General features: G+C 55.8%; 98 protein-coding genes and 8 tRNA genes (2 of these 106 cut by a window edge). 58 read left to right on the top strand and 48 right to left on the bottom strand.

Annotated elements, in window-relative coordinates; genetic code table 11:
* Both ACFIOZ_RS06180 and ACFIOZ_RS06185 read left to right on the top strand, forming a co-directional pair.
* Positions 1-780, top strand: the 3' portion of a protein-coding gene (locus ACFIOZ_RS06180; RefSeq protein WP_386082819.1) for an efflux RND transporter permease subunit. The gene continues 2,409 nt to the left of window position 1, outside the view; only the last 780 of its 3,189 coding nucleotides appear in the window; its start codon lies off the left edge, out of view; it ends in the stop codon at positions 778-780.
* A gap of 167 nt (positions 781-947) precedes the next feature.
* Positions 948-1,634, top strand: a complete 687-nt coding sequence (locus tag ACFIOZ_RS06185) for a hypothetical protein (protein WP_386082820.1) — start codon at positions 948-950, stop codon at positions 1,632-1,634.
* Between the two features lie 55 nt (positions 1,635-1,689).
* Here the strand turns inward: ACFIOZ_RS06185 and ACFIOZ_RS06190 are convergent, their stop codons facing one another.
* Together ACFIOZ_RS06190 and ACFIOZ_RS06195 are read right to left on the bottom strand one after the other, a co-directional pair.
* The gene (locus tag ACFIOZ_RS06190) at positions 1,690-2,622 is read right to left on the bottom strand and encodes an alpha/beta fold hydrolase (RefSeq protein ID WP_386082821.1); all 933 of its coding nucleotides are present in this window, start codon (positions 2,620-2,622) and stop codon (positions 1,690-1,692) included.
* A 71-nt stretch (positions 2,623-2,693) separates the two neighbouring features.
* Positions 2,694-3,305 (bottom strand): TetR family transcriptional regulator, encoded by a 612-nt coding sequence (locus tag ACFIOZ_RS06195; protein ID WP_386082822.1) that lies wholly within the window; start codon positions 3,303-3,305, stop codon positions 2,694-2,696.
* Positions 3,306-3,521: 216 nt separating this feature from the next.
* Between ACFIOZ_RS06195 and ACFIOZ_RS06200 the strand changes: the two genes are divergently transcribed.
* Both ACFIOZ_RS06200 and ACFIOZ_RS06205 read left to right on the top strand, forming a co-directional pair.
* On the top strand, positions 3,522-4,553 hold the full coding sequence (locus tag ACFIOZ_RS06200) for a succinylglutamate desuccinylase/aspartoacylase family protein (protein ID WP_386082824.1): 1,032 nt from the start codon (positions 3,522-3,524) through the stop codon (positions 4,551-4,553).
* A 207-nt stretch (positions 4,554-4,760) separates the two neighbouring features.
* A complete protein-coding gene (locus ACFIOZ_RS06205; protein WP_386082825.1) occupies positions 4,761-6,230 on the top strand; it encodes a catalase in 1,470 nt (489 codons plus the stop codon).
* 53 nt (positions 6,231-6,283) lie between these two features.
* On the opposite strand, the gene dusA is transcribed toward ACFIOZ_RS06205, so the two are convergent.
* The gene (dusA, locus tag ACFIOZ_RS06210; protein WP_386082826.1) at positions 6,284-7,321 is read right to left on the bottom strand and encodes a tRNA dihydrouridine(20/20a) synthase DusA; all 1,038 of its coding nucleotides are present in this window, start codon (positions 7,319-7,321) and stop codon (positions 6,284-6,286) included.
* A 387-nt stretch (positions 7,322-7,708) separates the two neighbouring features.
* Here dusA and ACFIOZ_RS06215 point away from each other — a divergent pair, with 387 nt between their 5' ends.
* Entirely contained in the window at positions 7,709-8,236 is a 528-nt protein-coding gene (locus ACFIOZ_RS06215) for a hypothetical protein (RefSeq protein WP_386082827.1), read from the top strand.
* A 251-nt stretch (positions 8,237-8,487) separates the two neighbouring features.
* Here ACFIOZ_RS06215 and ACFIOZ_RS06220 read toward each other — a convergent pair whose 3' ends face one another.
* Positions 8,488-8,781 (bottom strand): hypothetical protein, encoded by a 294-nt coding sequence (locus ACFIOZ_RS06220; RefSeq protein ID WP_386082828.1) that lies wholly within the window; start codon positions 8,779-8,781, stop codon positions 8,488-8,490.
* Between the two features lie 23 nt (positions 8,782-8,804).
* Entirely contained in the window at positions 8,805-9,854 is a 1,050-nt protein-coding gene (locus ACFIOZ_RS06225; RefSeq protein WP_386082829.1) for a hypothetical protein, read from the bottom strand.
* Positions 9,855-10,250: 396 nt separating this feature from the next.
* Here ACFIOZ_RS06225 and ACFIOZ_RS06230 point away from each other — a divergent pair, with 396 nt between their 5' ends.
* On the top strand, positions 10,251-10,520 hold the full coding sequence (locus tag ACFIOZ_RS06230; protein ID WP_240716112.1) for a hypothetical protein: 270 nt from the start codon (positions 10,251-10,253) through the stop codon (positions 10,518-10,520).
* Between the two features lie 141 nt (positions 10,521-10,661).
* Here ACFIOZ_RS06230 and ACFIOZ_RS06235 read toward each other — a convergent pair whose 3' ends face one another.
* The gene (locus tag ACFIOZ_RS06235) at positions 10,662-11,468 is read right to left on the bottom strand and encodes a sulfite exporter TauE/SafE family protein (protein WP_386082830.1); all 807 of its coding nucleotides are present in this window, start codon (positions 11,466-11,468) and stop codon (positions 10,662-10,664) included.
* Positions 11,469-11,614: 146 nt separating this feature from the next.
* On the opposite strand from ACFIOZ_RS06235, the gene ACFIOZ_RS06240 reads away from it, so the two are divergent.
* A complete protein-coding gene (locus ACFIOZ_RS06240; RefSeq protein ID WP_386082832.1) occupies positions 11,615-12,211 on the top strand; it encodes a hypothetical protein in 597 nt (198 codons plus the stop codon).
* Positions 12,212-12,216: 5 nt separating this feature from the next.
* On the opposite strand, the gene ACFIOZ_RS06245 is transcribed toward ACFIOZ_RS06240, so the two are convergent.
* The gene (locus ACFIOZ_RS06245) at positions 12,217-12,741 is read right to left on the bottom strand and encodes a helix-turn-helix domain-containing protein (protein ID WP_308337583.1); all 525 of its coding nucleotides are present in this window, start codon (positions 12,739-12,741) and stop codon (positions 12,217-12,219) included.
* 304 nt (positions 12,742-13,045) lie between these two features.
* Between ACFIOZ_RS06245 and gltX the strand changes: the two genes are divergently transcribed.
* The 3 genes from gltX to ACFIOZ_RS06260 all read left to right on the top strand — a co-directional run bounded on the left by gltX (position 13,046) and on the right by ACFIOZ_RS06260 (position 14,918).
* Positions 13,046-14,530, top strand: a complete 1,485-nt coding sequence (gene gltX / locus ACFIOZ_RS06250; RefSeq protein WP_386082833.1) for a glutamate--tRNA ligase — start codon at positions 13,046-13,048, stop codon at positions 14,528-14,530.
* A gap of 133 nt (positions 14,531-14,663) precedes the next feature.
* Positions 14,664-14,739 (top strand) — tRNA-Ala (locus ACFIOZ_RS06255).
* Between the two features lie 103 nt (positions 14,740-14,842).
* Positions 14,843-14,918, top strand: a tRNA-Glu gene (locus ACFIOZ_RS06260).
* 665 nt (positions 14,919-15,583) lie between these two features.
* Here the strand turns inward: ACFIOZ_RS06260 and gltA are convergent.
* Positions 15,584-16,870, bottom strand: a complete 1,287-nt coding sequence (gltA, locus tag ACFIOZ_RS06265) for a citrate synthase (protein WP_386082834.1) — start codon at positions 16,868-16,870, stop codon at positions 15,584-15,586.
* Positions 16,871-17,371: 501 nt separating this feature from the next.
* Between gltA and sdhC the strand changes: the two genes are divergently transcribed.
* The 9 genes from sdhC to sucD all read left to right on the top strand — a co-directional run bounded on the left by sdhC (position 17,372) and on the right by sucD (position 29,182).
* Positions 17,372-17,749, top strand: coding sequence for a succinate dehydrogenase, cytochrome b556 subunit (gene sdhC, locus ACFIOZ_RS06270; RefSeq protein ID WP_386082835.1), 378 nt, complete (start codon positions 17,372-17,374; stop codon positions 17,747-17,749).
* A complete protein-coding gene (sdhD, locus tag ACFIOZ_RS06275) occupies positions 17,743-18,090 on the top strand; it encodes a succinate dehydrogenase, hydrophobic membrane anchor protein (protein WP_386082836.1) in 348 nt (115 codons plus the stop codon). Before sdhC ends, sdhD begins: the two co-directional genes overlap by 7 nt.
* A 4-nt stretch (positions 18,091-18,094) precedes the next feature.
* Complete coding sequence (sdhA, locus tag ACFIOZ_RS06280) at positions 18,095-19,867, top strand: succinate dehydrogenase flavoprotein subunit (RefSeq protein WP_386082837.1); 1,773 nt, start codon at positions 18,095-18,097, stop codon at positions 19,865-19,867.
* Between the two features lie 27 nt (positions 19,868-19,894).
* On the top strand, positions 19,895-20,605 hold the full coding sequence (locus ACFIOZ_RS06285; RefSeq protein WP_088701076.1) for a succinate dehydrogenase iron-sulfur subunit: 711 nt from the start codon (positions 19,895-19,897) through the stop codon (positions 20,603-20,605).
* A 349-nt stretch (positions 20,606-20,954) separates the two neighbouring features.
* Complete coding sequence (locus tag ACFIOZ_RS06290; RefSeq protein ID WP_386083999.1) at positions 20,955-23,789, top strand: 2-oxoglutarate dehydrogenase E1 component; 2,835 nt, start codon at positions 20,955-20,957, stop codon at positions 23,787-23,789.
* 38 nt (positions 23,790-23,827) lie between these two features.
* Positions 23,828-25,420 (top strand): 2-oxoglutarate dehydrogenase complex dihydrolipoyllysine-residue succinyltransferase, encoded by a 1,593-nt coding sequence (odhB, locus tag ACFIOZ_RS06295; RefSeq protein ID WP_386082838.1) that lies wholly within the window; start codon positions 23,828-23,830, stop codon positions 25,418-25,420.
* Between the two features lie 133 nt (positions 25,421-25,553).
* Entirely contained in the window at positions 25,554-26,993 is a 1,440-nt protein-coding gene (gene lpdA / locus ACFIOZ_RS06300; RefSeq protein WP_386082839.1) for a dihydrolipoyl dehydrogenase, read from the top strand.
* A gap of 150 nt (positions 26,994-27,143) precedes the next feature.
* A complete protein-coding gene (gene sucC, locus ACFIOZ_RS06305) occupies positions 27,144-28,310 on the top strand; it encodes an ADP-forming succinate--CoA ligase subunit beta (protein ID WP_180092170.1) in 1,167 nt (388 codons plus the stop codon).
* The gene (sucD, locus tag ACFIOZ_RS06310; RefSeq protein WP_007111115.1) at positions 28,310-29,182 is read left to right on the top strand and encodes a succinate--CoA ligase subunit alpha; all 873 of its coding nucleotides are present in this window, start codon (positions 28,310-28,312) and stop codon (positions 29,180-29,182) included. The genes sucC and sucD overlap by 1 nt, the downstream gene beginning before the upstream one ends.
* Positions 29,183-29,243: 61 nt before the next feature.
* On the opposite strand, the gene ACFIOZ_RS06315 is transcribed toward sucD, so the two are convergent.
* Positions 29,244-30,269 (bottom strand): lysylphosphatidylglycerol synthase transmembrane domain-containing protein, encoded by a 1,026-nt coding sequence (locus tag ACFIOZ_RS06315; RefSeq protein ID WP_386082840.1) that lies wholly within the window; start codon positions 30,267-30,269, stop codon positions 29,244-29,246.
* Positions 30,247-31,365 carry a glycosyltransferase gene (locus ACFIOZ_RS06320; protein ID WP_386082841.1) on the bottom strand — a complete coding sequence of 373 codons (1,119 nt, stop codon included), beginning with the start codon at positions 31,363-31,365 and terminating at the stop codon, positions 30,247-30,249. Before ACFIOZ_RS06320 ends, ACFIOZ_RS06315 begins: the two co-directional genes overlap by 23 nt.
* 201 nt (positions 31,366-31,566) lie before the next feature.
* Between ACFIOZ_RS06320 and ACFIOZ_RS06325 the strand changes: the two genes are divergently transcribed.
* Together ACFIOZ_RS06325 and ACFIOZ_RS06330 are read left to right on the top strand one after the other, a co-directional pair.
* Entirely contained in the window at positions 31,567-31,983 is a 417-nt protein-coding gene (locus ACFIOZ_RS06325) for a CopG family transcriptional regulator (RefSeq protein ID WP_386082842.1), read from the top strand.
* Positions 31,984-32,058: 75 nt separating this feature from the next.
* Positions 32,059-33,147, top strand: a complete 1,089-nt coding sequence (locus tag ACFIOZ_RS06330) for an alpha/beta hydrolase family esterase (protein ID WP_386082843.1) — start codon at positions 32,059-32,061, stop codon at positions 33,145-33,147.
* Between the two features lie 89 nt (positions 33,148-33,236).
* Here ACFIOZ_RS06330 and ACFIOZ_RS06335 read toward each other — a convergent pair whose 3' ends face one another.
* Positions 33,237-35,177 carry an exoribonuclease II gene (locus ACFIOZ_RS06335; RefSeq protein WP_386082844.1) on the bottom strand — a complete coding sequence of 647 codons (1,941 nt, stop codon included), beginning with the start codon at positions 35,175-35,177 and terminating at the stop codon, positions 33,237-33,239.
* A gap of 255 nt (positions 35,178-35,432) precedes the next feature.
* Between ACFIOZ_RS06335 and ACFIOZ_RS06340 the strand changes: the two genes are divergently transcribed.
* The 12 genes from ACFIOZ_RS06340 to ACFIOZ_RS06395 all read left to right on the top strand — a co-directional run bounded on the left by ACFIOZ_RS06340 (position 35,433) and on the right by ACFIOZ_RS06395 (position 50,532).
* The gene (locus tag ACFIOZ_RS06340) at positions 35,433-36,167 is read left to right on the top strand and encodes a GntR family transcriptional regulator (protein WP_386082845.1); all 735 of its coding nucleotides are present in this window, start codon (positions 35,433-35,435) and stop codon (positions 36,165-36,167) included.
* Positions 36,168-36,175: 8 nt separating this feature from the next.
* Positions 36,176-37,279, top strand: coding sequence for an N-acetylglucosamine-6-phosphate deacetylase (gene nagA / locus ACFIOZ_RS06345; protein WP_386082846.1), 1,104 nt, complete (start codon positions 36,176-36,178; stop codon positions 37,277-37,279).
* On the top strand, positions 37,279-38,298 hold the full coding sequence (locus tag ACFIOZ_RS06350; RefSeq protein WP_386082847.1) for an SIS domain-containing protein: 1,020 nt from the start codon (positions 37,279-37,281) through the stop codon (positions 38,296-38,298). The genes nagA and ACFIOZ_RS06350 overlap by 1 nt, the downstream gene beginning before the upstream one ends.
* Before the next feature lie 41 nt (positions 38,299-38,339).
* Positions 38,340-40,919: a phosphoenolpyruvate--protein phosphotransferase gene (ptsP, locus tag ACFIOZ_RS06355; RefSeq protein ID WP_386082848.1), complete on the top strand. Its 2,580-nt coding sequence runs from the start codon at positions 38,340-38,342 to the stop codon at positions 40,917-40,919.
* A 1-nt stretch (position 40,920) separates the two neighbouring features.
* Positions 40,921-42,636: an N-acetylglucosamine-specific PTS transporter subunit IIBC gene (nagE, locus tag ACFIOZ_RS06360; protein ID WP_386082849.1), complete on the top strand. Its 1,716-nt coding sequence runs from the start codon at positions 40,921-40,923 to the stop codon at positions 42,634-42,636.
* A 123-nt stretch (positions 42,637-42,759) separates the two neighbouring features.
* The gene (locus ACFIOZ_RS06365) at positions 42,760-43,557 is read left to right on the top strand and encodes an HAD family hydrolase (protein WP_386082850.1); all 798 of its coding nucleotides are present in this window, start codon (positions 42,760-42,762) and stop codon (positions 43,555-43,557) included.
* Between the two features lie 137 nt (positions 43,558-43,694).
* Positions 43,695-44,420 (top strand): response regulator, encoded by a 726-nt coding sequence (locus tag ACFIOZ_RS06370; protein ID WP_386082851.1) that lies wholly within the window; start codon positions 43,695-43,697, stop codon positions 44,418-44,420.
* A gap of 80 nt (positions 44,421-44,500) precedes the next feature.
* Complete coding sequence (locus tag ACFIOZ_RS06375; protein ID WP_386084001.1) at positions 44,501-45,916, top strand: ATP-binding protein; 1,416 nt, start codon at positions 44,501-44,503, stop codon at positions 45,914-45,916.
* Between the two features lie 111 nt (positions 45,917-46,027).
* A complete protein-coding gene (locus ACFIOZ_RS06380) occupies positions 46,028-47,287 on the top strand; it encodes an ABC transporter substrate-binding protein (protein WP_386082852.1) in 1,260 nt (419 codons plus the stop codon).
* A 93-nt stretch (positions 47,288-47,380) separates the two neighbouring features.
* Positions 47,381-48,307: a carbohydrate ABC transporter permease gene (locus ACFIOZ_RS06385; RefSeq protein WP_386084003.1), complete on the top strand. Its 927-nt coding sequence runs from the start codon at positions 47,381-47,383 to the stop codon at positions 48,305-48,307.
* The gene (locus ACFIOZ_RS06390; protein WP_386082853.1) at positions 48,300-49,178 is read left to right on the top strand and encodes a carbohydrate ABC transporter permease; all 879 of its coding nucleotides are present in this window, start codon (positions 48,300-48,302) and stop codon (positions 49,176-49,178) included. Before ACFIOZ_RS06385 ends, ACFIOZ_RS06390 begins: the two co-directional genes overlap by 8 nt.
* A gap of 232 nt (positions 49,179-49,410) precedes the next feature.
* The gene (locus ACFIOZ_RS06395) at positions 49,411-50,532 is read left to right on the top strand and encodes an ABC transporter ATP-binding protein (RefSeq protein ID WP_386082854.1); all 1,122 of its coding nucleotides are present in this window, start codon (positions 49,411-49,413) and stop codon (positions 50,530-50,532) included.
* An 84-nt stretch (positions 50,533-50,616) separates the two neighbouring features.
* On the opposite strand, the gene ACFIOZ_RS06400 is transcribed toward ACFIOZ_RS06395, so the two are convergent.
* The 5 genes from ACFIOZ_RS06400 to ACFIOZ_RS06420 form a co-directional block, all read right to left on the bottom strand.
* Positions 50,617-52,257: a BCCT family transporter gene (locus ACFIOZ_RS06400; protein WP_386082855.1), complete on the bottom strand. Its 1,641-nt coding sequence runs from the start codon at positions 52,255-52,257 to the stop codon at positions 50,617-50,619.
* A 106-nt stretch (positions 52,258-52,363) separates the two neighbouring features.
* Positions 52,364-53,401, bottom strand: coding sequence for a YcjF family protein (locus ACFIOZ_RS06405; protein WP_386082856.1), 1,038 nt, complete (start codon positions 53,399-53,401; stop codon positions 52,364-52,366).
* On the bottom strand, positions 53,398-54,801 hold the full coding sequence (locus ACFIOZ_RS06410) for a YcjX family protein (RefSeq protein WP_386082857.1): 1,404 nt from the start codon (positions 54,799-54,801) through the stop codon (positions 53,398-53,400). Before ACFIOZ_RS06410 ends, ACFIOZ_RS06405 begins: the two co-directional genes overlap by 4 nt.
* Before the next feature lie 29 nt (positions 54,802-54,830).
* The gene (locus ACFIOZ_RS06415; protein ID WP_386082858.1) at positions 54,831-55,022 is read right to left on the bottom strand and encodes a hypothetical protein; all 192 of its coding nucleotides are present in this window, start codon (positions 55,020-55,022) and stop codon (positions 54,831-54,833) included.
* A 61-nt stretch (positions 55,023-55,083) separates the two neighbouring features.
* Positions 55,084-55,953 (bottom strand): D-hexose-6-phosphate mutarotase, encoded by an 870-nt coding sequence (locus ACFIOZ_RS06420; RefSeq protein WP_386082859.1) that lies wholly within the window; start codon positions 55,951-55,953, stop codon positions 55,084-55,086.
* Between the two features lie 199 nt (positions 55,954-56,152).
* Here ACFIOZ_RS06420 and ACFIOZ_RS06425 point away from each other — a divergent pair, with 199 nt between their 5' ends.
* The 4 genes from ACFIOZ_RS06425 (at position 56,153) to ACFIOZ_RS06440 (ending at position 60,969) form a co-directional block, all read left to right on the top strand.
* Complete coding sequence (locus tag ACFIOZ_RS06425) at positions 56,153-56,395, top strand: GlsB/YeaQ/YmgE family stress response membrane protein (protein WP_386082860.1); 243 nt, start codon at positions 56,153-56,155, stop codon at positions 56,393-56,395.
* A 164-nt stretch (positions 56,396-56,559) separates the two neighbouring features.
* Positions 56,560-59,025: a YbeU/YbeR family protein gene (locus ACFIOZ_RS06430; protein WP_386082861.1), complete on the top strand. Its 2,466-nt coding sequence runs from the start codon at positions 56,560-56,562 to the stop codon at positions 59,023-59,025.
* Positions 59,026-59,224: 199 nt separating this feature from the next.
* Entirely contained in the window at positions 59,225-59,752 is a 528-nt protein-coding gene (locus ACFIOZ_RS06435; protein ID WP_386082862.1) for a C40 family peptidase, read from the top strand.
* 26 nt (positions 59,753-59,778) lie between these two features.
* Entirely contained in the window at positions 59,779-60,969 is a 1,191-nt protein-coding gene (locus ACFIOZ_RS06440; protein ID WP_386082863.1) for an MFS transporter, read from the top strand.
* Here the strand turns inward: ACFIOZ_RS06440 and ACFIOZ_RS06445 are convergent.
* Genes ACFIOZ_RS06445 through ACFIOZ_RS06465 form a run of 5 tightly spaced genes read right to left on the bottom strand, consistent with a single transcriptional unit; the run spans position 60,966 to position 65,776 of the window.
* Positions 60,966-61,580, bottom strand: coding sequence for an ABC transporter ATP-binding protein (locus ACFIOZ_RS06445; RefSeq protein WP_386082864.1), 615 nt, complete (start codon positions 61,578-61,580; stop codon positions 60,966-60,968). The genes ACFIOZ_RS06440 and ACFIOZ_RS06445 overlap by 4 nt on opposite strands.
* Positions 61,573-62,409: an ATP-binding cassette domain-containing protein gene (locus tag ACFIOZ_RS06450; RefSeq protein ID WP_386082865.1), complete on the bottom strand. Its 837-nt coding sequence runs from the start codon at positions 62,407-62,409 to the stop codon at positions 61,573-61,575. The genes ACFIOZ_RS06445 and ACFIOZ_RS06450 overlap by 8 nt, the downstream gene beginning before the upstream one ends.
* A 9-nt stretch (positions 62,410-62,418) precedes the next feature.
* Complete coding sequence (locus ACFIOZ_RS06455) at positions 62,419-63,219, bottom strand: ABC transporter permease (protein WP_386082866.1); 801 nt, start codon at positions 63,217-63,219, stop codon at positions 62,419-62,421.
* On the bottom strand, positions 63,216-64,196 hold the full coding sequence (locus tag ACFIOZ_RS06460; protein WP_386082867.1) for an ABC transporter permease: 981 nt from the start codon (positions 64,194-64,196) through the stop codon (positions 63,216-63,218). Before ACFIOZ_RS06460 ends, ACFIOZ_RS06455 begins: the two co-directional genes overlap by 4 nt.
* Positions 64,187-65,776: an ABC transporter substrate-binding protein gene (locus ACFIOZ_RS06465; RefSeq protein WP_386082868.1), complete on the bottom strand. Its 1,590-nt coding sequence runs from the start codon at positions 65,774-65,776 to the stop codon at positions 64,187-64,189. Before ACFIOZ_RS06465 ends, ACFIOZ_RS06460 begins: the two co-directional genes overlap by 10 nt.
* A 99-nt stretch (positions 65,777-65,875) precedes the next feature.
* Here ACFIOZ_RS06465 and nikR point away from each other — a divergent pair, with 99 nt between their 5' ends.
* The gene (gene nikR / locus ACFIOZ_RS06470) at positions 65,876-66,277 is read left to right on the top strand and encodes a nickel-responsive transcriptional regulator NikR (RefSeq protein ID WP_386082869.1); all 402 of its coding nucleotides are present in this window, start codon (positions 65,876-65,878) and stop codon (positions 66,275-66,277) included.
* Positions 66,278-66,347: 70 nt separating this feature from the next.
* Here the strand turns inward: nikR and ACFIOZ_RS06475 are convergent, their stop codons facing one another.
* Complete coding sequence (locus ACFIOZ_RS06475; RefSeq protein WP_007111084.1) at positions 66,348-66,830, bottom strand: FKBP-type peptidyl-prolyl cis-trans isomerase; 483 nt, start codon at positions 66,828-66,830, stop codon at positions 66,348-66,350.
* Positions 66,831-67,007: 177 nt separating this feature from the next.
* Between ACFIOZ_RS06475 and ACFIOZ_RS06480 the strand changes: the two genes are divergently transcribed.
* Positions 67,008-67,289 (top strand): hypothetical protein, encoded by a 282-nt coding sequence (locus tag ACFIOZ_RS06480; RefSeq protein ID WP_386082870.1) that lies wholly within the window; start codon positions 67,008-67,010, stop codon positions 67,287-67,289.
* A gap of 84 nt (positions 67,290-67,373) precedes the next feature.
* Here the strand turns inward: ACFIOZ_RS06480 and ACFIOZ_RS06485 are convergent, their stop codons facing one another.
* The 9 genes from ACFIOZ_RS06485 to ACFIOZ_RS06525 form a co-directional block, all read right to left on the bottom strand.
* The gene (locus tag ACFIOZ_RS06485; protein WP_386082871.1) at positions 67,374-67,844 is read right to left on the bottom strand and encodes a glycine zipper 2TM domain-containing protein; all 471 of its coding nucleotides are present in this window, start codon (positions 67,842-67,844) and stop codon (positions 67,374-67,376) included.
* A 322-nt stretch (positions 67,845-68,166) separates the two neighbouring features.
* Entirely contained in the window at positions 68,167-69,765 is a 1,599-nt protein-coding gene (locus ACFIOZ_RS06490; protein WP_386082873.1) for an isocitrate lyase, read from the bottom strand.
* A gap of 426 nt (positions 69,766-70,191) precedes the next feature.
* Positions 70,192-70,617, bottom strand: a complete 426-nt coding sequence (locus ACFIOZ_RS06495; protein WP_386082874.1) for a GNAT family N-acetyltransferase — start codon at positions 70,615-70,617, stop codon at positions 70,192-70,194.
* Positions 70,617-71,807 carry a JmjC domain-containing protein gene (locus tag ACFIOZ_RS06500; RefSeq protein WP_386082875.1) on the bottom strand — a complete coding sequence of 397 codons (1,191 nt, stop codon included), beginning with the start codon at positions 71,805-71,807 and terminating at the stop codon, positions 70,617-70,619. The genes ACFIOZ_RS06495 and ACFIOZ_RS06500 overlap by 1 nt, the downstream gene beginning before the upstream one ends.
* A 47-nt stretch (positions 71,808-71,854) precedes the next feature.
* Positions 71,855-73,240, bottom strand: coding sequence for an adenylosuccinate lyase (purB, locus tag ACFIOZ_RS06505; protein WP_386082876.1), 1,386 nt, complete (start codon positions 73,238-73,240; stop codon positions 71,855-71,857).
* Positions 73,241-73,305: 65 nt separating this feature from the next.
* Positions 73,306-73,947 (bottom strand): high frequency lysogenization protein HflD, encoded by a 642-nt coding sequence (hflD, locus tag ACFIOZ_RS06510; RefSeq protein WP_386082877.1) that lies wholly within the window; start codon positions 73,945-73,947, stop codon positions 73,306-73,308.
* Complete coding sequence (gene mnmA, locus ACFIOZ_RS06515) at positions 73,944-75,119, bottom strand: tRNA 2-thiouridine(34) synthase MnmA (RefSeq protein WP_386082878.1); 1,176 nt, start codon at positions 75,117-75,119, stop codon at positions 73,944-73,946. Before mnmA ends, hflD begins: the two co-directional genes overlap by 4 nt.
* Before the next feature lie 73 nt (positions 75,120-75,192).
* Positions 75,193-75,633, bottom strand: a complete 441-nt coding sequence (locus ACFIOZ_RS06520; RefSeq protein ID WP_386082880.1) for an NUDIX hydrolase — start codon at positions 75,631-75,633, stop codon at positions 75,193-75,195.
* The gene (locus tag ACFIOZ_RS06525) at positions 75,630-76,268 is read right to left on the bottom strand and encodes a pseudouridine synthase (protein ID WP_386082881.1); all 639 of its coding nucleotides are present in this window, start codon (positions 76,266-76,268) and stop codon (positions 75,630-75,632) included. The genes ACFIOZ_RS06520 and ACFIOZ_RS06525 overlap by 4 nt, the downstream gene beginning before the upstream one ends.
* Positions 76,269-76,534: 266 nt before the next feature.
* On the opposite strand from ACFIOZ_RS06525, the gene ACFIOZ_RS06530 reads away from it, so the two are divergent.
* The 3 genes from ACFIOZ_RS06530 to clpA all read left to right on the top strand — a co-directional run bounded on the left by ACFIOZ_RS06530 (position 76,535) and on the right by clpA (position 81,789).
* On the top strand, positions 76,535-78,772 hold the full coding sequence (locus tag ACFIOZ_RS06530) for an NADP-dependent isocitrate dehydrogenase (protein WP_386082882.1): 2,238 nt from the start codon (positions 76,535-76,537) through the stop codon (positions 78,770-78,772).
* Between the two features lie 292 nt (positions 78,773-79,064).
* The gene (gene clpS / locus ACFIOZ_RS06535) at positions 79,065-79,373 is read left to right on the top strand and encodes an ATP-dependent Clp protease adapter ClpS (RefSeq protein WP_035538640.1); all 309 of its coding nucleotides are present in this window, start codon (positions 79,065-79,067) and stop codon (positions 79,371-79,373) included.
* A 139-nt stretch (positions 79,374-79,512) separates the two neighbouring features.
* Positions 79,513-81,789, top strand: coding sequence for an ATP-dependent Clp protease ATP-binding subunit ClpA (gene clpA / locus ACFIOZ_RS06540; protein ID WP_386082883.1), 2,277 nt, complete (start codon positions 79,513-79,515; stop codon positions 81,787-81,789).
* 194 nt (positions 81,790-81,983) lie between these two features.
* Here the strand turns inward: clpA and infA are convergent, their stop codons facing one another.
* The 3 genes from infA to aat all read right to left on the bottom strand — a co-directional run bounded on the left by infA (position 81,984) and on the right by aat (position 83,888).
* Positions 81,984-82,202, bottom strand: coding sequence for a translation initiation factor IF-1 (infA, locus tag ACFIOZ_RS06545; protein WP_007111068.1), 219 nt, complete (start codon positions 82,200-82,202; stop codon positions 81,984-81,986).
* Positions 82,203-82,333: 131 nt separating this feature from the next.
* Positions 82,334-83,068: an arginyltransferase gene (locus ACFIOZ_RS06550; protein ID WP_144810180.1), complete on the bottom strand. Its 735-nt coding sequence runs from the start codon at positions 83,066-83,068 to the stop codon at positions 82,334-82,336.
* Positions 83,069-83,141: 73 nt separating this feature from the next.
* Positions 83,142-83,888, bottom strand: a complete 747-nt coding sequence (gene aat / locus ACFIOZ_RS06555; protein ID WP_386082884.1) for a leucyl/phenylalanyl-tRNA--protein transferase — start codon at positions 83,886-83,888, stop codon at positions 83,142-83,144.
* A 131-nt stretch (positions 83,889-84,019) separates the two neighbouring features.
* Here aat and ACFIOZ_RS06560 point away from each other — a divergent pair, with 131 nt between their 5' ends.
* Both ACFIOZ_RS06560 and lolA read left to right on the top strand, forming a co-directional pair.
* A complete protein-coding gene (locus ACFIOZ_RS06560; RefSeq protein WP_386082885.1) occupies positions 84,020-87,280 on the top strand; it encodes a DNA translocase FtsK in 3,261 nt (1,086 codons plus the stop codon).
* Positions 87,281-87,458: 178 nt separating this feature from the next.
* Positions 87,459-88,124 carry an outer membrane lipoprotein chaperone LolA gene (lolA, locus tag ACFIOZ_RS06565; protein WP_386082886.1) on the top strand — a complete coding sequence of 222 codons (666 nt, stop codon included), beginning with the start codon at positions 87,459-87,461 and terminating at the stop codon, positions 88,122-88,124.
* 89 nt (positions 88,125-88,213) lie between these two features.
* Here lolA and ACFIOZ_RS06570 read toward each other — a convergent pair whose 3' ends face one another.
* On the bottom strand, positions 88,214-89,548 hold the full coding sequence (locus ACFIOZ_RS06570; protein WP_386082887.1) for a replication-associated recombination protein A: 1,335 nt from the start codon (positions 89,546-89,548) through the stop codon (positions 88,214-88,216).
* Between the two features lie 226 nt (positions 89,549-89,774).
* Between ACFIOZ_RS06570 and ACFIOZ_RS06575 the strand changes: the two genes are divergently transcribed.
* The 5 genes from ACFIOZ_RS06575 (at position 89,775) to ACFIOZ_RS06595 (ending at position 98,672) form a co-directional block, all read left to right on the top strand.
* Positions 89,775-90,320 carry a hemerythrin domain-containing protein gene (locus ACFIOZ_RS06575; protein WP_159176435.1) on the top strand — a complete coding sequence of 182 codons (546 nt, stop codon included), beginning with the start codon at positions 89,775-89,777 and terminating at the stop codon, positions 90,318-90,320.
* A 103-nt stretch (positions 90,321-90,423) separates the two neighbouring features.
* Positions 90,424-91,260, top strand: coding sequence for a glutamate racemase (locus ACFIOZ_RS06580; RefSeq protein WP_386082888.1), 837 nt, complete (start codon positions 90,424-90,426; stop codon positions 91,258-91,260).
* Positions 91,261-91,306: 46 nt separating this feature from the next.
* Positions 91,307-92,410: a tRNA (uridine(54)-C5)-methyltransferase TrmA gene (gene trmA, locus ACFIOZ_RS06585; protein WP_386082889.1), complete on the top strand. Its 1,104-nt coding sequence runs from the start codon at positions 91,307-91,309 to the stop codon at positions 92,408-92,410.
* Between the two features lie 181 nt (positions 92,411-92,591).
* Positions 92,592-97,415, top strand: coding sequence for an NAD-glutamate dehydrogenase (locus tag ACFIOZ_RS06590; protein WP_386082890.1), 4,824 nt, complete (start codon positions 92,592-92,594; stop codon positions 97,413-97,415).
* Positions 97,416-97,592: 177 nt separating this feature from the next.
* The gene (locus tag ACFIOZ_RS06595; RefSeq protein WP_386084005.1) at positions 97,593-98,672 is read left to right on the top strand and encodes a quinone-dependent dihydroorotate dehydrogenase; all 1,080 of its coding nucleotides are present in this window, start codon (positions 97,593-97,595) and stop codon (positions 98,670-98,672) included.
* 47 nt (positions 98,673-98,719) lie between these two features.
* Here ACFIOZ_RS06595 and rmf read toward each other — a convergent pair whose 3' ends face one another.
* Positions 98,720-98,929 (bottom strand): ribosome modulation factor, encoded by a 210-nt coding sequence (rmf, locus tag ACFIOZ_RS06600; protein WP_035577708.1) that lies wholly within the window; start codon positions 98,927-98,929, stop codon positions 98,720-98,722.
* A 349-nt stretch (positions 98,930-99,278) separates the two neighbouring features.
* Between rmf and rlmKL the strand changes: the two genes are divergently transcribed.
* Entirely contained in the window at positions 99,279-101,516 is a 2,238-nt protein-coding gene (gene rlmKL, locus ACFIOZ_RS06605) for a bifunctional 23S rRNA (guanine(2069)-N(7))-methyltransferase RlmK/23S rRNA (guanine(2445)-N(2))-methyltransferase RlmL (RefSeq protein ID WP_386082891.1), read from the top strand.
* Between the two features lie 12 nt (positions 101,517-101,528).
* Complete coding sequence (locus ACFIOZ_RS06610) at positions 101,529-101,864, top strand: glutaredoxin family protein (RefSeq protein WP_386082892.1); 336 nt, start codon at positions 101,529-101,531, stop codon at positions 101,862-101,864.
* 21 nt (positions 101,865-101,885) lie between these two features.
* On the opposite strand, the gene ACFIOZ_RS06615 is transcribed toward ACFIOZ_RS06610, so the two are convergent.
* Positions 101,886-102,167, bottom strand: a complete 282-nt coding sequence (locus ACFIOZ_RS06615; protein ID WP_035577715.1) for a hypothetical protein — start codon at positions 102,165-102,167, stop codon at positions 101,886-101,888.
* A 98-nt stretch (positions 102,168-102,265) separates the two neighbouring features.
* On the opposite strand from ACFIOZ_RS06615, the gene pdxB reads away from it, so the two are divergent.
* Positions 102,266-103,432, top strand: coding sequence for a 4-phosphoerythronate dehydrogenase PdxB (pdxB, locus tag ACFIOZ_RS06620; RefSeq protein WP_386082893.1), 1,167 nt, complete (start codon positions 102,266-102,268; stop codon positions 103,430-103,432).
* 48 nt (positions 103,433-103,480) lie between these two features.
* On the opposite strand, the gene ACFIOZ_RS06625 is transcribed toward pdxB, so the two are convergent.
* The 10 genes from ACFIOZ_RS06625 to ACFIOZ_RS06670 all read right to left on the bottom strand — a co-directional run bounded on the left by ACFIOZ_RS06625 (position 103,481) and on the right by ACFIOZ_RS06670 (position 112,670).
* Positions 103,481-103,753, bottom strand: coding sequence for a Txe/YoeB family addiction module toxin (locus ACFIOZ_RS06625; protein WP_386082894.1), 273 nt, complete (start codon positions 103,751-103,753; stop codon positions 103,481-103,483).
* Complete coding sequence (locus ACFIOZ_RS06630; protein WP_386082896.1) at positions 103,734-104,006, bottom strand: type II toxin-antitoxin system Phd/YefM family antitoxin; 273 nt, start codon at positions 104,004-104,006, stop codon at positions 103,734-103,736. Before ACFIOZ_RS06630 ends, ACFIOZ_RS06625 begins: the two co-directional genes overlap by 20 nt.
* Positions 104,007-104,153: 147 nt before the next feature.
* Positions 104,154-105,059, bottom strand: a complete 906-nt coding sequence (htpX, locus tag ACFIOZ_RS06635) for a protease HtpX (RefSeq protein WP_386082897.1) — start codon at positions 105,057-105,059, stop codon at positions 104,154-104,156.
* A 117-nt stretch (positions 105,060-105,176) separates the two neighbouring features.
* Entirely contained in the window at positions 105,177-106,424 is a 1,248-nt protein-coding gene (locus tag ACFIOZ_RS06640; protein WP_386082898.1) for a pyridoxal phosphate-dependent aminotransferase, read from the bottom strand.
* A gap of 105 nt (positions 106,425-106,529) precedes the next feature.
* On the bottom strand, positions 106,530-107,486 hold the full coding sequence (gene ylqF / locus ACFIOZ_RS06645; RefSeq protein WP_386082899.1) for a ribosome biogenesis GTPase YlqF: 957 nt from the start codon (positions 107,484-107,486) through the stop codon (positions 106,530-106,532).
* 83 nt (positions 107,487-107,569) lie between these two features.
* A complete protein-coding gene (gene msrB / locus ACFIOZ_RS06650) occupies positions 107,570-107,968 on the bottom strand; it encodes a peptide-methionine (R)-S-oxide reductase MsrB (protein WP_386082900.1) in 399 nt (132 codons plus the stop codon).
* A 128-nt stretch (positions 107,969-108,096) separates the two neighbouring features.
* Entirely contained in the window at positions 108,097-109,683 is a 1,587-nt protein-coding gene (locus tag ACFIOZ_RS06655; protein WP_386082902.1) for a gamma-glutamyltransferase family protein, read from the bottom strand.
* Positions 109,684-109,726: 43 nt separating this feature from the next.
* Positions 109,727-111,052: a TRAP transporter large permease gene (locus ACFIOZ_RS06660; protein ID WP_386082903.1), complete on the bottom strand. Its 1,326-nt coding sequence runs from the start codon at positions 111,050-111,052 to the stop codon at positions 109,727-109,729.
* 3 nt (positions 111,053-111,055) lie between these two features.
* Positions 111,056-111,565, bottom strand: coding sequence for a TRAP transporter small permease subunit (locus ACFIOZ_RS06665; RefSeq protein ID WP_386082905.1), 510 nt, complete (start codon positions 111,563-111,565; stop codon positions 111,056-111,058).
* Position 111,566: 1 nt separating this feature from the next.
* Positions 111,567-112,670: a TRAP transporter substrate-binding protein gene (locus ACFIOZ_RS06670; RefSeq protein WP_386082906.1), complete on the bottom strand. Its 1,104-nt coding sequence runs from the start codon at positions 112,668-112,670 to the stop codon at positions 111,567-111,569.
* Between the two features lie 358 nt (positions 112,671-113,028).
* Between ACFIOZ_RS06670 and ACFIOZ_RS06675 the strand changes: the two genes are divergently transcribed.
* The 6 genes from ACFIOZ_RS06675 (at position 113,029) to ACFIOZ_RS06700 (ending at position 113,703) form a co-directional block, all read left to right on the top strand.
* Positions 113,029-113,104: transfer RNA gene (locus ACFIOZ_RS06675), tRNA-Glu, on the top strand.
* A 54-nt stretch (positions 113,105-113,158) separates the two neighbouring features.
* A tRNA-Gly gene (locus ACFIOZ_RS06680) sits at positions 113,159-113,233 on the top strand.
* Between the two features lie 3 nt (positions 113,234-113,236).
* Positions 113,237-113,312 (top strand) — tRNA-Glu (locus tag ACFIOZ_RS06685).
* Between the two features lie 40 nt (positions 113,313-113,352).
* Positions 113,353-113,427 (top strand) — tRNA-Gly (locus tag ACFIOZ_RS06690).
* A 95-nt stretch (positions 113,428-113,522) separates the two neighbouring features.
* A tRNA-Glu gene (locus ACFIOZ_RS06695) sits at positions 113,523-113,598 on the top strand.
* Positions 113,599-113,628: 30 nt separating this feature from the next.
* Positions 113,629-113,703 (top strand) — tRNA-Gly (locus ACFIOZ_RS06700).
* 150 nt (positions 113,704-113,853) lie between these two features.
* Here the strand turns inward: ACFIOZ_RS06700 and ACFIOZ_RS06705 are convergent.
* Positions 113,854-114,511 carry the end of a methyl-accepting chemotaxis protein gene (locus ACFIOZ_RS06705; protein ID WP_386082907.1) on the bottom strand. The gene runs 983 nt beyond the window's last position, so only the last 658 of its 1,641 coding nucleotides appear in the window; the start codon falls outside the window, past its right edge; it ends in the stop codon at positions 113,854-113,856.

The raw sequence follows: 114,511 nt of genomic DNA on the forward strand, positions 1-114,511 counted from the left end.
CCGCTCTCTGAATTTGTCGAGCTGGAGCGCCAAACCGGTCCATCGGTAGTGTCCCGTTTCGGCGTTTACGCCGGGGCAATGTTCCAGGGTGAGCCAGCTGCTGGTTATAGCTCAGCTCAGGCGATCGAAGCGATGAACGAAGTCGTGGAGGAAGCGCTGGGGAGCAACTGGGGCATGGGCTGGACGGGTACCGCCTATCAAGAGTCCAATATGGGTAGCGCCGCGACGCTGGCGATTGTCTTCGGCTTGTTGATGGTCTTCCTGATCCTGGCGGCTCAGTATGAAAGCTGGTCGTTACCGCTGGCGGTATTGACGGCAACACCGTTTGCATTCCTGGGGGGGATTGGTGGTATCGCGTTGCGCGGACTGGACACCAGTGTGTATGTGCAGATCGGTATGCTGGTGGTGGTTGGGCTTGCTGCGAAGAACGCGATCCTGATCGTTGAGTTCGCCGAACTGCAGCGTAAGGAGCAGGGAAAATCAATCCGTGAAGCGGCAATTACCGCAGCAGAGCTGCGCTTCCGTCCCATCGTGATGACCTCCCTGGCATTTATCTTTGGTACCTTGCCGCTTGCATTGGCAACCGGTGCCAGCGACGTGAGCAGCCATCACATTGGCACCACGGTGGCGATGGGTATGTTCTCTGTTGCCACCTTGGGTAGCCTGTTTATTCCTAGCTTCTACGCCATGATTGCGACGGTCTCTGATTGGCTAAGTCGCAAGATGAAAGGGCATAAGCATGATGGCTCCCAACCAGCACTGGAGCATGACAAACATTAATCCTTAGCAATTAATCACGAGCAAAAAAAGCGGGTGTCATCTTCGGGTGGCATCCGTTTTTTTATGGCTCTGACCGAGATCAAGGTAGAGGTGGCGCGGAAAAGCTAATCTGAACTAAGCTGGAAGTAACAATACATCACCGGCTAAGTACCGGGGGAGGTGTCACTATGAATGATCTACTGCACGCTGCTACCCAATTTCCGGCCATCGTCTTTACGTTACTACTCGGGCTGTTAGCCCTTTACTGGCTACTGGTGATTATCCGCTTAGCCCCGTTAGAGCTTTTTGAGCGTGATAGCCTCAAAGAAGACCATCTTGCCAGCACGTTGGTTTCTTTAGGCTTCGCTGGGGTTCCCGCCACGCTGGCCTTAACGGTAATTCTGACGATTGCCGCAGTACTAACAGTAGCGATCGAACTGCTGGTACTGCGTTGGCTGCCGCTTGGCTTGATACGTATACCGGTAGGGGTGCTAGTGCTATGGGGTACGCTGGTCATAGCCTCGCCCGTCGCAGCAATGCTCTGCCAGGCGCTGCACCGTGGGCTGCACCGGTACCGCCCCTTCACCCGGCGTTGCCTGCTGGGCCAAACGGTGGTAGTGACCGAGCGCCAAGGTGCGGGTGAGCAGGCGTTTGCGGTGATTGATAATGAGCCGACGAGCAGAGTCAAACTGCTTAGCAAAAGCGACGCTCTGCCTGCGCAGGGGGAGCGCCGGGTGCTGGTGAAGTATTTGCCTGAAGAGGGGGCTTACCGCAGCGTATCTGAGCAGACGTACCTTGAAACACGGATTCGTTTAAATAAAATGCGGCTAAACCAGAAAAACCGCCACTCTACCCATTACTCGGCGTCTCACTGATACCGCTTTTCACTAAGGAGAGTAACCGGGATGCTTAAAATATTTGCGTCCCGGTCTACTTCCGCCACCGTCGCCACAGCTGTGCTAGCCACTGCACTGCACGCTGCCAGCTAGTAGCGTTTTGTGTTTTATTCAATGGGGTTGGACGAGGTGCGGGGCGATTTAAAAAGTCGTGAATGGGATCAACCTGCTCGGGCTTATCCAGCATAGGCGCGTGACCGCAGTGAGGCACGTTTAGGGTAACAAGTTTAGGGTGTGCCTCGGCCATCCGCGGCAGCGTTTCTGGATCCAGAAGCGTCGATTCCTCGCCACGTATTACCATCACCGGACAGCGAATGTTCGCCCAGTCAGCCCACATGTCCCGCGGTGTGTCGTGCACAAACTGCTCGCCAATGCGCGGATCGAAGTGATACGTCCAACTGCCATCCGGTAACCGTCGGGCACTGTTGAGAGCCAGTTCACGCCGAGCAGATTCAGCGCTAATACCGAAACTGGCATAGTGCCGGTTGAGCTCTTGCTGGAGTTCGCTAAATGTAGAGAAGCGGTGGGTAACGCCAAAATAGCTAGAAAGACCTATAAGGCCCTGGGTGTTCAGCTCGGGGCCTACGTCGTTAAGAATCAGCCGCGAAATGCGCGCGCTGTGCTGCGGGTCAGCAGCGATCAATATACCAAGCAGGCCACCCATTGAGGTGCCCAACCAATCCACGTAATCGAGTTCAAAGTGATCGAGTAGTGCGATCGCTACCGACACGTAATGGCTATAAAGGTAGTCGTGGGCAGGAAACAGCGACCAGCTGGATAACCCACGACCTGGGGTATCCGGGGCAAGAATTCGCCATTCAGTGCCGAGTTCTCGTGCAAGCGCGCTAAAGTCGCCGCCATGACGGGCAATTCCATGCCAGGCGATCAACGTGCGCGGGGCGTTAGGGTTCCAAATGCGTACGGCCACTTCCAATTCGCGTACGCGGACAAACTCCAAAGCATCCATAGGTCTGCTCACACGGCCATAAAAGTAGCCCAGTATAAGCCTACTTGCTGCATTGCAGCGAGAGTGATTGTTTAACGCTGCATCATGCGAATAGTGGCATCGATCAGTTCGCCACCGCGCTCACGAATCGAAAAAGCCTCGGGGTTACGTAGCCAATCATGGAAAAGGCCCCCCAGCATGGATTGCATCAAGCGCGTTGCCACTTCGGGACTAAGGTCTTCACGCAATAGTTGCTGCTGCTCTGCAAGCACAAAGACATCCAGCATCTCTTCAAAACACTCGTTGCCGATCTGATCCTGCATATCGAGCGGGTTAATGTCACTGAAGAACTCGCAGCGATGCAGCAAAATGGAGAGTATTCGCTGGTAAGAGGGTTGTTCAAGGCGCACCAGTCCTGCATGGCAGGCCAGCCGAATAGACTCCAGTGGTGATAGTTTGGCGTCAGCTTTATCTACCTCATCCATCAACGACTGGAAGGGCATACGCACCTGTTCAACCAGCGCCATGAATAGATCGCCTTTATTTTTAAAATGCCAATAAACGGCGCCGCGGGTAAGGCCAGCATGGCGAGCAATTTGCTCAAGGGAGGTGCGTGCCACACCTTTGGCAAAAAATACCTCTTCAGCAGCTTTAAGCAGCGCTTCTCGGGTAGCAGCCGCTTCTGCTTTGGTCTTTCTTGCCATGGAAATGCAACCTCATTATCGACACTGTATGGTCACATTTTAACCTAAGCTGAAGCACATTTACATTCAAAACTGTATGGATAAATGACATACCATATAACGTAGGTTAACAAATTCGTCATTTCGCCACCAAAAGCGTATAAAAAGGCTATGAAACTAGCCCACATGCGTACAAACGTCGTGAGCAAAACGGATTAAAAATACAGGACAAAAAGCATGGCGCGAGCTTCTTTTCAGCTGGGCGAACATACCATCAAGCCCGGCCAACGCTTACAAATTGATGTGCCGGTGGCGCGCTTATATACCCATACGCCCCTGCATATACCTGTTGAAGTCGTTCATGGCCGCAAGGATGGCCCGGTGCTGTTAGTATGTGGTGGCATTCACGGCGATGAAATCAATGGGGTTGAGATTGTTCGTCGGGTACTGCGCGCGAAAGCGATTAGTAGTATCCGCGGTACCTTGATCGCTGTGCCGGTTGTAAACGTACTTGGTTTCTTGCAGCAAACCCGCTATTTGCCTGATCGGCGTGATCTAAATCGCTGTTTTCCAGGCAGCGAGTCGGGGTCACTCGGCGGCCGTATTGCAAATCTGTTTCGCGAACAAATCGTCGATCATGCTACCCATATTATTGACCTCCATACCGGCGCAATCCATCGCACTAATCTGCCGCAAATTCGTGCACAACTCCGTCCTGGAAGCGAAACCGAGCGTATGGCGGATGCGTTTGGGGCGCCTGTCGTCCTCAATGCGGAACTGCGTGAAGGTAGCCTGCGCCACTATGCCCAGACCCGCGGCATTCCTGTGCTCACTTATGAAGCTGGCGAAGCACTGCGTTTTGACGAGTGGGCGATCGCACCAGGAGTGCGTGGTGTGCTGAGAGTGATGCGCCGATTGGGCATGCTGACCGGCGAACAGCGCCGCCGTTCGCCAGCGCCCGCGGAGCTTGCTAAGGGGTCCAGCTGGGCCCGGGCTCCTATCGACGGCATTTTACGCCCCAAGGTGCGCCTAGGTGCCCGCGTCGCGAAAGGCGAGGTGCTGGGCAAAGTCGCTGATCCCTTTGGCAACGATGAGGGGGAAGTGCGCGCCGTCGCCGATGGTATTGTGATTGGTATGAGCCGCTTGCCGCTTGCCAATGAAGGCGAGGCGCTCTTTCATATTGCTCGTTTCAATGAAATTGATGAGGCTGAAACGGCTATTGAGAGCTTTAATTCAAGCTTGGTGCCGCCGCCTGATTCGTTTTATTAATTGTTGTTAATAACTAAAAGCTATCGCTTTGATAGGTAAGAAATAGCTACTATAAATGGCAAGTTAGCAGCCGTTTGACTATACCTAGGGGTGGGCTTTGTTAGCGGCTGTTAAAATGATGACAACTAAAATAAATAGCTAAGCTTTCATCGGACTCGAACGAGTGGCGTTCAAACGCCACGTCTACCGTGACATGGAGGAAAAGCGATGACGAGCGATACACCTAAGCACACCACAACGGATGCGGGCATAGGCGTCAACAGTGATGAACACTCACTTTCAGTAGGCCCCGATGGGCCGATCGTTCTACATGATCACTACTTGATGGAGCAGATGGCTGCCTTTAACCGGGAAATGATTCCGGATCGTCAGCCCCACGCAAAAGGGAGTGGCGCCTTTGGTCACTTCCAAGTAACGCACGACGTTAGCCAGTACACCAAGGCTGACTTTCTCCAGCCGGGTAAGAAAACCGATATGTTGGCGCGTTTCTCGACGGTGGCCGGTGAGTCGGGTAGCCCGGACACCTGGCGCGACCCCCGTGGCTTCTCGCTGAAGTTCTACACCGAAGAGGGCAACTTCGACATGGTGGGTAATAATACCCCTGTGTTCTTCGTGCGCGATCCGCTCAAATTTCAGCACTTTATCCACTCACAAAAGCGTCGAGCGGATAATGGGTTGCGTGATCACGATATGCAGTGGGACTTCTGGACGCTTTCTCCTCAGTCTGCCCACCAGGTAACCTGGCTAATGGGGGATCGTGGTATCCCCGCTACGTGGCGCCACATGAACGGCTATTCAAGCCATACCTATATGTGGGTGAACGCTGAAGGCGAGCGCTTTTGGGTGAAATACCACTTCAAAACTGACCAGGGCATTAAGTGCATGACCCAGGAACAGGCCGACAAAATGGCGGGGGCGGATGCCGACTACCATCGCCGAGACCTGTTCGATGCCATCAAACGCGGCGATTATCCAACCTGGACACTGCAAGTTCAGATCATGCCCTTTGAAGATGCCAAGACCTACCACATCAACCCCTTCGATTTGACCAAGGTGTGGCCGCACGGCGACTACCCGCTGCAAGAAGTCGGTAAGATGACGTTGGATCGCAACCCTGTCGATTTCCACAGCCAAATCGAACAGGCAGCGTTTCAGCCCAGCAACGCGGTACCAGGCACCGGTTTCTCTCCGGATAAAATGCTGTTGGCGCGGGTAATATCCTACGCTGATGCACACCGCGCGCGTTTAGGGGTGAACTACCAACAAATCCCCGTTAACGCGCCCAAGGCCCCGGTGAATAGCTACAGCCAGGGTGGCAAGATGCGTATTTCCCACTCCACCGACCCGGTGTACGCACCTAATAGCAAAGGGGGGGCGCACGCCAACCCGGAAAGGCACCCGGAAGATGCGGTATGGGAGACTGACGGTGAGTTGGTTCGCGCCGCCTACACGCTGCGCCCGGGCGATGGCGACTTCAACCAAGCCAATGACCTGGTCAATAAGGTAATGGATGACGCTGCCCGCGACCGGTTGGTCAACAACATTGTGGGTCACGTTTCCGATGGTGTTGAAGAGCCAGTGCTGTCACGAGTATTCGAGTACTGGAAAAACGTCGACCAAACGATTGGCGAGCGTGTCGAGCAGGGCGTAATGGCGAACCGCCGCGAAAACGGCTAGTAAGCCTATGCTACTAGGCAGACGAACCCGCTACGCTTGCGTAGCGGGTTTTTTTATACGACGCACTCGGGCTCGTTCACCAAGCTAAGCGCGTCATCAAATAGGCGCAACCCTGCGCCTTCTTTATGGGCGTGTTCTGATAAATGACGCCGAAAGCGTCTGCCGCCGGGGCAACCCTGGAACAAGCCCAGCAGATGGCGGGTAATGTGGTTCAACTTCGCGCCTTCATCCAAGCGCTGCTGAATATAAGGCCGAAAAGCCTTCGCGGCATCCAAGCGGCTCGCCGCCGGGCCTTGCTCACCAAATAGCTGTTCATCGACGCCTGCCAGCAACCAAGGGTTCTGATACGCCTCACGCCCTACCATCACACTATCTACATGAGTGAGCTGCTCTTGGCACTCTGCCAGCGTTTTAATCCCGCCGTTAATGCCAATATGCAATTCAGGACGGCTCTGCTTTAAACGGTGAACCCGGGGATAGTTAAGCGGCGGCACATCGCGGTTCTGTTTGGGTGACAAGCCCTGTAGCCACGCCTTACGGGCGTGAACGGTAAACACCTCGCAGCCTGAATCAGCGACGATCGCGATAAACCGCTCAAGGTCAGCGTCTTCATCCTGGTCATCAATGCCAATACGGCACTTCACCGTGACCGGAATAGAGACTGCTGCCTGCATCGCCCGTACCGCATCGGCGACCTTTTCGGGGTAGCCCATCAAGCACGCGCCAATCAGGTTGTTCTGCACCCTGTCACTCGGGCAGCCGACGTTCAGGTTCACCTCATCATAGCCCCACGCCTCCGCAATCGCCGCGCACTCCGCCAGCTCACCGGCATCGCTACCACCCAACTGCAGCGCAAGGGGGTGCTCCACCTCGCTATAGCCTAAAAAGCGCTCACGAGGCGTTCCGTGCAAAATCGCACCGGTAGTGACCATCTCGGTATACAGGAGCGCCCGCTTGGTTAAGGTGCGTGCGAATGCTCTGTAGTCGCGTGTGGTCCAATCCATCATGGGTGCGACGGAGAAAGTTCTATCCAGCACCGGGCGAGTAATGCCAGGATTCATGCAGGTTTGCACGGTTGTGGTATCATTCATAACTGTTCATGTTTACAGTGGTTGAGCGGCATTTTTCATGGTTCGTTGGTACATTTTTGGTACGTGAGCCGCTTTTGATTTGGTACATCTGAGAGGCAAGTGTGGCAACGATTCGCAAGCGCCGTAAAAAGGACGGCAGTTTCTCATATCTGGCGCAAATTCGCATTGCTCGCCGTGATCAACCAGACCACTCTGAAACAAAAACATTCCCTAGAAAGGCAATGGCAGAAGAGTGGGCGAAGCGCCGGGAGCTGGAGTTGGCCACATCGGGTGGGGTGCTGACTACGAAATGGAAAGGCTGTGCGGTAAGGTTTTGTAGCGTAATACCTCAGTGATGTGGAGTGGCTGAGAGCGTTAAATACTGATAATTAACAGAGGTGAGAGGGAATGAATCTGCTTAAGGCAGTAGCTTCCGTTGGTCTTATCGCTTTTTCAGCGATGGCTTATAGCAGTGATATCCAGAGTGGATCCGACTTTGGATTTACTCCTGACGAGTACGCTAATCGGTTTAATGGTCATATGGAGCAATTGGGGATACCTTTTTCGTTAGATCCTTCAATTTCTGATGAAAAGGTAGATGGTCAGGCGGTCTTCGGATCGGTATTTCTTGATACCGTTTCAATTCTTGGGACAGCTGATCCTGATTCACGGCTTGTGAATCATCTTGTAATGAGCGGCACAGGAGACGGCACGGACGAGTCAGGTGAGTTTATTATAGTAATGTTTAATATCGCGATAGCCTCACTTGATCCTGGCGAGCTTACTGATGAGTCGATTGTCCTGCTGCTGGGTCTAGTGGATGACATGAAAAGTAGCCCAGACTCAACGGCTAGCATTGTGTTTGAGGGTGCCTCAATTAGCGCTTCAAGTTCTCCTTATACTGGCGTGATGCTGACAGTTAGCCCAGCAGAATAAGACTCGTTTTGTGCGTGTAGCATCTGGGGGAAAGCGCATTCTGTCCGTTGAGTACCATCGGGGCTGGTCGCTGTAAGAGATCTCTTACAAATTGTGTCGGCAATGGCTTACATAAACAGCCATGCTTTTTTGAGAAAATAGCTAAGTCGCTTGAAAGCACACGGGACGGAATCCGCCTCGCCAGAAGGATGCGGCACCGATACCCCCAGCCATGGAATGGCTGGGGGTTATGTTTTTACAATATTGACCAATTATTCATCAGCAGGGGTTGTGACTTGAGCTTCCGTCTCTTCTTCTGGATCTTGTTCAACCTGTTTTACACGGGGAGCAGGAGCAACCCATGCTTTAAGGTGTTGGCCTGCATAGCGATAAAAATCGGGGACAATCTTTTCAAGCTGCTCGATAAAGACCCGATTGCCCGAGAATTTGCCGCCTAAATCATGAGAGGTGAATACTTCAAAAGATACAGGCTGAGTGTCGGTGTTATCTGCATCTAGGATGACTGGGTGCTGACGTACTTCTTCCAAGGGTTTGTCGGTGTCCATCGCTTGCCCTTTCCGAATAGCTTTTATGCGTATCGTAGGGCTCTTATCATCTTGAGGCAGTTGCCGGGTAAGCCAGTTGACTCTGGCAGAACTACTTTTTTATCTTTGGGGGCTTCGAGACGCATGCTGCAGGTGATTGACTTTTTCAAAAGGTCGACTGTTACAAGTAAGTCAGAGGCAGCATTTGGAATAGCGATAGTGCTAGAAAGCTGGTGATCATTGGCTAATTTATCGCAATCGTCGGCAAGCCGTTGTTTAGGATCGTTACGGTGGGACTTAGACAGCTTAATATCTACTTTTTCCCCCACTAAAGGCCACATTTGTAGACAAAGCTCACGCTGCTCTTGATGCCAGCTACTAACTGTATTGGTGACTTCTTCAGAGTTTTTATTGAGCTTTGTGTTGTTGAAGGCGCTTTGTACAACGCTTTTCCATTCAGGATTCATACTGGTAAAACCTGCCTTACCACTGTTTGGGTCTTCTAAGTATTTCACCACTTCATGAAGAATGAAACGCTGATCTTGGCTCTCAATTTTATTCTGCGTCAGCAAAAGCTGCGCCATCGTGACTATGTAAGTCCACGACCAGTGGAAAATTTCAACAGAGCGCAAGTGCTTTTTATTAATAGGTACGGGGTGGTGAGTGGGTAAGGCTACAAACTGATTCGTAATAGTAATGACGGCATCAATACCATGCTCTTTGGCCTGTTTAATGTATTTCAAAAGCTGGTCTTCACCCACGGATTCATTTCCAACCTTAGCCTCGATTAAGGCATGCCACTTTTTGCGTCCTGTATCGAGTACGACCAATCCATCAGGGCGGTCGTCAGGGCTTCTTTTTTTGGGGATTGGCTGCTCATCCCTGAAGACTACTTCTGTCCATGCTTCGAGCTTTGTGCGGTTACCAACTCTTTGATTTATAGATTGAAGCATGGCTTTACGAAACTCAAAGACCGACATCAATGCAGCTAGTAGAATTGAGGTGGCTCGCTCCTCTTTTTTACTATCAGCCAGTGTGGGGATGAGCCGTGCATATTTTCCTTGGGAAAGGTACTCAGGCTTTGCTTCTCTCATGTCGATCCCTTAATTATTTTTTAATTGACACTCAACAAAAGCGAAATTAGCGATGAATGTCAATAAAAGAAGAAAAATGGCAGAGGGGCAACGGAATAGGCCATGTATAAAATCGTCTTATGCTTCACCAGCTAACCTCTCCCCATTATTCAGCGGATGACTTAATTACCCCACCAGCCATGCAGCGACGTCGTTTTTGTGCGTGCAGCAGCTGAGCATTGTACGACGCTAGCAGTATGACGCCCTGTCCTATTACTAGCTTCAACTACGATCTTGCCAGTCGTGTCTGAGCCGAGCATAAATCAAATTCTTTGCTACGCTGGGGGTGTCGCCATGAAGGAGGCGGCTACGGCCCCAAGGTTTAGGGGCAATTTCATTGGACGAATGAGGTGCCAAATGGCTAATTTTACACAAACGAACATGAGCCTGGATCACTACGATTGGGACGCAGCGCCTAGCGATGATCCACGCGTAACAGGTGAGCCTGACAGCACGCTATTTAACCGCCAGCAGGGTTACGAAGTGCTTTATATGCTGAACACGGTGCTGTCCGCTTCCGCCCCCATCACGGCGCTTCACAAGGGTGAAGAGATGATCCGTGATGAATTGCCGAGTGATACACGCGAGCAACTGGATGTGAAAAAGTGGCTCGATCAACGCCTGTAATCGATTGATCGCAGGCAGCGATCAGGTTAGGGCTCGTTAGATGCAAAATGCCCCAGCCATAAAAGATGGCTGGGGCATTTTTTTGGCTGTGCCGCGCATCACCAAAGGGCGAGCTTGTGTTTAGCGTTATCCGCTCACCCCTCACGCCGTAAACACCGCATACACCATCTGCAGTGCCAACCCCATCAGCATAAAAGCGAATACCCGCTTGAGGAGTTTAACGGGTAGCTTATGCGCTAATTTCGCCCCGATGGGGGCAGTGAGTATGCTGAAGGGCGCCATTAATAGTAACGCAGGCAGGTAAACGTAGCCGAGTGCTGCACTGGGCAGCCCTTGGGTAGACCAGCCGTTGATTATGTAGCCAAGCGCACCCGCAACGGCGATTGGTAGGCCTACGGCTGCTGAGGTGCCTATTGCGCGGGGTAGCTTGACGTTACACCAGGTGAGGAAGGGTACGGTAAGTGAGCCGCCGCCAATGGCAACGAGCGCGGAAATGCCACCAATGCCCAACCCCACACCGCTTACACCGATAGGGCCGGGGAGGCCGCGGCTTGGTTTGGGCTTGATGTTTGCCAGCATCTGGAGCGACATTAGCACCATGAAGCAGGCGAAAAAGATGGCAAGGCCACGCGTGGGAATCAGCGCCGCGATAAAGGTCGCCAAAAAGGTGCCGACTAATATGCCAGGGGTAATAAAGCGCACGATGTCCCAGCGAACGGCCCCGTGCCGGTGGTGGGAGAACAAGCTAGCGGTAGAGGCAGGAATGATGGCCGCCATAGCGGTGCCTAAGGCCAAGTGGGCAAGGTGTTCGTGGGGCACGCCTTGGAGTACAAAAAGGGATGTTAAGATCGGCACCATAATGCCACCACCGCCAATCCCCAATAACCCCGCCATCAAGCCTACAAAGCCACCCAGTGCTACATAAGCCAACCACCAAATGATGTCCAAAGCCGCTGCTCCTAAAAGTGTCTTGTTAGCATGATAAGCACATTGTACCGGAAGCGGGGCCAGTCGCGGGGCTAAAAACGAGTATTCCACTGTGGCGGCGGCAATGCAGTGGTAAGCTGCATAACAAGTAATATTTCGGAGTTCGTATGCGCAATGTAATTAGCAGTGTTGGCGTGTTGATGGTATCCGCTGCGTTACTGGCAGGCTGTGGTGAAACCGACGCACCGGGCGAGTCGGCGGCAACCGCAGAGCAAGCTTCATCCTCAGAACAGTCATCCGCCGGGATAGAAGTGGCTGAAACGGAAGAAGTGGCGCCACTTGTCGTCGAGATAATGGCGCATGTGTCGCTGCGTAGTGACCGGCGTTTAATGGTGGAAGGCGAAAGCAACTTGCCAAACGGAACACTGGTACAGGTTATTGTCGAGCGAGAAATCAGCAGCGTGCGTTGGCGCGAGCGAGTACGAGTAGGCGATGGCATGTTTGCTGCGGGGCCATTTGGCCCTGGCAGTGGCTTGCCCGATGGTGGCTATATAGTGAGGGTTGAAGTTTCCGAAGGCAGTGTGCAGCCGGAAGCTGTTCAGGCCATTATTGGCCACGAGGGCCAGCACCTGGCAGGAGAGTTGGTTAGGCAATCCCGCCATGGGCTGGGCCAAGTGGCCACCTACTCACGTCGCTTCTTGGTGGGGAGTGAGCCAAGGCAAACGCGTGACCAGGTGGAGGTGCTAGAGAGTCCGGGGAGGTAGACGCTTTAGGCAGGATGCCAATGGGCTAACAGTACTGCATGAATCGATGTGTCGCTTGGAGCTTTGGCGAAGTGCTCAATGACGAAACGGTCATCGCGTTGCACTACATAGTGGCCCGCCTTGTGAAACACATGGGTTGGCCCGAGTAGCAGAAGGTCGCCAGCGTTAACGGGCGAAAAATCTGTACCTTGGGCGGGTGTTGCCATTACGCACGGTGCTTTCCAGTCGATGTTAAGCGGGAGGTGACTGGGCACTTTAATGGTCGTTGCCTGTACCTGTTCCCAGGGGAGGGGGCCAGTATGAGTCAACGTTAATAGCTCGGGGGCGCTGTCACCTTCCAGCAGTGTTGCCAGGGAGCAGTCAAGGGCATCAGCGAGCGCCACAAGGCGTTCGTGACCGATCTGTTTGATCGCCCCAGACTCCCAATAAGAAATGGTGACATCTGACACGCCAACTTTGCGTGCGAGGGCAGCTTTGTTGAGCTTGGCCCTAAGCCGCAGTTGCTTGATACGTGAGCCTAGCGATTCCATTTCGTCTTCCTGATAATGAGCGAAAAATGCTCGTTGAATGACTTCCACTATAATAATATTTTCTAATATAGATAGTGGCGCTATGAACATACGTTATTGGACTGTCTCAAGCTTGGGGTATGTGCCCAAGCTGGTGCTGCAGAGCCATACTAAGCGATTGTGCTTTAGCGCGCATTAGTGGACAAATAACGTTGAGTTAATTTCTCTGACGCTTTCTTGCGCTAGTCGTTCCCTTAGCAACGCTGTTGGTTACGCCTAAGGTGCGTATAATATCGCCATGCACTTTTGCCAATAGGACGTTTTCATGACCGTACGTACTCGCATCGCACCTTCTCCCACTGGAGACCCTCACGTTGGTACGGCTTACATCGCGCTTTTTAACCTCTGTTTTGCGCGTCAGCATGGTGGCCAGTTTATTCTGCGTATTGAAGACACGGATCGGGTGCGTTCTACGCCTGAATCGGAACAGATGATTCTTGATTCACTGCGCTGGCTGGGTCTTGAGTGGGATGAAGGCCCGGACGTTGGTGGCCCCCACGGCCCTTATCGGCAAAGCGAGCGGGGCGATATTTATGCCCAACACGCCCAGCAATTGTTGGATGCTGGGCATGCCTTTAAATGCTATCGCACTAGCGAAGAGCTGGATGAACTCCGCGAAACCCGCAAAGCAGCGGGCCTGCATCTGGCATTGAAGCCGGCTGATTTGGCGCTGGATAGTCACGAGCAATCACGCCGTGAGCAGGAAGGTTGGCCTTATGTGGTGCGTATGAACGTACCCGCAGAAGGCGTTTGTGTAGTTAACGACATGCTGCGTGGCACTATCGAAGTAGAGTGGGCGCAGGTAGATGCGCAAATCCTACTCAAGTCAGACGGTATGCCCACCTACCATTTAGCCAATGTTGTTGATGACCACTTGATGGAAATTACCCATGTATTACGTGGGGAGGAGTGGATTAATTCAGCACCTAAACACCAACTGCTGTATGAGTATTTTGGTTGGGAAATGCCGCAACTTTGTCATATGCCACTGCTGCGCAACCCAGATAAATCCAAACTTTCGAAGCGCAAGAACCCGACCTCCATCAATTACTACCGTCGAATGGGCTTTTTACCCCAGGCCGTTACCAATTATTTGGGGCGGATGGGGTGGTCGATGCCCGATGAGCGCGAAAAATTCAGCCTCCAAGAGATGATGGCAGAGTTCGATGTGCAGCGTGTCTCGCTAGGTGGCCCAGTGTTTGATCTGGAGAAGCTGACTTGGTTAAACGGTGTTTATATCCGTGAAGACCTGGACGATGACGCATTGTTGAGCGCGCTTCGCGATTGGGCCTTCAATGAAGCCTACGTTAAGCAGATACTGCCACAGGTACGTCCACGGGTAGAGACGCTCTCCCAGGTAATGCCTTTGGCAGGGCACTTCTTTTCAGGTTTGCCGACGCTAACAAAAGCCTCGTTCGATAGCGTGAAGCTAGAGGAAGAGGAGTTGATCAAACTGCTCCAGTTCCTTGTCTGGCGATTCGAGGGCGTTTCTGCTTGGCACAAAGAGGCGCTGCTGAGCGAAGTGAAGATACTTGCTGAGCATTTTGATTTAAAAATGAAGGTTTTCCTTGCTCCGGTGTTTATTGCCATTACTGGTAGCACGTCCAGTACCTCGGTTATGGATGCCATGGCGATTCTCGGGTCAGACGTTACCCGGGCACGCCTACGCAGTGCGATAGAGATCTTAGGCGGCGTCTCCAAAAAGCAGGCCAAGCGTTTTGAAAAAGAGTTTCGTGAAGTCGCTTCGTGAAATAGTTGAGTAAAATCAGCTAACCGCAATTGATATAGTACTAGCGCCAATTTCTTCTCTTAGGAAATTGGCGTTTTTGCAGTTGACGAAGGTCAGCGGAATCAGTATTATACGCTCCGTCTTCGCGACATGTGGGGCCTTAGCTCAGCTGGGAGAGCGCAACACTGGCAGTGTTGAGGTCAGCGGTTCGATCCCGCTAGGCTCCACCAATTCATATAGCTATTTAATTAAGCGTAGCGTATGGATAGCCGCTCAAGAAGGCATGCTTTAAGCGTAATATTGCTTCAAAGCGCCTTGTAATTAGTGTTACACGTCCCATTCGTCTAGTGGTCTAGGACACCGCCCTTTCACGGCGGTAACAGGGGTTCGAACCCCCTATGGGACGCCACTGCTTCAATACCCTTCCTAATCGTTTATTTCTCTGGCAATGAGTTCTCTCATCTGCTGTTTTTTTGTGTTCCTGCCGTTCACGGAAAGGCTACAAATCGTCAATTTTTGGACGATTTTGTGCTTGACTTGTCCACTTTTACGATTCTGGTTTAAAGGTTGTGCACAACCCCTTGTTGTTGACGCAAAAAATCTTGAACAGAACTTAAATTGTTTGAAAACAATGACTTATGATAGGTTAAAAAATGACCAATTTAAGGCTGGCCCACTGCCCATGGCGATTTCGGGACGTTTTGAAGTGGTTGTGAACAGGGTTATCCACAGATAGTGTGGAAAACCTTCTTCAGGATACAGAAGCTAAAAAGTCAAGCAGTAATGGCGCTATTTAGGCTATTTAAATGGTGGCGATTTAGGCCAATGATGAGTTAAAAAAGCGAAGCAAAACGCTATCAAGTGAATGCATCTATGATGGCTGGCTGCCGCAATGGGCCAGGCTTGATAAGAGGTCAAGGGCGCCCTCTAGGGGCAAGCTAGCTAGGCTCGGTGGACGGTAGCTGATTGATCGTCAGCGCATCTGATGGTGCGCTGTGGGCTACGAGATGACGTTGGGCTCAAACGTAAAAGGCCACCCGAAGGTGGCCTTTGATCGTACTATCAAGCGGGGATTTATTTTTTTGGATAATCGCGCTGGTCGTGGCCAATATAGAGCTGACGAGGACGACCAATCTTGTAGCTTTCGCTGAGCATTTCGTGCCAATGCGAGATCCAGCCGATGGTACGTGATACCGCGAAAATCACGGTAAACATATTGGTTGGGATGCCCATCGCTTTCAGAATGATGCCTGAGTAGAAATCGACGTTCGGGTATAGCTTACGCTCAATGAAGTACTCGTCTTCAAGGGCAATCTGCTCAAGGCGCTTGGCGATTTTGAGCTGCGGATCGTCGGCTAGGCCAAGCTCTGCGAGTACTTCGTCGCAGGTCTCTTTCATTACCTTGGCGCGGGGGTCAAAGTTGCGATAAACGCGGTGACCAAAGCCCATCAGCTTGAATGGGTCGTCCTTATCCTTGGCTTTATCAACAAAGCGCTGGATGTTCTCTTCGGAGTCGTCACCGATCTCGTCAAGCATGGCCAGCACGGCTTCGTTGGCACCGCCGTGAGCGGGGCCCCAGAGTGCCGCGATGCCCGCGCTGATACAGGCAAACGGGTTGGCACCCGTGGAGCCTGCCAGGCGTACCGTAGAGGTAGAGGCGTTCTGCTCATGATCCGCATGCAGCATAAAGATGCGATCCATGGCTTTCGCGTATACCGGGTTGATTTTGTACTCTTCGCACGGGTTGCTGAACATCATGTAGAGGAAGTTCTCTGCATAGCTCAGATCGTTGCGCGGGTAGTTAAATGGCTGACCGACGTTATATTTGTGCGACATGGCCGCCAGCGTCGGCATCTTGGCAATCAAACGAATCGCACTGATGACACGATCTTCTTCCTGGGTGATGTCCATGTGGTCGTGATAGAAAGCCGCTAAGCCACCTACTACGCCGCACAAGATAGACATCGGGTGCGCATCGCGTCGGAACCCTTTAAAGAAGTTATTGATTTGGTCGTGAACCATGGTGTGGTTACGAATGCGCGATTCAAAATCCGCGTACTGCTCGTCGTTGGGCAGCTCACCAAATAGCAGGGTGTAGCAAACTTCGACGAAATTAGACTCTTTGGCCAGTTGGTCGATGGGGTAGCCGCGATGAAGCAGTACGCCCTTGCCACCATCAATATAAGTGATGGCAGACTGGCAGGAAGAGGTGGCCATAAAGCCGGGGTCGTAGGTGAACAGGCCTTCCGCGCCTAAGCCGCGTACGTCGATGACGTCGGGGCCAAGTGTGCCGGAATACATGGGTAGCTCGATCGGTTTATCCAGACCGTCTACCGTCAATGTCGCTTTCCTGTCAGCCATGCTGGCCTCCTTTCGAATTCGGGTTGGGACGTAAAGTCATTGCTGCGCATACCGCGCCGGCGAAAAGGCTTGCCCACTATAGAAGCGTGCGACATTTTGTCAATTAGCCTAAGCGCTAGCTGCAAGTTGTACAAATATTGTTGTTGTAGATAATTTTTGTATATGATGAAAAAGCCTACATTATGGCGAAGCGTCAGAAGATTGACGATAGGCTAATATTATATGTTAACAGGCTTATCAAATTGCTAATCTACTGTCACTATAACCATGCTGCAGCGCAAAATCGACTCGGGATGAAGACAATTTTCTTGCACCATAGTCGAGTTAGCCCTGAGTTCGGTTTGTAAGCGAGGGCGAAGGTTCTTATAATCCACGGCGCGCGACCGGCAGGTAGGTGGTCGTGCCCGACTTGGCAACGGCCGAGCCCCTTCCAGCAACCACCGCCCGCTCGGGCCATGCCCGACCTGTCGCAGAGCGGGCCAAGAGAGTGTGTACAAAGCCGTGAATAGCAAACGACCCGTAAACCTAGACCTTACTACGATACATTTCCCACTGCCGGCGCTGACGTCGATCACACACCGCATCACGGGTGTCATCCTGTTCGTTGGCCTGATCTTCGCTTTTTGGGCGCTGGGTAAATCCTTATCATCTCCTGCGGGTTTCGATGCCGTTAGCGATGCACTGGCCAATAATATTTTGGCTAAGTTGATTGCTTGGGGACTGTTATCCGCCTTGGCATTTCACTTTGTAGCGGGAATCAAGCACCTGCTAATGGATGCCGACATAGGAGTAACCCTTGAGGGTGGCGTTAAAAAAGCGCAGATCACCGTCGTGGTCAGCGCCGTTCTGATTATTCTGGCAGGAGTTTGGATATGGTAACTAACATTACAAGTTTTGGCCGTAGCGGGCTTTCCGACTGGCTGATGCAGCGCGTTTCTGCTGTTATTTTGGCCCTCTACACGGTCTTTATCGTTGCCTTCCTGCTGTTTAATCCGAACCTCGATTACTACGCGTGGAGCGGCCTGTTCAGCCAAACGTGGATGCGGATTTTCTCGCTACTGGCGTTTGTCGCCATAGCCGCACACGCATGGATCGGTCTGTGGACCGTCACCACCGACTATCTCAAGTCCACTCGCCTGCGCGTGAGTGCCCAAGCTGTCATCATTTTGGGCATTTTCGTGTACTTGGTGTGGGGCATTCAAATTTTGTGGGGAGCTTGATTACATGTCTAATCTGCGTAGCCTGACGTTTGACGCCATTATCATTGGTGGCGGTGGCTCTGGCCTGCGAGCCGCTCTGGAACTGGCGAAGTCCGGTAAAAAGACGGCCGTGTTATCAAAAGTGTTCCCGACGCGTTCTCACACCGTTTCTGCTCAGGGTGGTATCACCTGTGCAATCGCGTCCGATGATCCCAACGATGATTGGCGCTGGCACATGTATGACACCGTTAAAGGCGGTGACTATATTGCTGATCAGGACGCGGCCGAGTACATGTGTTCTGAAGGCCCGAAAGCGGTATTTGAGCTTGAACACATGGGCCTGCCGTTTTCGCGTTTAGACAACGGCCGTATCTATCAGCGCCCGTTTGGCGGCCAGTCGAAGAACTTCGGTGAAGGCGGTCAGGCGGCTCGTACCTGTGCGGCGGCTGACCGTACCGGCCACGCGCTGTTGCACACGCTCTATCAGAATAACTTGAAGAACAACACCGTATTTCTCAACGAGTGGTACGCGGTTGATCTGGTCAAGAACGCCAGCGGTGACGTGGTCGGCTGTATCGCCATGTGCATCGAAACAGGCGAAGTGGTTCACGTTAAATCCAAGGCCACGGTTCTCGCGACGGGTGGTGCAGGCCGTATTTACGCCTCCACGACTAACGCCTTGATCAATACCGGCGACGGCATCGGCATGGCACTGCGTGCTGGCTTCCCGATGCAGGATATGGAAATGTGGCAGTTCCACCCAACCGGTATTTACGGTGCGGGAACGCTGGTCACAGAAGGCTGCCGCGGTGAGGGTGGCTATCTGATCAATAAAGATGGCGAGCGCTTTATGGAGCGTTATGCGCCGAACGCCAAAGATTTGGCCGGCCGTGACGTTGTTGCCCGTTCGATGGTCATGGAAATTCTGGAAGGTCGTGGCTGTGGCGAGAAGGGCGATCACGTCTTCCTGAAGCTCGATCACCTGGGCGAAGAAGTTCTTGGTAAGCGCCTGCCGGGTATCGTTGAGCTTTCTAAGACCTTTGCCCATATCGATCCGGCGAAGGATCCGATCCCGGTTGTACCGACTTGCCACTACATGATGGGCGGTATCCCGACCAATATTCATGGTCAAGCGATTACCATGGACGAAAGCGGTAACGATCATATCGTTAACGGCCTGTTCGCCTGCGGTGAAGCGGCCTGTGTATCGGTTCACGGCGCTAACCGCTTGGGCGGTAATTCGCTGCTGGATCTTGTCGTCTTTGGGCGTGCTGCCGGTATGTTTATTGAAGGCGCGCTGAACGAAGGTATTGAGTACCTGGACGCTTCCGAGTCTGATATTGAGTTCGCCATGAAGCGAATCACGCGCTGGAACGAGTCGGAGGGTGGCGAAAGTATTCCTGAGCTGAAAGCCGAACTACAGGAAATCATGCAGACCTCTTTCGGCGTATTCCGCGAAGAGAAAAACATGCTGGAAGGCGTCGACAAGCTAGCGCAACTGCGTGAGCGGATTGCGAATGCTCATCTGCCAGACAAGTCCAATGCGTTCAATACTGCACGTGTTGAAGCGTTAGAGCTTGATAACTTGATGGAAGTGGCTGAAGCGACGGCGATCGCTGCCCTTGAGCGCAAAGAGAGCCGCGGCGCCCACTCGCGCTACGACTATCCAGACCGTGATGACGTCAACTGGCTGAAGCACTCGCTGTTCTTCCCGGCCACGAAAGAGCTGAAAAAACGCGACGTTAACTTCAAGCCGAAAACTGTTGATACGTTCGAGCCTAAGGTTCGTACCTACTAAACGCCGCATAGACGAGAGGGAGTCACTATGTCCAATCTTCAGGTATCCGTATACCGCTACAACCCGGAAACCGACTCCGCACCTTACATGCAGGAGTTTCAGGTCGATACCAAAGGCCGTGATGTGATGGTGCTGGATGTTCTTCATATGATGAAGGAACAAGACAGCGGTTTGGCGTTTCGTCGCAGCTGCCGTGAAGGCGTCTGCGGTTCAGACGGCATGAACATGAACGGCAAAAACGGCTTGGCGTGTATCACGCCCCTGTCAGACGTTGTCAAAAACAACAAACTGACCCTGCGTCCGCTGCCAGGCTTGCCGGTTATTCGCGATATGGTCGTGGATATGGGGCTGTTCTATAAGCAGTACGAGCGCATTCAGCCGTATCTGCAAAACGACACGCCACCGCCTGCCATTGAGCGCCTACAGTCACCAGAAGAGCGCGACAAGCTAGATGGCTTGTATGAGTGTATTCTATGCGCATGCTGCTCAACGTCCTGCCCGTCGTTCTGGTGGAACCCAGAGAAGTTTGTCGGTCCAGCCGGTTTGCTACAGTCTTACCGCTTCCTGGCCGATTCTCGTGACACGGCGACCAGCGAGCGGTTGAGCAATTTGGAAGATCCGTTCTCGGTGTTCCGGTGCCGTGGCATCATGAACTGTGTAGCGGTTTGCCCAAAAGGCCTTAATCCTACGCGAGCGATTGGTAAAATTCGCGAAATGTTACTCGCTGATGCTACCTAAGCCTATGACATCTTGGTAAAAATGCGTCTGCCACTTAAGTTGGGTGATAATGCCACTTAAATCATGGCGCTTCGCTTGTTATCATAGGGTTTGTCACGCGGTGCGGCGTCACGTCGCACTGCTGATCAGACAAGTTTGAAAGCCGGTGCCTGGGGTACCGGCTTTCGAGCATGAACTGAAGACGAAACACCGTACGACCGTTAGATGATGAATAGCTAGACGAACAGGGTTTCCGGCCGTTGGCCGGCGCCGCCGGCAAATGTCCCGCCCCGCCGGCAGGGCAATAGCGATGTCGCCGCACGTTTGCGACGATACCGATACCACCCCATCAGTGCAGGGTGACCGAGAGATGCAACAAGGCATAATGGAGTTGATGTGGCGTTCCTCTCACGTTAGTGGCGGCAATGTTCACTACGTGGAAGCGCTTTACGAGCAGTACCTCGCCGATCCTGAGTCTGTCCCTGACGAATGGCGCAGCTATTTTGACCAGTTGCCGCGTCCCGAGGGCAGTGCCTCCCACGATGTTCCACTTAGCCCCGTGCGTGATCAGTTCTACCAGTTGGGGCGCGAAAGTCGCCCGGGCCGTGTAGTCGCCGCTGCCGATAGCGGTGAAAACAAAAAGCAGGTAAAAGTCCTGCAGCTGATTAACGCTTACCGCTTCCGTGGCCATCAAAAGGCCAATATCGACCCGCTAGGACTGCGTAATCCCACCCCCGTCCCTGATCTCGATCTGTCCTTTCATCAGCTCTCTAAAGCTGACCTGGACACCGAGTTCCAAACCGGTTCTTTCTTTTTAGGTATCGACAAAGCGCCACTGCGTGACATCGTGGATGCGTTGGAGCGCACATACTGCCGCTCCATCGGCTGCGAAATCATGCATATCGTCGATACGGAAGAGAAACGCTGGTTGCAGCGGCGTTTTGAGTCTGTACGCAGTGCGCCGGATTTCAGCGCCGATGTGCGTAAGCACGTATTGGAGCGTTTGACCGCCGCTGAAGGTTTGGAGAATTACCTGGCGTCCAAATATCCAGGTACTAAACGCTTTGGTCTGGAAGGCGGTGAAACCTTTGTGCCGATGATGGATGAACTTATCCAACGTGCTGGCGGTTATGGCACCAAGGAAGTCGTCATCGGTATGGCGCACCGTGGTCGACTCAACCTGTTGGTCAATATTTTGGGTAAAAACCCAGCCGACTTGATTGATGAGTTCGACGGCAAGAAAGTCATTGAGCGCGGCTCAGGTGATGTGAAGTACCACCAGGGTTTCAGCTCGAACGTCATGTCCCCGGGCGGCGAAGTCCATTTGGCGATGTCGTTTAACCCGTCGCACCTGGAGATTGTCGCACCTGTCGTAGAGGGCTCGGTGCGTGCCCGCCAAGATCGTCGTAACGACGAAGAGGGCAGCAAAGTGCTGCCGATCAACGTCCACGGCGATGCAGCGTTTGCTGGTCAAGGCGTGGTGATGGAGACATTCCAGATGTCCCAAACCCGTGCTTATAAAACCGGTGGCACCGTCCACATTGTGATCAACAACCAAGTGGGCTTCACCACCTCGCATCCGCTGGATGCACGCTCTACCGAATACTGCACTGACATTGCCAAGATGGTTCAAGCGCCTATTTTTCACGTCAATGGCGATGACCCGGACGCAGTGCTACATGCCACTCAAGTCGCTCTCGACTATCGCCAGCAGTTCAAAAAGGACGTGGTGATCGATCTGGTCTGCTACCGTCGCCGTGGCCACAACGAAGCTGACGAGCCGTCAGGCACGCAGCCGATGATGTATGCCAAGATCAAAGATCATCCCTCTGCGCGCTCGCTGTATGCCAAGCGCTTGGTTGAGCAGGGTGTGCTCTCTGAAGAAGATGCCAAAGCGATGGTCGAAACCTATCGTGATGATCTGGTGGCAGGCAACCACGTTGCCAACGCTCTGGTTCAAGAGCCCAATGCGTCGCTGTTCGTTGACTGGGCGCCTTATCTGGGTCACGAATGGTCTGGTGATGCTGATACGACCTTTGATATGAAGCGTCTGCAGCAATTGGCGGCGCGTATGTGCGAGGTGCCGGATGGCGTCGAAGTGCAGCGCCAAGTGGCCAAAATATATGAAGATCGGCGTAAAATGCAGGCCGGTGGTTTGGCGCTTAACTGGGGCTTTGCGGAAACGCTGGCCTACGCCACGCTGCTAGAGCAGGGCCATCCGATCCGGATTACCGGGCAAGACGTGGGGCGTGGTACGTTCTCCCACCGTCATGCAGTCGTGCATAACCAGAAGGATGGCACCACCTATGTTCCGCTACAGAACATGGCCGATGGTCAGCCGCGTTTCACTATTCATGACTCCTTCCTTTCGGAAGAAGCGGTGCTGGCATTTGAGTACGGCTATTCAACCACTGCGCCGAATGACTTGGTGATTTGGGAAGCCCAGTTTGGTGATTTCTTCAACGGCGCCCAGGTGGTCGTGGATCAGTTCATCTCCTCAGGTGAAACCAAGTGGGGCCGGGTGTGTGGTTTAACCATGCTGTTACCGCATGGTTATGAAGGCCAGGGGCCGGAGCACTCTTCGGCGCGCTTGGAGCGTTTCCTGCAAATGTGTGCTGAGCACAATATGCAGGTCTGCGTACCGACCACGCCTGCTCAGATTTATCATCTACTGCGTCGTCAGGTGATTCGTCCGCTGCGTAAGCCGCTGGTAGTAATGACACCTAAATCGCTGCTGCGTCACAAAGAAGCGATTTCGAGTCTCGAAGATTTAGCTCACGGCAAGTTCCACATGGTACTGGCCGACCAAGCCGATCTTGCTCCTGAGAAGGTCACCCGCGTGGTGCTTTGTGCTGGCAAGGTCTACTACGACTTAGCCGCTTGGCGCGCTGAGAATGAGCGTCATGACACGGCAATCTTACGTCTTGAGCAGCTCTACCCCTTCCCGAAAGAAGAGCTTCTGGAAGCGCTGCAAGACTATACCAACGTAGAGGACATTGTGTGGTGCCAGGAAGAGCCGCTTAATCAGGGCGCTTGGTACTCCAGTCAGCACAATATGCGTGCAGTGGCCGATATGATTAAAGATGGCCTCGGTCGCGAGTTGAAATTTGCCGGACGCCCTGCCTCTGCTGCCCCAGCAGCTGGCTATATGTCCGTCCATACTGAACAGCAGCGCCAGCTGGTGGAAGACGCTTTTAATTTATAAGCGACCACCGGATTTAGAGAACACATAAGGGAAACGACATGGCTACTGAGATCAAAGCGCCAACCTTTCCGGAATCCGTTGCCGAAGGCACAGTGGCGGCGTGGCATAAAAAGCCGGGTGACAGCGTTGAGCGTGACGAGCTGATTGTTGAGATCGAAACAGACAAAGTGGTGCTGGAAGTCGTCGCACCGGAAGCGGGTACCCTGACCGACGTAATGGCCGAAGAGGGCGATACGGTTGAGTCAGAACAGGTGCTGGGCAAAATCGGCGAAGGCAGCGCGTCTGATAGCAAAAAAGAAGAGAAATCTTCTGACGATGATAGCGCTGACAAAGCCGAAGAGAAATCTGAAGATAAGTCTGAAGGTAAGAAAGAAGAGAAAAAATCGAGCGGTGGCGGCAAGCAGCACGACGTAAAAGCCCCCAGCTTCCCTGAGTCGATCCAGGAAGGCACCGTAGCGACCTGGCACAAAAAAGTCGGCGAAGCGGTGAAGCGCGATGAAGTGCTGGCCGATATCGAAACCGACAAAGTGGTGCTGGAAGTCGTGGCACCGGCCGATGGCGCCCTGGCTGAAATCAAAGCCGAAGAGGGTAGTCAGGTAGAGTCCGAAGCGATTCTTGCGACCTTCACTGAAGGTGCTGGCGGTGACAGCAGCGGCGGCGATAGCGGTGGTGATTCAGCCTCCGCGAAAGCAGACAACAGCAGCGATGACGATGGCGCCGATGAGAAAGTCGGTGACAAAATCCTCGCCCCGGCCGCACGTAAAATGGTGGCCGAGCATGACCTGGACGTTGCCAAGATTGAGGGCACCGGCAAAGGTGGTCGCATCTTGAAAGAAGACGTGCAGAAAGCGGTCAAAGACGGTTCGGCCAAGAAAGCAGCCAAATCGGCAGCACCGGCGAAAGCTGCCGCTGCACCGGCTGCTGAAGGTGAGCGCATCGAGAAGCGCGTGCCGATGAGCCGCTTGCGTCAAACCATCGCCAAGCGTTTGGTTCAGGCACAGCAAACGGCAGCGATGCTGACCACGTATAACGAAGTGGACATGACCGAGATCATGGCCCTACGTGCGCAGTACAAAGAGACGTTCTTAAAAGCTCACGACATTAAGTTGGGCTTTATGGGCTTCTTTGTAAAAGCAGCTTCTGAAGCGCTCAAGCGGTTCCCGGACGTTAACGCCTCGATCGACGGTACCGACATCGTTTATCACGGTTATCAGGATATCGGCGTTGCTGTCTCCACTGACCGTGGCTTGGTCGTGCCGGTTCTACGTGACACCGACAGCATGAAAATTGCTGACGTCGAGCGCAAGATTGTCGATTTCGGTAAGCGTGGTCGTGACGGTAAGCTGGGCATGGATGACATGATCGGCGGCACCTTTACCATCACTAATGGCGGCACCTTTGGTTCCTTGATGTCGACCCCGATCATCAACCCGCCGCAAACCGCTATTCTGGGCATGCACAAAATCCAGGATCGTCCGATGGCAGTCAACGGCAAGGTCGAGATTCGCCCCATGATGTATCTGGCACTCTCTTACGACCACCGTATGATCGATGGCAAAGACGCCGTTCAATTCTTGGTTACCTTGAAAGAATTGCTGGAAGACCCGGCACGTCTGCTGCTGGATGTCTAAAGTATAAGCGTTATCATTATTGAAATAATGATTGAGTACGCTACTGCTTAACCAGGATTTAACTGCACTCGCACACAGCCTCCCACCCGGTTCGCGTTAAATGGGGGGAGGCCAGCAAGCTAAAGGAGCCAACATGGCTGATAAGTTTGATGTGATCGTTATTGGTGCTGGCCCTGGCGGTTATGTTGCCGCCATTCGTGCCGCACAGATGGGTCTAAAAGCGGCCTGTGTTGAAAAATGGATTGGTAAAGAAGGCAACGTCGTTCACGGCGGCACCTGCTTGAACGTAGGCTGCATCCCGTCTAAAGCATTGCTTGAAGCCTCCCATAAGTTCGTTGAAGCCAAGCATGACTTCGACGATATGGGCATTCAGGCTGGTGACGTCTCGATGGACGTTACCAAGATGATGGCGCGTAAGGACAAGATCGTTAAGAACTTGACCGGCGGCATCTCTGGCTTGTTCAAGGCCAACGGCGTTACCGCTATCGAAGGTACCGGTAAAGTGGTTTCCGGCAAGCAGGTTGAAGTCACCGATACCGATGGCAACACCACCACTTACGATGCCGACAACATTGTGATTGCTGCGGGCTCCGTGCCGGTGGAAATTCCGCCGACCCCGCTGACCGAAGGCCTGATCGTTGATTCAACCGGCGCGCTGGAATTCACCGAAACGCCTAAGCGTTTGGGTGTAATCGGTGCCGGCATCATCGGCCTTGAACTTGGCAGCGTATGGAACCGTCTGGGCTCCGAAGTCACCGTGCTGGAAGCCATGGACTCCTTCTTGCCGATGGTCGATGCCACCGTCGCTAAAGAGACACAGAAACTGCTTAAGAAGCAGGGTCTGGACATCAAACTGGGCGCTCGCGTGACCGGTTCTGAGGTAAAAGACGAAGAAGTCGTTGTGAAGTACAGCGATGCCAACGGCGAACAAGAGATGACGTTTGATAAGCTCATCGTATGTGTTGGCCGCCGCCCTTACACCAAAGGCGTGATTGCCGATGGCGTGAGCGTTGAACTGGACGAGCGTGGTTTCATCTTTGTCGACGACCAATGCCGTACTAATGTCCCCGGCGTTTACGCTATTGGTGACTGTGTACGTGGCCCGATGCTGGCGCACAAAGCGTCTGAAGAAGGCATCATGGTGGCGGATATCATCGCTGGCCATAAGGCTGAGATGAACTACGACACCATTCCTAGCGTTATTTATACCTACCCGGAAGTTGCATGGGTCGGTATGACTGAGCAGGACGCCAAAGCGAAAGGCATTGAAGTCAAAACCGGTACCTTCCCGTTCGCGGCAAGCGGCCGTGCAATGGCGAACAACGCTACCGAAGGCAGTGCCAAGATCATCGCCGATGCGGAAACTGACCGCATTCTCGGTATGCACATCGTGGGTCAACACGCAGGCGAGATGATCGCCCAGGGCGTGATCGCCATGGAATTCGGCTCTAGCGCCGAAGACCTGGCCCTGACCTGCTACGCGCACCCGACCATGTCGGAAGCTGTTCACGAAGCAGCGCTTGCGGTTGATGGCCATGCTATTCATATGGCCAATCGCAAAAAGCGTAAATAATTCAGTAAGCAACAACGAAGCGCCACCTTTTAAGGGTGGCGCAAACTTTCGGCTTTGTGTTAATCCACAAAGATCGAAAGAACGGGGATGACCAGTTCTTTTTAGAAGCTGATCATCGTTCGAGTCACATGCAACCAATGGCATGAATCGATGAATCTTCACGAGTATCAAGGTAAACAGCTGTTTGCCGATTATGGTTTACCAGTGTCTAAAGGCTTTGCAGTCGACACTCCCGAAGAAGCCGAAGAGGCTTGCAAAAAAATCGGTGGTGACATGTGGGTGGTTAAAGCCCAGGTGCACGCCGGTGGCCGTGGTAAAGCGGGTGGCGTTAAACTGATTAAAGACCCGGCTGAAGCCAAAGCATTTGCTGAACAGTGGCTAGGCAAAAACCTGGTGACCTTCCAGACTGACGAAAAAGGTCAGCCGGTTGCCAAGATTTTGGTTGAAACCTGCACTGATATCGCCGACGAGCTCTATCTCGGTGCTGTTGTCGACCGTACTACCCGTCGTGTGGTCTTCATGGCCTCTACCGAAGGTGGTGTTGAGATCGAAACAGTTGCAGAAGAGACGCCGGAAAAGATTCTGAAAGCTGAAATCGATCCGCTGGTCGGCGCACAGCCGTACCAGGCGCGTGAGCTAGCCTTTGCTCTGGGCCTGAAAGGTGACCAGATCAAGCAGTTCACCAAGATTTTCCTAGGTCTGTCTCAGTTGTTCCACGATAAAGACCTGGCGCTATTGGAAATTAACCCGCTGGTGGTAACGGAAGAGGGCAATCTACACTGCCTCGACGCCAAACTGGGTCTGGATAGCAACGCGCTCTACCGTCACCCTGACCTGCAGGCGATGCGCGATCCTTCGCAAGAAGATCAGCGCGAAGCCGATGCGGCGAAGTGGGAACTTAACTATGTCGCGCTTGATGGCAACATCGGTTGCATGGTTAACGGCGCAGGTTTGGCCATGGGTACCATGGACATCGTCAACCTGAGCGGCGGCAAGCCCGCTAACTTCTTGGACGTTGGCGGCGGCGCCACCAAGGAGCGCGTGGCTGAAGCGTTCAAAATCATCCTCTCTGACGACAATGTTAAAGCCGTACTGGTTAACATTTTCGGCGGTATCGTACGTTGCGACATGATTGCTGAAGGCATTATCGGTGCCGTTGAGCAAGTGGGTGTCAACGTACCGGTTGTCGTACGTCTGGAAGGTAACAACGCCGAGCTGGGTGCTGAAAAACTAGCATCTAGCGGTTTGAACATTATCGCGGCTACCAGTCTGACCGACGCGGCTCAGCAGGTCGTTAAAGCGGCGGAGGGCAAGTAATGAGCATCCTGATCGATAAGAACACCAAGGTCATCTGTCAGGGCTTTACCGGTGGCCAAGGCACGTTCCACTCCGAGCAGGCGATTGCCTACGGTACGCAAATGGTCGGTGGTGTTACGCCGGGTAAAGGCGGCCAGGAGCACCTCGGTCTGCCCGTTTTCAACACCGTGAAAGAAGCGGTAGAGAAAACCGGCGCGGAAGCCAGCGTTATCTACGTACCGGCGCCGTTCTGTAAAGACTCAATCCTTGAAGCGGCCAACGCCGGTATCAAGCTGATTGTGTGCATCACTGAAGGTATCGCCACGCTAGATATGCTCGAAGCCAAAGTGAAGTGCGACGAGCTGGGCGTACGCCTGATCGGCCCCAACTGCCCAGGTGTTATCACCCCGGGCGAATGCAAAATCGGCATCATGCCGGGTCATATTCACCAGCCGGGCCGCGTAGGTATCGTATCTCGTTCTGGTACCTTGACCTATGAAGCCGTTAAGCAGACCACTGATCACGGCTTTGGTCAGTCTACCTGTGTGGGCATCGGTGGCGACCCGATTCCGGGCTCTAACTTCATCGACATCCTTGAGATGTTCGAGAAAGACCCGAAAACCGAAGCCATCGTTATGATCGGTGAAATCGGTGGTACGGCGGAAGAAGAAGCCGCGGCTTACATCAAAGCCAACGTTTCCAAGCCTGTGGTTTCCTACATTGCCGGTGTGACTGCACCTCCTGGCAAGCGTATGGGCCACGCGGGCGCAATCATCTCTGGCGGTAAAGGCACCGCTGACGAGAAGTTTGCTGCCCTTGAAGACGCTGGTGTGAAAACCGTGCGCTCTTTGGCGGAAATCGGCGATGCGCTGAAAGAAGTCACTGGCTGGTAAGTCACTGACGTTTAGCTGCACGCGATAAGGGCGCCCCTCGGGGCGCCCTTATTCATTTGCGCTACCGTGCCGGTGATCGGCGCAGCATGCGATAGCTGTACAGCACAAACAGCGGTGCGCCCGCCGCCAAATATAAATGGTAGCTGACCAGCCGCCATATCAGTACCGCTGCAGCGGCCTGTTCGCGCTCCATCAGCGGTAGCAACAGAGTACCCACGCCTACCTCCGCAGCACCCGCGCCTCCAGGCAGAAAGCTAAACTGGCTGGCCGCCATGGCCAGCATTTGGGTTAAAAACGTCCACATCCAATCTGCATGGCCGCCTACCCCCAGCACTGCTAAATAGAGCAGGCTATAACGCATCAGCCAATGCGACGCCGTCAGCGTAAGCATAGCGATCAGTATGCTACGAGGTAGCTTAAGAGTGACCTTGAGCGCGTGTCGGCATCTTAATAAACGTCGTGCCAGCCAGCGACGCCGGTAACGACTGGGCCAGCTTGTTATAACGCCACCGGCACGCAGTAGGCTGGGTAGAAAGCGCATGAGCATACCGACCAGCGTTGCCAACAGCACTAAACCAACCAGTGAAAATTGTATGAGCGATTGGTGTGGCCATTGTGTATTGCTGAAAAGTGAGAAAACCACTAAGCCGCTCAGCATAGCCATGAAGAACAGTAGGTCACAGCCTTGATCAATCAGGAATATCGCCGCGCCCTTTGCGGGTGGAAAGCCACGCTGGGCAAGCAGCATTAGTAGGGTGACTGGCCCACCGCTGCCGCCTGGGGTCGCGCACAGGGCAAACTTGGAGGCCAGCTCAATGCCGAGTGCTCCGCGTTGCCCGAGCCTGCCTGCCCGGCCGCCCAGCATCAAACGCAATCTCAGCGCATTAAGATTCCAGCATAGAAACGCTAGCAAAAGCATTAAAAGCAACAGTTCGAGGGGAAAATGCCTTACACGCTGCAGTGCCAGTGCGCCTCCCAGCCAGACGGTGAGCACCAGCGGGGCGATGAGTGCCAAGGCAATCAGTACGCCATGGATAGGGCGCCACTTCAGTAGCTGGCGGCGATTAATGGTGTTGGTGGATTGCATACGGTTGGCTGCCGTGACAAAGGTATTGATAATGCTCAAGCAGTGAATGCATAACCCCATCCCAGTTGAAGTGACGCTCCACATGGCGGCGCGCATAGCGTCCACTGGCGGCGATATCATTACTGAACAGCGCCACGCACGCCTCAGCCATGGCAGTGGGATCAAGGGGTTTGCATAGAATCCCTGCGCCCAATGGCACGTTCTCGGCCAGCGCCCCAGAGCGGGCAGCGACTACGGGGATACCGCTCGCCATGGCTTCCTGGGCAATTAAACCGAATGTCTCCCGGGTGCCTGCATGCAGTAGGGCATCGCTACTGGCCAGGGCTTTGGCTACCTCATGGGCGCCGCAACAGCGATCCACAATGGTGACGTTGCTGGGTACGTGATGTGGCATGCCGGGGCCCATCAGCAGCAGATGGTAATCGCTGCCTAGCTGGCGCATCGTCGCCAGCAGTACATCAATATTTTTCTCGCGTGAGTAGCGCCCCACAAAGATCAGCAGCCTTTTATCGCTGGGTATGCCCATGGTTTTGCGGAAAGTATCGTCACGCTGCTGGGGGTTAAATTGGGTTAAATCGACGCCTAATGGCTGAACGCGGACGTTATCGACGCCCCAATCCCTAAGCCGGTTAGCCATGGCGTTACAGGGCGCCAGCACGCTATCAAACTGGCTATAAAGCGTCGTGACATAGCGGGTTAAGCGTTTCTCAACGTAGCGCCCAAAGCGGTCTCCCATCAGACGTGGGAGGTCGGAGTGATAGAAACCGACCACTGGCACACCAAGCCGTTGACCTGCCTCGAGTGCCGCCCAAGCGGTTACATAGGGGTCGCCTGCCTCAATAACGTCTGGCTTTAGATCGACCAGGGCATCACGCCATGGCGAGCCTCGTAACGGAAAACGATAGCCTTGACCTAAGGGCAGGTGTAACGCCGGTAAAGTGTGGTGGTCGCCCAAACTATCGCGCTCTGCCCCCGGTACCAGCAGGCTGGTACGCAGCTGTGGGAGGTGTGAAAAAACGCGGTGTTTAGCCTGTAAGTAGGTACGTACACCGCCGCTGGCGGGGGCATGAAACATCGTCACATCAGCAATGTGCAAGCTAACCTCCAACCCCAAAGAGTGTCATCGTTTCACCATAAAGGAGAAATAAGTCAGTTCGAAGACACTTGAACCTGTGCGCTGGACTATTTATGAGCTTAAATTATTGCATATACCATCCATGTGGATGGCATATGGAGTCTATTTAGGTGCTATAGTGCCAATGAGATGTTCAATGACGAGCACAACGAGGTTTCACAAATGAGCGTGCACGAACTGCGCCGCAAGAGCGGCGACTCTAGCGAGAAGATTACTATCAACCTGGGGGTTGTTGATCTGGGGCAGATCGACCTGCTGGTACAGGAGGGGTTTTACTCCAACCGAACCGATCTGATCCGGACGGCTATCCGCAATCAGTTGGCAAACCATGCTGATGTAGTGAGAGAGACCGTCACCCGCAAATCGTTTGTGCTAGGGCTTGAGCACTATAGTCGTGCCGATTTGGAGGCCCTGCAGTCGGCAGGGGAGATGTTGCAGATTCAGGTGCTGGGTATGGCCAGTATTGCCGACGATGTAACGCCGGAGCTTGCCCTTGCCACTATTGAGTCAGTGGTGGTGTTGGGGGCTTTAAATGCCAGTAAGGCGGTTAAGGCCGCGCTGGTGGGTCGGATTCACTGAATGAGTCACCACTCAGTCATGCACTCAGTCATGTACTACGCAATCAAACATAATCATTGAATAAGGATATTGAAAATGATCGATGCCACTATGACAAAGCGAATGGAAGAAGCGACGCGACTTACCCGCGCGGGAAGACTGCACGAGGCCATGGCTCTTCTTCAGGGTGGTGTGCCCGAAGCAAGGCGTGAAGGTGCGCCGAACAGGGCTTGCCGAGGTGGCAATACCTTCGATGGAACCTGGCAGGTGAACGATAAAGAAGACACGGTTACGAAACCAGCGTCACAGGCGCCGCCTTCTGCAGGCGCCTTCAAGGCCGGTAGTTTCAGCAACCGCGTCGGAACACGTGATTACAAGCTGTATATCCCCAGCGGCTATCACGGGCAAGCGCTGCCGCTAGTGGTTATGCTGCATGGCTGCACGCAGAATCCCGATGACTTCGCTGCTGGAACCGATATGAACCGGCTGGCCGAAGAGCAACTGTGTTGTGTGCTCTATCCGGCCCAGCCGACGACCGCCAACAACTCCAAGTGCTGGAACTGGTTCAAGGCCGAAGACCAGCAGCGTGAGGGCGGTGAGCCAGAGATTCTGACGGGTATGACTCGCATGATCATCGACACCTATGGGCTCGATACCACCCGTGTTTATGTGGCAGGGCTCTCGGCAGGCGCCGCCATGGCGACCACTCTGGCAATGACCTACCCTGATCTTTTTGCGGCGGTAGGCGTGCACTCTGGGCTGCCCCATGGTGTGGCCAAGAGTCTTCCAGATGCCTTAGGGGCCATGCAGGGCGGCACAGGGCCTCTCGGTGGCGGTAACAAAGCAAAAGGAGCCGGGTGGGCGTCGGATGTGCCGGCGATTATTTTTCATGGCGACCGCGACACCACCGTACACCCCAGTAATGCGGATCGCGTGGCCGCTCAGTACACTACATCGCGTCAAACAGGGGCGACGGTAGAGAAGGGGAAGGTAGCGAATGGTCACGGCTACACCTGTACCACTTACCACAATGCGAAGAGCGAACCGCACCTGGAGCAGTGGCGAGTACACGGGGCGGGCCATGCTTGGTCGGGTGGCAACACGAAAGGAAGCTATACCGACCCGAAAGGCCCCGATGCCACCAAGGAAATGCTGCGTTTCTTTTTTCAGCATCGCCAGGCTTAATAAAAGCAAACGGGGTGTGCCCGCATTGAAACAACAACGGCGCCCTTAGGCGCCGTTGTCGGTTTTTGCGATGAAACAACACGTTCGGTTTACTCAGCGGGTTTAGCCACCAGCGAGCGAGTCTCTTCGCGGGCTTCGGTCAGTGCTACTCGAATAGGATCGCCAAGCTTATAACGTTCTTCACCCTCGATTTGGATACGACCCTCTTTATCGTCAATGACCACTTTACTGCGGTCGCTGTGCATCAAGGGAGCGGGCACAAACGCCGTCGCGCCATTTTCCAGCAGACGAACGCGCATACCACCACGGTTGATGGCCATGATCTCGGCCTCAAAGGTGTCCTGGTTCTGTGCGGAGGGCGTCAGGTAACGCACGTAGAGCCAATCCTTCACATCGCGTTCGGCCATACGGTTCAGGCGGCGACGCTCAGTCAGCTGCTCGGTGAGCTGCTGGGTAGCCTCGGCGGGCGCCTGTTCGCCTTTCAACACGCGCTTGATCAAACGGTGGTTGACCATATCACCATACTTACGAATCGGCGATGTCCAGGTAGCGTAGGCAGCCAAGCCTAAACCAAAGTGCGGGCCGGGCTGAGCTGACATCATAGTGAAGCCCTGGAAACGGCGCAGACGCGCATCCAGCCAAGCGTCGTCGCGGCTTTCCAGCGCACGCTTAAGCTCGGTGTAGCGGGCAAGCTCGGTCAGTGCTTCGCGCTCAACCACGATCTCCTGACCTGCCAGGAACTCCTGGGCGGCTTCGGCCTTTTCCGGCTCGAACGCACGGTGCACGTTAAAGATACCGTGACCGATGTGCTGAGCAAGGAAGTCCGCGCAGCAGGCGTTGGCCACAATCATCGACTCTTCGATCATGCGGTTGGCAATGCGGCGCTCTTCGGTGCGCACCGCCAGTACATTACCGGCGGGATCGAGATCAAACACGTAGTCGGGACGGTCTTTAAACACCAGCGCGTGTTTATTACGCCAAGCGGTACGCGCCTCGGTCAAATCACGCAGCGCAGTAAGCTGCTCGGCGATCTCATCTGCGGGTGCCCAGTCGCCTTGACCTTCGATCCAGTCGGAGACGTTGTCATAGACAAGCTTGGCGTGGGATTTTACGTTGGCCGCAAAAAAGCGGTAATCGCCCATGCTACCGTCGGCATTAATATCCAGCGTACAGGCCAGAGCGGGGCGATCCTTACCTTCCCACAATGAGCAGAGGTCATCCGCTAGCTGCTCGGGTAGCATGGTGACGTTCTGGCCCGGCAGGTAGACAGTAAAAGCGCGAGTGCGGGCCTCTAAATCGGCCGCATGGCCTTCTGCCACGTAAGCGGTAGGGTCGGCAATCGCGACACTCAACTGCCAGCCGCCTTCAGCGCGGGTAGCCACGTGCAGCGCATCGTCCATATCGCGGGTCTTCTCACCATCAATGGTGAAGAAGGGCGTAGCGGTCAGGTCTTCGCGGGTCAGACCTTCATCCATCAGCGGCCAGTCGGTGCCCGCATCGGGGCACTCTTGCTCCAGCGCATGGCGTGCCAGCGTAACGCGCCACGGCACCGCTGGGTCGTCGCTTTTAGCCACCAACTCATCAATCTGGGCAAAGAAGGCGCGGTCGTCGGCTTTTAGCGGATGACGTACCAAACGCGCAACGACCCAGTCACCGTCAGCAATGCTCTCTTCATCAAGGCTGTTCTTAATCCGTGCCTTGATCACATTTTTAATCGACGGATGGTCGGGTACGACGGACAGGCGGCCTTCGCGCTTCTGCACGCGGGAAACAAACCGATCCAGCCCAGCTTCAATCAGCTTTTCAGGCTCAATAGATTTTTTGTCACCGTTCTCGTGAATCACGCCTTCCACGCGATCACCGTGAATCACCTGCTTCATGGCGGGCGGCGGCACGAAATAGGATTCACCGTCGTCGGTTTCGAGAAAACCGAAACCTTTGTCGGTGGCTTTGATCACCCCTTCAGCGCGGGGGGTGGTTTGACGAATCTGTTGCTTGAGCTGGGCAAGCATGGCGTTGTTCTGAAGCATGAGCTCAATCAGTTGGCGAGAGTTAGGGTGCCACTATACGGATTCCCGCAGGCTGCGCCAATTGTCTCTATGTGAAGTTCTTTTTGTTCTCGATTTATCAATAACCTACATCTTCCCCGTTAGCTGGGTAATTACCCTGTGGGCAGAGTGGAGTGGGGCTATTCGGTTGTGGTAGTTGATAATTGGCACTTGATTGGTATTGAATTATGTCTATATTGGTATTCAATTGGTATTGTTTGTTGTACGGAGATATCCATGGATCCACGCTTTAGCCACCTGCGCCTTGACCCGCAGGGCGCGACACCGCTCTACCAGCAGTTAGCCCGTCAGTTGGAGAATGCCATCGAGACGGGTGCCTGGGAGAGCGGCGAGGCGCTACCTTCAGAGCGGAGCTTGGCCGATACCCTCAATGTCTCGCGTATTACCGCGCGTAAGGCGTTGGATTGTCTGGCTGAGCTGGGGCTCATTCGTCGTAGCCGTGGTTCTGGCACCTTCATCACGCCGAGACTTAATCAGTCGTTAACCCGATTGGTGAGTTTCACCGAGCTACTTACTCAGCGTGGTTTTACGCCCAGTTCTCAATGGTTAGAGCGCAAGCTGGCGACCCCCAATGCGGAAGAGAGTATGCGTCTTGGTTTGGGAGCCGATGCCCAGGTGGCACGCCTTAAGCGTTTACGCTTGGCGGATGAGGTGGTGATGGCGGTAGAGGATAGCTGCCTGCCTGTATCGGTGCTGCCCGATCCCCAAGCAGTAGAAACGTCTCTCTATGCGGTACTGGAAGCCAGCGGTAAGTCAATGGCTCGAGCCCTGCAGCATGTCACCGCCATCAACGCTGACGCAGAACTAGCGGTGCTCGCCGAAGTGCCCGAGGGGCAGGCGCTGCTTAAGATCACTCGGCTAGGGTATCTGGCCGATGGCACGCCAGCAGAGCTTACGGTGACTTACTGCCGCACCGATTACTACGACTTTATGGTCGAACTGACTCGCTAGGAAACCTTATGCAATTTGGCAATATCCTGACCGCCGAGGGCTGGCGCCTGGGAGATATTCACTGGGAAGGGGAGCGTATCAAGGGTATCAGCGGCGAGCCGGTAGACCCTGATTCCAACGATCATCCTCGCATACTCCCCGGCTTTATCGATTTACATGTGCATGGCGGTGGTGGCGCTGACGTTATGGAGGGAGGAGAGGCGCTGGCTACCTTGGCCCGCACCCATGTTCGCTTCGGAACCACTCGGCTGCTGGCCACTACCATGACGGCGCCAGATGACCACATCAGAAGGACGCTGCGGGATATCGCGGCTTATATGCAGGCACCCGCACCCCTGGCAGCCAAAGTGCTGGGCGTGCATTTGGAGGGGCCTTATATCAACCCTGGCAAGTTAGGTGCCCAGCCAGCCTATGCCCGGACGGGGTTGATCGAGGAGCTAGACGAACTTTGCAGTCTGGCGCCGATTCGCCTGATTACCCTTGCTCCAGAACTCTCCGGTCATATGGCACTGATTCGCCACCTCAGCGATCGAGGCGTGCGGGTGCAGTTGGGGCACACTCTGGGTAGCTATGAAGAAGGGGTCGAGGCGCTGGCTCATGGTGCCTGCGGATTCACCCACTTATTCAATGCCATGACCGGCCTACACCACCGTAAGCCCGGTATGGTGGGGGCGGCGCTGGCCCATGCCGAGTACGCCGAGCTGATCCCCGACCTGCTGCATGTCCACCCTGGTGCCATCCTTACGGCCTTGCGCTGCATCCCTAATCTCTATGCGGTGACTGATTCCACCGCCGCTGCTGGCATGCCTGACGGCGATTACCGCCTGGGTGAGCAGACCGTCACCAAATGCCTAGGTGGGGTACGGTTGGCCGACGGCACCTTGGCCGGTAGCACGCTGACCATGGATCAGGCGCTGCGTAACTTCGTAAGCCTCGGACTTTCGCTGGCTGAGGCTTCTGACCGCCTATCCCGCATTCCCGCTGACTTTCTGGGGCTTGGTGATATTGGTCGTCTTGAGGAAGGCGCTGCGGCTGACTTCGTTGTTCTTGACCCTCAACTCCAACTCCAGGCGGTCTTCGTAGAGGGCCGCTCTATCTTAGGAGGTGCCTGATGTCCCTGATGCTCGATGAAGCCCGCAGCGCCCCGGAAATTATTCGGGATCAACTGCGGCGAAATGCACCCATGATGGCTGACTTGGGCGAGCAACTGCGTCAGTCGCCGCCGGTTTCAGCGGTAACCGTGGCCCGCGGAAGCTCCGACCATGCCGCCAGTTACTTTGCCTATCTGTGCATGAAGCAAAACGGCATCCCGGTGGCTTCGCTACCCCCTTCCTTGACGACACTGGCCAAGGCTCCTTGGCAGGCTAGTGGCCATCTGGCCCTGGCGGTCTCCCAGTCAGGTCAGAGCCCTGATTTGATTGCTACCCAGCAGGCGTTAGCGACCAGCGGTGCTCGCACGTTGGCGCTGCTCAATACACCCGAGTCTCCGCTGGGAGCTGCCAGTGGTACAGAGATTCTTCTCCATGCCGGGGAGGAAAAGAGCGTTGCGGCCACCAAAAGTTACCTGGCTACCCTCTCTGCCATGGCTCAACTACTGGGTCACTGGAGCGAGAATCGCAGCTTATTAAGCGCCCTGGAGGGATTGCCAGAGCGCCTGGAAAAAGCGCTTGAGCAAGATTGGACGCCTGCGGTAGAGGCATTTCAGTCAGCCGACAGGATGATGGTCATTGGCCGGGGGGCTGGCCTGGCGGTTGCCCAAGAGGCGGCGCTTAAATTCAAAGAGACCTGTGCCATTCAGGCCGAGGCCTTTAGCGGAGCAGAAGTTCGCCACGGCCCGATGGCGTTGATAGCCCCTGGCTACCCAGTGCTGATATTTGCGCCGCCGGGCCCGGAGCAGGCCGGGCTGCTAACGCTGGCCGAATGGCTAGAGAGCGTTGGGGCCAAGGTGTTACTGGTGGCTGATGCGAGCGTGGCTAAATGCCAACTAACGTTGGTGAGCGCGGGCCACGACGACCTGCAGCCGCTGTCCGTTATCCAAAGCTTCTACGTCATGGTGGCAGCCCTAGCGGCGGCCCGGGGCAGTGACCCGGATCGACCCCGGCACCTTAACAAGGTCACCTGCACACTTTAATAGCTGATAGCTAATAACAAAGACAAAGCGGGAGTCTTCCCATGTCCAATGCAAGTCAAACCTTAACCCTGCTAGCCCCTGTAGAAGGGTTGGTCATCCCTCTTAACGAGGTGCCCGACCCTGTTTTCGCTGGGTTAGCGCTAGGTGAGGGCATTGCCCTTGACCCGCTAGGCGAGTGCCTGCATGCCCCCTGCGATGGCGAGATCGTGCAGTGTGCCCGCACTCGGCACGCTCTGACTCTGCGAACCGACGCTGGACTAGAACTGCTGATACATCTGGGACTGGACACTGTTGAATTGCAGGGCCAGGGCATCGAACTCTTGGTGGCGGTTGGCGACCAAGTCCGCGCCGGTGAACCGCTGTGCCGCTTTGACGCCGATGTGCTGGCGCTAGGTGCCTCTGCGCTTATCACGCCCATAGTGGTCACCGAACCCGCTGGCTGGCGCCTGTTGCCGCCCCGCCATGGCAAGGGTAAGCGAGTTGCTCTTGGTGAGGAGCTGTTGGTGCTTACTCGCACTGTAGCGGAGCAGGAAGAAGCGACGACGACCCAAGGCCCAATGGTTGAGCGTTGCCTAACGCTCGCTCTAGCGGCAGGGTTGCATGCCCGCCCTGCAGCGCGGCTAAGAGCCATTGCACGGGAGTACGATGTTAATTTGGAAGTACACCTTGAGCCTGCGGCAGAAGGTGCTGGCGCTAATGTCGAAAGCTTAAGTGCGCTAATGAACCTTGGCTTGGTTGCAGGCAGCGCTTTGCGTCTGAGAGCCCAGGGAGCTCGGGGGAAAGCCGCGTTGGACGCCGCTGAAGCATTGCTGACTACCCCCGAAGCCGAGGAGCACTCCGCTGGCAAGCCCCCAGAGGGGCTTCAAAAACCCCTTGGGATAGGGGAGCTGGCCGGTTTGGTCGCCAGCTATGGCTTGGCGACTGGCCCGCTGATAGTTTATCAACCGCCACTGCCTAGCGTACCTTACGAGGGCGAAGGTGGAAGCGTAGAGTCCCCACGCCTTAAACAGGCACTGAACCGTATCAGTGAAGACTTAGCAAAAGCCGAGGTGCAGGCGGTACACCAAGGGCAGGTCGCCGAGGCGGAAATCTTTGCAGCCCATGGCGCTTGGCTTGAAGACCCCAACTTAGTCGCGGCGGCAGAGGCGCGGATTGGTGATGGCCGCAGTGCTGGCCAAGCCTGGCGGGAAGCATTAGACGCTGAAGCAGAGCGGCTTGCTGCTAGCGGTAACGACTTGCTTGCTGCCCGTGTCGCGGATCTGCGCGACCTGCAGCGACGTGTGATGGCGGTGCTGAGCGACGATCATCAAGAGGCAGCTCCTGAGCTGCCTGAAGGCACCATCTTGGTGGCGGAGGATTTAACCCCGTCGGAGTTGGTGGCCGTGGCTGACCAGCACCCGGCGGGGCTTTGCCTCGTCGGTGGAGGAACTACTTCTCATGTGGCGATACTGGCGCGGGCGCGAGGTATCCCTTGTCTCGTGGCTATGGGGCAGGGGCTATTGGAAGCCGCTCATGAAGCCTCCCTTGGAAGCGTCATCCTAGATGCCGAGAAAGGCTGCTTGGCACTGAAGCCAACGCCGATAAAACTGGCCGAGATGGCTGAGCGAATTGAGGCTCGCCGACAGCAAGCCGAGACGGCGCGGGCGGCCGCTCATGAGGCAGCCATTACCTTAGACGGACGTACTATTGAGGTGCGCGCTAACATTGGTGGCGCCGAGGAAGCGCGCCTAGCGGCAGCATCAGGCGCCGATGGCGTAGGCCTACTACGCAGCGAGTTTCTGTTTCTAGAGCGAGATAGCGCTCCGGACGAGGAATTACAGCGTAAAGAGTATCAAGCCGCTCTACAGGCGTTAGACGGTAAACCAGTGATTATTCGCACGCTGGATATCGGTGCCGACAAGCAGCTTCCTTATCTACGTTTGCCATCCGTACCTAACCCCGCGTTAGGAGTACGCGGCGTGCGCCTTTGGCAGAGCCATCCTGAGCTTTTGGAGACACAGCTACGAGCGTTACTGGGCGTTACCCCATTGAAAGCGCTGCATATCATGCTGCCTATGGTGAGCGAGGCCGCCGAGCTACGCGAAGTGCGCCAGCGTTTAGAGGCGCTGGCCGCGGAGCTAGGGCTGAGTGAACGGCCGCGGTTAGGGGCCATGATCGAAGTGCCTAGCGCCGCACTATGCGCTGCCAATCTTGCCGACGAGGCAGATTTTCTTTCCATTGGCACAAACGACTTAACCCAGTACACCCTGGCCATGGATCGTGAAGATCCAGCGCTGGCTAGCCGGGCGGATGTACTGCACCCGGCGGTACTGCGTCTGATCCAAGCGACGGTCGTTGGCGCCGCCAAGCGCTGTCCCGTCGGCGTATGTGGTAGTGCGGCCAGTGACGAACTGGCTGCTCCCTTGCTAGTGGCTCTGGGGGTCGATGAGCTCTCAGTAGAGCCTGCACGAATACCGGCGGTAAAGGCTGCTTTGCGCCGTCTGGACACCGCCGCCTTGGCAGCCAACATCCCGGAGCTACTGGCCTTACCTGATGCAGTCTCGGTGCGCTTGCGCCTCGGCGAGCTGCTGGCCCTGGATAATGAGGCCTCTCCAATAACAACTCCCTTCGCGAGGTGCTGATATGGCTATTATGACTTTTGGAGCCCGCATGATGGGCGGGCTACAGCAACTGGGCCGCTCTCTGATGCTGCCCATTGCGGTGTTACCTATTGCTGGCTTGCTATTACGTCTGGGCCAGCCCGATCTGCTGGATATTGCCTTTATCGCCAGTGCGGGCGAAGCAATATTCGCTAACCTGGCGCTGATTTTTGCCATTGGTTTGGCGGTGGGTTTTGCCAATGACAGCAATGGCGCAGCGGGCCTGGCCGGTGTCATTGGTTACTTGGTTCTCGATGCAGTGCTGAACTCTCTCAATCCAGAGATTAATATGGGGGTGTTGGCGGGCATCATCATCGGGAGCGTGGCGGGTTTGCTTTATAACCGCTACCAAGCAATCCAACTGCCAGACTACTTGGCTTTCTTCGGCGGGCGGCGCTTTGTGCCTATTGTCACCGGCCTTACTGCTGTGGTTCTGGGGTTCGCCTTTGGGATAATCTGGCCGCCCATTCAGCATGGCATTGACTTATTAGGCCAGTGGTTGATCGATGCCGGTGAGTTAGGGTTGTTTGTCTACGGGATGCTCAACCGGCTGTTAATCGTTACTGGCCTGCACCATGTGCTCAACAGCTTGGTCTGGTTTGTGTTTGGCAGCTTTGAGACGGCTTCTGGGGCGGTAGTGAGCGGGGATCTTAATCGCTTCTTCGCAGGTGATCCTACCGCAGGCCGCTTTATGGCCGGCTTTTTCCCAGTGATGATGTTCGGCCTGCCAGCCGCAGCGCTGGCCATGTACCATGCAGCGCCGAAGGGACGACGTGCACAGGTGGGCGGTCTTCTGTTATCGCTGGCATTGACCGCTTTTCTGACCGGCGTCACTGAACCCATTGAATTCACTTTTATGTTTTTGGCGCCGCTGCTCTATGTCATGCACGCTTTGCTGACCGGTGTCTCAGTGGCTCTGCTGCACTGGCTTGACGTTAAACTGGGCTTCACTTTTTCCGCTGGGGCCTTCGACTTCGCCCTTTCCTATGGTCTTTCTACCAACGGCTGGCTGATGTTGCCGGTAGGGTTGGCCTATTTCGTTATTTACTACACGATTTTCCGCTGGGCGATTGTGCGTTTCGACCTGCCGACGCCGGGCCGTGACCCAGAGACAGTAGCGCCCGTTGGGACGGAGGCTGCCCCCAGTGAGCGAGGCCCGGCTTTTGTTGCCGCTCTGGGGGGCGCAGCAAACCTGCAAAGCGTTGGCGCCTGTACGACTCGGCTTCGCTTAGTATTGGATAACCCTGATGCTATCGACGAGTCGGCTCTCAAGACGCTGGGGTCACGAGGGCTTCTGCGCCTTCAAGGCGGTGGACTTCAGGTCATTGTAGGGCCTATTGCCGACGCAGTGGTTGATGATATACGCGCCGCGCTAAGCGCCACTGGTGAAGCACCGGTGCAGCCTGCCGAACCAGGGTCGCCTAACGCCGAAGCGCTCCCGTCAACCGCCATAGCGCCCATAACACCTCAGACTCGTCAGGCTTGGCAGCAAGCGCTGGGCGGCGAACGCAATGTGCGTAGTGCGTCGGCGGTGGCATCCACTCGACTGCGTTTGGAACTAGCCAATGCCTCTGTGCTAGACGAGACGGAGCTGGCTGGCCTGGGTGCTCACGGCGTGCAGCGACTGCAGCGAGGTGTGATCCATATAATCTTGGATGAACAAGCAGAGGCGGTCGCCTTGGGGCTTTCATCCCATTGATGTTGCCCAATGGCCGAGCCTGCGAGGTGGAGCGGCCATTGGGCCTGGCATCCTAGCCAGCGACGGCTAGGCGTCCCAGGAATCAATCGGTTAAGCTAAAGCACCATACTCACGGAGCGCGCTATGACACCTCGCCTGATTGTTTCTGACCTGGATGGAACCCTATTAGGAAGCGACCACACCCTGCACGAAAGCACTGTAGAGGTGCTGAGGGCATTGGTGAAGCAAGGCCATCATGTCGCGCTCGCCTCTGGCCGCCACTACTACGATATGAAGGTGTTTCGTGATCAGTTGGATATTCCCGCACACTTGATTAGTACTAACGGCGCCTATGTTCACGACCCGGAAGATGCCTTGCTGGCGGCTAATCACCTTGAGCCTGAACATGCAAAAACGCTAATTGGTCTTCCGCGTCCGCCTCAAGTACGGCTTAACCTTTATCGCGAAAGCGGTTGGCATATTGATTCAGAGGCCCCGCACTTATTATCACTTCACGCCTCCACAGGGTTTGGCTATGAAGTCGTGCCGCCCGCGCAAATGGACACTAACGGTGTAGGCAAAGTGCTCTATCTAGGCGATCCAAATGCGCTGAAACAGCTAGAAGCCCAGGCGCAAGAAGCTCACGGCGACAACCTGCATATTACTTACTCCACGATTGACTCGCTGGAAATCATGGCCGGTGGGGTCAACAAAGGCGTGGCGCTATCATCACTGCTGGAACGGTTGGGCTTAACGCCCGCCGATTGTTTAGCGTTTGGCGACAACCTTAACGATACCGAAATGCTTGACCTGGCAGGGGAGGCCCAAGTCATGGCCAACGCCCACCCGGCGCTATTTGATCGTGTAAGCGGTGCTGAGCGCATTGGTCACCATGGCGAAGCGGCCGTTGCTGTGTGGCTGAAAAAGCGGTTTGGGCTTTAAGCACCAACGAGCGCGTGGTTTTCGTCAACGATTAACGCTAATGCAACCTTGGTCGTAGCGGTCTTGCTACTGCTTGGCCCCTCGACCATCATCAAGGCCCAATAAAACGACAACAACGTAGGGCGACAACCGCTGCGATGACGACACCCCCCGCTACTTTGATTGTGGTCGATGATGATCCGGAAATTTGTGAACTGCTCGCGGACTACCTGGGCCGCCACGGCTATCGGGTATTCACAGCGGACGGCGCGCAGGCGTTGCATTCTCTGCGTGCTGAACACGCCCCCGACTTGCTGATTGTCGATTTAATGCTCCCCGGTGATGACGGTTTTACTATCTGCCGTGAAGTCCGCAAGCACAGCGATGTGCCGATCATCATGCTGACCGCCAGTGCCGATGAGACCGACCGCATTCTTGGTCTGGAGCTGGGTGCTGATGACTATTTGGGCAAGCCGTTTAATCCCCGCGAGTTGCTGGCGCGAATTAAAGCAGTACTGCGGCGTACCCGTTGTGCACCGCCTGAGTTGCCCGCCGGGCAGGCGCGCTGGGTGAGCTTTGGGAATTGGCAGCTCGACCGCATGACCCGCGAGCTGATTGATCTGCAGGGGGAACGTGCGGCACTTTCCGGGGCGGATTTTCAGCTGCTGCAGGTGTTTTTAGCGCACCCGGCCAAGGTACTCTCTCGGGACGATCTCTATGCGCTGACCCGTGGGCGGGATGCGCCGCCGTTAGACCGCTCCATTGATGTTCACGTTTGCCGACTGCGCCAACGGCTGGGTGAAGATGCCCAGCACTCGCAGTTGATTCGCACTGTGCGCGGGGCGGGCTACGTATTAACCGCTCAGGTAGACGCATTAACGTGAGTCGGGAGCGGTGGGCAACTACTAGGCGCCGCTTATCCCGATGGCTGCCAGCATCCCTGCGCGGGCGCTTTGTGATTATTATGATCGCCGGCGTGCTAGTGGCCCAGGGGGCCAGTTACGCCATCTGGACGTCCCAGGTGCGCTCCAGCCACTTGGCACAGCTGGATGAGCTCTCCACCAATATGGCGTTTAGCATCGCCTCCACCATGAAGTTTTTCCGCTCATTGCCAGTGGACTACCGCCATATCGTGCTGGATCAACTGCGTAATATGGGCGGTACGCGCTTTTTTGTTAGCGTCAACGAACGCAGGCTCAACATCGACGATATCGGCTCGGGGCCGGAAAAAGAGGTGGTGGTGAATAATGTGCGCTCGGTGCTCACTCAGCAGCTCAATATCGAGGATGTGATTGTCGAGTTCTCCCGCCCGGAAAACCTGCGGGTGCTCAATAACGAAGTGCTTCTCTACGACCTGCCACCCCGCTGGGGGCAGCACAGCCTGCTGATGGAGCCACTCTCGCCGCCGATTTTAGTGGTTCAATTGGAACTTGCCCCAGACACTTGGCTTTACGTTGCTACCCTGCTTGGCGTACCGGATATTTTCAGCGGCTATCGCTGGCTCTCTGAGGAGCGTTTGCTGGTCGGGCTACTGGTGCTGCTAAGCGTGCTGGCGCTGTCTCTGTTGGGTATCACCAGCGTCACCCGGCCATTGGCGAGGCTTTCACGGGCAGCGAATCAGCTGGGCGATGACTTGGATATGCCGCCACTACGGGAGAGCGGCCCCAAAGAAGTGGCCGCCACCGCCGCGGCGTTCAACCGTATGCAGCGGCGTATTCGCGAGCAGATTGAGGAGCGAGAACGGCTGTTTTCGGCGATTTCCCATGATTTAAAGACCCCCTTAACCCGTATGCGCCTGCGCGCCGAGATGCTCGATGACGACTATCAGCGCGAGCGTTTTTGCGCCTCTCTGGATGAGCTGGATAGCTTGGTTAAAGGCGCCTTGGCCTCGGTGAAAGGATTGGATCTGCATGAAGAGCCTGCCCCCGTTGATCTAACACACCTGCTCGAAGAGTTGGCCGAAGAGCTTAGCCTTCAGGGTGGCAAGGTCACGATCGAGACTAAAAACGGTCACACTATTGCAGCGCTGATTGCCAAACCGCTGGCGCTTAAGCGCTGCTTGGCGAACCTGCTTGAGAATGCTGTGTTCTATGGCAAGCAGGCGGATGTGGAAATCGTTGATCACGGTAATGCGGTCACCATGCGTATTCGCGACCACGGCTCAGGTATACCCGAAGAGCAGTTGGGGCGGGTGTTTTCGCCCTTTGTTCGCCTGGAGCCCTCACGCAGCCGACATACTGGCGGTAGTGGCCTGGGGCTGGGGATTGCCCGGCATATTGCCCGTGCCCACGGTGGTGATATTACGCTCGCCAACAATGCTGATGGTGGGCTGGTGGTGACTCTCTCGCTACCCCGCCAGGAAACTATTACAGGTTTGTAATAAAACCCCAACACTATGCAGTACTCGGTAACTCCCGTTGACGCTCGCCTTGGCGTAACCTCTTGGGTGTCGCACGTCCGAGAGGACAATAACAATATAAGGAGTGACTCCATGTCGACGTTAAAGAAGACGACCCTCGCGCTTGCCCTGGCAGGTGCCACGCTAGCCACTACCGCTCAAGCGAATGAAGTTGAAGTGCTGCACTGGTGGACTTCCGGTGGGGAAGCCCGTGCTGCCAACGTGCTTAAAGAGTTAATGGAAGCCGAAGGCTACGGCTGGCAGGACTTTGCCGTGGCAGGCGGCGGCGGTGAAACCGCCATGACGGTGCTTAAATCCCGCGCTATGTCGGGCAACCCGCCTTCAGCAGCCCAAATCAAAGGCCCCGAGATTCAGGAGTGGGGGGATCTGGGATTGCTCGGTGACCTGAATGACGTGGCCGATGCGGAAGGTTGGGACGAGCTCCTCCCTGAAGTCGTGGCCGATATCATGCGCCACGACGGTCAATACGTGGCAGTTCCCGTCAATGTGCATCGGGTCAACTGGCTGTGGGCCAATCCGGACGTACTGGAAGCGGCAGGGGTAGAGATGCCCACCACCCTGGATGAGCTATTTGAAGCAGGTGAGGCCATCCGCGAAGCGGGCTTCGTACCGCTGGCTCACGGCGGTCAATCCTGGCAGGACGCGACGGTATTTGAAAGCGTGCTACTGGGTGGGCAGGGCAGCGAGTTTTATCAGCAGGCATTGGTAGCGCTAGACCCTGAAGCACTAGGCGGCGAACAAATGATCGACGCCCTTGAAGACTTCAAGCGTACCCGCGAGCTGATGGATGAAGGCATGCCCGGGCGCGACTGGAATGTCGCTACCGCCATGGTGATTGAGGGCGTTGCTGGTTTTCAGCTTATGGGCGACTGGGCCAAAGGGGAGTTCACCGCGGCCGGACTGACCGCCGGGGAAGATTACCTGTGTGCGGCAGCACCGGGCACCGAAGATGCGTTCACCTTTAATATCGATAGCCTGGCCATGTTCCGCGTCACCGACGACGAGGAGCGCGCAGCACAGCAAGCGCTAGCACGCCTGGTGCTTGAGCCTACGTTCCAGGAAGCGTTTAACCTTGCCAAAGGCTCGATTCCAGCGCGGCCTGATCTTGATATGAGCGAATTCGACAGCTGTGCCCAGCAGTCGTTGGCTGACTTCCAGCGTACCGCCGAAGAGGGCGGCCTAGTGCCCAGTATGGCCCATGGCATGGCCGTACGTGCCGATGTACAGGGCGCCATTTTTGACGTGGTGACTAACTACTTCAACGATGACGATATGCCCGCCGAAGAAGCAGCAGAACGGATGGTGAGCGCTGCCCAAGCGGCCTCTTTCTAAGGTTTTCTAGACCTTACGTTCTCCAGGCGCCGTCGCAACGGCGGCGCCTTCGTTGCTTGGCAAGGATACTTCTCCATGAGAGCTTCCCTCCCCATGAAAAATACCTCCGCGAAACGCTTAGCGCCTGGCGCTAAGCAGTCGACGACATCCGGCGGTTTGCAGGCGTGGCTGCCGCGCCTGGTGCTGGCTCCGTCGGTGGCCATTTCGCTGTTCTTTGTTTACGGCTTCATGCTGTGGACGTTCGTGCTCTCGCTCACCAGTTCGCGCATGCTGCCCAGCTATGACTTTGTCGGCTTTGGTCAATATGCACGCCTGATGGCCAACGAGCGCTGGTGGGTTGCCTCGACCAACCTGATGATATTTGGCGTGCTGTTCGTGGTGATCTGCCTGGTGATCGGCGCGTTGCTGGCGATACTACTCGATCAAAAAATTCGCCAGGAGGGCGCGCTGCGCACCATCTACCTCTACCCCATGGCGCTGTCATTTATCGTTACCGGGGTAGTGTGGAAGTGGCTACTCAATCCACAGTTGGGCATTCAAGCGATGGTTCAGGGCTGGGGCTTTGAGTCGTTTCGCTTTGACTGGATTGTCGACCCGGATATGGCCATTTACACCCTGGTGATTGCCGCCGTATGGCAGGCGTCCGGGTTTGTGATGGCGCTATTTTTAGCCGGACTGCGAGGCATTGACGACAGCATTATTAAAGCCGCACAGCTGGATGGCGCCAGCCTGCCGCGGATTTATCTGCGCGTGGTGATGCCGTGCCTACGCCCGGTGGTGTTCAGCGCCGTAATGATTTTGGCCCATATTGCCATTAAGAGCTTTGACCTGGTCGTCGCACTCACCGGCGGTGGACCGGGCTACGCTACCGACTTGCCCGCCACCTTTATGTATGCACACGCCTTTACCCGGGCGCAGATCGGCTTGGGTTCGGCCAGTGCCATGCTGATGTTAGGCGGCGTGCTGGCGATTTTGATTCCTTATCTCTACTCCGAATTAAGGAGCCGCAAGCATGGCTAATGTGATTCGTCGTCAGACGCCCGCTGCGCGGCTGGGCCGTGGTCTGCTCTATAGCGTGCTGATACTCGCCGGGCTATTCTATATTCTGCCGCTGGTGGTGATGCTGATGACCTCGGTGAAGCCGCTGAGCGAAATCAGCGCCGGGTCATTGCTGTCTTTGCCGCAAAACCCCACTCTGGCGCCGTGGACAAAAGCCTGGGGTGAAGCCTGTACCGGCATGCGCTGCGATGGCGTTGGCGGCTATTTCTGGAACTCCTTTGCGATCGTGATTCCAGCAGTGCTGATCTCCACCACCATTGGCGCCCTAAACGGCTACGCGCTGACCAAATGGCGCTTCAAAGGCTCTGAGTTAGTCTTTGCACTAATGCTGTTTGGCTGCTTTATTCCCTTCCAGGTGGTGCTGCTACCCATGGCGCAAACCCTCGGCTGGCTGGGTATCTCCAGCTCCCGCGCCGGGTTGATTTTGGTTCACGTAGTCTTTGGCATTGCCTTCACCACGCTGTTTTTCCGCAACTTCTACGTGGGTATTCCCAACGAGCTGGTATCGGCGGCAAAGCTGGATGGCGCGGGCTTTTTCCGCATTTTCTGGCGCATTTTGTTACCGGTTTCCGCGCCTATCATCGTGGTGTCGGTGATCTGGCAGTTCACCCAAATCTGGAATGACTTCCTGTTTGGGGTGGCGTTCTCAGCTCACAACACCCAGCCCGTTACCGTGGCGCTTAACAACCTGGTGAATACCTCCACCGGCGTTCGCGAGTACAACGTCGATATGGCGGCGGCAATGATTGCCGCGCTGCCCACCCTGGTGGTGTACGTGCTGGCGGGAAAATACTTCGTACGCGGGCTGACAGCCGGTTCCGTTAAAGGCTAATAACAACTAGGTGAGTGGCAACCATTTCTAGAAGGTTAGAAGCAGCCCGTAGCGGGGGTCTTTCGCCAGGGCCGGAAAATGTTCCCTACAATTCCGGCATTTCCGCCATCCATGGCGGTCAGATGGCGAAAGTAGCGCCCAGGGATGGGTTCACAGCGCCCCCGCGGAGGGCTGCTTCTGACCAACCCAGATGAATGGAGTTTGTCAGTCGCTTTAGAATAGGATTTTCATTATGGCAGCGTTAGAAATCCACAACGTGCGTAAAGAGTTTGGCAGCGAGCGGGTGCTCAAAGACGTCAGCATCTCGATCGATTCCGGCGAGTTCCTGATACTGGTTGGCCCCTCGGGCTGCGGTAAGTCCACTCTGATGAATGCTATTGCCGGTCTTGAGCCGGTGACCTCTGGCAATATTTATATCGATGGCGAAGACGTCACCTGGCGCACCCCCGCGGATCGCGACATCGCGATGGTCTTTCAGTCCTACGCGCTCTACCCCAGCATGACCGTGCGCCAGAACATCAGCTTCGGGCTGGAGATGCGTAAAGTGCCCAAACCTGAACGAGAGGCCGCCGTGGAGCGGGTAGCGGATCTGCTGCAAATTACTCACCTGCTGGAGCGTAAGCCCGCCCAGCTCTCCGGCGGCCAGCGTCAGCGGGTGGCCATGGGGCGGGCGCTGGCTCGGGAGCCAAAGGTCTATCTGTTTGACGAGCCGCTCTCCAACCTGGATGCCAAACTGCGCGTGGATATGCGCACCGAGATCAAAAAGCTCCACCAGCGCCTGGGTACCACCATTGTTTATGTCACCCACGATCAGGTCGAAGCCATGACCCTGGCAGACTGCATTGCGGTGATGCGCGACGGTCATATTCTACAGCTCGGCTCGCCGGATGAAGTCTACAACAACCCGGTGGATATGTTTGTGGCCGGCTTTATGGGTTCGCCGTCGATGAACTTCATTCGCGCCACGCTGGAAGATAACCAAGGCGGTTACCAACTACGCATTACCACACCAGGAGAGGAGGAACTGGTGCTGCCCTGGCCAGAGGAGCGTATCGCCGCAGATATGGCTGAACGATTAAATCAGCCGGTGATTCTCGGCCTGCGCCCGGAGCACTTCAGCGAAGAGGATGAGCGGTTAACCGCCCAAGCTGAAGGAACGCTACTCAGCGCCCGTGTGGCGGTGGTTGAGCCTACCGGGGCGGATATTCTGCTACGTTTACCGCTAGGCGAGCAGGAAGTCACTGCCCGCGTTGGGCCTAAATGTGCGGTGGTGGCAGGGGAGCGCTTATCGCTGCGTATTGATATGGGGCGAGCGATTCTATTTGATGCCGAGACCGAGCAGCGTATTGCGTAAGCGCTTGCGGCTGATTCGGTTGAAATAAGAGGCCCTAGCTAACTTCAGTAGGGGCCTCTTACCATTTCTTGCAGGTTGCAGAGATCACTTACGAATAAGCCGCAGCTCACCATTGAGGGCTTTGATGATCGAGTAGCACATCAGCAACATCACAATCGAGAAGGGGATCGCCGTGGCGGTGACCCCCGCCTGAAGTGCTGTCAGGCCACCGCCGATCAGCAGTACAATGGCGATGAGGCCCTCGATGACCGCCCAGAACATCCGTTGTGGCCGCGGAGCGTCGATTTTACCGCCAGCGGTGATGGTGTCGATGACCAGAGAGCCCGAGTCCGATGAGGTGACAAAGAAGATCAGCGCCAGGACGATACCCAGGGTCGACATCAGGCCCGTCAGCGGCAGCTCGTTCAACATGCCAAACAGCGATAGCTCAGGCCTGTAGTTATCGATCACATACTCTTTAACCAGGCTGCCCGCCGGGTCAGCATAGAGCTGTTCAAGGGCGGTCGAGCCAAACACGCCCATCCAGACAAAGATAAACAGACTGGGAACCAGCAAAACGCAGAGGATAAACTCACGCACCGTGCGGCCCCGGGAGACGCGGGCGATAAACATCCCCACGAAAGGTGCCCAACTAATCCACCAGGCCCAGTAGAAAATCGTCCAGGACTGGCGGTATGCGTCGTCGTCACGACCGAAGGGGGCCGATAGAGGTATAAAATCTGTAACATAGGTGGTCAGCCCTGACCAGAATCCCGTTAAGGCCAGTAGAGTGGGGCCTGCGAAGAGCACGAAAAAGAAGAACAGCACGGCCAGAATCATGTTGATCTCGGAGAGCTTCTTCAAGCCACCCTCAAGACCACGCCAGACCGACACCAACGCCACCCCCGTGACTAGAATGATGACGATGACCTGGGTCAGGGTGGTGACCTCCAGGCCAAAAACAAAATTCATCCCCGCATTAGCCTGCTGGGCGCCGAGTCCGAGGGAGGTGGCCAGCCCAAACAGGGTGGAGAATACTGCCAGGATATCGATCACATGCCCCCACCAGCCCCAGACACGCTCACCGAGAATGGGAAAGAACGCCGAGCGAATCGAGAACGGCAGGCCCTTGTTATAGGTAAACAGCCCCAGTGCTAGTGCCATTACCACATATACCGCCCAACCATGGATGCCCCAATGGAGATAGGTGCCGGCGAGCCCCAATGCACTGGCGTCAGCAATAGCCGCTGGATTTAACTCACCATCAGCCCCAAACGGAGACTCGACACCCAAGGGTAGCGAAACGTTGGCATGATAAACCGGTTCTAGCACACCAAAGAACAGCAGTCCGATGCCGATCCCCGCAGTGAACAGCATGGCGAACCAGGAGAGGTAACTGTGATCCGGCCGGGCATCCGCCCCGCCCAGCCTGACCGAGCCATAGGGCAGAACCACTAGCGCTAAGCAGAATAGAATAAAGAAATCGACCAGGATCATGAAATACCAGTCCAATGTTCCCGTCGAGAAGGAGACAACGGACTGGAATATACTCCCGGCACGCTCTGGAAACAGCAGGGTGAGGATGATGAAAATGGCCGAGGCAAGCGCCGATACGACAAAAACGCGGTTGTGGATATCGAAGCCGATGGGGCCAAATTGGCCCTTGATATTATCCTGACCCACCACGTAGTCGGTCTGCATGTCGCTGGTTGTCGAAGACGACTCAGGATTATTGGGGTTGTTCATACACTACGTCTCCTCACTGGAGGATGTCATGTCAAACACCCATCATGAGGATAAACAGCGTTGAATCCCATCTTTAGCCGAAAACAGGCTGTGTTTGGTTACTCCATTAGCGCTTTTGCGGCACCGTGTCTTTATCGAGCCGTTTGATTTGCCGCCACAGGTCTTGGCGTAGATCGGCGATCCTGGGCTGCTCATCGGCGGTGAAGGGCACCGGGCGGCAGAGCCGCTGGGCGCGTAGCCCCAGGCGTGCGCTAAGCAGCCCGGTAGCTAGCCCCTGGCCTGCGCGTGCCGAGAGACGCCCAGCCAAATCCAGCGAGAGCATATCCATACTGGCGTCGGTAGCCAGTTCGCTCGCACCGGCAAAAGCCATGTTGTGCAGCACATTGCGAAACAGCCGCAGGCGACTGGCGTATCCCAGTTCAAGGCCATACAGGCGGCAGAGCCGATCTACCATCGCCAAGCTCCTCCAGGCCACCAGCGCCATATCGACCAGCGTTAGCGGACTGATGGCGACCATGATGGCGGTTTCACCGGACATGCGGGTGATCAGTCGCTGGGCCTCCCGGTCACGCGGTGCCAACAGGTGGTAACGCAGTAGGGTCTGGATCTCCTCACCGCTATGGTGAGGCTGGCTGGCGCGCTGAAAGGCGAGCCAGTGCGGGTCATCGTCGGCGAGCTTGAGCTGGCGTCTTAGCTGCTCGGCCATCGCCTGGGCCTGCTTGGGTGAGCGCAGCGGCAATTCGGCAAGGTCACCACGCAGTTTGTCGTGGCGTTTCAGGCGTCGTAAACGGCCCAGTTCCTTGAGCAGAGAGACTCCCCCCAAACCAATCAGGCAGATGCCGAACAACTGCCACGCAATGGTGAGCCACTGTGACTGAGCCATGGCATCAGGAATGCCGGTGACCAGCTCAGCGGTGCCAAGCCCAGCGCCCCCTGCCAGGGCAAACAGAAGTCCCCAGCGGCGTTTACGCGGGGCGCCTAAGCTGGCAGCAGGTAGCGCTTTATCTTCAGGTAGAGGCGCCAGAGGGTGGTGCTCGCTGGCGCCTGTAAAGGCTTCGCGCTGGCGAAGAGGTGTTTCAGCATCAGCGACCTCTTCGGGTGTGTCATCCAGGGTAAAGTGACGGCGTGGCTGTGGGGTGGTCATGTCAGTTTATCTCCAATCAGCCAGTCGATGGCGGCGTCCATGCGAATATGATCAAGCGCTTCCGAGGTGGTTGGCATGGGTCGAAAGCCAGGGAAGTCGAAGCCCTGCTGCTGCCAGAACTCGGCAGCGGGAAGTCGGGCGGGTACATCGCCGGGGTAAACCAGCACCTCTTCTCCTTCCAATGTGGTGCCTCGCAGAGCAGGTGAGCGCTTACCCTCATGGGTCACCTCGCGGGCTTCAGTGGCCCGAATCGCTGCCAGCGAGAGCGCTTTAACCGGCACATTGGCAAAGCGTAGGTCTTTGAGAGGCTCTGCCAGCAAGGCCTCTAACAGCTGCACCAAGTGGCCGTGTTGATCGGGGGTGACGTGGTCGGCTTTGGTGGCGGCAATCGCCAGGCGGTCAATTTTAGGTGCAAACAAGCGCGTGAGCAGGCTGCGTTGGCCATAATCGAAGCTGTGCATTAACTGACGAAGCGCACGGGAAAGATCTTCAAAGCGTTCGGGCCCTGCATTGAGCGCGCCAAGCACATCCACCAATACAATCTGGCGGTCAAAACGGCGGAAGTGGTCGCGGTAAAAGGGCTTGACTACCTGCTGCTGATAGTAGCGAAAGCGCGCTGCCAGGGTAGCGTAAAGGCTGTTGGCGGGCAGTGCTTCCAGCGTTTCTCTTGAGGTGTTGAGTTGAGAGGCATCAAGCTGCGGTAGCGGAAAAAACTGCAGCACCGGCGCGCCTTCCAGTTCGCCGGGAAGCAAAAAACGCCCGGGCTGCAGGTCGGAAAAGCCCGCTTTCTTGGCGCGGCGTAGGCCTTGAGCGTACTCCTCTGCCAGGGCCGCAAGCTGGGCCTCATCCGCTTCACCAGCGGGGTCAAGTTGCTCTACGGCGGCAAACCATTCGCTAAACAGGCCGCGGCGCTGTTCACCCTCGTGTAGCGCCTGCGCCTGACTCCAGCTGTAAAAGTCATGTTGTAACAGCGGTAAATCGAGCAGCCACTCGCCGGGGTAGTCGAATAGATCCAGGGTCAGGTGGGCGATTTCAGGGGTTAACCAACCGCTGCGCGCAGGACGGTAGCGCAGCTGTAAGCGTAACTCGCTAATGCCGCGGGTGGGCTCCGGCCAACGCGGCGGCGTATCGCGCAGTGCAGCCATGCCGGGGTCGTAGGGAAACCGTGGCACGCCCAGGTCGGGTTGGTTAAGCCGCTGGGCGCCGAGCAGGCGACCTTCCCGGGCGGCGGGCAGTAAATCGAGCTGCGCCTCCACGCCAGCATGGCGCAGCTGGTTGACCAGTGAGGTTAAAAACGCGGTTTTCCCCGCTTGGGAGAGGCCGGTGACCGCTAGGCGCAACTGGCGATCTCGTCCCCGCTCTAACAAATTGCTCAGTTCGCGACTTAACGGTTGGCGCATCCTATCGATCCCTTTGTGGCTCCTAGCCTTCATTGGCTAAACATTAATACCAGTTGCGAAAGCATGGGCAGGGTGGCGATAACAAAGCCAACCCCTGCCAGAGTGTAGCCTGGCCAGCGGCGGGACATCTTCTGCGCCAGCGTGAGGCCGACCAAGCACACCACCATACCGATTAAATTAAAGGCCAGCGTGGCAGCTTCTAGCCATTGTTGCGGATCCATTGGATCTCCCTAGCTCAAATGCCATTGAGCACATGATAGCAAAGCGCTGATGAACCGAAGATTAACCGCGGCTGAGGGTGGTTCCCAGTAGGTGCTGAGCGCCGGGCACCAGCCAGACTGGATCCAGGCGCGTATTGGCAGCTTCAACGCAAATAAAGTGGCGCGCTACTTCGGTGGGAGTGTCGCTGGGCAGGTCTTGGTCGGGGTGCCACACCACCGTGGAGTCGCTAGACTGCTTGCCGATACGCAGAGTGCGCTCGCCATCACTGAGCAGTACGGCTTCATTGGTGTGGTAAATGCGGTCAACGGCGCCTTGAACGGCTAGCGTTCCCTGCTGCTCACTCTCCGCAAAATCGCGCAGTTTGTCGAGATAGCGTGCGCCGGAAAGGCCCTCCAGGCGGCACTGATGGGTATCGGCAACGGCTAAATAAGTGTGCAGCGCGCCGCTGGTTTTGATCGGCGTTTCGCCGATGTTTTCGCTAATCAGCTCGACGTTTAAGCGCTGGGCATTGGCTTGCACCACTAGACGCGCGGTGAGCAATGTATGCAGAGGCTGTGTTGGAGAGAGGTGGAGCTCAATTCCTTCGGCGTGCTCATCAACGGCATCCAATCGCCAGTCGGCGTGGCGGGCAAGGCCATGAAAGGGGCCGTCGTGATTGGGGCTCTCGTCGGCATAGCGCTCGTCGGCGAACCACGGCCAGCAGAGTGGAATACCACCCCGGATGGCGCCTGGCAGTGATTGGGGCGTAGGCGTCAGCCATAACCAGCCGGTATCGCCTGCAGGGCAGAAGTGCAGCACTTGAGCGCCCTGAAGGCTAATCACCAACTCGCCCCAGGACATATTGAAAAGCACCACGTCGCGGCCTTCCCACTGAGCCGTTTGCTGTCCTTGCGTGCTTTTAATCAGTTGATTGAGCGAGACGGGGATCATGAATTTTCCTTTAAGAGTTGCCAGGTATCGATACCGGAGGCGTCGAACACTAATGCTGTGTGCTATGGTAGAACAAGCGTGACTAGTAGGTAAAACGCCTACTAACATACGTAGTTGAAATACTTAGCTGAAATGCTTAGCTGAAATGCTTAGCTGAAATGTCTAGTTGAAACCCGTCATAAAATAGTAAGGAGACTATATGGGCTTTATTGCATGGTTAATCATTGGTGGTTTAGCTGGTTGGATTGCTGGCAACATCATGCGCGGCGGTGGTTTTGGCATCCTGGGTAATATCGGTGTCGGTATCGTTGGCGCGGTCGTGGGCGGTTTTTTGTTCAGCCTTCTCGGCCTGTCGTCCGGGGGCTTTATCGGCTCGCTAGTCACCGCAACCGTGGGTGCGGTGGTGCTCCTATGGGTGATTAGTAAAGTGAAACAGTCTTAGCGATTGAGTCGCTAGCCGCATGACACCGCCCGGCCTTGTGCCGGGCGGTGTCGTTTTGTGCCTACCGTTGCCAAGGCTATCGGTGTTCGCGCCACTTTCCGTTACACTAGGCAGCTTTAGTTCCAGCTATGTGCTGGTGTCATTGTGCTTTTTCGAGGTGCCTCTTGATCGACGCGTTAAATGCCTGGTGGGCCCAACAGCTGGTGCTGTGTGATTGGGCGTTTACTCCTCATCCGTTGGCGGTCGATGCGGGGGCAGCGGAGCAGCGCCTGCTACAACTGGGCATTACCCATCGAGGCGAGCTGGCCGAGCAGCTCTTTCACGGGCTGGGGGCGCCCGCAGGTAGCGCCGATCGTTTGCTAGGCGCGCTTGAGTGGGCCGCACTGGCAGGGGCGGCGGGTTGGTTAGACGCTGATCAGGCTCGCCATTGGGCGCACCATCTGACTCGCCGCATCACCAGCGATTACAGCGATTTACGTGCTTGGCTGGCGGATCTACGCCGTGCGTTAGGCGCGCGGGGCTGGGAAGTGGGGGCCGATGACCGCTTTATTGACGCTTGCCAAGCACTGGCCACCCTTGAAACTGATGGCGAAGGCGTTACCTGGGATGAGCTCGAGAACGCCCTGGCGGAACTGCCGCCTCCCGCCTCGCTCTGGCCCCAACAGCCCGAAGCGCAAAGCTGGCGGCTCTGCGCGCTGTTCCGGCCGATTATTGTCTATCCTGCCAGTCAGAGCGATTGGCCTGAGGCCACCGAGTGGCTTGCCCATGTATGGGATGTCCAGGATCGTGATGCACTTATTGGCGTGATGCTCTGGTTAGGTGCTCAAGGCGAGCGACAGCGCTGGGATATCGAAGCACGCGAATTGCTCAGTATGGACAATGCTCAGCGCATGGAGTGGCAGCGTAGTGTGGTAGAAGAGTCGCCCTATGCGCCGGTACTGAATAAGTTTGTCACCCAAGGTGAGCCGCTTGAGTGGGCGGCGTGGGATTGGCTACGAATTGTTGAGCTCGCCTGGGCCGGTGCTTGCTGTGGTTGGCTTAGCCAGGAAGAGGCCGATGATTTAGCCGGGCACGCCGCTGATTTGATCAGTCGCCGCTACCATGATTGGTATGCAGTCCTTAATGCCTACGGGCGCGGGCAGAGTCTATTTGATGGCATCGACCGGCGGGGTAAAACACCCAGCGAGCGGCACCAGTTGCTGCTGCATAGCATCCACAGCCCATGGAAACATCCCCCGGGGGAGTTATTGGATGAGGGCACGCGCACGGCATCCCAAATGCGCATACGGCAGTGGCGCAATATGCCCCATCACTGGCTGTTGGCGCTAGCCAGCGTTCGCGAGCCGGATGCCATGTTGCGCCAGATAGACCCCTCAGCGGCGCTGCCTGAAGAGCAGCGTGCCGATGCGGCGCTCTATTTGCAGGAGTCACTTGGCTTGCATGCGGATGAAGGTGCTCATGCACTGGCACGCTACTGGTTGCCCGCCCAGGCGCATCATCTTAATCAGTTAGCGGCTGACGCAGTGCACGGCGTTTTACCCCCTTCGCAAAGCTGGTTTGGCCAACCGACGCCGGAAGAGCTTAAGCAGCGCAATATGGTAAAGGGAGTAAGTCGCCATGCGGCAACGATCCACATGGCCGAAAAATTCGCCTTCTATTTGCATATGTCCCTCGACAGCGGCTTATTTGACCGTGCGCCGTTAATGGAGTACGCCAGCGCACTGCGAAGCTGCCTGTGCCGTTTTTACCCTAACGCAAAGCGCTTGTTAGAAGCTTGGTTTGCTTGGGAGAGCTGTTTGCCCGAGCCTGAAAACGCCTCGCTGGTGAATGAAATTATTTGGCACATTGAAGATCCCGGCAGCCTGTTTCACTGGCTGGATTGGCGTCACGACGCCTGGCGCGAACCGGGCAGTCGCCCCACCTTGAGTCACTTCACCGCCATGTCGCTGGTGGGCCCCCTAAACAGTGCGGTCTGGAGTGAGCCCCAGCCCGAGAGCGCCCGTGAGTGCGCCGAGATTCGTGAGTGGGTAGAGAGTCACTACCATTTGAGCAATGCGGGGGACATGCAGGAGTTTTTGACCCATATGCTCGAGTCGGGGGATCGCCAGGAGTATCAGATTAACTATGCGCCCTATACCCTCAATATTGAGCGTTTAAGTGCTGAAATCGCCATTCTTGAATCCGGCGATTGTGCTGAAGATGAACGCCACCATCTGCTTCGTTTACGTCGTGTGCGTGATAACGAAGATGGCTGTAATGAGGTGGATATGGCCGCTTGGGACATTGCCCAACTGGTCGATCTGGCTATTGCCGCGCGGCAACTAGGCTGGCTGGATAGCACTGCTTTCGCCAAGGTGTTGGATCGCGCTTACCAATTAGCGGCGGATCACTATGCCGGGTGGCAAGAGTATGCCATGGGGATGTATGCAGGCTTTTCGTTTTTTATGGGCGAAACGCCGGAGCGTGAAAGCTTTTTAGCCGGTTTTCGTCAGGCACTGGTGGCTTGGGTCTGCGGTGCGCCAATCTTGGCCGGCCCATGGGTGAGTTTGGATTTTCCAGGCAATAAACCACGCCATTTTGCGCCGCTGCATATTGATACCCTGCCGGGTGATCAGCGCACATTACATTGATGCTCGCCAAACATATGATAACTAGCTTATAGTCGAGCCTAGAAAAATGAGTTTTTTCATACCGCCCTCTTATCAATGTCACGAGGTTAATCGCATGGTTGCGTTGCCACGCCCCGCTGTGACCGCTGTCCGTGTTGTAAGTGTTTGTTGTTTAGTTGCATTGGTCGCTGGCTGCGCAGGTTCTGCCCGACAGAGCAATATGCAGGCCCCTGAGAATTACTTCTCGATGACGCTGCCGGGTATGGGGGCGAACCCACAAATGTCCCCGGTTGATCCCATCGATGCGCATCTGCGCAGTTTGCAAGTACCGCCGCCAACAGTCGTTCGTGAGGCGCTTCTAGCGCAGCACCAGCGCTGGGCAGGAACGCCATACCGAATTGGCGGCACCTCAGAGAGAGGTATCGACTGTTCGGCCCTGGTACGCAACGTTTACCGTGACACCTTTAATTTAGAGCTTCCGCGCTCCACCCGTGGCCAAGTACACGAGGGACGCCCGATCGACCGCCAAGAGCTGCAGGCGGGCGATCTGGTGTTCTTCCGCCCACCGGGTCGCTATAACCATGTGGGCATCTACGTGGGCAATGGCTATTTTCTCCACGCTTCGACCTCGAAAGGGGTGATTATTTCCAGCTTGGATAACAGTTACTGGCAGCGTTATTACTGGCAGTCACGGCGGGCGCTGGAGCCAACGCATCTGGCCCAATTGGGCGGCACTGTTTTCCAGTAGCCTGACGTCATTAATCTAGGAATGGCATGATTGAAGCCAAAACGCGCGCCTGGTGGCGCGCCACCTTGGCGCTTTGCCTCGGCTCATTTCTTGTTTTTATTAATCTCTATGCACCGCAACCGCTGCTGCCAGGGTTAAAGGAGACTTACGCTGTCTCCACCCTTGGCGTCAGCCTTCTGATGTCGGTGTCGACCCTCTCTTTAGCCATTGCGCTGCTGGTCTTCGGGCCACTCTCTGATGCCATTGGTCGCGAAGGCATTATGCGCATCACCCTGCTGTTGGCCGGCGGATGCTCCATTGCTTTGGCCTTTGCCCCCACCTTTGAAAGTTTGTTGCTGCTGCGCCTGGTGCAGGGCTTTGTGCTGGGCGGGCTGCCGGCGGTGGCGATCGCCTGGATGGGTGATGAGTTTGAGAAGCCTGCGCTGTTAAGCGCGGTAGGACTCTACATTGGTGCCAACTCGCTCGGCGGCATCAGTGGGCGTATCGTCGGCGGCGGGGCGGCTGAAATTGGCGGCCCTACGGCGGCATTTTTAGCGGTCGGCATCATGACGCTCGTCGGCTGTGCGGTATTTTGGCGCCTGTTGCCCAATAGCCGTGCCTTTACTCCCCAGCGCTTTGAACTGCGCAAAGCAGTCAGCGATCTAGTCAATCATATGCGCAACCCGGTGTTACTCGCTGCTTACTGTCTGGGTGGTATTAACTTCCTGATTTTTATTAACCAATACAGCTATATTACCTTTAGGTTGGCCGCCGAGCCTTACCTACTTGCCGCGAGTGGTCTGGGGCTGATTTTTTTGACCTATCTCGGCGGTACCTTCGGTTCGATGATTTCCGGGCGATTGGCCGGGCGCTTTTCTCCCGCAGCGTGCATGATGGTGGGGGTGGTGATTTTAATGCTGGGCACGGCGATTACTTTAGCGGATTCGCTGCTGCTGATTATTGTTGGTTTAACCGTTAATGCCTTTGGCTTTTTCTTGGCCCATTCATTGGCCTCCAGCTGGGTTGGGCGCTATGCCCAGGGGGCGCGTGGCAGTGCTTCGGCGCTCTACTTGGTGTTTTATTACATGGGGGCCAGTTTGGGCGGCCTCTGGCTGGAGCCGTTCTGGCAATGGGCCGGTTGGTTCGGGGTGAGCGTTGGTTCATGGCTGCTGCTGAGTATCACGCTGCTGATTGCTTTCGGCCTATGGCGTTTTGAGCGTCGCCAGGCTATTAGCTAGATGCACGTCAATTGACCTTCGCGTAAGTGATAGCGTTTTGGACAGAGCCGTTCCAGTAGGGCGGTGTCGTGGCTAATCACCAGCACGCCAAGCTGGCGTAATTGCGCCTCCTGTTTTAGCGCCTGCCAAAGCTCCACTTGGGTGATTGGGTCGAGCATGGTGGAGATTTCATCGGCCACCAGAAAGCGTACTTCTGGCGCGAGCGCTCGCAACACGCATACCCGCTGCAGCTCTCCCCCCGATAACGATTGTGGCAAGCGCGAGAGCCACTTTGCCTGGACGCCAAACGCTTGGCACTGTGCCTCAGACGGCGTCCAGGCTTCATTTAGTATCTTACCTACCCGCCAGCGTGGGTTCACCGCCAGCTCCGGCGATTGCGGTAGCCACTGCACGGGCTGTACGCCGCTTTTCGGTAATGCCTCGCCATCCAGGGTGATATTACCAGCCTGGGGCGCTAGGTAGCCCGCCAGCAGTTGGCCCAGCGTCGATTTACCCGCCCCCGAGTCGCCGCTTAACCCCAGCCACTCCCCCGCGCCCAGCGTTAATGAAACGTTCTGGAGTAGCGGTACCCTGGATGCAAAGTGAAAACTCACCCGCTGCGCGTTAAGCAACGTTCGTCTCCTTTTCACAATGGCTTAGGGTGGTCGTGGCAAATGCGTTGTCCGGTAGCGCCAGCCACAAGGCCTGTGAATAAGCGCTGGTAAGAGCGGCGCCGCTACCCTGAAAGGCGCTGGCGGGCGCGGTCTCGATCAGCTTGCCGCCACGCATAATGGTAACGTGGTCGGCAATCGGCAGGGCATGGCGCAGGTCGTGGGTAATCAGGATCACCGTTTTACCCTGGTCGGCCAGTTCGCGCAGTGCATCTAGCACCCGTTGGCGCTGGTGAGGGTCAAGGCCCACGCTGGGCTCGTCGGCAATCACTAGCTTTGCTTGGCTGACATGGGCCATGGCTGTCAACACGCGCCGGGCCATGCCGCCGGAAAGCTCATGGGCATAGGCCTGTTGTGCTCGGGCGTCTAGCTGATAGTGATCGAGGGCTTGTTGGGAGGCGTGCCAAGCGTGTGCTGGTGCTTGGCCAGCGCGCTGAGCCGCCCAGGCTACCTGGCGCTGAGTACGCACCAGCGGGTCTAAGGCGCTGAGCGACTGTGGGATCAGCGCCAGCTCCCGGCCGCGAAGCTGGCGTTGGCGTGATGCATCAAGAGGTCTTCCTTGGTAGTAAAGCTGCCCGTTTAAGCGCGCAGGTGTGGGCAGTAACCCCATGATCGCATAGGCCAACAAACTTTTTCCGGCGCCCGAGGCACCCACCACCGCATGCACCTCGCCGGGGGAGAGCGTTAGCGAAAAGGCATCCAGACAGGTAGCCCAGCGACGCTTCCACCATGCGGCATAACCGGCTGCATAGTAGGGCAACTGGAGTGTTAAACAGTCGATCGTGAGCATTGCAACCTCCTAAAGAGCCCGTCGTAGCTGGCGGGAGAGGCGCTCGAAACCCAGCACCATCAGTAACAGCCCCAAACCGGGAAATACCCCCAGCCACCAATAGCTGCCGCTCAAGTAGCGCATGGCATCTGCCAGCAAAACGCCAATAGCGGGCTGACTGGGACTTAAGCCAAAGCCCAAAAAGGTCAGCGCGGCTTCGTGGAGAATCGCGTGGGGGAACAGCAGTAGGGCGCCCACCAGGCAGTGGGGCAATAAATGAGGGAGCAGGTGGCCGTGGAGCACAAACCAGCGCGACTTACCCAGCGCACGGGAGATGCGCACATAGGGCGCCTGGCGCAGTTGCCATAGCTCGGCGCGTAGCACCCGGGCCAGGCTGGGCCAGTGGGTCACGGCCACGGCAATAATGACTGCCTGGGTACCGCCACCTAGTGCAAAGGCGATTAGCATCAATAAAATCAGGTGGGGCACGCTAAGCAGCGTATCAATCAGCAGACTCACCACGGCATCCAACCGCGCTGACAGCGTGGCCAGGGCTGCCAAACTCAGCGCAATCAGTGTGCTCAGGAGCGCGGCCAGGCAGCCTACCCAGAAGCTTAGCGCAAGCCCGGCAAGGGTTCGCGCCCAGAGTTCCCGGCCCAGCGCGTCGGTGCCCAGCCAGTGTTCAACGCTTGGCGGAGCCAGCCGGGCCTCAAACTGCATCTGCTGGGGGAAATCGCCCAGCAGCCACCGGCTAGCGACAAGCCCTACGACCAGCAGGGCGGTGACGCCCAGGCTGAAGGCGGCGCGCAGGCGCGGCTGAGGCTGACTCATAAACCACCTGGCTGAATGCGTGGATCAATAACGGCGTAGAGGCTATCGGCGATCATATTGCCGACGCTGACAAACGCTGCTGTAAATAGCGCGATGCCCAGCAACAGGGGAACGTCACTTCGCAGCCCCGCTGCCACTGTGGCCTGACCTAAACCGGGGTAGGCAAATACCTGCTCAATAAGGATAGAGCCGCCGAATAGCTCACCCAGTGAGGCAAACGCCAGCGTCACCGCTGGTAAACTGGCGTGACGGAGACCGTGGCGCCAGGCCACATCTATTCGGCTGGCGCCCTGTGCAAAGGCGTGGGTAGCAACCTCTGAGCGCATTAGCTCAAGCATGCGGGCGCGGGTATGCAGGGTGATATTGGCGATGCCCAGCAGTGCCAGGGTAGCCACCGGCAGCAGCAGATGGTGCAGCCGCGTCGCGAAGGTGACCTCCTGATTCAGGGCGCCGGGGGGCCCTGCGCAGCAAGTTGGCGTCCATCCCAGCGTTACCGAAAACAGCAGTACTGCAAGTATCGCCAGCCAAAAGGCGGGCGTGGAGGCGGTAATGAAGGCGTAGGTGCTGATGATGCTATCCAGCTTGGAGCCCTCTTTGGCACCCGCCAACATGCCGAGGCTAAATCCCAGTAGTGCCGAGAGCAGCCAGGCACTGCCGAGTAGCGCAACGGAGCGTTGAAAGCGCTGGCCAATCACCTCGCTAACCGGCTGGTTATAGACATGGCTCCAGCCCAAATCCCCGCTGATTAACTGACGCAGCCAGTGGCCAAACTGAACGGCAGGCGGCTGATCGAACCCCCAGCGCTGGGCAATCAGAGCGCGCTGTTCGGGGCTGATCTGGGCCATTTGTGGGCCCAGGTAGGCATCAACAGGGTCAACCGGTGAGGCCATCATTAGCCCATAAGACACCAGGGCGACGCAGAGGAGTACCAGCGCCAGACGGCCCAAGCGCTTAGCGATAGACGCAGTCAGTCGCACGTCCAGTGCCACTCAAGCAGGTTGGCGGTGATTGGCCAGCCGTGGCCGTGGGGCGCCACGCCCAGTTCGCCAACATCCAAGCAGGTGTCAGCAAAATAGACGTGTTCTAGGTTGACCAGCCAGGCCCAGCTGCTATCGCCGCGTACGCCGTAGCCGGTGGTGCCGTCCCACTGCGCCGCCTGCCATTCGAGGTTGGCTTGCTCGATACTTGCCGCCGCCTGGGCGTTATCCAAGTGGGCATCTACCTGAGGATTAGCGTAGAAACCGCTGTTGTAGAAACCGTTACCCGCATGCTGGCTGTGGAAGAGGTAGTAGATCTCCTGGGGGCTGTGGCTACCAAAGCCGAACATAATGGCGTCCTGGTGCAGCGCTTCGCGCTGGATTTCATCCCAGTGGCGGCCGGTGGGATGCATCTCAATTCCCAGCGGGCGTACCATCTCGGCGCTCACTTCTGAAAGTAACTGCCGGGTAGTATCGCTTGAAGGGTAGGTAAGCCGAAAGCGTGCGGGCAGGCCCTCTTTATAGCGCAGGCCATCGTCGCCTAGCCGCCAGCCTGCGGCGTCGAGTATCGCCTCTGCCTGGGCAAGGTCGGGTGCGACAAGCCGTTCATCGCTACTGCTCCAGGGGAGGCCGTCCGCTGGGCCAAAGGCGGGGCGTCCGTAACCCTGTAAGGCCACCTCCACCAGCGTATCGCGGTCAACGGCAAGGTTAATCGCCCGACGGATGGCAATGTCTGCGGTTACGTCGTTGCCAATGGGTGCGCCAGAGGTGGCATGGTCGCCATTGGCGGGCTGCATGGGGAACAGAATGCCGCGGTTATCGACGCTCTCCATAATCACCCGCTGCATGTGTGCTGGCACATTGACCGCCAGTGCGGGTGGAACCGAAGCGATATCCAGTTGGCCTGCATGAGCAGCACTTAGCGTGGCGTCTTCACCGGTAAACAGAAATACCAGCCGTTCAAAGGGGGGCTTAGGGCCGTAAAAGTAGCGATTACGTTCAACAATCAGTTGCTCGCCCTCCTGCCACTCGACCAGTTGATAAGGCCCAGAACCCAGGGGCTGACGACCATACTGCTCGCTATAGCCATTGGTACGCTCGGCGCTAGGCACAATACCCAGCGTCATTAGCTGATCAATAAAGGTGATGCGTGGGGTGCGGAGGTGAAGCGTGACGGTATGCTCATCTAACGCTTGCGCATGATCCAGGGCGCTTAGGTCTGCCCGCCCGCCTGCCTTGGCCGCTGCGTTGAACGTATAGGCCACATCTTCAGCGGTCAGCGGCGTGCCGTCGGCAAAGCGGGCATCGTCACGCAGCGTGAGTGTCCAGGTCAGGCGGTCTTCAGAGAGCGACCACTTTGTAGCCAGCTCTGGCTGCGGTGAAAGATCCTTACCCCGTGAAAGCAGCGTCGACTGAAACAGCGGGTTACCGTACTGCCCCCAGCCCAGTAGTGGGTCGAAGCCTTGTTCAGGCTCGCCTCCAATGGCGAGCACCAACTGCTCTTTTGCCTGCACGGCGCTCGTGGCCACTAAACAACTGAGCGTAATACCCAGTAAGATAGGCCGAGGTAGTCCAGGCATCGCTTTATCCTTGATGTCATTGGTATGATCTTTTTTCAATAACATCATACTAACGGCAAGGGCGACACTTGCAAAGTGAATCAATTGGGGGAGGCGTGAATGCAGCGTGTAACGGTTACGCTTGATGAGGAGCTGCTGGCGGAGGTAGATACGCTAATGCGTGAGCGCGGCTATCAGAATCGCTCAGAGGCGATTCGCGACCTGACCCGCAGTGGTTTAAAGCAGGTGAGGGAAGAGGCCGCGCCGGACTCGCCCTGCATGGGGGCGCTGGTATATGTCTACGATCATGCCGCCCGTGAGTTGTCCAAGCGCTTAACTCGCCACTCCCACGACCATCATGACCTTACGCTTTCGACCCTGCATGTGCATATTAACCACGACAGTTGCCTGGAAGTGGCGCTGCTCAAAGGCCAGGGGAGAGCGCTCAAACAGTTTGCCGCCGAAGTAACGTCGTCGCGTAGCGTACGCCACGGGCAGCTAGTGCTGATACCCGATGAATAAGCTCACTTTCCGGTAGCCACAAAAAAAGGTGACCCGAAGGTCACCTTTTCTGATCGGTAGCGAGAGCGGCTTAGTGCTCAACGCCGCCTTCGCCGTGCACGTGGCCGTGCTCAACTTCTTCAGCACTCGCTTCACGTACTTCAGCGATCTCAACATCAAAGTTGAGCTGCTGACCAGCCAGCGGGTGGTTGCCATCGACAACGACCGTATCGCCTTCGACTTTCTTGACGGTAACCATTAGAGGGCCGCCTTGAGTCTGGGCTTGGAACTGCATACCCGGCTCAATGCTTTCAACGCCTTGGAACGCATCGCGCGGTACTTCTTGCATTAGCTGCTCTTGCAGCTCGCCGTAACCTTCTTCAGGCGATACTGCGACGTTCAGCTTATCGCCCGCAGCACGACCTTCCAGCTCTTTCTCAAGGCCCGGAATGATATTGCCGGCGCCATGGAGGTAGGTAAGCGGCTCACGGCCTTCGGAACTGTCTAGCACTTCACCTGCATCGTTGGTCAGGGTGTAGTGAAACGCGACAACCGAGTTTTGCGCAATTTGCATGGAATAACCTTTCGGTGAGTGCATGTCCCAATATGGTAACGCGTGTGGGCTGGCTTGTCAGGGGGGTAGCGGTGCTTTTTCCTACTCACCACTTTCGGCGGTATTGCGCGCCAGGGTGACCAGGGATACCCTACGACCATCACTTTTTCCTTTGCCCTATCACTTTTGGAGCATGTAATGACGATCTTGATTATTTGGCTTATCGCTTTTTGCCTGATTGCTTATTTTGCGTATCAGCGCTGGAATAGCGGCGTTAGCGAGGGGTTAGATAAGGTGTTGCCCGGTTTTTTGAAAAGCCATGGCGACAACCGCTATCTATGGGTGATTACGCTGGCAGTGCTTGGAGCCACCACCCTGGTGCAACCGGTTGAGATGCTGCTGGTCGTTATCCTGCTTGCCCTTATTGGCTGGGCCATCATGGCACTGGCGAGTTGGGCAGGTAATAAGACTCACCGTTAAGCTGATTGCAGTTAAAAAGCCCGGTCATCTTCATTTGATGACCGGGCTTTTTTATACTTAACCGCTTTCGACTATCAATGCTGCTTAATAGGGTGCCACGCTCAGGTTAGCACCACTGCCGATTAGGCGAACACGCTGGCCAGCCTGGAATTGGCGGTCTGCACGCTGAACAACAACAATATCAGAGCCGTCATCACGACGAATTTCCATTTCCAGTGCATTGACGCGATTGGTCGCATCTTCAGCGGCCGTACCTGCCACCGCGCCGCCCAGGGCGCCTGCCACTGTCGCCAATTGACGACCTGAGCCGCCACCTACTTGGTTGCCTAAAAGGCCACCAATAATCGCACCGCCACCGCTACCTAAAAGACCGCCTGCTCGGCTTTCTGCTTGAATCTGCACCGGGCGAACCGCCACGATAGTGCCATAAGTGACGCTTTGGCTTGTTTTAGCCTGGTTACCACTGTAGACATCGCCAGAGTAGCCTGATGTGTTGGCGCAGCCAGCGAGCGTGAGAATACTCAGTGCGGCAATAGGGAGAAGAAGACGTTTCATTACAAACCTCCAGGGTGTCTATTTTGATAGCTGCCATCCATGTGACTGTTACCAATATATCTGTCATCGATAGAGCAGACAAAGGGTGGATGGCAGTTATAGAACAGTGTTCGTTAAAGATAGCCGATGCTGACGCGTTTGACCAGCGATCGTTTAAAAAGATCAAAGCTGATAAAGCCATCGCCAGGAAATAGCTTAATCGAGAGTCTAACAGTGTATTAAGAAAACAGTGTGCAAATACCGGTAGCCAATCAAAAACAGGAGGCCAAATGGCCTCCTGTTGTTACGGTTAGGTAATGAAGTGAATCGTATTGCCTATGAATTAACCGAACTGATTCATGGTGTTGTCTTTGCCGCCCGCTTTAAGTGCTGCATCGCCGTGGAAGAACTCTTTGTGGTCATCACCGATATTGGAGCCGGCCATATCCTGGTGACGTACGGTGGCGATTCCCTGACGAATTTCCTGGCGCTGTACGCCTTTTACGTAAGCCAGCATGCCTTCGTCGCCGAAGTAGCCTTTCGCTAAGTTGTCGGTGGACAGGGCGGCTGTGTGGTAAGTCGGCAGTGTGATCAAGTGGTGGAAGATTCCCGCTTCGCGAGACGAGTCGCGCTGGAAATTGCGTGTCCACTCATCGGCCAGCTGCCCAAGCTCGGTTTCGTCGTACTCGGCGCTCATTAGCTTGTCACGCTGGTAGGCAGAAACGTCTTTACCCTCTTCCTGCCATGCATCGAACACCTGCTGGCGGAAGTTGAGTGTCCAGTTGAACGACGGTGAGTTGTTGTAGACCAGCTTGGCGTCCGGCACGACCTCGCGAATCCGGTTAACCATGCTGGCGATCTGGCCAACGTGGGGCTTCTCGGTTTCGATCCACAGCAGATCAGCACCGTTTTGCAGGCTGGTGATGCAGTCAAGAATAACGCGATCTTCGCCGGTGCCGGGTTTGAACTGGTAGAGGCCCGAGGCGAGACGCTTGGGTTTCACCAGCTTGCCGTTCTGTTTGATGACGACGTCACCGTTGTTGATGTCAGCAGCGTTCTCAATGACATCGCCATCCAGGAAGCTGTTGTACTGATCGCCTAAGTCACCGGGTTCATTGGTGACGGCAATTTTTTGCGTCAAACCTGCGCCGAGTGAGTCGGTACGCGCCACAATAACGCCATCTTCAATGCCGAGTTCCAAAAAGGCGTAACGCACGGCGTTAATTTTGGCCAGGAAGTCCTCATGGGGCACGGTAACTTTGCCGTCTTGGTGACCGCACTGCTTCTCATCAGAGACTTGGTTTTCCAACTGGATACAGCAAGCACCCGCTTGAATAAACTTCTTGGCTAGCAGGTAAGTGGCTTCTGCGTTACCGAAGCCAGCGTCGATATCGGCAATGATGGGGACGATATGAGTCTCGTAGTTATCGATTTTGCTGATCAGTTCCTGCTCTTTGCCTCTGTTGCCAGCCTCTTTAGCTTCATCCAGGTCACGGAACAGGTGGTTAAGTTCCCAGGCATCGGCTTGCTTTAAGAAGGTGTAGAGCTCTTCGATTAGATCCGCGACGGAGGTTTTTTCGTGCATTGACTGGTCGGGCAGCGGGCCGAACTCGGAGCGCAGAGCGGCTACCATCCAACCAGACAGGTAGAGGTAGCTGCGCTTGGTAGTGCCAAAGTGCTTTTTGATCGAGATAAGCTTCTGCTGGCCAATAAACCCATGCCAGCAACCCAGGGACTGGGTGTACTGTGCGGTATCAGCATCGTAGGCGGCCATATCTTCACGCATGATTTTGGCAGTGTAGCGAGCAATGTCTAGGCCGGTGTGAAAGCGATTTTGGGCACGCATGCGGGCGGCGTACTCAGGTTTGATAGCTTCCCATTTGCCGCCTTGTGCTTCGCGTAGTTGGGCCATGGCTTTGATATCGTCGAGCAGTCCTGACATGAGCTTACCCTCTTTGGTCGTGATAGCAGTTCTTGAATGCTAGTGATGATCCGCAAATCAGCATTTTCTTATGCTGCACCTGCGAAGTTGTATTCAGCATCATTGAATTTTGCGTTTCTGTCTTTAAGCCAATCGTCTCTAAGTCAATCGTCTCTAAGCCCATTGTCTTGGTTACTAGAGGCATCAGTGCTAGAGACATCTGATACAGCGTTGCGGGCTTGAAGTCTTAACCACATCGCCTAAACGCTGCAATGCAATAACTATCCACGAGGATGGTGCATTCAACAATTGACACTTGGAGGCATAGGGCGTTGTAACCCGACTACAGTGGGGTGGGAAAGCGGTGGGTTTGTGTAGTGGTTTTTCGTCAGAAAGGCATAAAAAAGCACTGCCGAGGCAGTGCTAGAGATTGGTCAAAATGGTTGGCTAGGTAAGTGATAACGTCATCTCTCGGTGAGGAATGCCGGCATCCATAAACTCATCGCCGTGGGCGATGAAGCCTAGTTGCTCATAAAATGCCAGTGCGTGAACCTGAGCGCTGAGGGCCACCGCGGAGTGGCCTGCATGGCGAGCCGCTTCAATCGCGGCCTGCATTAGTAGTACTCCAATGCCGGTGCCGCGAGCCTCAATAAGTACCGCGACACGGCCAATATGTGCGTCGGGCAGTAGGCGTGCGGTGCCTACCGGCTGCCCATCGAGGAGCGCCAGAAAGTGCTGGCATCCAGGGTCTAAGCCATCCCACTCTTCATCCTGAGGCACGTTTTGCTCTTCAATAAATACCTTGCGCCGGATTTCGCTGGCAGCTTGGCCCAGTGTCTCCCAGTCGCCGGTACTGATGTGGGTGATGGCCATCAATACTCCTCGTCGTCCTCACCTTCATCGCTCATAAAGCCAAGGCTGCCGGTATTGACCAGCTGCGTGATGAGCGTAGCGGCGCCGTCAAGCTCAAGGTCTTCGGCATAGAGTGGTGTGGTGTCGGCAAGTCGCTTGGCTAGTTCAGTCGAGCAGGCGTGACCGTCACCATCGACAAACAGTGTGGTGCCGCTGGCGTCGTGCCGCCACGCAAAGCGTGAACCGGGCATATGATAGAGCGGATCGCCATCTTGTAGTTGAGCAACAAGCGCCGCTTCGTCCATCGGCGTTTCTAGCGGTACCACTTGATCGACATATTTTGGCTGGGTCATTACCCGGCCAAACCACTGGGCAACTTGGGTCGGGTTATCCAGCGTCGACATAATCAGCTGGCGCATACGCTCAACGGCGGCGTCATCCAGCTCACCTACCTGCTGCGCAGGCGCCATGCCCGCATCGCTGTAACGCTGTGATGCAGGCAACTGCTCGCCCAAATAGTCGGCGTAGGAGGTGATCGCCTCATCGGCAGAAGGGGCACGAAAACCAACCGAGATGGTCATGCAGTCATCGCTCTGGCTAACGCCGTGATGCGCCCAGCCGGGAGGGAGATAGAGCATGTCACCGGGGTCAAGCACCCAGTCTGAGTCCGGCTCTACGGTGAACTCTTTCAGAATGCGCAGATCGATGCCTTGGATGATCGGTGCATCTTCGGTGAGCTTACCGCCCAACTGCCAGCGACGATGGCCGCTGGCTTGGAGTAAAAACACATCGTATTGATCGATATGTGCGCCTACATTGCCGCCAGGGGGCGCGTAGCTGATCATGACGTCATCGAGCCGCCAGCGCGGCAGGAAGTCAAATTCGTCCAGTAGCGCCGCCACCGATGGAACGTAGTGGTCAACGGCTTGCACTAAAAGGCTCCAGTTCTGTTCTGGAAGGCGCTCAAAGGTGGCCTCATCAAAGGGGCCGTGGGAGACCTGCCAAGGGCCATCCGGGCCCTCTTCTTCGACCAAACGCGCTTCAACGCCAGGTTCACAGGCGAGCCCGGCCAGCTCATCGGCTTCAATCGGGCTGATAAAGTCTGGCATTGCGCCACGGATCAGCAGCGGCTTTTGCTGCCAATAATTGGCCAGAAAGTCTGCGGCGGTAAGATCGCCCAGCAAGGTTAACGGCTTATCGTGATGGTTCATGGCATGCCCTGGCGTTAGTAAGTTGGCGTCATTAAGTAAAGGTGGCGTTATAAAGCGTTTAGCTGTTGTGTCAGCGCTTCGGCTTGAGCCTGGGCATTACCAATATAGTTGGCCGGTGAGAGCGCTTTCAACTCGGTTTTGACCTCACTGGGCAGTTCAAGAGAATCAATAAACGCCGCAAAGCCCGCCTGGTCAATACGTTTTCCGCGGGTCAACTGCTTGAGTTTTTCATAGGGCTTCTCAATACCGTAGCGACGCATCACCGTCTGGATAGGCTCGGCAAGCACTTCCCAGCTGTTATCCAGGTCAGCGTCTAAGCGCTCGGGGTTGGCTTCAAGCTTGCTAATACCTTTCAGACTAGCGTGGTAAGCAATCAAACCATAGGCCAAGCCGACACCCAGGTTGCGCAGCACGGTGGAATCGGTGAGGTCACGCTGCCAGCGTGAGATGGGTAGTTTCTGGGCGAGGTGGCTAAGCACTGCATTGGCCAAGCCCAGATTGCCTTCGGAGTTCTCGAAGTCAATTGGGTTCACTTTATGCGGCATAGTGGAAGAGCCAATTTCGCCCTCAACCGTGCGCTGCTTAAAGTAGCCCAGTGAGATATAGCCCCATACGTCGCGATCGAAGTCGATCAGAACCGTATTGAAACGACAAATGGCATCAAACAGTTCGGCGATGTAGTCGTGGGGCTCTATCTGGGTGGTATAAGGATTGAATTTTAGCCCTAAACCTTCCACAAAGGTGCGCGCATTGGCTTCCCAGTCGATCTCCGGATAGGTGGTCAGGTGGGCGTTGTAGTTGCCGACAGCACCATTGATTTTACCCAATACTTCCACTGTTTCGATCTGCTTAAGCTGGCGCTTGAGGCGGTACGCCACGTTGGCCATCTCTTTGCCCAGGGTGGTCGGGGTAGCGGTTTGACCGTGAGTACGCGACAGCATCGGCTGGGCGGCGTGGGCAATGGCCAGCTTGGCGATTTCGTCAGCCACTTCGTGCATAGTCGGCAGCATGGCGTTTAGGCCATCGCTGAGCATTACGCCGTAAGAGAGGTTGTTGATATCTTCACTGGTGCAGGCAAAGTGAATGAACTCGGTCACGGCATGCAGCTCGGCCTGACCTGCGATCTTCTCTTTGAGGAAATACTCAACCGCTTTGACGTCGTGATTGGTGGTGCGCTCGATCTCTTTGATGCGTTCGGCGTCTTCAAGCGAAAACTCACGAATCAACTGTTCAAGAAACGCGGTCGCTTCAGCTGAGAGTCTTGGCACTTCGATAATTTGCGGGTGCTCAGCCAGACGCTGTAGCCAGCGAACTTCCACAATTACGCGGGCGCGGATCAGGCCAAATTCACTGAAGTGTTCGCGCAGGGCGGCGGCTTTAGAGGCGTAGCGGCCATCAACGGGGGAGAGGGCGGTCAAAGCGGAGAGTTGCATGGCATTGTTTCCAGGAGGTTCGAAAGAAAATTAGATGAGAGCAGTGTGGCCGATTCGCTAGTCGTCTAGCTGAGACTGTCCAGCGCCCGGCGTAGCGCTTTACGCTGGAAGATCAGCTTCCAACGCCGCCCGCCTTGCTGGTGCCAGAGTAACCCAAAGCGAATGCCGGCCATTAAACAGGCGCGCACCCGCTCGGGCATCATACGGCTCTGCAGCAGTGATGGGTCGCCCTGCACCACGATACGGGTTTTAAAGGTGGATATCGTCTCTTGGTACGCTTCCCCCAGGCTGGCAACCACGTTTTCATGGGTAGTGCCAAAGTGCTCGGCCTGACCCTGAATCCGGGTTAATTTTTGCCCCAGTATATCCATCATGTCGTTATCGGTGCGCAGTTTGTTCATCAGCATGAGTAGTGAAAAGCCGTAACGTAGCACCACTGGATTCGCTTGTTTGCGCCCCACCAGGGCTTCCAAGGTATCCAGGCCTCGGCGCAAGTTGTTGGGGTGCCCACCATAGATAGCTTCGAAACTGTCTGGATTAGTATCCACGGTGGCTTCAATTAGCGTTTCCCAGGCGCGTGGGTCAACTTGGCCGGTGCGGGCAAGTTCGTCAACCAGGCTGGCGGCCTGAAACACGCCCGCCAACGCAAGTGCTTGACGGGCGGCCGGAGAGTCGGGGGCGCGATGAATCGGCGTGGTGGGATTCATGCAGCGGCCTCCGCGGCTCTCTTCCAGGTAGCGCGAATAACGCCACCGCCCAAGCAAATATCGCCATCGTAAAGTACCAGCGACTGGCCAGGTGTAACCGCCCACTGCGGATCGTCGAACGTCACTTCGACGCCACCGTCGGGTAGCACGCGCACTTCGCAGCCGCAGTCGCTTTGCCGATAGCGGGTCTTAGAGGTAAAGCGCCCTTGCTGAACCGGCGGCTCACCGGCGACCCAGTCCATCGCTTCGGTGGCTAATGTATCGGAGTAGAGTAGCTGATCATGCTTACCCTGCACTGCGATCAGTACATTGCGATCAAGATCTTTTGCTGCCACGTACCAGGGCTCTTCTGAGTAGTTGGCCAATCCGCCTATGCCTAAGCCCTGGCGCTGGCCAAGGGTGTAGTACATCAGCCCCATATGTTGGCCAATGGCATCGCCATCCGGCGTTTCAATGGTGCCGGCCTGGGCGGGCAGGTACTGCTGAAGGAAGTCGCGGAAGCGACGTTCGCCTATAAAGCAGATGCCCGTGGAGTCCTTTTTCTTGGCGGTAATCAAATCGTGCTGTTCAGCCAAGGCGCGCACGGCAGGTTTTTCCAGTTCACCCACGGGGAACAGAGTGCGTGCAATCGCGGCTTCCGGCACCGCATGCAGGAAGTAGCTTTGATCTTTATTGCCGTCCAGGCCTTTAAGCAAGCGTGGGTGGCCTTCACGCACGCCCTGACGCACATAGTGGCCGGTGGCGATTTTATCGGCACCCAGCATTTCGGCGTACTCAAGGAACACCTTAAACTTGATCTCCCGGTTGCATAGAATATCCGGGTTGGGCGTACGGCCCGCTTTGTATTCGGCTAAAAAGTGCTCAAAGACATTATCCCAATACTCTGCCGCAAAATTTGCGGTGTGTAGCTTAATGCCGAGCTTTTCGCAGACTGCTTCTGCGTCGGCGAGATCCTCTTTGGCGGTGCAGTACTCGGTGCCGTCGTCTTCGTCCCAGTTTTTCATGAACAGGCCTTCGACCTCATAGCCTTGCTGCATGAGGAGAAGGGCAGAAACAGACGAGTCGACGCCGCCGGACATACCGACAATCACTTTGCCGTTAGCAGAGGTTTCGGTAGTGGTTGAGTCAGTGCTGGATGACTCGGTATTGGATGACCCGGTATTGGATGACATAGGCATCCTCAGTAGAAGTAGTGTGCAATTGGGCGGGGATTATACACGATGGTAGGGAATGCCTTCGAGTGCTTCACTCGCGAATCACCGCCAGCGGATAGCAAGGCCCGTTGAGTGTGTCCTCAATACGTTTGAGTACCAGGGGGCTGCGCAAGCGTGAGCGTTGGTCTAACGCGCGTATTTGCTCAAGTGTGAGCCAGTGGGTGGCGAAAATATCAGCGTCAAGGGCGAGGTCGAGCTGCTGAAGCGGCTCAGCAATAAAACCGTGGCTATGAAATGTCTGGCCATCTTCGGTATGAAAAACGTAGAGACCCAGGTAGCCGGTAAGCGATACCTGCCAGGCTGTCTCTTCCAATACCTCGCGAAGAATGGCCGACATGGGGCCTTCGCCGGGTTCGACATGGCCAGCGGGCTGGTTAAACACGCTCTGCGGGCCGCCACGCTGCTCTTCTACCATTAAAAAGCGCTCACCCTGCTGAATGACGCAGGCAGCCGTGCTGCGAATGAGGCTCATCTGGATTTCCTGTGTGCTGGAGTGGGCCGAGCGCGCTGCTCTTTTTTTCGCGCGCCTGCTCCCCGACCAGGGGGCGCAGTGGCGGGGCGGGGGGCGTGCAACGTTTCTTTGCGCCACTCGCCGGGGGCTAATCCATCCAGTCGCCAGGGGCCAATGGCTGTACGAATCAAGCGCAGCGTTGGAAAACCGACATGGGCCGTCATGCGGCGCACTTGGCGGTTACGGCCTTCACTGATGGTGAGCTCCAGCCAGCTAGTTGAGGGATGGCGCTTAGGGTCAATGGCCGGTTGGCGTGGCGCGGTAGAGGGAGGCTCTATCCTGCGCACCTTGGCTGGCTGTGTTGGGCCATCTTTAAGCGTTACTCCCTGGCGAAGGGCTTGCAGCGCTGCCTCGCTAATATCGCCTTCCACCTGAGCCCAGTAGGTTTTGGGCTGCTTATGCCGCGGGTGAGTGATGCGGTGAATCAATTCACCATCATCGCTGAGTAGCAGCAGGCCTTCAGAGTCGTAATCAAGCCGCCCTGCGGCGTACACGCCAGGCACAGTAATGACATCGGCTAATGTGGCACGCGCCTGTTTATCGGTAAACTGAGAGAGCATGCGATAGGGTTTATGCAATAAATATAAAGTGCTCATAATCTCTCTAGGGGCTGTCCTTGATTTGTCGACAATCTCTCATGTGATTAAAATGCAGCGCTGGTATACTTTTCAAAAATCGTTTCAGCAATCAGCCCAACAACCGTCTCAACCACCACCGATCGAAAATTGAGAAAGCTAGATAAGGCTAGATAAAGCCAAATAAAACGGCCCCGCCTGCTTCGCGGCATGGTCTCTCGTTGAATGAGTCGCGTTGCTCAGGGTCTTTATAATCACAGCGATAGAAAAAAGAGGTTAACGCAAAAATGTCTAAAACGCCGAAGATCATTTACACGCTCACCGACGAGGCGCCTGCGCTCGCCACATATTCTTTGCTACCGATTATTGACGCCTTCACCGATGCTGCTGGTATCGAAGTGGAAACCCGGGATATCTCCCTGGCGGCTCGTGTTCTCGCTCTATTTCCTGATTACTTGACTGAAGATCAGCGCATTGAGGATCACTTGGCTGAGTTGGGTGCCCTGGCCAAGGTTCCGGAAGCCAACATCATCAAACTGCCTAATATCAGTGCTTCCATGCCGCAGCTTCGGGCAGTGATCAAAGAGCTGCAAGAGCAGGGCTACCCACTGCCTGAATATCCTAGCGAGCCAAGTAACGACGAAGAGAAAGAGATCAAAGCGCGCTACGATAAAGTCAAAGGTAGCGCGGTTAACCCAGTGTTGCGCGAAGGTAACTCTGACCGTCGTGCGCCGAAGGCCGTCAAAGAGTACGCACGCAAGTATCCTCACTCGATGGGTGAGTGGAGTCAGGCCTCGCGTAGCCACGTTTCCCACATGCATAAGGGCGATTTCTACGACGGTGAAAAGTCGATAACGCTGGATCGTGCGCGCAATGTGAAGATGGAGCTGATCACCAAGAGTGGCCAGACCCAGGTGCTCAAATCGAATATCCCGCTACTCGACGGCGAGATAATCGATAGCATGTTCATGAGCAAAAAAGCATTGCTCGAATTCTACGAGCAGGAAATAGAAGACGCGCGTAAATCTGGCGTGATGTTCTCGTTGCACGTAAAAGCGACGATGATGAAGGTTTCACACCCGATTGTGTTTGGCCACTGTATCAAGATTTTTTATAAAGACGCCTTTGAGAAACACGGTGAGTTGTTTAAAGAGCTGGGGGTCGACGTCAATAATGGCATCGCCAATCTCTACGAAAAGATAGAGACGCTGTCAGAATCACAGCGTGATGAAATCATTAGCGATTTGCACGCCTGCCATGAAAAGCGTCCAGAGTTGGCGATGGTAGATTCGGCTCGCGGTATCACCAACTTCCACTCGCCCAGCGATGTGATTGTGGATGCTTCGATGCCGGCGATGATTCGTGCCGGGGGCAAGATGTACGGCGGTGACGGTCGTCTTAAGGACGTTAAGGCCGTTATGCCCGAGTCCACATTCGCGCGTATTTATCAGGAAATGATCAATTTCTGTAAATGGCACGGTGCCTTTGATCCAGCGACGATGGGCACTGTACCCAACGTTGGTTTGATGGCGCAAAAAGCCGAAGAGTACGGCTCCCACGACAAGACCTTTGAAATTCCAGAAGATGGTGTTGCCAATATCACCGACCTGGACACGGGGGAGGTGCTGTTGACGCAGAACGTGGAGCAGGGCGATATTTGGCGGATGTGCCAGGTCAAGGACGCGCCAATTCGCGACTGGGTCAAGTTGGCAGTAGAGCGCTGCCGTGATTCTGGTATGCCGACGGTGTTCTGGCTCGACCCATACCGCCCGCATGAGAACGAGCTGATCAAAAAGGTCAAAACGTACCTCAAGGATCACGATACTGACGGGCTTGAGATCCATATCATGTCTCAGGTTCGGGCAATGCGTTACACCCTGGAACGCGTGATTCGTGGCCTCGATACCATCTCAGTGACAGGTAACATCCTTCGTGATTACCTGACGGATCTGTTCCCGATTCTTGAACTGGGCACCAGTGCCAAGATGCTTTCCATCGTTCCCCTGATGGATGGCGGTGGCCTGTTTGAGACCGGTGCTGGTGGTTCCGCACCCAAGCACGTTCAGCAGTTACTGGAAGAGAACCACCTGCGCTGGGACAGCCTTGGCGAGTTCCTGGCACTGGTAGCCTCTTTGGAGCACCTCGCTAAACGCTTTGGCAATGAGCGTGCTAAGCTGCTGGCAAAAGCCCTCGATGAAGCGAATGGCAAGTTCCTCGAAAGCAACAAGTCACCTTCACGTAAAGTGGGTGAGTTGGACAACCGAGGCAGTCATTTCTACCTGGCGCTTTACTGGGCAGAAGCATTGGCCGCGCAAGATCAAGATGCTGAACTGAAAAAGCGCTTTGCCCGCCTTGTAGACACGCTGAAAGCCAATGAGGCGACTATTATTGATGAGCTTAATAGCGTTCAAGGGCAGCCTGTTGATCTGAAAGGCTATTATCACCCGAACGGCGAATTGGCTAGCCAAGTCATGCGTCCAAGCAAAACGCTCAATGAAGCGCTTGCGATGGTGGCAAACGACTAACGCTGCCAGGAAAGGCGTTTCACAAGCACGCTGCGCGGCCCCTGGGCGAAGCGCATGAAAACGCTGTGATATCCCTCGCTCACCCTGGTGGGCGAGGGTTTTTTGTCTTATTGAATATGTTAATTTTGTACTTTCCATGAACCCTTGCTGATCGTCAGCGTCTGAAGGTAGACAACATCCTTTAGATATCCATCGGTCAGTGTTGAGACAACCAACCGTGTTGCTTATGCCCAACCAAAATAGTCCATGCTTGGCCCTGCGAACCGAAATTGCGGGAATGACGCGGCCAAATATGCCTGATGAAGATGGCGATATAGCGGTACAGTCAGCAGAGCCGGCGCTGGCGCAACCTCCGCTTTATAAGGTAGTGCTTCACAATGACGACTACACGCCTATGGAATTTGTCATTGAAGTGCTGCAAGATTTTTTTAATATGGATAGCGAGACGGCCGTTCAGGTCATGCTCGCCGTACATACCCAAGGAAAGGGCACTTGTGGCGTGTTTACGCGCGATATAGCTGAAACGAAAAGCTATCAGGTCAATGAATATGCCCGTGAGTGTGAGCACCCGTTGATAAGTGATATTGAGGCCGCCAATTAGAAACGTTGAGAAATAATTGGCGGTGAGGCTTGCAACCGTGCCATTTGTACCCGATGTTGAGAGTGCCGGTCGATTAAACTGATCCGACGCAAGCCCTAGGTGGCGATACGCCCTAGGTAGTAGCGAAAAGGGGACTGCCATGCTGAGCAAAGAACTTGAAATGACCCTGAACACGGCCTTCACCGTGGCGCGTTCAAAGCGCCATGAGTTTATGACCGTTGAGCACCTGCTGCTAGCGTTGCTAGATAATGCCTCAGCGGTAGACGTACTGAAGGCCTGCGGGGCGAACCTCGACAAGCTGCGGTCCGATCTGCAGGATTTTATTAACTCGACTACGCCACTGATTCCAGAAGGCCAGGGTGATCGCGAGACCCAGCCTACGCTCGGTTTTCAGCGTGTTTTACAGCGGGCGGTTTTCCACGTTCAGTCCTCTGGAAAAAGCGAAGTGTCTGGCGCCAATGTGCTGGTGGCGATCTTCTCCGAGCAAGAGAGCCAGGCAGTTTACTTCCTTAAGCAACAGAGCGTTGCACGGGTTGATGCAGTCAATTACATCGCCCACGGCATCTCCAAAGTGGCTGGTCACGGGCCGTCACCCGCCCCCTCTTCATCAGAGAGTGAAGACGCGGAAGAGGGTGGCAGCGAGGGTGCTGCGCATCCATTGACTGGCTATGCTACCAACCTGAACGAACAGGCGCGGCTGGGCAAGATTGATCCGCTCATCGGTCGTGACCACGAGCTCGAGCGCGTGGTGCAAATTCTGGCTCGGCGGCGCAAAAATAACCCGCTGTTAGTCGGCGAAGCGGGCGTGGGTAAAACGGCGGTGGCCGAAGGCCTGGCCAAGCGTATCGTTGAAGAAGACGTGCCCGACGTGATTGCCGATGCGGTAGTCTACTCGTTGGACATGGGGGCATTACTGGCTGGCACCAAGTATCGTGGTGATTTTGAAAAGCGCCTCAAGAGTCTGCTAAGCGAGCTACGCAAACAGCCTAATGCGGTGCTATTCATCGATGAGATTCACACGGTGATTGGCGCAGGCGCCGCGTCTGGCGGCGTGATGGATGCGTCCAATCTGCTCAAGCCTCTGCTCTCTTCGGGCGAGCTGCGCTGCATTGGCTCAACCACCTTCCAAGAGTTCCGCGGCATCTTTGAGAAAGATCGCGCCCTGGCGCGGCGCTTCCAGAAAGTAGATGTGATGGCGCCGTCGGTTGACGACACTATCAAGATTCTCAAAGGGTTGCGTTCACGCTTTGAAGAGCACCACGAACTGAAGTATACCGATGGCGCGCTTGAGAGCGCGGCACGTTTGGCGGATCGTTACATCAACGACCGCTTTCTGCCCGACAAAGCGATTGATGTCATTGACGAGGCGGGGGCTCACCAGCGACTGCTACCGCCGGAAGTGCGCGCCAAGACCATCGATGTCGAGCAAGTGGAAGCCGTTGTGGCATCGATTGCGCGTATTCCGCCGAAGAGTGTATCGAGCTCTGATCGTAAACTGCTCGAGAAACTTGATCGTGACCTGAAAATGCTGGTGTTCGGGCAGGATGAAGCGATTGATAGCCTCTCAGCGGCTATCAAACTCTCCCGGGCCGGGCTTAAATCCCCCGATAAGCCCGTGGGTAGCTTCCTGTTTGCAGGCCCTACCGGTGTGGGTAAGACGGAAGTGGCCAAACAGCTTGCGCATATTATGGGCATCGAGCTGGTGCGCTTTGATATGTCCGAATATATGGAGCGCCACACCGTATCGCGCCTGATTGGTGCGCCTCCGGGCTACGTTGGTTACGACCAGGGTGGGCTGCTGACCGAAGCGGTGACCAAACAACCACACTGTGTGCTGCTGCTGGATGAGATCGAGAAAGCGCATCCGGAAGTCTTTAACCTACTACTGCAGGTCATGGATCATGGTCGCTTAACAGATAACAATGGCCGCGAAGCGGACTTCCGCCACGTTATCGTCATCATGACCTCTAACGCTGGTGCTGAGCAGGCGTCGCGTCGTTCCATTGGCTTCCAGCATCAAGACCACTCCACCGATGCCATGGAAGTGATCCGCCGCACGTTCTCGCCGGAATTCCGCAACCGTCTGGATGGCATCATTCAGTTCCATGCGCTACCAGTTTCGGTAGTGCGCAATGTCGTCGACAAGTTCTTGATCGAACTGCAGGCACAGCTGGATGAGAAGCGTGTTCAGCTGGATGTGGACGATATGGCGCGGGATTGGCTAGCTGATAAAGGCTATGATCCTGATATGGGCGCACGACCAATGGCGCGCCTCATTCAAGAGAAGCTGAAGAAGCCGTTAGCCGAGATGATTCTGTTTGGCGAATTGGCTGACCAGGGCGGTATTGTCCATGTCAGCCTGGAAGAGGGTGAGTTGCACCTTTCCACAGAGACTGAAATGGCAGATGCGCCCTGAAAAGGGCGCTAAGCCACGCTAAAAGCCATAATCTTGCTATATGCATAAAAACGCAGCGCCCTGTCATTGACGGGGCGTTGTCGTTTTTAGTGAACAGCCATTGACGCTGAACGGCGCTGTCTACGAAAAACAGGCTTTGAAAGCAAGCTATGAAAACCGCTGAGATCAGCCGAACGCGTTAACAGTGTAACGACTTAGCGCGAACGGTATACGATGCGGCCTTTAGACAGGTCGTACGGTGTCAGCTCTACTTTTACCTTGTCGCCGGTCAGAATGCGGATATAGTTTTTGCGCATTTTGCCAGAGATGTGAGCGGTAACGACGTGACCGTTTTCCAGCTCAACCCGAAACATGGTGTTCGGAAGGGTATCGACGATAACGCCTTCCATTTCAATATGATCTTCGCGTGCCATATAGGCATGTCCTCACTTATGAGTTAGTGATGTAATAACCGGTCAAAATTTGAGTGCCGCTAGGTGGGCGCTCAAGAAACAGCGCTATATTGTGCCGTAAGCCCGCCGTCAAGGCAAAAAAGCTGGCATTTTTAGCGAATTAACGGCCGCCAGTGGCGCCCATCAAGGATTTCCAACGGCGCAAAAGCCTGCTTGTAACGCATCTTACGGCACTCTTCGATCCAATACCCTAAATAAAGGTGCGGCAGCGCTTTTTCTCGGCTGAGTTCAATAAGCTGTAGAATAGCAAAAGTGCCTAGTGAACGTTTGTCCAGTGCCTCGCTAACGGCAAAAAAGGTATAGATTGCCGAGAGACCATGCTCCAACTGGTCAAAGGCAGCGACACCGACCAGTTCGTCGTCGAGATACATCTCCATCAGATGGGCATAAGGCTCATCTAGGGTGAGAAAGGTGCGGTACTGCTCGCGACTGGGTGGGTACATATCGCCGTCGGCATGGCGCTGGCGTATATAGTTAGCGTAAAGCGAGTAGTGACTGGATGCAAAGTGAGCAGGCACAACACGCACGCTGATGTCGGCATTGCGGCGCCAGATTTTACGCTGAGTGCGGTTAGCCGCAAACTGTTCAACCGGAATGCGCACCGAGCGGCAGGCGTTGCAGCCCTCACAGTGAGGGCGGTAAAGGTGTCGTCCACTGCGACGAAACCCTAACAGCGCCAGCGAGTCATAGACACCCGGGACGGGCGACTCCTGAGGGTCGAGAAACAGCGTTGTCGCTTCCCTGCCGGGTAAATAGCTACAGGCATGCGGCACGGTAAGGAAGAAACGTAGATCCCGTACCGGCCGACGCGGAGTGTTACTACTCACGGCCTGCCTCCTATGTAAAAAATGGTTGGAACAGAATAAGTTCATCACTACGGTTCATTACTACAGTTCATTACTACGCATTACCCTCGGTGGCAATCGCCTTAAGCCAGAGTGATGCAGGAACAGTGAGTGTTTCAGTGGGTGACGCTGTCAACGTAAATGCCTTATCGGGTAACCAGTTTTTAAGATAGTTGATGAATGCCTCGCGGGCGACTGTAATAGCGCCCAGGCTCGCTAGATGGGGCGTATGCATTTGGCAGTCGATGAGTTTGCCACCATTCTCACGCATTGCGCTGGCGAGGTGGGCCAGCGCCACCTTTGAAGCATCCGGGGCGCGGGAGAACATTGACTCACCAAAAAATACCGGTCCCATGGCGACGCCGTATAGCCCGCCCACCAATTGCCCGTGTTGATGGACTTCAATGCTATGGGCAATGCCCAGGTCGTGCAGCAGACTGTAGGCATCGCGCATTTCGTCGGTGATCCAGGTGCCATTATCTTCACCACGCGGAGCGGCGCAGGCCTGTATCACCTGGTCGAAGTGTTGATCCAGGGTGATATGAAAGCCACCATGGCGTAAACGTTTGGTGAGGCTACGGCGCTGCTTAAATTGCTCAGGTAGGAGTATCATGCGCGGATCTGGGCTCCACCATAAAATGGGGTCGTCGTCGCTGAACCAGGGGAATATGCCCTGCCGGTAGGCTTCGACCAGCCAAACGGGGGAGAGCTCTCCACCCGCGGCCAGTAGGCCATTGGGTGAGTCCAGTGCCGCCTGAGTAGGTGGAAAGTTAGGATGTGGCGAGGAAAGCCAAGGTAGCATTACTTGCTCCTGTTACGACGTTCTTGTACTGAGCGCTTTACAATAGCCTCTGTGACGGCGGAAGGATGCTCGGTATCATGCAAACTCGCAAGTGGATTAAAGACGCCATTGAGGTGTAAAGGGAGAGTCGCTTGAAAGTGAATAAAGCAGTCAACAAGCGAACGCAGCGTAGCGCGCGTCAAACACCATCATCGGCTTCATCTGCGCGCGTTAACGCCGCAAAGGATAAGGCTCGTCGTTTTGGCCTGCGCTTACAAGGCTCCGTGCGCGAAGGCGTAGTGGTGATTCTGCTGGCGCTGTGTGTTTTCTTATTATTAGCGCTGTTTAGTTACCAACCTTCTGATCCCGGTTGGTCGTATCAGGGCCCTGAGACAGAGGTGGGTAACTGGATGGGGCAAGTGGGCGCCTGGCTGGCCGACGTCCTCTATTCTCTACTGGGCGCCAGTGCTTTGTGGTGGCCGGGTATGTTCGGCTTTGCCGCCTGGTGGTTGATTCGCTCACGCCAGGTGCGTTTTGAGCTCGACCCGGTGGCCATAGCGGTACATGCGGGCGGCTTGGTGCTGCTTATTTTCGGTACCACCATGCTGGGAGCGCTGCACTTCTACCACCCGGACAGTATTCTCCCCTATGCCTCCGGCGGTATTTTGGGCGAAGGCCTGGTGGGTGCATTAAGGCCTCTGGTGAGTAGTGGTGGCGTTGGCTTGATTGCCGCGGCGCTCATTTTAAGCGGCTTTCCGCTGTTTAGTGGTATGTCATGGCTGCAAGTGGCCGATGAGCTCGGCAAGCGTCTATGCCGCCTGGGCAGTTGGGTGTCGGCGCGTCGGCAAACACGCCGTATGCGCGCCGCTCAGCGTGCGGCTGCTAAAGCCGCCAAGAAGTCTACGTCCAAGCCCCACGTCCCTGAATCTGACGCTTCGGAGCCAGTAGCGCCTGAGGCTGCACCTGCTGAGACGCAGCCTGCGGCAGAGCCGGTAGGTAAAAGCCCCAGTGGTCGCGAACGCCGTGAGCCAGCCTTCTCTGTGCCACTTTCCAGCAGCGAGGCGAACAGCGCTTCAGAGAGCAGTGCGTCAGACACGACGCCTTCAAATAGCCGCGAGACAACGGATACCTCGATTCCCTGGGAAGCCGCGGCGTTTTCGAGCAATAAGCACGTGCCTGCTAAAACCCCCGCGCCTATCTCATCGACACCTACTGCGGAGTCGACGGTTACAGCCCCTGCCGTTGCCCCACCATTGACGCCAGCGGCAAAAACCGCAGAAGAGAATGACGCTGCGGCACCGCCCGCGCCGCGGGAAAATGCTTTTGTCCAGACTGAGATAACGTCGAAAGCGCCCGAGGCTCAAACTCCTGCGTCGGATGATGAGCCTCAGGAAGCCGAAACTTCCTTCCCGCTGCGCGCGACGCGGGAGGAGACGTCCCCGGCACCTGCTACGAGTAACTTCTTTGTCCGCGACGAGCCGCCCGCCGAGAAAGAGCCTGTTCACGCCGCGCCCGCTGAACGTCGCAGTGAGCCATCACTCACCGCTGACCCTAGCAGCCAAGCTGAACCACGTGTCGGTGAGCCGCAGATCGGTGAAGCTGATGCCGCCTGGACCCCAGAGCGCGTCACTGCGCCTGAGCCTTTGCGTAAACCTGAACGTGTCGCCGAGGTGGTTCCTGAGCCCGTTTGGGACGATGAAGAGATGGATGATGAACTGTATGCGCAGGAGCGTGATAGCGAAGCGCGCTCAGTGGCGCCACCTTCGCCCATGCCACCCCCAGCAGCGCGCCAGGAACCCAGTTTCACGCCCGAAGAGAGCGCCCCAGAAGCCGATGAAGGCCCCGCGTTATGGACCGTGGAGCATTTGCAGAGCCAGCGGCCAGCCTTTGAAACGCTTGATGAGCCCGAAGGCGAGGTGCCAAGCCTGCAGCTGCTGACACCCGCAGAGCCGCATCAGCCCAATTATAGTGACGAGCAGTTAGCCGATATGGCTGAGTTGCTTGAAGTGCGGCTGCGCGAATACGGCGTAAAAGCGGAAGTCGTCGATACCTGGCCTGGGCCAGTCATCACCCGATTTGAGATCAAGCCTGCTGCGGGCGTCAAAGTCTCTAAAATCAGTAACCTCGCCAAAGACCTGGCGCGCTCACTGATGGTGAAAAGCGTGCGGGTGGTCGAGGTGATTCCCGGGCGTCCTACGGTGGGGATTGAAATTCCCAACCCCAATCGCGCCATGATCCGCCTGCGCGAAGTGATCGATTCTGACCGCTATCAGCAGGAGACCTCACCGCTGACTATGGCGCTAGGCCAGGATATTGGCGGCAGCCCCGTGGTCGCCAACCTGGGCAAGATGCCGCACTTGTTAGTAGCCGGTACTACCGGGTCGGGTAAATCGGTAGGCGTTAACGCCATGCTGATCTCGATGCTGCTCAAGGCCAAGCCTAGCGAGCTGAAGCTAATCATGGTCGACCCGAAAATGTTGGAGCTGTCAGTGTATGACGGCATTCCCCACCTGCTGGCGCCTGTGGTCACTGACATGAAAGAGGCAGCCAACAGCCTACGCTGGTGCGTGGCCGAGATGGAGCGCCGCTACAAGCTAATGGCGGCCATGGGAGTGCGTAACATCGCGGGGTTCAATGGGCGGCTGGATGAAGCCGAGCGCGCCGGGGCTCAAGTGGCAGACCCGCTCTGGGAGCCGCAGCCCTGGGAAGTGCACCAGCCCCACCCCGTGCTGGAGAAACTGCCTTATATTGTCGTGGTGATCGACGAGTTTGCCGATATGTTTATGATCGTCGGTAAAAAGGTCGAAGAGCTGATTGCCCGCTTGGCGCAAAAGGCCCGCGCCGCGGGTATCCATTTGATTCTGGCGACTCAGCGCCCCTCTGTGGATGTGGTGACGGGCTTGATCAAAGCCAACATTCCATCAAGGATGGCGTTCCAGGTCTCATCCAGAATTGATTCGCGTACTATTCTCGATCAGGGCGGCGCTGAAAGCCTGTTGGGGCACGGTGACATGCTCTATCTGCCCGCAGGTTCCGGGCCGCCTAACCGCATCCACGGTGCCTTTGTGGACGATGACGAAGTACACCGTGTGGTCGATGACTGGAAGCGCCGTGGTACGCCTGAGTATATTGAGGAGATTCTCTCTGGTGGCGTCTCTGCCGATGCCTTAACCGGCCTGGAGGCTGAAGGCGTGGATGGCGACGATGCGGAGCAGGACGCACTCTACGATGAAGCCGTTCAATTCGTCACTGAAACGCGCAAAGCCTCGATTTCCGCCGTCCAGCGGCGCTTTAAAATTGGCTATAACCGGGCTGCTCGTCTGGTTGAGGCCATGGAGGGCGCCGGCGTGGTGACCTCAATGGGCTCTAACGGTGCCCGTGAAGTGCTTGCGCCCCCCCCGGTGGGGCACTAACCGCGCACAATTATGCAATAAGCGTGGAAGTAGCGCCGCAGGTGAAACCCTGCGGCGTTTTTCGCGTCTTAACGACACATGGACGGTTAAGCCGACCTCACTAGCTGATTTTAAGCAATAGTTTTGAGCAACAGTTTTAAACAACAGTTATTTGGCAACGGTTGCCTAGGGAGAGCATATGCGCGATACGCAAACAAAACGTCCGTCATCAATAGGTGCGCCACAGCTGGCCTTTGCGGCCAGCGCCTTGGGGTTAACCTTTGGTGCTCCCGCTTGGGCAGAGGATGCTGCCGAACGTTTGACCGAGCGGCTGGATCCACTTGAGCGTTATCAAGCAAATTTTGAGCAGCAAATTCTGGATGGCAGCGGCGAACGAATGCAGAGCGCGCGTGGCGAGATGTGGTTGTCGCGCCCGGGTATGCTGCGTTGGGAGGTGGAGGCACCTTACAGTCAAACCGTGGTCTCCGACGGTGAAGATGTGTATATGTACGATCCCGATCTTGAGCAGGTCACCGTTCAGGAAATGGATGATCGGGTCACCCATACACCCGCATTATTGCTGTCGGGAAGCGCAAACGATTTAACCGAGAGCTATGAGGTGTTCTACGAGCAGGAGGGGGGGGATGATGTCTTTACCCTGGTGCCCATCTCTGCGGATACGCTGTTTGAAGAGCTGAGCATGGTCTTTGAAGGCGAAACGTTAACCGAACTGTGGATGATGGACAGTACCGGCCAGCGCACCGCGATTACCTTTAGCAATATTACCCTCAATGGCGATATCGCCCGGGACATGTTTGATTTTGAGATCCCTGAAGGTACCGATGTCATTCGCGAAGAGCTTTAGGGGTTCATTGTAAGGGGTTAATCGTGAGGAGTGAGGGGGTGGAGTGCCCCTAGTTTAGTAGACTGCCACTGTGTTAACCATCAGGCGCCTTAGGGCGCCTGATCTGCTTCCTGGTCGAGATTTTCCCGCCACGCCATTATTTCCCCAAAGCGCTTCTCCTGACCGATGGCGCTCGGCTTGAAAAAGTCGGCTTTAGGTAGCTCTTCAGGCCAGCAGTCGTGGGCGCTGCCCGCCGGGTATCCGTCTGGCTCATTATGGGCATAGCGGTAGCCCTCACCGTGGCCTAACTGTTCCATCAACTTGGTCGGCGCATTGCGCAGGTAGGTGGGTACTTCTACCTGGGGTTGCTGGCGCACATACTGCTTGGCTTCACTCCAGGCCCGGTCTATTCGGTTGCTTTTGGGCGCCACTGCCAAATGGATCGCCGCATGGGCAATCGCCCGTTGGCCTTCGTAATCACCCAAGCGCAGATAGGCATCCCACGCCGCAATCACCAGCGGTAGGGCACGGGGATCGGCATTGCCGACATCCTCTGAGGCAATGGCGGTCAGTCTGCGTACCACGTCAAGCGGGTCACCGCCGCCCTGTATAAAGCGCGCCATATACAGCAAAGCCGCATTGGGGCGTGAAGAGCGTATCGATTTATGAATCGCCGAAAGCAGGTCGTAATAGGCATCGCCCTGTTTATCGAAGGCGCTGGCCTGATGGCCGATCACATCGGCAAGTACTTCTTTATGCAGCACTTCGCGATCCGCTTCCTGAGTAGCGAAATCGCAGGCGGTTTCCAGTAGCCCCAGCGCCCGTCGTGCATCGCCAGCGCTGGCGTGGGCCAGTGCGGTTAATACGTCATCATCCACCTGAATATCACGCTTGCCCAGCCCTCGTTCAACGTCGCTGAGCGCCTGACGCATCACCGTGATCAGCTCCTCCTGAGTGAGTGATTTCAGTACGTAAACCCGCGCGCGGGAGAGCAGCGCCGAATTGACTTCAAAGGAGGGATTTTCGGTGGTAGCACCAATCAGCGTTAACAGCCCCGACTCCACATGGGGCAGCAAAGCGTCCTGTTGACTCTTGTTCAGGCGGTGAATCTCATCTAAAAAGAGAATAACCGTGGAGGACATCTGTTGGGCGCGCTCCACCACGGCGCGAATCTCTTTTACGCCCGCCATTACCGCGCTGAGGTGTTCTAGATGCGCTTGGGAAGCTCTGGCTAACAGCTCAGCCAGCGTGGTTTTGCCGACCCCTGGTGGCCCCCATAGAATCATTGAGCGCACTACGCCCGATTCCGCCATGCGGCGGAGAGGTTTATCTGGCCCCACCAGTGCCTGCTGGCCCACGTAATCCTCCAGCTGGCGTGGACGCATACGAAAGGCTAAGGGGGCATCGTCAGCGGGTATCGCCTGAGCGCTATCGAAAAGATCCATGTAAGCTTCCGTTATAAATCAGTACGTTGAGCAACAAATTGCCAACAAGTATGGGTGGTAAATCGCCTCTTGGCGAACTACCTTTGGCGTAACCTATCAGAAAGATACACTTGCTAGGATAACGCTAGAGGGGCATTGTTTATGATAACCCCACGCGCTTATGATCGCATGCCGTCAATTATTAAGGCTTCGACGGTAGGCATGACATAATAAAGGAGACAGTTCGATGTTAAACCAACTGCGTCTAGATCATGCCAACATGGCGAGACTACTCCATGTACTGCAGCTCAAGCAGAAAACCCTTGTCCAGGGCGAGCGTCCTAACTTTCAGCTGATGCGTGAGGTTGTCGACTATATTTTGTCCTACATGGATGGTTTCGCAGCGCCGCTGGAGCGTGTTTGTGTGGAACGTTTGCAAACCCAGGCGCCGGAGCACTTAGCGCTTACCGAGCAGATGGCGAATGACTATCGTGAGTTAAAGCCACGCCTTCAGCGTCTTTCCAATGATATCGATATGATCCTAATGGATAACATCCTACCGATGGATCGTTTTGCCGATGACTTGAAAGACTATTTGGAAGCGCACCGTGCCTACCTGCGTCACGAACGGGAGGGGCTCTTCCCGCTGATTGATGAGCACTTCAGCCCTGACGACATGGAAGAGCTTCGTCAGGCGCTTCCTGAAGGTGCAGAGCAGGAGTTAGAGCGTCTGCAGCAAGCCTACCCTGAACTCTACGCTGAGCTGCGTGGGGCCGACGTGCCCGCGGTATAGCGCTAACGGCTAACCGCCACCCATAACGGCAATCGATAAAATTACGGAGCATGCTAAACTAGCGGCTCCGTTTTTTTCAGGCAGAGCCATGAAAGGCAGAGTCATGAAAGGCCCCATGCTAATTTTTGATTCCGGTGTCGGCGGCCTGTCGGTGGCGCAGTCGCTGCGCCAACACTACCCTGATGCTGCGCTCTGCTATGCCTGTGATAATGCTTGGTTACCCTATGGGCTGCGCGAAGACGCTGCCCTGACCGAGCGTATTGTAGCGGTGTGTCGCGCCGCGGTGGCAGCCTGTAATCCCTGTGTGTTGGTCGTCGCCTGCAATACCGCAAGTACCCTGGCGTTGGAAAATTTGCGCGAGCAGTTGGCGATTCCTGTCGTCGGCACCGTGCCTGCTATCAAGCCTGCCGCAGCGATTAGCCGGACACGCCATATTGGGTTGCTAGCCACCAAAGCCACGGTAGGGCGGCCCTACACCCAGCGCTTGATTGATAGCTTTGCCAGCGACTGTGTGATTACCCGTGTCGCCGCCGATGCTTTGGTCGTGGAAGCTGAAGCGTACCTGGCAGGCATCACGCCCAATACCGAACGAATGCAGGCTGCCCTGGCGCCTTTGTGGCACGCTATTACCCCTCTCTCGCCTGTCCATTCTTTATCTTCTCATCATCAGCCGCTGGACACCCCTGAGCTGGATACCGTGGTACTGGGCTGTACCCATTTTCCACTGTTAAAGCCCTGGCTCTCTCAGCTTGCCCCGAAGAGTGTGCACTGGATCGATTCCGGCGATGCGATTGCCCGTCGGGTGGCGCAAGTCGTCGATGAATTATATAGCGACCAGCAGGATGGACGCTGCTTTACCACTGCCCCTGCTGCCAATCTGACCGCTGGTTTGGCCCGCTACGGGTTTCAGGCGTCCCAATTGCTTAATGTGGGCGACTGAACACTATTGACTACTATTGCAGACCGAATTATTCAAAGGAGCAGCCTTGGCTATCCCCGTTGTCGAACCTGAACGTTACGCTGAGCAGTTAGCCGCCAAACGCGACTACCTGGAAAGTACCTTTGCCGCTTTTCAGCCACCGGCGTTAGAGGTGTTTGAATCGCCGCCGGGCTACTACCGCCAGCGCTGTGAGTTTCGCATATGGCATGAAGAGGATGACCTCTTCTACGCTATGTTCGAGGTAGACCCTGAGAACCCGAAGAACAAGCGGGTGATTCGGTTAGATCAGTACGCAGTCGCCAGTGAACGCATCAATCAGCTAATGCCGCAGCTGCGAGAGGCCTGCCTGCGCTCTGACGAGCTGCGTCGGCGGCTGTTCCAGGTGGAGTTTTTAACCACGCTATCGGGGGAGGCGCTGGTAACGCTGATTTACCACCGTCCGTTAGGCGAGGAGTGGGAGCGCGAAGCCCGTGCTCTGGAAGTTGAGCTAGGCATTATGATTATTGGCCGCTCCCGCAAGCAGCGCATCGTGCTGAGCCGTGATCACGTATGGGAACGTCTTGAAGTAGATGGCCGCGCGCTGCACTACCAGCAGGTAGAAAACAGCTTTACCCAGCCCAATGCCCACATCTGCCAAAAAATGCTCAGTTGGGCGCGGGAAGTGACCGCTGGTCATCAACAGGCGGATCTGGTCGAACTCTACTGCGGTAACGGCAATTTCACCATTGCCCTGGCGGATAACTTCCGCCGCGTGCTGGCCACGGAAATTTCCCGCACCTCTGTGGCCAGTGCCAACGTCAACCTGGAAGCTAATGGGGTAACCAACGCCCAGATTGGGCGCATGTCAGCCGAGGAGTTTTCTCAGGCGCTGAAGGGCGAAAAAGCCGGGCGGCGCGTGGCGGAAATGGCCTTGGATGAGTACGATTTTTCTACCGTGCTGGTCGATCCGCCGCGTGCCGGTTTAGACGCGCAGAGCTGTGAGCAACTCAGCGAGTACGCTCAGATCGTCTATATTTCATGCAATCCAGCCACGTTAGCTGAAAACTTGACCATACTGACCCATACCCATCGGATAGAACGCTTTGCGCTATTTGACCAGTTTCCGTTTACCAACCACTGTGAGTGTGGAGTGCTGTTAACGCGGCGCTAAGGTGGGGTGGAAAATAGGAGTCAGCATACGACCTAATGCGTAAACGGTATGTGCCATGAACAACACGTCAGGTGATTAGGGACGCGACGATAGGTAGCGTAAGCTAGCCGTTATGTTGGCCTAAAGGCCTATTGTCCTTCGTTTTTTGGCCGTTTAATGGCCCAGGCAGTCGAGGTGATGGATGCACTACGTTGCGATTGAAGAGAGTCGGCAAGATCTTTTGAAGCAGCTCCATGAGCGGTTAAATGCGCGGTTAGACCCGGCTCGTGCTGCTACTGTGGACGCTTTTGCTCGGCACTTTTATGCCACCGTGCCGGTGGAAGACCTAGTGGATCGTCGCCTGGACGACCTGTATGGCGCAACGCTGTCGATCTGGCAGTTTTTGCAGCACCACGATCCACACAGCCCCAAGGTTCGGGTGTTTAATCCGGACTTTGAGGAGCACGGCTGGCAGTCGACCCATACCTTTGTTGCCGTTCTCCATGAAGATATGCCGTTTTTGGTTGACTCGGTGCGCATTGAGCTCAACCGACGCGGCTTGACGGTGCATGCGATTCAAAACGCCGTCGTGGCGGTCGCCCGTGATGAGCGCCACCAGCTACAGACGCTTACCTCGCCCAGAGCAGAAAACGCGCCTGAAGCGCGTGAGTCACTCATTGTCATTGAGGTAGACCGCCACACCGACGTGGCGTTGCTTGAGAAGATCGAAAGCAATCTAAATGACGTGCTCCGCGATGTGCGTACCGCCGTGGGCGATTTCGACGCCATGTGCTCGCAAATTACCGCGTCGATCCAAGAGCTTGAGAAAAACTGTCCGCCCCAGATTGACCCAGATGATCACGAAGAGGCAATTGCTTTTTTAGAGTGGATGCTCAAAGATAATTTTACTTTCCTGGGCTACGACGAGTATCTGCTGGAAGGCAGCGAGTTAAAGCGCGATGCGGACAGTGTGCTGGGTGTGTTCCGCCTGAATCAACCGCGCTACTGCGAGCGTATTCGCACCGAAGAGGGAGTGAATGAGCATAACGATTATGTGTTGGTGCCGCAGCTTCTGTCATTCGCCAAAAGCGCCCACCACTCCCGGGTACACCGCCCTACCTACCCTGATTACATCACCGTTGATCGTTACGATGATGACGGCAATGTGATTGGTGAGCGGCGCTTCTTTGGCTTGTTCACCTCCACGGTGTACAACGAATCACCGCGCAATATTCCGCTGCTGCGTCGCAAGCTTAAAGCCGTGATGGATATCGCCGGATTCAATCCCCAGGGTCACAACGGCAAGCAGCTACTCCAGGTGCTGGAAGTCTACCCCCGGGATGATCTGTTCCAGATCGATACCGAGTCATTGGCCAGCACGGCGCTGGGCATTCTCAATATACGCGAGCGCCGCCAGGTGCGGCTGTTTATCCGCGCCGATATCAGCGGCAAGTTCTACTCTTGCCTGGTATTTGTACCCCGCGACGTGTTCTCTACTGATCTGCGCCAGCGGATTCAAAACGTATTGTGCGATGAGTTAGACGCCCACTTTGGCGACTTCAATACTTATTTATCCGAGTCGGTGCTGGCGCGTATTCAGTTGATTCTGCGTTTCAATGGCGACGCCCCCAGCGACTACGACCTCAAGCGTTTGGAGAGCAAAGTGTCGCGGCTGGCGCGCAGTTGGCGCGACGAGCTGCAGAACGCCATGATCGAAGGCTTCGGTGAAGAGCGCGCCAACAACCTGATGGATCAGTTCCGCGAGGCGTTCTCGGCCAGCTACCGTGAAGACTTCTCCGCCCGCACCGCGGTATTCGATGTTCAGCACCTGCTGACACTGGATAGCGAGAACGATCTCTCGCTGTCGCTCTATCGGCCACTAGAAGAGCAGGGTGGCGGCGTTAACCTGAAGCTGTTCCATCGTGAATCGCAGATTCCGCTGTCTGACGTACTGCCGATGATGGAAAACCTCGGCCTGCGCGTTATCGGCGAACGCCCCTACGATATTAATGCGCCTGAACAGCGCTACTGGATTCACGATTTCGAGCTTGAGCACAGCGGTGCGGATGTCAGTCTGGGCGATATGCGCGACGTATTCACCGAAGCCTTTAAGCGCATCTGGACTGGCGAAGCCGACAACGACGCATTTAACCGCTTGATAATCGGTGCGGGACTGGATTGGCGTGAAGTGGCCATGCTGCGCGGCTACGCCCGCTATCTCAAGCAGATCCGCTTCGGCATGTCTCAGGACTATATTGCCGCCACGCTGGCCAACTACCCGGCCATTACCCGCGAGCTGGTTGAACTCTTCCGGCTGCGTTTTGACCCTGAGCAGCAGAGCCACGCCACCGATGAGTGCATCGCCAGCTTAAATGAGCGCTTGGAAGGGGTGGCCAGCCTTAACGACGATCAGCTGCTGCGCCGCTTTATGGAGCTGATTCTCGCCACTCTGCGTACCAACTACTACCAGCTTGCTGAGGGTGGGCGCTTTAAAGATTACATCGCCTACAAGCTTGAACCCTCCAAAGTCACCGGTATGCCCAAACCGCGGCCAATGTTTGAAATCTTTGTCTGCTCGCCGCGGGTGGAAGGTGTACACCTGCGGGGCGGCAAAGTGGCCCGCGGTGGCCTGCGCTGGTCGGATCGTTTTGAAGATTACCGCACCGAAGTGCTGGGCCTGGTCAAAGCGCAGCAGGTGAAGAATGCCGTGATTGTGCCGGTCGGAGCCAAGGGCGGCTTTGTGTGTAAACGCATGCCGGAAAATGCCAGCCGTGATGTTGTCCAGAAAGAGGGCATCGCCTGCTACCAAATCTTTATCCGCGCGCTGCTGGATGTTACCGATAATCTGGTAGGTAGCGATGTGGTGCCGCCGGAAAACGTTGTTCGTCATGATGAAGATGACGCTTATCTCGTCGTAGCCGCCGACAAAGGCACCGCTACCTTCTCGGATATCGCCAACGAAATTTCCATTGAGTATGGCCACTGGCTAGGCGATGCCTTTGCCTCCGGCGGTGCTAATGGCTACGACCATAAAAAAATGGGGATTACCGCACGGGGTGCCTGGGAGTCGGTTAAACGCCACTTCAAAAATCTCGATGTGGATACCCAGCGCGATCTGTTTAGCGTGGTGGGGATTGGCGATATGGCCGGCGATGTGTTTGGTAACGGCATGCTGCTCTCTGACAAGATTCAGCTGGTGGGCGCCTTCAATCACCTACATATCTTTGTCGACCCCAACCCAGATGCAGAGGCTTCCTTTGCCGAGCGCAAGCGGTTGTTCGCTCTGCCACGCTCAAGCTGGGAAGACTACAGCCAAGAATTGATCTCCGCCGGCGGTGGCATCTTTAGCCGTAGCGCCAAATCGATTGTCATCACGCCTGAGATGCAGCAGGTCTTTGGTATCAAGGAAGAGCGGCTGTCACCTAATGAGCTGATCCGCGCGATGCTCATATCTAAGGTGGACTTGATTTGGAACGGTGGTATCGGGACGTACGTGAAAGGCTCCGACGAAACCGATGCCGATGTGGGCGACAAAGCCAACGACACCCTGCGCATCAACGGCAACGACTTGAATTGCCGGGTGGTTGGCGAGGGCGGTAACCTCGGCTTGACTCAGCGAGGACGTATGGAAGCCGCCGCCAAAGGGGTGCGCGTCTACACCGACTTTATTGACAACGCGGGCGGTGTGAACTGCTCAGACCACGAGGTCAATATCAAGATCCTGATCGATGAAGTGGTCAAGCGCGGCGACATGACCGACAAGCAGCGTAATCAACTGCTGGCGGAAATGACCGATGAGGTGGGCGATCTGGTTATTCTGGATAACTACCGCCAAAGCCAGGCACTGGATCTGTCGGCCATCCTTTCCGACTATTCGATGGGGCCTTATCGCCGTTTTATCAGCGAACTGGAAGCCTCCGGGCAAATTGATCGTGAGCTAGAGTTCCTGCCCACCGATGAGGTGCTAAAAGAGCGCGCCAGCAACGGACAAGGCATGCGACTGCCCGAGCTGTCGGTACTGATCTCTTACGCCAAGAGTACTTTGAAAGGCGATTTGATCACTTCTGACGTGCCGGACGACCACTACATTCACCGCCATCTGGAGCGGCTGTTCCCATCAGTGCTGGTGGAGCGCTTTAAAGATGAGATGTACGAGCACCGTCTTAAGCGCGAAATCGTCGCTACTCAGGTCGCGAATGATTTGGTGGATCATATGGGTATCGTCTTTGTACGCCGCCTGATGGACTCCACCGGAGCGGGACGGGCCGATATTGCTCGAGCCTATATCGTGGCCCGTGACAGCTTTAACTTGCCCAGTCTATGGGCGCAAATTGAAGCCCTCGATAACCAGGTGCCCAACCGTATCCAGTACTCGATGATGCTCGATCTGATGCGCTTGATACGTCGTGCCACGCGCTGGTTTGTGCGCCAGCACCTGGGCCTCTCGACCCAGGATGCCATCGAGTACTTCGCTCCCCGCTTGGCGCAGCTACAGGAAGGTATTGGTGAGCTGCTGAGCGGTGAAGAGCTCAGCGCTTGGAATAGCCGCCGTGACGAGCTCTTGGAGGCGGGTGTGCCGGAGGCCTTGGCGTCCACCGTGTCAGCCACTTCAAGCCTTTACGCCGGCCTGGGTATTATTCAGGCGGCGCGCCTGACCAATGAAAAACCCCAGCGGGTGGCGGAGGTGCTATACGAAATTGGCAGCCGCCTGGAATTGCCTTGGATGATTCAGCAGGTAACGCAGTTGGAAGTACGTGACGCCTGGCAAGCACAGGCGCGGGAAACCTTCCGTGACGATATTGAGCGTCAGCAGCTTGCGCTGACCACCAGCGTATTGAAACTCGATGCCGGTAGCCGCGATACCCAAGAGCGGGTGGCGCAGTGGCTGGATCAGCACGCTGACCTGCATCGTCGCTGGTGCCGTCTTATTGAAGAGGTGCGCGGTGGCAGTGAGGGTGGCTTTGCCCTCTTCGCCGTTGCGGTGCGCGAGCTGGTAGACCTTGCCGAGAGCGATAGCGAAGCGTAGACGCTTTTCCAGCCGTTCGTGTCATCAACACCGCACCCCGTGCTTCTCGGGGTGCGGTGTTCTCGTTTTTGGTCAACCTGCCTGTGACAAACCTGTCTGCGATTGAGGTCGGGTTTGCGCTATACTATGCGCCGCCCGCTAAGCCAACCGTTAAGCCGCTCTGGAGAGACGCTGAAAATGTATAACCTCGCCCGCTCGATCTTCTTCCGCGTTGATCCAGAAAAGTCCCACGGTATGGCGCTGGGCGCGTTGGATGCACTGCATCGTGTCGGTGGGGTAACGCGGCTATTTGGTAAGCCGGTAAACGATCCCGTCGAGCTGATGGGGCTGCGGTTTGCCAACCGTGTGGGGTTAGCCGCCGGGTTAGACAAGAACGCTGACCATCTGGATGCTCTGGGCGCGCTGGGCTTTGGCTTTGTCGAAGTAGGCACCGTCACGCCCAAGCCGCAGCCGGGCAACCCCAAGCCCCGGCTGTTTCGCTTAGCGCAGCATGAAGCGATCATCAACCGCTTTGGCTTTAACAATAAGGGGGTTGAGCACCTGATTCAGCAGGTCAAACAGCGCCACTACGGCGGCATTGTGGGCATCAATATCGGTAAAAACCTGACGACTTCGGTAGAGCAGGCGTTGGATGACTACCTGTTGTGTTTAGACGCGGTACACCCTTATGCGGACTACATTGCTGTGAATGTCTCTTCACCCAATACCCCAGGGCTGCGCAGCCTACAGTTTGGCGAACAGTTGGATGCGCTATTGGGGCCGATTCGAGTACGCGCCACAGAGCTCAATGGCCAAACGGGCCGCAACGTACCATTGCTGATTAAGATTGCCCCGGATATGAGCGCTGAAGAAGTCGCCTTAATGGCGGCAAGTATCGAGCGCAACGCCCTTGATGGCGTGATTGCCACCAATACCACGGTTTCCCGTGAGGCCGTGCAGGGCGATCCCCAAGCGGATGAGGCCGGCGGGCTCTCTGGGAAACCGGTCTTTGAGGCATCCAATCGTGTTATTCGCCAACTGCGTGAGCAACTCCCCCGGCTTCCGATTATTGGCGTAGGGGGTATCGATAGTGCCGCTGCCGCGCAGGCCAAAATTGCCGCTGGAGCAGATTTAGTACAGCTCTATTCAGGCTTGATCTACCAAGGCCCGAAGCTGGTGGGGGAGTGCGCCAGAGCGTTAAAGGCTTTAACGACTGAAACGCCAGCCGCTGGGACGCCAGCCGCTGGATCGCCAGGCGATAAAAAGCCCACCGATTAAGTGGGCTCACTTGAAACCTTCGTTCAGACGTAAAGAAAAATAAAACGTTAAGTCATGACCATGGGATTTTTATGGATACCGGAGATGCCGGTCATTCCATCCCACTGGTCGCCGCGACCTTCACGCCAACCGCTCATCCAGTATTCGCGTAAATTGATATCTTGACTGGGACAATCATCACGAGAACGACCCGATACACCCGCTTTGTAGCCGTGGACATAAGCCCGCTGGAAGCGATCACGTTTTTGCCGTTTCATTGGCTAACCTCTTTTCACGAAAGCCTTTGATAAGAAATAGGATATTGTCGAATCTATCTGCCTATACATGTCCGAAAATATCCATTATTCCGAGAGCTTGCTTCAAGAGCGAGTCGCCGCATCAACTCAAATGTCTAGCGCTCACGAGCTGAACGGGTCGAGCGGCGATCTCATTCGTATCATAAGCCGAGTCTTATATCGGCCCTGACAGGTAACGCATGCGTTTTTCAGTAGCTACTCTCTTATTGTTAGACCATGATGGGGTCATCTGTCGACTACCAATTTGTCATAAAACGTAAACTCATTTGTTATATACAGGAATATCGCGCTTTTCAGCGCCGCTATTATCATGATCGAGTCGAACCAAACCGCTCCGCTAAATTTGCTCGCCACCTGCCCCAAAGGCATTGAAGGCCTGCTCCACGATGAACTCATAGCGCTGGGCGCCACGCCGGGCAAAACCACGGTGTCTGGGGTGTACTTCACTGCCAGTCAGGCCATTGCCTACCGCGTATGCCTATGGTCACGATTAGCTAACCGGGTGATTTTGACCCTGGTGCGCGAATCGATGATCGATACCGCCGAGCAGGTGCGCGATGTTGTCGCACGCCTTGCCTGGACGCAGCACTTGGCACCAGGTAACACCCTAGCGGTGGATTTCCACGGCCGCAGCGAACAGATTCGCCACACCCGCTTTGGCGCGCAAACCGTTAAAGACGGTGTGGTTGATGCGCTGCAGTTGGCCGGGCAGGAGCGCCCCAATGTAGATACCAAAACCCCGGATCTGCGCATCTACGCACATTTGCACCGCATGAACTTGACCATTGGGCTGGATCTCTCTGGGGAAAGCCTGCACCGCCGAGGCTATCGCCGGGATGTGGGCCACGCGCCGCTAAAAGAGAACTTGGCCGCTGCACTGTTAGTGCGTGCGGGTTGGCCAGAGCGCTTAAAGGCGGGAGAGCCGTTGATTGATCCGCTGTGCGGCGCAGGCACGCTGCTCATTGAAGCCGCCATGATGGCCGCCGACCAAGCGCCAAACCTGAACCGCGAACGGTTCGGTTTTCACGGCTGGGCAGGGCACGATGACGAGGCGTGGCGGGAGCAGAAACGCGAAGCCGAAGCGCGCGCGTCGATTGGCCGTAAGCGCTGCAAAGCCCAGCTATTAGGCTTCGACCAGAGCCCGGCGGCGCTCAATGCGGCGAAAGCCAATGCCATGCGCGCAGGCATTCCAGCCTTGATTACCCTGCATGGGCAGAGCCTTGCCCAACTTACTCGGCCCGAAACACTCACCGCCGAACGTGGCCTGCTGATCACCAACCCTCCTTACGGCGAGCGCCTGGGCGAGCTGCCTGAGCTGGTACGTCTCTACGCCCAGCTGGGTGAGAAAGCCAAAGCGCTATTCCCCGGCTGGACGCTGGCAGTATTTACCGGTAATCCAGATCTCGGCCACCGACTGGCTATGCGCGCGCACAAGCAGTACGCGCTCAAAAACGGTGCCTTGGATGCCAAGCTGCTGCTTATGGAGGTGGGGGGCGCCGAGCACCTGCCTGCCGTTAGCGATACAAAGCCTGTTCAGAGCGAGAGCGGTGCAGTGGCGGCGCCTAGTGAAGAGGTTAGCGAAGAGCACACGGCTCATAAAAACCAAGACAATGCCCAAATGTTTGCCAATCGGCTGATCAAAAATCAGAAGCGGCTGAAGAAGTGGCTGAAGCAGAGCGGTGAAACCAGCTATCGCATCTATGACGCCGATATGCCTGAGTATGCCCTGGCGGTGGATCGCTACGGTGATCGCGTGCATGTGCAGGAGTATGCTGCGCCCAGTTCAGTCAATCCGGCTCAGGCGCAAAAGCGCTTATACGATGCCCTGGAGGTTATGCCCGAGGCGCTCAATGTTGACGCCAGCAAGATCTATATCAAACGCCGCGAACGCCAAACCGGTAGCGCTCAGTATCAAAAGCGTGCCGCTAGTGGCGAGCGTTTTGAGGTGCAGGAGGGTGAGGCGCGGCTTTGGGTCAATCTGCGTGATTACCTGGACACTGGGCTGTTTCTTGACCACCGCCCGGTACGACGGATGCTGGGCGAAATGGCCCGCGGAAAGCGCTTTTTGAACCTGTTCTGCTACACCGCTACGGCAACGGTGCAGGCGGCGTTAGGCGGCGCTAGCGACAGCGTCAGCGTAGACATGTCCAATACCTACCTGGAGTGGGCGAAAGATAACTTTGCGCTTAATAAGCTGGATACCCGCTTGCATCGTGTGGTGCGGGACGACTGTTTCCGCTGGCTGGAGACTGCCAACGCCGAGTTCGATTTGATCTTTATGGATCCACCGACGTTCTCTAACTCCAAGAAAATGCGCGACACCCTCGACGTACAGCGTGATCATCCGCGGCTTGTGGAGCTGGCGATGGCTCGTTTGGCGCCTGGAGGCACGTTAGTGTTTTCTAATAACCAGCGGCGCTTTAAACTGGATGAAGCACTCAGCGAGCGCTACGCCGTTGAGGATATCACCGGGCGCAGTTTCGACCCCGATTTCCAGCGGCGCACGAACCTGCACCATGTGTTTTTACTTCGTCATAAGGCGCCATAAGAGAGCTCTTGCATGATTCACCTATCGCTTTATACAACGTTGGGCTGCCACCTGTGCAGCCAATTAGAAGCGCTGGTGACCGCACTGACGAATCAAGAGGTGTGGCTGCACCATATCGAGATTAGTGACGACGAAGCGCTGGTTGAACGCTACGGTGTGCGGATACCGGTGATCGTGGATAGTGAAGGCAATGAGCTGGATTGTGGCTTTGAGTTGGAGCGTTTAAGCGCCTGGTTGCGCGAGCGCGGCTGGCTGGATGAAGCGGCGCTGGCAGGGTTGACTGCGCTACCCGACACTACGCCGCCTAAAGGCGCCCATAAGCGCGATGGGCGACGTTTTCTGGGTTAAAAACCGGGGAGAGTGAGGCGCCTAAAGCACATCCAGCAGTGAGAGCTGGCGCATGGCTTCCTGGCCTTCTGGCGTATGGTCGGCCACTTCCAGTACCTTGCGAAAACCCCGTGAGGACTGGATAGTGGCCTCATCCTCCAGCCACATATGGGCTTGATCCAGCGTATCGGCTAGCTGGTGTTTCAGGCCCCCAAACTGGGTGCCGATTTGGCCCCAGGCGCGGCTGAAAATCCAGTCACCAAACATATCCTGGTGAATATGAACCAACACATAGTCATGGTTGGTTTCCCAGCGTACGATCACAACACTCTCCTTACTTAGCCTTTAAAAAATAGCCTTTAAACACGCCTGCCCATCAAGCCGTCGCGGGCGCATTGTAAAGCCCGGATACCAAAACGCCTATGAAACTTGTCGTCGACGCCAATATCCCCGCTGCCGAACGCTGTTTCGGCCATTTCGGTTCGCTCACCCGTGTGCCTGGGCGGGAGATAAATTCCTCCCACCTGCAGGATGCGGATGCGCTCATCGTTCGCTCGATTACCCAGGTCAACGATAAACTGATTGCTGATAGCCCTGTGCGCTTTATTGGTACTTGTACCATCGGCACGGATCACATCGATCACGCTGCCCTTGCCCCGCGCGATGTTGCCTTCGCCAGTGCGCCAGGCTGCAACGCCGAAGCGGTGGTTGATTATGTACTGAGCAGCCTGCTTACGCTTGCAGAACGCGATGGTTGGTTATTGAGCGAGCGCACAGTGGGCGTTGTGGGGGTGGGTAATGTAGGCAGCCGACTCCAGGCGCGATTAACCGCCATGGGCGTGGCAACGCTGGTCTGTGACCCGCCCCGGGAAGCTATAGAGTGTGCAGAAGAGGAGCGTGAGGAGGGCTTTCACTGCTTAGACGCCCTGATCGAGCGCTGCGACGTGCTCTGCTTGCATACACCACTAACCCGTGAAGGCCCCCACGCGACGTACCAGCTCCTTAATGCACAGCGCATCGAGGAGCTGGCACCCGGCAGCGTGCTGTTGAATGCCGGGCGGGGCGACTGTGTGGACGGCCTGGCCCTGCGCAGCCGCCTCGCGGGAAAGGGTGACATCAGTGCGATACTGGACGTGTGGGAAGAGGAGCCCGGGATCGACGCCGGCTTGCGTGATCTGGTCTCTTTAGCCACGCCACATATTGCTGGGCATAGCCTGGACGGCAAGCTACGCGGCACCTGGATGATTCAGCAGGCGCTGGCCCGCCACTGGAACCAGCCCAGCGAGTTGACGTTTGCTGATATTTGCCCACCACCCGCCCTCGCGTCGCTGCATTTGCAGCACGCACTCCCCCCAGAAGACGCCTTGCGGCTCTGTATGCGAGCGGTATATGACGTGCGCCGCGACCACGATGCGCTACAGCGTCAAACGCTAAATCACGGCATGCGCAAAGGCTTTGATGACTGCCGCGCCAACTATCCGCTACGGCGTGAATTTGCCACGCTCAACGTGCAGCTTTCAGGGAAGGCGTTAGCGCTAGCAGGTATATTGCGTGGGGCAGGGTTTATTGTGACGGGAGGTAATCAGTAATCCATTGCGGCTTCGTCTTCACTCCAGAGCAGCGTGTGCTGTGCAGCGTTAGAATTGGTCGTAATGGCCTCCAATGGCGAAGATGTAAATAGACGTGTCGTCGAACCGGTATATCAAGCGGTCTTGCTGCGATATTCGCCTAGACCATAAGCCTGTCAGGTTATGTTTAAGGGGCTCAGGTTTGCCGATGCCTGTTGAGGGATCTTCTGATCGGAGCATCTCTTTTAGCACTCTGCAAAGCGCCTTGTGCAGCTTTTTATCCGTCTCGCGCATCTTTTCATACGCTTCCCAAGTACGCCCCTCAAATACCAGTGATCTCATTCATCTGCTCATCAGTAGGGGTGTAACCTTGGCCTTGGTTGTGCGTATTAAGGGATGCGGCAATTTGTTGCATCAGATCCTGGCTCTGAAGAACATGTAGCGTTTCTTGCTCTCTTTCCCAGTCTTCAGCACTCATCACCATAAATGCTTCCCCGGCCCTGCGAGTGACCTTGAGTGTCTCGTGTCGGCTAACGACTTCTTCAACAACACTTTTTAGGTTATCTCTAAACTTATTGACACTAATGGTGTCCATGACGCCACCTTTATGTACGGTATCTCCGTACGATTATAGAGTGAGTACTCTCATAAAGCCAAGTACGGCAACGTTTTTCAGCGTTCCAGGTTCTTTCTATCAAGCACGCCGCCCCGAGGCAGAGCGGGGCGGCTTATGAGGTAGCACTTACTGACGATAAGCGGCTTCTTTCAGTGCGCGAATACGCTCATCCAACGGCGGATGGCTGGCAAATAGCTTTTCCACCAGCGAACGCGTTTGGCCTTTGGTGATGGCCATGGCGCGCAGCGTATCCGGCATTTGATCGGGCATTTCGGTCTCGGTTTTCAGGCGCGCCAGGGCACTCACCATGGCATTGGTGCCTGCTAAGCGCGCACCTGCTTCGTCTGCGCGGTATTCGCGGTAGCGGGAGAACCAGGCAACGATTGCCGAGGCCAAAAGCCCAAACACAATCTCAGCGACCATGACCACCGCGAAGTAGCCCATAAAGCCCAGGCCACCGCCGCCTTCACTGCGGCTGCGTAGGAAGTTATCCACTAGGTGCGCCACTACCCGGGCAAAGAACATCACAAAGGTGTTCACCACGCCCTGAATAAGTGCCAGGGTGACCATATCGCCGTTAGCGACGTGACCAATTTCGTGGGCCAGTACCGCACGGACTTCCTCCGGGCGCATACGGTTGAGTAAACCTGCCGAAACGGCTACCAGTGCATCATCCTTGTTCCAACCGGTGGCAAAAGCGTTGGACTGCTGAGCCGGGAAAATACCCACTTCCGGGGTTTTAATACCCCCCTCTCGAGAGAGCTCAGCGACCGTGTCCAGCAGCCACTGTTCGGTGGAGTTGGAGGGCGTCTCAATAATCACCGTGCCGGTACTGCGCTTAGCCATCCATTTGGAGATAAACAGCGAGACGATGGAGCCCGCCATGCCGAAGATAAAGCAGAAGATCAGTAGGCTGGTGAAGTTGATGCCCTGGCCGCGCAGGTAGCCTTCAACGCCTAGCAGGCGCAGGGTAATGCTGGCCACCAGCAAGACCGCTATATTGGTGCCTAAAAACAGCAGAATTCGCATCATGGTGCAGGTTCTCCCCTAAGGTTCATCGAAGCATTACTAGATTAATGGCTTAGATACGTACTGTTCATGGCAGTTTCAAGTCATGGTCGTGGCAATGGAATGTTTTATTTGCCAGAGCTACTGCCGGTAGCGCGACAAGAAATTGGCAAAGCGATCAAGTGCATCACCTAATTGGTCGGCCCAGGGCAGCGTTACGATGCGCACGTGATCCGGTTCGGGCCAGTTAAAGGCGGTGCCCTGTACCAGCAGTATTTTTTCCTGCAGTAGTAGATCCAGCACCATCTGCTGGTCGTCTTTAATATTGAACACTTTAGGGTCGAGACGCGGAAACGCGTAGAGCGCGCCTTTGGGTTTCACGCAGGAGACCCCGGGAATAGCGTTCAGCTTCTCCACGGTAATATCGCGCTGGGCCAGTAGTCGCCCGCCGGGCAGGATCAGATCATTGATCGACTGATAGCCCCCCAGCGCGGTTTGAATCGCGTGCTGGGCGGGTACGTTGGCACATAGCCGCATAGAGGCCAGCATATTGAGCCCCTGGATGTAGTCCTGGGCGTTTAACTTGGCCAGGGTGCCGGAGATAATCATCCATCCTGAGCGGAACCCCGCACAGCGATAGCTCTTAGAGAGCCCGTTCATGGTGATCACCAGCTGATCCTCGTCCGCCAGTGCACCGGTGGCGGTGTGTTCGACGCCGTCATACAGAATTTTGTCGTAGATTTCGTCAGAGAACACCACCAGGTTGTGCTGCTTAGCGATCGCCAGCACCTCTTTCACTACGGCAGGCGGATACACCGCGCCTGTGGGGTTGTTTGGGTTAATCAGCACAATGGCGCGGGTGTGGCTGGTGATCTTGGCGCGAATATCCGCCATGTCGGGCGTCCAGTCCGCCTGCTCGTCGCACAGGTAGTGCACCGCGTGGCCACCGGAAAGGTGGGCGGCGGCGGTCCAGAGCGGGTAGTCTGGCGCCGGAATCAGCACTTCATCGCCGTCGTTGAGCAGCGCCTGCATGGCCATGACAATCAGTTCAGAGACGCCGTTGCCGATAAAGATATCTTCTATACCCACGCCGGGAATCTGTTTGCGCTGGCACTCCTGCATAATCGCTTTACGGGCAGAGTAGAGGCCCTTAGAGTCGCAGTAGCCCTGGGCGGTGGGCAGATTACGCATCACATCCTGAAGAATCTCTTCCGGCGCCTCAAAACCAAAGGGCGCAGGGTTGCCAATGTTTAGCTTGAGGATTCGCTGACCTTCCTCTTCCAGGCGCTTGGCCTGGTCGAGTACCGGGCCGCGAATGTCGTAGCAGACGTTGTGCAGCTTATGAGATTTTTTTAACGGTTGTGGTTCGTGCGACTGCGGGGTATCCATGAGGTGTCTGTCCAAAAGTAGCTAGAGGCCCAAAAGTGTCCAAAAAGCATGAGTGTCTAAAAACAGCGCCTACAAGCCATCGTCGGCTATAGAGCTATTGGGTCATTATGCGTCGGAAAGTGCTTGATTGTCTTCGTCGTTTTGCACGGGCGGCGGAGGAATGTCTGCCGGGGTTTCAAGCGTTAGCCTGCCCAGCTTGCCATCACGCAGTTCGTGAAGCAGTACCTCTGCACCGCGGTGCAGATCAATGGCGCCGCCGGGACGCAGGCCGCCTCGGCGGGCAGCGATATCTTTTAAGATGGCGTTACCGTCGAAGCCAGCAATAGCTAAAAAATCGGGTTTTTTCGGGCCATCTGCATCAATGTCGTGGGGGATGTCCGGCGCGGCGTAGGGCGGCAGCTCTTTGAGCTTATAACGCTCGGTGAGCGCTTCGGGGTAGCGTTTGGCCAGCTCTGCGCTGGTAACAATCGCTACATCGGCGTACTCGATAGCAGTATCACGAATGGCGCCAGTGGCCGCAAGACGATAGGCGCTAGCTTGATCTTCAATTTTCGGCCAAAGCACGCCAGGCGTGTCGGTAAGCTCCACTCGCCCATCGATACGTACCTTCTGCTGGCGCTTGGTCACCGCTGGCTCGTTGCCGGTTTTGGCGATTTTTCGCCCCGCCAAACCGTTAATCAGCGTGGATTTTCCGACATTCGGTATCCCCATCACCATCACGCGTACATCCCGATCAGCGCGCACGGCACCCGCCAGCTCATGGCACAGCTTGGGAATTTTCTTTAGCTCGCGGGTGTTGGTGGTAGTGACGGCCAGGGCCCGCATGTTCTCTTGAGCATCAAAAAAGGCTACCCATTCTGCCGTGCGCTCCGGATCTGCAAGATCGGCGCGGGAGAGAATTTTCAACACCGGCTTGTGGCGAGTTAGCTCGGCCAGCATCGGATTGGCGCTGGAGTAGGGCAGACGTGCGTCGAGTACCTCGATGACGACGTCAATTTCAGGCAGCACCTCCGCAATCTGGCGGCGGGCCTTGTTCATATGTCCGGGGAACCAGCCGAGCATCGGTCTCTCCTACAAGTACAAAAAAAGCGGGCTGCTATTGTAGCACCCGCCTTGCTGGTTTCCTTGCGAGGATTTAGCGCTGCTTACTCGTCGGGGTGAAATTCCAGTGATACCGAGTTAATGCAGTAGCGCAACCCGGTGGTCTCGGGCGGCCCATCGGGGAATACATGGCCCAAATGGGCGTCGCAGTGGGAGCAGACCACTTCGGTGCGCCGCATGCCATGGGTGGTATCGGCATGCTCCTCCACACAGCGGGTACCCAAAGGCCGGTCAAAACTTGGCCAACCGCAGCCAGCGTCAAACTTATGCTCGTTCTCAAACAGTGGCGCATGGCAGCAGACACAGTGGTAAATACCCTGAGCATCGCTGACCTGATAGTCACCAGTGAACGGGCGTTCAGTCCCTTTCTCACGGGCTACGCGGTACTGCTCGGGGGTTAGCTGCTGTTGCCACTCGTCAGGGGATTTTTCTATTTTCGCCATGGGGGTCTCCTCTCCCTCTGGTTTGCCACTCTTCAGAGGCTATAGTAAGCAGACTAGCTTAACACTCACCGGAGTGACAGCCAGCCGCCTTAACAAGTTCAGCCGGCTGAAAACGGCGAGGAGAAATGTTACACGCTAGCTGCGCCGCCGTTACTGCGCGGGTCGTGGGCGCTCTCTATTAACCCATCGGGATGGTGCACAATCCCGCCTGCATGCCCCATGGTGTCACTGAACGCCTCAGGCAGCACTTCCACATCGTGACCTGCTGTGGCCAGGGCCGTCACCAAGGCGTCATCAAAGCGGTTCTCAAGTTTTAGGTTAGTACTGGTTTCGCCCCAGGTACGACCCAATAGCCAGCGCGGCGCGGTGACCGCCTGCTGGAGCGGCATGCCGTGCAGCGCGTAGCGTGAAAATACAGCCGCCTGGGTTTGCGGCTGGCCTTCACCGCCCATAGTGCCGTAGACCATGGTGCGGCCATCGTTAAACCTGGCAAGCGCTGGGTTCAACGTGTGGAAGGGTTTGCGGCCGGGGGCTAAGCCGCGCAGGTCGTCAGGATTAAGCGAAAAGCTGATACCGCGGTTTTGCCACAGCACACCGCTTTCCGGTAACACCACGCCGCTGCCAAACTCCCAGTAGATGCTCTGAATAAAGCTTACCGAACGCCCTTCGCTATCCACAGTGCCCATCCAGATGGTATCACCCGGTGCAGGCTCGTGGGGCCAGGGTAGGGCGCGCTGAGGGTCGATGTGAGCCGCCTCCCGGCCAATGCTCTCTTCGCTAAGTAAGCCCTGCAGCGGTGTAGGTAAGCGACCGGGGTCAGTGACGTTTTGGTCGCGCAGAATAAAGGCGCGCTTGGTTGATTCAATCAGCCCGTGCAGGTGCTCAAAGCCGTTTGGCTCGGTGGCCTTTAGTCGTTCGTAGATGCCCAAAATCATTAGTGATGCCATGCCTTGGGTCGGTGCGGGTAGGTTATACAGCGTGGCATCCTGCAGCGTTACTTCCAATGGCTTGACTTGCTGGGCGCGGTAGGCGTGGAAGTCTGCCAGACGCAGTGGGCTGCCTACCGCCTCTAAATCCCGCGCCATGCTGGTGGCCAGTTCGCCGCGGTAGAAGTCATCCAAGCCCGCATCCGCCAGACGCTTAAGGGTCGCGGCCAGGCGCGGCTGGCGTAGCCGTTCGCCTTCATGGGGCACCTGGCCGTTAAGTAGCAGGGCCTCAGTAAAACCAGGGCTCAGGGATAGACGCTCAAGGTGTTTGGCGGTGAGGGCTTCCTGGCTTTGCGTGACGGCGACACCCGTGTCGGCATGGTGAATGGCATCGGCCAGCAGCGTTGTGAGAGGCAGGGGAGTCCCCCATCCTGATGCCACCTTTAACGCCTCATGCCAGCCACTAATGGTGCCGGCCATGGTCAGGGCAGCTTTTGGGCCACGCTCGGGGATTTGCGTTTCCCCGGCGTAGAAGTTTGCATCCGCTAAGCCTGCTGCAGGGCCGCAGGCATCTATGGCAATAGGGGCTTTGCCCGGCTCATGAATCAACCAGAAGCCATCGCCGCCGAGGGCATTCATGTGCGGATAAACCACCGCAATGGCGGCGGCCGCAGCGACCATGGCTTCCACCGCATTGCCCCCCTGTTTAAGCACATCGCGCCCGGCGCTGGCGGCAAGATGGTGAGGGGCGACACAACTGCCGCCGTAACTGCGTTGGGTGTGGAGCATGACGAGTATCCTTTGTTATTAATAAAAATTATCGGGTAAATGGTTACCAACCAATCGCGTTCGGCAGCCACGTGGCAATACTGGGGAAGATAAAGACCAGTGCCACGGCGATAAACTGTAAGCCGATAAATGGCAGGGCACCTTTGTAAATGTCGAGGGTGGTGACCTCTTTAGGGGCCACTCCCTTGAGGAAGAACAGTGACCAGCCAAAGGGAGGGGTAAGAAACGAGGTTTGCAGCACCAGCCCCACCAAAATACCCAGCCACACCATATCAACGCCCATCTGGACAAAGAACGGCAGAAATAGTGGTAGGGCAATATAGCTAATTTCAATCCATTCCAGAAAGAAACCCAGCACAAACATCAGCAGTAGCATAAACAGCATCGCGCCGAGCTCGCCACCGGGCACCCAGTCGAACATTCGAGCCACCAAATGCTCGCCGCCCAAGCCGCGAAATGCCAAACCAAATACTTGGGCGCTGATCAGAATAAAGAACACCATTGCCGAGATCACCAGCGTAGCCTTGGCTACTTCTTTGAGTAGCGCAAAGGTTAACCGCCCCGAACAAGCGACAAATACCAATGCACCTAGCGCGCCCATGGCAGCGGCCTCGGTAGGGGCGGCAATACCACCGATAATCGACCCCAGCACTGCAAACACCAAACCCACAGGCGGGCCCACCACGGTGATTACCTTACGTATCAACTGACGACGACCCATGTTTGCACGCTCTTCAGCGGGTATCGGTGGCATCAGGTCGGGGTAGAGTTTGGCGATCACCAGAATGGCAATAATATATACCGCCGCCAGGGTCAGCCCAGGCACCATGGCCGCGGCGAACATCGTACCGACTGATTCGCCCAGAATTTCAGCCAGAAGAATCAGCACCAGGCTGGGCGGAATAATCTGCCCTAAGGTGCCGGACGCGCAAATCATCCCGGTGGCAAGCGTTTTGGGGTAGCCCCGGCGAAGCAGCGTCGGTAGCGTGAGCAGACCAAGGGTAACAATAGTGGCGCCGACAATGCCCGTCGCTGCGCCTAACAAAACGCCGACTAAAATGATTGCCACGCCCATGCCGCCAGAGAGGCCGCCGAACAGATGGCCGATCACGTCAATCAACTCTTCCGCCAACTTCGATTTCTCCAGCATCACCCCCATAAATACAAATAGCGGTATCGCCATAAAGGTATAGTTGGTTACTACCCCGTAGATACGCGACGGCAGCAGGTTAAATAGCATTGGCCCGAAGCCAATATAGCCGAAGAAAAAGGCGGTAGCGGCGATGCTGATGCCCACCGGGATGCCGATCAGCAGAAACACGAAAAAAGCCACGATCATGCCGATCGCTAGCCATTCATTGGGAGACATGCGTTATTCACCTCGTGTGGGCAGGGCAAACGCCTGACGTAGCGCGTGTGCCAACCCTTGCAGCGCGAGAAGGACAAAACCAAACGGAATAAAAGATTTGAGTAGCCAGCGGAGGGGCAGGCCGCCGGGGTTGGGCGATGCCTCTCCGCGGGCGTACGACTGAGCGATCCAGGGCAGCGTCAGCCAGGCGATATATAGCCCCATGAGTAGCAGTAATAGCCCGCCGATCACCTCGATCATTCGCTGGAGACCCGCGGGGAAGCGTTCGTAGAAAACATCCACGCGGACTTGCTCACCCATCAGCAGCAGATACGACATGCCAAAAAGAGCGATAGGAGAGATCAGGTGCCACTGCAGTTCCTGCAGCCATACCGCGCCAACGCTAAACGCATAGCGCATCAATACGTCACCAGCGACTAATCCGACTAAAACCACGCAAGTCCAGGCGGCGATCCAGCCAAATAGCCGAACCACCGCCTCAACTCCGTGGACAAACAGTGCCACGGCGCGCATATCAGACTCCGATAATGTCGTTTAGCCAGGCTCGCTCACTGGCACCTGCCCAGCGATCGTGGTTGGCTTTAAATGCCATGTAGCTATCGTGCACTTTACGCACCAATGGATCGGCGTCTGCTTCGCTCGAGAGCGTGTCCATTGTCGCTTCGCGCAGCGCATCGACAACCGCCGCGGGTAGCATGCTGGCAGTAACGCCTTCGTTCTCTACCAAATCGGTCATGGCTTCGCCGTTAACCGCTTCTGACCAAGTCACACTCTCTAGGCAGGCGGCCATACAGGCCGTTTTGATAATCATCTGCAGGTCTTCTGGCAGACTGTCCCAGTGGGTTTTCGAGATAAGCAGCTCACCCGTGGTGGAGGGCTCATGCCAGCCGGTGGTGTGGTAGAACTTGGCTGCGTTATGCAGCCCCATACGGCGATCTTGGAAGGGGCCCACAAACTCGGCTGCATCAATCACGCCACGCTCCAGCGCCGGGAAAATTTCGCCACCCGGCAGTACCCGGGCATCTACCCCTAGTGATGAGTAGACCTGGCCGGCCAAACCAGGAACCCGCATGCGCAGCCCGTTGAGCTGACTAATATCCTCGATCGGCTCGCGGAACCAGCCGGTCATTTGCACACCGGTGTTATTTAGCGGGAAGGCCACCATACCGTAGGGCTCGTAAACTTCGTGCCAAAGCTCCAGACCGCTGCCGTGATAAAGCCACGCCATATGGCCCATAAAGCTCATTCCAAAGGGCACGGTAGTGAAGTACTGGGCGGCAAAGGTGGTGCCTGACCAGAAGTAGCTATTGGCGGCGTTCATTTCGATGGTACCGCTCTGAACAGCTTCGAAACCTTCAAAGGCAGGGATCAATTCGCCGGATGAGAAGTGTTGAATGTTGAGTCGTCCGCCGGACATGGCGTTAATTTTGGAGATCACATCAGTGGGGCTGCCAGGGCCTTCCACATAAAAGGGCGAGCCTGGCGGATAAGCATTGGTCATGCGCCAATTAAAACGCTCGGCAGACTGCGCACGGGCAATTGATGGGGCGCCTAATACCAAGCCAGCCGTGGAGGAGACCGCGGCTGTGGTCAGAAACTTACGTCGGGATAAGGACATATCACACCTCGTTAAGGGGGAAGTGGGGCAGCAAAGGAACACAATGACGTAGCAAGGGGTGTGCCATAAAAATCGATTTTTTTATAAATAAAAGATTTTGAAGGGTTTTGTAGGTTGCGGAATGCGAGGGTAAGTGCAAGAAAAATAACCGCTTGCACCGATATGGCGCCTAATTCGTGCGCATAGCACTTTCAGCGTGCACGTTGTTTGCTTTTGGCCCTTTCGGTTTTGGGGGCTTTATATAAAGCTGCGCGTGTAGGTGATTGAAAGAGGGGCAGTTAGCTTAGAGGCGGCAGAGTGCTTGACAGCTCAATGAGGTCTGAGTAACATACGCGCCACCTCGACGAGGCAATGAAACGTCCCATTCGTCTAGTGGTCTAGGACACCGCCCTTTCACGGCGGTAACAGGGGTTCGAACCCCCTATGGGACGCCACTTATTTTTGAGGCTACGCCTTTAAGGATAAGAGGTCGTCAGGGTTATCGGAATGCGGGAATAGCTCAGTGGTAGAGCATCGCCTTGCCAAGGCGAGGGTCGGGAGTTCGAATCTCCTTTCCCGCTCCACACGTCCCATTCGTCTAGTGGTCTAGGACACCGCCCTTTCACGGCGGTAACAGGGGTTCGAACCCCCTATGGGACGCCACTTCCGATAGTCAGAACGTTGCATAGCAAGAGTTCTATAAGCGGGAATAGCTCAGTGGTAGAGCATCGCCTTGCCAAGGCGAGGGTCGGGAGTTCGAATCTCCTTTCCCGCTCCAGATTTAGCAGTGCAGTATAGGGACGGTAGGCGAGGGTCGGGAGCTGGAACGCCAGCCCGGTCGAATCTCCTTTCCCGCTCCAGTTTCGATATACAGTCCCATTCGTCTAGTGGCCTAGGACACCGCCCTTTCACGGCGGTAACAGGGGTTCGAACCCCCTATGGGACGCCATCTAGTTTTATATGCAGTTCTGTTTACGTTGCGGGAATAGCTCAGTGGTAGAGCATCGCCTTGCCAAGGCGAGGGTCGGGAGTTCGAATCTCCTTTCCCGCTCCATGTAAACACTCACACTACCTCTTGTCTTAGATTGTCCTTATCGCCTCTTTTGTGCGAGATTTTTCGTGTCTTTTGATATTCGATAGGTGTCATACACGGCGCCCAAGTTGCTTAACTTGGGCGCCGTAGTGGTGCGGCTAACGGGCAAGCTTAATAGGTTGCTTGGCTATCCAGCGTGAAGTGGCTGACGACGTTGTTAAGCGACTGTGAGCGCTTGGTGAGGTCATGCGCAGAATCCGCTGTTTGCTGAACCATGGACGCATTGTCCTGCGTTGCTCGATCTAGCTGAGAAATCGCGATGTTAATTTGCTCAATGCCGCGGGTTTGTTCATGGGTTGCTGCAGTAATATCAGCAAACAGGTCGTTGACACGCTGGATTTGCTGATCAATTTTCTGCATTCGCTCTTTGGCCGTGCCTACCAGTCTAGCGCCATTACTAACCTGTGCGTTCGAGGTGTCGATTAGCGTTTTGATTTCCTGAGCAGCGCTCGCCGAGCGGTTAGCCAACTGGCGCACTTCGCCTGCGACAACGGCAAAGCCACGCCCATGTTCACCTGCCCGGGCGGCTTCTACGGACGCATTAAGTGCCAAAATATTGGTTTGGAATGCAATGCCGTCAATGAGTGTGACGATCTCAGCAATTTTGGCTGCTTCTGCGTTAATTTCCTGCATGGAAATTACCGCTTCACCAATCGCTTGCTGACCCGACTGGGATATTTCGCCTGCATCGTGTACCAATTCTTTGGCTTGCTCTACGCTATCGGCATTTTGGCGGACTGTAGCTGTCACTTCTTCCATGCTGGAAGAG

It is taken from the genome of Vreelandella sp. F11 (genome assembly GCF_042466685.1).
Taxonomy (GTDB): Bacteria; Pseudomonadota; Gammaproteobacteria; order Pseudomonadales; family Halomonadaceae; genus Vreelandella.

What these genes read in the sequence shown, in the direction of transcription:
- ACFIOZ_RS06185 (WP_386082820.1), top strand. Translation starts at nt 948, where the DNA reads ATGAATGATCTACTGCACGCTGCTACCCAATTTCCGGCCATCGTCTTT.
- ACFIOZ_RS06190 (WP_386082821.1), bottom strand. Translation starts at nt 2,622, where the DNA reads ATGGATGCTTTGGAGTTTGTCCGCGTACGCGAATTGGAAGTGGCCGTA.
- ACFIOZ_RS06195 (WP_386082822.1), bottom strand. Translation starts at nt 3,305, where the DNA reads ATGGCAAGAAAGACCAAAGCAGAAGCGGCTGCTACCCGAGAAGCGCTG.
- ACFIOZ_RS06200 (WP_386082824.1), top strand. Translation starts at nt 3,522, where the DNA reads ATGGCGCGAGCTTCTTTTCAGCTGGGCGAACATACCATCAAGCCCGGC.
- ACFIOZ_RS06205 (WP_386082825.1), top strand. Translation starts at nt 4,761, where the DNA reads ATGACGAGCGATACACCTAAGCACACCACAACGGATGCGGGCATAGGC.
- dusA (WP_386082826.1), bottom strand. Translation starts at nt 7,321, where the DNA reads ATGAATGATACCACAACCGTGCAAACCTGCATGAATCCTGGCATTACT.
- ACFIOZ_RS06215 (WP_386082827.1), top strand. Translation starts at nt 7,709, where the DNA reads ATGAATCTGCTTAAGGCAGTAGCTTCCGTTGGTCTTATCGCTTTTTCA.
- ACFIOZ_RS06220 (WP_386082828.1), bottom strand. Translation starts at nt 8,781, where the DNA reads ATGGACACCGACAAACCCTTGGAAGAAGTACGTCAGCACCCAGTCATC.
- ACFIOZ_RS06225 (WP_386082829.1), bottom strand. Translation starts at nt 9,854, where the DNA reads ATGAGAGAAGCAAAGCCTGAGTACCTTTCCCAAGGAAAATATGCACGG.
- ACFIOZ_RS06230 (WP_240716112.1), top strand. Translation starts at nt 10,251, where the DNA reads ATGGCTAATTTTACACAAACGAACATGAGCCTGGATCACTACGATTGG.
- ACFIOZ_RS06240 (WP_386082832.1), top strand. Translation starts at nt 11,615, where the DNA reads ATGCGCAATGTAATTAGCAGTGTTGGCGTGTTGATGGTATCCGCTGCG.
- ACFIOZ_RS06245 (WP_308337583.1), bottom strand. Translation starts at nt 12,741, where the DNA reads ATGGAATCGCTAGGCTCACGTATCAAGCAACTGCGGCTTAGGGCCAAG.
- gltX (WP_386082833.1), top strand. Translation starts at nt 13,046, where the DNA reads ATGACCGTACGTACTCGCATCGCACCTTCTCCCACTGGAGACCCTCAC.
- gltA (WP_386082834.1), bottom strand. Translation starts at nt 16,870, where the DNA reads ATGGCTGACAGGAAAGCGACATTGACGGTAGACGGTCTGGATAAACCG.
- sdhD (WP_386082836.1), top strand. Translation starts at nt 17,743, where the DNA reads ATGGTAACTAACATTACAAGTTTTGGCCGTAGCGGGCTTTCCGACTGG.
- sdhA (WP_386082837.1), top strand. Translation starts at nt 18,095, where the DNA reads ATGTCTAATCTGCGTAGCCTGACGTTTGACGCCATTATCATTGGTGGC.
- ACFIOZ_RS06285 (WP_088701076.1), top strand. Translation starts at nt 19,895, where the DNA reads ATGTCCAATCTTCAGGTATCCGTATACCGCTACAACCCGGAAACCGAC.
- ACFIOZ_RS06290 (WP_386083999.1), top strand. Translation starts at nt 20,955, where the DNA reads ATGCAACAAGGCATAATGGAGTTGATGTGGCGTTCCTCTCACGTTAGT.
- odhB (WP_386082838.1), top strand. Translation starts at nt 23,828, where the DNA reads ATGGCTACTGAGATCAAAGCGCCAACCTTTCCGGAATCCGTTGCCGAA.
- lpdA (WP_386082839.1), top strand. Translation starts at nt 25,554, where the DNA reads ATGGCTGATAAGTTTGATGTGATCGTTATTGGTGCTGGCCCTGGCGGT.
- sucC (WP_180092170.1), top strand. Translation starts at nt 27,144, where the DNA reads ATGAATCTTCACGAGTATCAAGGTAAACAGCTGTTTGCCGATTATGGT.
- sucD (WP_007111115.1), top strand. Translation starts at nt 28,310, where the DNA reads ATGAGCATCCTGATCGATAAGAACACCAAGGTCATCTGTCAGGGCTTT.
- ACFIOZ_RS06315 (WP_386082840.1), bottom strand. Translation starts at nt 30,269, where the DNA reads ATGCAATCCACCAACACCATTAATCGCCGCCAGCTACTGAAGTGGCGC.
- ACFIOZ_RS06325 (WP_386082842.1), top strand. Translation starts at nt 31,567, where the DNA reads ATGAGCGTGCACGAACTGCGCCGCAAGAGCGGCGACTCTAGCGAGAAG.
- ACFIOZ_RS06330 (WP_386082843.1), top strand. Translation starts at nt 32,059, where the DNA reads ATGATCGATGCCACTATGACAAAGCGAATGGAAGAAGCGACGCGACTT.
- ACFIOZ_RS06335 (WP_386082844.1), bottom strand. Translation starts at nt 35,177, where the DNA reads ATGCTTCAGAACAACGCCATGCTTGCCCAGCTCAAGCAACAGATTCGT.
- ACFIOZ_RS06340 (WP_386082845.1), top strand. Translation starts at nt 35,433, where the DNA reads ATGGATCCACGCTTTAGCCACCTGCGCCTTGACCCGCAGGGCGCGACA.
- nagA (WP_386082846.1), top strand. Translation starts at nt 36,176, where the DNA reads ATGCAATTTGGCAATATCCTGACCGCCGAGGGCTGGCGCCTGGGAGAT.
- ACFIOZ_RS06350 (WP_386082847.1), top strand. Translation starts at nt 37,279, where the DNA reads ATGTCCCTGATGCTCGATGAAGCCCGCAGCGCCCCGGAAATTATTCGG.
- ptsP (WP_386082848.1), top strand. Translation starts at nt 38,340, where the DNA reads ATGTCCAATGCAAGTCAAACCTTAACCCTGCTAGCCCCTGTAGAAGGG.
- nagE (WP_386082849.1), top strand. Translation starts at nt 40,921, where the DNA reads ATGGCTATTATGACTTTTGGAGCCCGCATGATGGGCGGGCTACAGCAA.
- ACFIOZ_RS06365 (WP_386082850.1), top strand. Translation starts at nt 42,760, where the DNA reads ATGACACCTCGCCTGATTGTTTCTGACCTGGATGGAACCCTATTAGGA.
- ACFIOZ_RS06370 (WP_386082851.1), top strand. Translation starts at nt 43,695, where the DNA reads ATGACGACACCCCCCGCTACTTTGATTGTGGTCGATGATGATCCGGAA.
- ACFIOZ_RS06375 (WP_386084001.1), top strand. Translation starts at nt 44,501, where the DNA reads ATGATCGCCGGCGTGCTAGTGGCCCAGGGGGCCAGTTACGCCATCTGG.
- ACFIOZ_RS06380 (WP_386082852.1), top strand. Translation starts at nt 46,028, where the DNA reads ATGTCGACGTTAAAGAAGACGACCCTCGCGCTTGCCCTGGCAGGTGCC.
- ACFIOZ_RS06385 (WP_386084003.1), top strand. Translation starts at nt 47,381, where the DNA reads ATGAAAAATACCTCCGCGAAACGCTTAGCGCCTGGCGCTAAGCAGTCG.
- ACFIOZ_RS06390 (WP_386082853.1), top strand. Translation starts at nt 48,300, where the DNA reads ATGGCTAATGTGATTCGTCGTCAGACGCCCGCTGCGCGGCTGGGCCGT.
- ACFIOZ_RS06395 (WP_386082854.1), top strand. Translation starts at nt 49,411, where the DNA reads ATGGCAGCGTTAGAAATCCACAACGTGCGTAAAGAGTTTGGCAGCGAG.
- ACFIOZ_RS06400 (WP_386082855.1), bottom strand. Translation starts at nt 52,257, where the DNA reads ATGAACAACCCCAATAATCCTGAGTCGTCTTCGACAACCAGCGACATG.
- ACFIOZ_RS06405 (WP_386082856.1), bottom strand. Translation starts at nt 53,401, where the DNA reads ATGACCACCCCACAGCCACGCCGTCACTTTACCCTGGATGACACACCC.
- ACFIOZ_RS06410 (WP_386082857.1), bottom strand. Translation starts at nt 54,801, where the DNA reads ATGCGCCAACCGTTAAGTCGCGAACTGAGCAATTTGTTAGAGCGGGGA.
- ACFIOZ_RS06415 (WP_386082858.1), bottom strand. Translation starts at nt 55,022, where the DNA reads ATGGATCCGCAACAATGGCTAGAAGCTGCCACGCTGGCCTTTAATTTA.
- ACFIOZ_RS06420 (WP_386082859.1), bottom strand. Translation starts at nt 55,953, where the DNA reads ATGATCCCCGTCTCGCTCAATCAACTGATTAAAAGCACGCAAGGACAG.
- ACFIOZ_RS06425 (WP_386082860.1), top strand. Translation starts at nt 56,153, where the DNA reads ATGGGCTTTATTGCATGGTTAATCATTGGTGGTTTAGCTGGTTGGATT.
- ACFIOZ_RS06435 (WP_386082862.1), top strand. Translation starts at nt 59,225, where the DNA reads ATGCAGGCCCCTGAGAATTACTTCTCGATGACGCTGCCGGGTATGGGG.
- ACFIOZ_RS06440 (WP_386082863.1), top strand. Translation starts at nt 59,779, where the DNA reads ATGATTGAAGCCAAAACGCGCGCCTGGTGGCGCGCCACCTTGGCGCTT.
- ACFIOZ_RS06450 (WP_386082865.1), bottom strand. Translation starts at nt 62,409, where the DNA reads ATGCTCACGATCGACTGTTTAACACTCCAGTTGCCCTACTATGCAGCC.
- ACFIOZ_RS06455 (WP_386082866.1), bottom strand. Translation starts at nt 63,219, where the DNA reads ATGAGTCAGCCTCAGCCGCGCCTGCGCGCCGCCTTCAGCCTGGGCGTC.
- ACFIOZ_RS06465 (WP_386082868.1), bottom strand. Translation starts at nt 65,776, where the DNA reads ATGCCTGGACTACCTCGGCCTATCTTACTGGGTATTACGCTCAGTTGT.
- nikR (WP_386082869.1), top strand. Translation starts at nt 65,876, where the DNA reads ATGCAGCGTGTAACGGTTACGCTTGATGAGGAGCTGCTGGCGGAGGTA.
- ACFIOZ_RS06475 (WP_007111084.1), bottom strand. Translation starts at nt 66,830, where the DNA reads ATGCAAATTGCGCAAAACTCGGTTGTCGCGTTTCACTACACCCTGACC.
- ACFIOZ_RS06480 (WP_386082870.1), top strand. Translation starts at nt 67,008, where the DNA reads ATGACGATCTTGATTATTTGGCTTATCGCTTTTTGCCTGATTGCTTAT.
- ACFIOZ_RS06485 (WP_386082871.1), bottom strand. Translation starts at nt 67,844, where the DNA reads ATGAAACGTCTTCTTCTCCCTATTGCCGCACTGAGTATTCTCACGCTC.
- ACFIOZ_RS06490 (WP_386082873.1), bottom strand. Translation starts at nt 69,765, where the DNA reads ATGTCAGGACTGCTCGACGATATCAAAGCCATGGCCCAACTACGCGAA.
- ACFIOZ_RS06495 (WP_386082874.1), bottom strand. Translation starts at nt 70,617, where the DNA reads ATGGCCATCACCCACATCAGTACCGGCGACTGGGAGACACTGGGCCAA.
- ACFIOZ_RS06500 (WP_386082875.1), bottom strand. Translation starts at nt 71,807, where the DNA reads ATGAACCATCACGATAAGCCGTTAACCTTGCTGGGCGATCTTACCGCC.
- purB (WP_386082876.1), bottom strand. Translation starts at nt 73,240, where the DNA reads ATGCAACTCTCCGCTTTGACCGCCCTCTCCCCCGTTGATGGCCGCTAC.
- hflD (WP_386082877.1), bottom strand. Translation starts at nt 73,947, where the DNA reads ATGAATCCCACCACGCCGATTCATCGCGCCCCCGACTCTCCGGCCGCC.
- mnmA (WP_386082878.1), bottom strand. Translation starts at nt 75,119, where the DNA reads ATGTCATCCAATACCGGGTCATCCAATACCGAGTCATCCAGCACTGAC.
- ACFIOZ_RS06520 (WP_386082880.1), bottom strand. Translation starts at nt 75,633, where the DNA reads ATGAGCCTCATTCGCAGCACGGCTGCCTGCGTCATTCAGCAGGGTGAG.
- ACFIOZ_RS06525 (WP_386082881.1), bottom strand. Translation starts at nt 76,268, where the DNA reads ATGAGCACTTTATATTTATTGCATAAACCCTATCGCATGCTCTCTCAG.
- ACFIOZ_RS06530 (WP_386082882.1), top strand. Translation starts at nt 76,535, where the DNA reads ATGTCTAAAACGCCGAAGATCATTTACACGCTCACCGACGAGGCGCCT.
- clpS (WP_035538640.1), top strand. Translation starts at nt 79,065, where the DNA reads ATGCCTGATGAAGATGGCGATATAGCGGTACAGTCAGCAGAGCCGGCG.
- clpA (WP_386082883.1), top strand. Translation starts at nt 79,513, where the DNA reads ATGCTGAGCAAAGAACTTGAAATGACCCTGAACACGGCCTTCACCGTG.
- infA (WP_007111068.1), bottom strand. Translation starts at nt 82,202, where the DNA reads ATGGCACGCGAAGATCATATTGAAATGGAAGGCGTTATCGTCGATACC.
- aat (WP_386082884.1), bottom strand. Translation starts at nt 83,888, where the DNA reads ATGCTACCTTGGCTTTCCTCGCCACATCCTAACTTTCCACCTACTCAG.
- lolA (WP_386082886.1), top strand. Translation starts at nt 87,459, where the DNA reads ATGCGCGATACGCAAACAAAACGTCCGTCATCAATAGGTGCGCCACAG.
- ACFIOZ_RS06570 (WP_386082887.1), bottom strand. Translation starts at nt 89,548, where the DNA reads ATGGATCTTTTCGATAGCGCTCAGGCGATACCCGCTGACGATGCCCCC.
- ACFIOZ_RS06575 (WP_159176435.1), top strand. Translation starts at nt 89,775, where the DNA reads ATGTTAAACCAACTGCGTCTAGATCATGCCAACATGGCGAGACTACTC.
- ACFIOZ_RS06580 (WP_386082888.1), top strand. Translation starts at nt 90,424, where the DNA reads ATGAAAGGCCCCATGCTAATTTTTGATTCCGGTGTCGGCGGCCTGTCG.
- ACFIOZ_RS06590 (WP_386082890.1), top strand. Translation starts at nt 92,592, where the DNA reads ATGCACTACGTTGCGATTGAAGAGAGTCGGCAAGATCTTTTGAAGCAG.
- ACFIOZ_RS06595 (WP_386084005.1), top strand. Translation starts at nt 97,593, where the DNA reads ATGTATAACCTCGCCCGCTCGATCTTCTTCCGCGTTGATCCAGAAAAG.
- rmf (WP_035577708.1), bottom strand. Translation starts at nt 98,929, where the DNA reads ATGAAACGGCAAAAACGTGATCGCTTCCAGCGGGCTTATGTCCACGGC.
- rlmKL (WP_386082891.1), top strand. Translation starts at nt 99,279, where the DNA reads ATGATCGAGTCGAACCAAACCGCTCCGCTAAATTTGCTCGCCACCTGC.
- ACFIOZ_RS06610 (WP_386082892.1), top strand. Translation starts at nt 101,529, where the DNA reads ATGATTCACCTATCGCTTTATACAACGTTGGGCTGCCACCTGTGCAGC.
- pdxB (WP_386082893.1), top strand. Translation starts at nt 102,266, where the DNA reads ATGAAACTTGTCGTCGACGCCAATATCCCCGCTGCCGAACGCTGTTTC.
- ACFIOZ_RS06625 (WP_386082894.1), bottom strand. Translation starts at nt 103,753, where the DNA reads ATGAGATCACTGGTATTTGAGGGGCGTACTTGGGAAGCGTATGAAAAG.
- ACFIOZ_RS06630 (WP_386082896.1), bottom strand. Translation starts at nt 104,006, where the DNA reads ATGGACACCATTAGTGTCAATAAGTTTAGAGATAACCTAAAAAGTGTT.
- htpX (WP_386082897.1), bottom strand. Translation starts at nt 105,059, where the DNA reads ATGATGCGAATTCTGCTGTTTTTAGGCACCAATATAGCGGTCTTGCTG.
- ACFIOZ_RS06640 (WP_386082898.1), bottom strand. Translation starts at nt 106,424, where the DNA reads ATGGATACCCCGCAGTCGCACGAACCACAACCGTTAAAAAAATCTCAT.
- ylqF (WP_386082899.1), bottom strand. Translation starts at nt 107,486, where the DNA reads ATGCTCGGCTGGTTCCCCGGACATATGAACAAGGCCCGCCGCCAGATT.
- msrB (WP_386082900.1), bottom strand. Translation starts at nt 107,968, where the DNA reads ATGGCGAAAATAGAAAAATCCCCTGACGAGTGGCAACAGCAGCTAACC.
- ACFIOZ_RS06655 (WP_386082902.1), bottom strand. Translation starts at nt 109,683, where the DNA reads ATGCTCCACACCCAACGCAGTTACGGCGGCAGTTGTGTCGCCCCTCAC.
- ACFIOZ_RS06660 (WP_386082903.1), bottom strand. Translation starts at nt 111,052, where the DNA reads ATGTCTCCCAATGAATGGCTAGCGATCGGCATGATCGTGGCTTTTTTC.
- ACFIOZ_RS06665 (WP_386082905.1), bottom strand. Translation starts at nt 111,565, where the DNA reads ATGCGCGCCGTGGCACTGTTTGTCCACGGAGTTGAGGCGGTGGTTCGG.
- ACFIOZ_RS06670 (WP_386082906.1), bottom strand. Translation starts at nt 112,670, where the DNA reads ATGTCCTTATCCCGACGTAAGTTTCTGACCACAGCCGCGGTCTCCTCC.